Origin of the sequence: Methylobacterium sp. Leaf113 (assembly GCF_001423325.1) — a bacterium.
Classification (GTDB): Bacteria; Pseudomonadota; Alphaproteobacteria; order Rhizobiales; family Beijerinckiaceae; genus Methylobacterium.
Map to the genome: position 1 here is coordinate 55,761 of NZ_LMNJ01000012.1, position 110,691 is coordinate 166,451.

Annotated in this window: 110 protein-coding genes, 2 tRNA genes and 1 pseudogene (2 of these 113 running past the window's edge); 58 read left to right on the forward strand and 55 right to left on the reverse strand. The window is 69.2% G+C overall.

The annotated features are described in order from the left end of the window. The 4 genes from mch to ASF60_RS09455 all read right to left on the reverse strand — a co-directional run. Positions 1-732: the 5' portion of a methenyltetrahydromethanopterin cyclohydrolase gene (mch, locus tag ASF60_RS09440; RefSeq protein WP_056183744.1), read on the reverse strand. Its footprint begins 255 nt before the window's first position; the window shows 732 of its 987 coding nt (coding positions 1-732); the start codon lies at positions 730-732; its stop codon lies beyond the left edge, outside the window. Then, positions 729-1,679, reverse strand: coding sequence for an ATP-grasp domain-containing protein (locus ASF60_RS09445; protein ID WP_338011503.1), 951 nt, complete (start codon positions 1,677-1,679; stop codon positions 729-731). Before ASF60_RS09445 ends, mch begins: the two co-directional genes overlap by 4 nt. A 212-nt stretch (positions 1,680-1,891) precedes the next feature. Continuing rightward, the gene (locus tag ASF60_RS09450; protein WP_056183746.1) at positions 1,892-2,785 is read right to left on the reverse strand and encodes an NAD(P)-dependent methylenetetrahydromethanopterin dehydrogenase; all 894 of its coding nucleotides are present in this window, start codon (positions 2,783-2,785) and stop codon (positions 1,892-1,894) included. A gap of 110 nt (positions 2,786-2,895) precedes the next feature. Beyond that, complete coding sequence (locus tag ASF60_RS09455) at positions 2,896-3,864, reverse strand: beta-ribofuranosylaminobenzene 5'-phosphate synthase family protein (protein ID WP_156633998.1); 969 nt, start codon at positions 3,862-3,864, stop codon at positions 2,896-2,898. 405 nt (positions 3,865-4,269) lie between these two features. Here ASF60_RS09455 and ASF60_RS09460 point away from each other — a divergent pair, with 405 nt between their 5' ends. The 16 genes from ASF60_RS09460 to folK all read left to right on the forward strand — a co-directional run bounded on the left by ASF60_RS09460 (position 4,270) and on the right by folK (position 18,600). Then, positions 4,270-5,349, forward strand: a complete 1,080-nt coding sequence (locus tag ASF60_RS09460; protein WP_056183750.1) for a hypothetical protein — start codon at positions 4,270-4,272, stop codon at positions 5,347-5,349. Then, on the forward strand, positions 5,343-6,986 hold the full coding sequence (locus tag ASF60_RS09465) for a formylmethanofuran dehydrogenase subunit A (RefSeq protein ID WP_056183751.1): 1,644 nt from the start codon (positions 5,343-5,345) through the stop codon (positions 6,984-6,986). Before ASF60_RS09460 ends, ASF60_RS09465 begins: the two co-directional genes overlap by 7 nt. A 49-nt stretch (positions 6,987-7,035) precedes the next feature. After that, a complete protein-coding gene (fhcD, locus tag ASF60_RS09470; RefSeq protein WP_056183753.1) occupies positions 7,036-7,992 on the forward strand; it encodes a formylmethanofuran--tetrahydromethanopterin N-formyltransferase in 957 nt (318 codons plus the stop codon). Further along, positions 7,989-8,783, forward strand: coding sequence for a formylmethanofuran dehydrogenase subunit C (locus tag ASF60_RS09475; protein ID WP_056183755.1), 795 nt, complete (start codon positions 7,989-7,991; stop codon positions 8,781-8,783). Before fhcD ends, ASF60_RS09475 begins: the two co-directional genes overlap by 4 nt. A gap of 205 nt (positions 8,784-8,988) precedes the next feature. Continuing rightward, positions 8,989-9,195, forward strand: coding sequence for a hypothetical protein (locus ASF60_RS09480; RefSeq protein WP_056183757.1), 207 nt, complete (start codon positions 8,989-8,991; stop codon positions 9,193-9,195). Positions 9,196-9,463: 268 nt separating this feature from the next. Beyond that, complete coding sequence (locus ASF60_RS09485; protein WP_056183759.1) at positions 9,464-11,101, forward strand: sensor histidine kinase; 1,638 nt, start codon at positions 9,464-9,466, stop codon at positions 11,099-11,101. Beyond that, complete coding sequence (locus ASF60_RS09490; RefSeq protein WP_056183761.1) at positions 11,098-11,802, forward strand: response regulator transcription factor; 705 nt, start codon at positions 11,098-11,100, stop codon at positions 11,800-11,802. Before ASF60_RS09485 ends, ASF60_RS09490 begins: the two co-directional genes overlap by 4 nt. A 217-nt stretch (positions 11,803-12,019) precedes the next feature. Beyond that, positions 12,020-12,109: a pyrroloquinoline quinone precursor peptide PqqA gene (gene pqqA / locus ASF60_RS09495; RefSeq protein ID WP_055889187.1), complete on the forward strand. Its 90-nt coding sequence runs from the start codon at positions 12,020-12,022 to the stop codon at positions 12,107-12,109. A 58-nt stretch (positions 12,110-12,167) separates the two neighbouring features. Then, positions 12,168-13,070 (forward strand): pyrroloquinoline quinone biosynthesis protein PqqB, encoded by a 903-nt coding sequence (gene pqqB, locus ASF60_RS09500; RefSeq protein WP_056183763.1) that lies wholly within the window; start codon positions 12,168-12,170, stop codon positions 13,068-13,070. Between the two features lie 142 nt (positions 13,071-13,212). Further along, positions 13,213-14,295 carry a pyrroloquinoline-quinone synthase PqqC gene (gene pqqC / locus ASF60_RS09505; protein WP_056183765.1) on the forward strand — a complete coding sequence of 361 codons (1,083 nt, stop codon included), beginning with the start codon at positions 13,213-13,215 and terminating at the stop codon, positions 14,293-14,295. Further along, a complete protein-coding gene (gene pqqE / locus ASF60_RS09510) occupies positions 14,292-15,449 on the forward strand; it encodes a pyrroloquinoline quinone biosynthesis protein PqqE (RefSeq protein ID WP_056183766.1) in 1,158 nt (385 codons plus the stop codon). The genes pqqC and pqqE overlap by 4 nt, the downstream gene beginning before the upstream one ends. Further along, the gene (locus ASF60_RS09515; RefSeq protein WP_056183769.1) at positions 15,446-16,171 is read left to right on the forward strand and encodes a hypothetical protein; all 726 of its coding nucleotides are present in this window, start codon (positions 15,446-15,448) and stop codon (positions 16,169-16,171) included. Before pqqE ends, ASF60_RS09515 begins: the two co-directional genes overlap by 4 nt. Beyond that, positions 16,152-16,532: a hypothetical protein gene (locus tag ASF60_RS09520; protein ID WP_056183771.1), complete on the forward strand. Its 381-nt coding sequence runs from the start codon at positions 16,152-16,154 to the stop codon at positions 16,530-16,532. Before ASF60_RS09515 ends, ASF60_RS09520 begins: the two co-directional genes overlap by 20 nt. Before the next feature lie 432 nt (positions 16,533-16,964). Next, positions 16,965-17,738: a dihydropteroate synthase gene (folP, locus tag ASF60_RS09525; protein ID WP_156634000.1), complete on the forward strand. Its 774-nt coding sequence runs from the start codon at positions 16,965-16,967 to the stop codon at positions 17,736-17,738. Continuing rightward, positions 17,735-18,109 carry a dihydroneopterin aldolase gene (folB, locus tag ASF60_RS09530; RefSeq protein WP_056183776.1) on the forward strand — a complete coding sequence of 125 codons (375 nt, stop codon included), beginning with the start codon at positions 17,735-17,737 and terminating at the stop codon, positions 18,107-18,109. The genes folP and folB overlap by 4 nt, the downstream gene beginning before the upstream one ends. Next, positions 18,106-18,600 carry a 2-amino-4-hydroxy-6-hydroxymethyldihydropteridine diphosphokinase gene (gene folK, locus ASF60_RS09535; RefSeq protein WP_056183778.1) on the forward strand — a complete coding sequence of 165 codons (495 nt, stop codon included), beginning with the start codon at positions 18,106-18,108 and terminating at the stop codon, positions 18,598-18,600. Before folB ends, folK begins: the two co-directional genes overlap by 4 nt. Before the next feature lie 89 nt (positions 18,601-18,689). Here folK and xoxJ read toward each other — a convergent pair whose 3' ends face one another. The 6 genes from xoxJ to ASF60_RS09565 all read right to left on the reverse strand — a co-directional run bounded on the left by xoxJ (position 18,690) and on the right by ASF60_RS09565 (position 25,297). Beyond that, positions 18,690-19,544, reverse strand: coding sequence for a rare earth element methanol dehydrogenase accessory protein XoxJ (gene xoxJ, locus ASF60_RS09540; protein ID WP_056183780.1), 855 nt, complete (start codon positions 19,542-19,544; stop codon positions 18,690-18,692). Then, entirely contained in the window at positions 19,544-20,149 is a 606-nt protein-coding gene (locus ASF60_RS09545; RefSeq protein ID WP_082503815.1) for a c-type cytochrome, methanol metabolism-related, read from the reverse strand. Before ASF60_RS09545 ends, xoxJ begins: the two co-directional genes overlap by 1 nt. Before the next feature lie 135 nt (positions 20,150-20,284). Then, the gene (xoxF1, locus tag ASF60_RS09550) at positions 20,285-22,087 is read right to left on the reverse strand and encodes a lanthanide-dependent methanol dehydrogenase XoxF1 (protein ID WP_056183782.1); all 1,803 of its coding nucleotides are present in this window, start codon (positions 22,085-22,087) and stop codon (positions 20,285-20,287) included. A 673-nt stretch (positions 22,088-22,760) separates the two neighbouring features. Continuing rightward, positions 22,761-23,531, reverse strand: a complete 771-nt coding sequence (locus ASF60_RS09555) for an ABC transporter ATP-binding protein (RefSeq protein ID WP_056183784.1) — start codon at positions 23,529-23,531, stop codon at positions 22,761-22,763. Then, positions 23,512-24,249 carry an ABC transporter permease gene (locus ASF60_RS09560; RefSeq protein WP_056183787.1) on the reverse strand — a complete coding sequence of 246 codons (738 nt, stop codon included), beginning with the start codon at positions 24,247-24,249 and terminating at the stop codon, positions 23,512-23,514. The genes ASF60_RS09555 and ASF60_RS09560 overlap by 20 nt, the downstream gene beginning before the upstream one ends. Before the next feature lie 55 nt (positions 24,250-24,304). Then, a complete protein-coding gene (locus tag ASF60_RS09565; protein ID WP_056183788.1) occupies positions 24,305-25,297 on the reverse strand; it encodes an ABC transporter substrate-binding protein in 993 nt (330 codons plus the stop codon). A gap of 250 nt (positions 25,298-25,547) precedes the next feature. On the opposite strand from ASF60_RS09565, the gene ASF60_RS09570 reads away from it, so the two are divergent. Then, positions 25,548-25,925 carry a 4a-hydroxytetrahydrobiopterin dehydratase gene (locus ASF60_RS09570; protein WP_056183790.1) on the forward strand — a complete coding sequence of 126 codons (378 nt, stop codon included), beginning with the start codon at positions 25,548-25,550 and terminating at the stop codon, positions 25,923-25,925. Between the two features lie 21 nt (positions 25,926-25,946). Here ASF60_RS09570 and ASF60_RS09575 read toward each other — a convergent pair whose 3' ends face one another. The 3 genes from ASF60_RS09575 to ASF60_RS09585 all read right to left on the reverse strand — a co-directional run bounded on the left by ASF60_RS09575 (position 25,947) and on the right by ASF60_RS09585 (position 27,735). Beyond that, entirely contained in the window at positions 25,947-26,168 is a 222-nt protein-coding gene (locus tag ASF60_RS09575; RefSeq protein ID WP_056183792.1) for a hypothetical protein, read from the reverse strand. Between the two features lie 66 nt (positions 26,169-26,234). Next, positions 26,235-27,080, reverse strand: coding sequence for a metallophosphoesterase (locus tag ASF60_RS09580; RefSeq protein ID WP_056183795.1), 846 nt, complete (start codon positions 27,078-27,080; stop codon positions 26,235-26,237). A 16-nt stretch (positions 27,081-27,096) separates the two neighbouring features. Then, entirely contained in the window at positions 27,097-27,735 is a 639-nt protein-coding gene (locus ASF60_RS09585) for a cation transporter (protein ID WP_056183797.1), read from the reverse strand. A 288-nt stretch (positions 27,736-28,023) separates the two neighbouring features. Between ASF60_RS09585 and croR the strand changes: the two genes are divergently transcribed. From croR to ASF60_RS09630, 9 genes are all read left to right on the forward strand, one after another. After that, the gene (gene croR, locus ASF60_RS09590; protein ID WP_056183799.1) at positions 28,024-28,503 is read left to right on the forward strand and encodes a 3-hydroxybutyryl-CoA dehydratase; all 480 of its coding nucleotides are present in this window, start codon (positions 28,024-28,026) and stop codon (positions 28,501-28,503) included. Between the two features lie 76 nt (positions 28,504-28,579). Beyond that, on the forward strand, positions 28,580-29,320 hold the full coding sequence (locus ASF60_RS09595; RefSeq protein ID WP_056184309.1) for a TrmH family RNA methyltransferase: 741 nt from the start codon (positions 28,580-28,582) through the stop codon (positions 29,318-29,320). A gap of 216 nt (positions 29,321-29,536) precedes the next feature. Continuing rightward, positions 29,537-31,117 carry a phytoene desaturase family protein gene (crtI, locus tag ASF60_RS09600; RefSeq protein WP_056183801.1) on the forward strand — a complete coding sequence of 527 codons (1,581 nt, stop codon included), beginning with the start codon at positions 29,537-29,539 and terminating at the stop codon, positions 31,115-31,117. Then, complete coding sequence (locus ASF60_RS25140) at positions 31,114-31,557, forward strand: DUF2141 domain-containing protein (RefSeq protein WP_056183804.1); 444 nt, start codon at positions 31,114-31,116, stop codon at positions 31,555-31,557. The genes crtI and ASF60_RS25140 overlap by 4 nt, the downstream gene beginning before the upstream one ends. Positions 31,558-31,564: 7 nt before the next feature. Then, complete coding sequence (locus ASF60_RS09610) at positions 31,565-32,551, forward strand: ABC transporter ATP-binding protein (protein WP_056183807.1); 987 nt, start codon at positions 31,565-31,567, stop codon at positions 32,549-32,551. Continuing rightward, positions 32,548-33,756, forward strand: a complete 1,209-nt coding sequence (locus ASF60_RS09615) for an ABC transporter permease (protein ID WP_056183809.1) — start codon at positions 32,548-32,550, stop codon at positions 33,754-33,756. The genes ASF60_RS09610 and ASF60_RS09615 overlap by 4 nt, the downstream gene beginning before the upstream one ends. Positions 33,757-33,879: 123 nt before the next feature. Further along, positions 33,880-35,421: a phytoene desaturase family protein gene (locus ASF60_RS09620; protein WP_056183811.1), complete on the forward strand. Its 1,542-nt coding sequence runs from the start codon at positions 33,880-33,882 to the stop codon at positions 35,419-35,421. Positions 35,422-35,479: 58 nt separating this feature from the next. Then, the gene (locus ASF60_RS09625; RefSeq protein WP_056183813.1) at positions 35,480-36,250 is read left to right on the forward strand and encodes a lysophospholipid acyltransferase family protein; all 771 of its coding nucleotides are present in this window, start codon (positions 35,480-35,482) and stop codon (positions 36,248-36,250) included. Next, the gene (locus tag ASF60_RS09630; RefSeq protein ID WP_056183815.1) at positions 36,250-37,380 is read left to right on the forward strand and encodes a glycosyltransferase; all 1,131 of its coding nucleotides are present in this window, start codon (positions 36,250-36,252) and stop codon (positions 37,378-37,380) included. Before ASF60_RS09625 ends, ASF60_RS09630 begins: the two co-directional genes overlap by 1 nt. Here ASF60_RS09630 and cutA read toward each other — a convergent pair. Further along, the gene (cutA, locus tag ASF60_RS09635; protein ID WP_056183817.1) at positions 37,359-37,703 is read right to left on the reverse strand and encodes a divalent-cation tolerance protein CutA; all 345 of its coding nucleotides are present in this window, start codon (positions 37,701-37,703) and stop codon (positions 37,359-37,361) included. The two genes, ASF60_RS09630 and cutA, sit on opposite strands and share 22 nt — an antisense overlap. A 159-nt stretch (positions 37,704-37,862) precedes the next feature. On the opposite strand from cutA, the gene ASF60_RS09640 reads away from it, so the two are divergent. After that, complete coding sequence (locus ASF60_RS09640) at positions 37,863-38,633, forward strand: NAD kinase (RefSeq protein WP_056183818.1); 771 nt, start codon at positions 37,863-37,865, stop codon at positions 38,631-38,633. 51 nt (positions 38,634-38,684) lie between these two features. On the opposite strand, the gene ASF60_RS09645 is transcribed toward ASF60_RS09640, so the two are convergent. From ASF60_RS09645 to ASF60_RS09655, 3 genes are all read right to left on the reverse strand, one after another. After that, complete coding sequence (locus ASF60_RS09645) at positions 38,685-40,232, reverse strand: DUF2336 domain-containing protein (protein WP_056183821.1); 1,548 nt, start codon at positions 40,230-40,232, stop codon at positions 38,685-38,687. Then, entirely contained in the window at positions 40,229-41,359 is a 1,131-nt protein-coding gene (locus tag ASF60_RS09650) for a lytic transglycosylase (protein WP_056183823.1), read from the reverse strand. The genes ASF60_RS09645 and ASF60_RS09650 overlap by 4 nt, the downstream gene beginning before the upstream one ends. 201 nt (positions 41,360-41,560) lie before the next feature. Further along, positions 41,561-41,959, reverse strand: coding sequence for a rhodanese-like domain-containing protein (locus ASF60_RS09655; RefSeq protein WP_056183825.1), 399 nt, complete (start codon positions 41,957-41,959; stop codon positions 41,561-41,563). 66 nt (positions 41,960-42,025) lie between these two features. Between ASF60_RS09655 and ftrA the strand changes: the two are divergent. Next, positions 42,026-43,043 (forward strand): annotated as a pseudogene (ftrA, locus tag ASF60_RS09660) (transcriptional regulator FtrA). A gap of 80 nt (positions 43,044-43,123) precedes the next feature. Here the strand turns inward: ftrA and ASF60_RS09665 are convergent. The 4 genes from ASF60_RS09665 to ASF60_RS09680 form a co-directional block, all read right to left on the reverse strand. After that, positions 43,124-43,198, reverse strand: a tRNA-Gly gene (locus ASF60_RS09665). Between the two features lie 110 nt (positions 43,199-43,308). Continuing rightward, positions 43,309-43,383: transfer RNA gene (locus ASF60_RS09670), tRNA-Gly, on the reverse strand. 124 nt (positions 43,384-43,507) lie between these two features. Further along, positions 43,508-43,984 carry an NUDIX domain-containing protein gene (locus tag ASF60_RS09675; protein WP_056183827.1) on the reverse strand — a complete coding sequence of 159 codons (477 nt, stop codon included), beginning with the start codon at positions 43,982-43,984 and terminating at the stop codon, positions 43,508-43,510. A 5-nt stretch (positions 43,985-43,989) separates the two neighbouring features. Beyond that, positions 43,990-44,688 (reverse strand): fumarylacetoacetate hydrolase family protein, encoded by a 699-nt coding sequence (locus ASF60_RS09680; RefSeq protein ID WP_056183829.1) that lies wholly within the window; start codon positions 44,686-44,688, stop codon positions 43,990-43,992. A 158-nt stretch (positions 44,689-44,846) separates the two neighbouring features. Here ASF60_RS09680 and ASF60_RS09685 point away from each other — a divergent pair, with 158 nt between their 5' ends. From ASF60_RS09685 to ASF60_RS09695, 3 genes are all read left to right on the forward strand, one after another. Further along, positions 44,847-46,280, forward strand: a complete 1,434-nt coding sequence (locus ASF60_RS09685; RefSeq protein ID WP_244478382.1) for an FAD-binding oxidoreductase — start codon at positions 44,847-44,849, stop codon at positions 46,278-46,280. A gap of 322 nt (positions 46,281-46,602) precedes the next feature. Next, positions 46,603-46,896, forward strand: a complete 294-nt coding sequence (locus tag ASF60_RS09690) for a DUF2218 domain-containing protein (protein ID WP_056183833.1) — start codon at positions 46,603-46,605, stop codon at positions 46,894-46,896. A gap of 94 nt (positions 46,897-46,990) precedes the next feature. After that, positions 46,991-48,271: an aminopeptidase gene (locus ASF60_RS09695; RefSeq protein WP_056183835.1), complete on the forward strand. Its 1,281-nt coding sequence runs from the start codon at positions 46,991-46,993 to the stop codon at positions 48,269-48,271. 156 nt (positions 48,272-48,427) lie between these two features. On the opposite strand, the gene ASF60_RS09700 is transcribed toward ASF60_RS09695, so the two are convergent. From ASF60_RS09700 to ASF60_RS09740, 9 genes are all read right to left on the reverse strand, one after another. Continuing rightward, entirely contained in the window at positions 48,428-49,198 is a 771-nt protein-coding gene (locus tag ASF60_RS09700; RefSeq protein ID WP_082507840.1) for a DUF1223 domain-containing protein, read from the reverse strand. A 4-nt stretch (positions 49,199-49,202) separates the two neighbouring features. Further along, positions 49,203-50,255: a lipid A biosynthesis lauroyl acyltransferase gene (locus ASF60_RS09705; protein WP_082507841.1), complete on the reverse strand. Its 1,053-nt coding sequence runs from the start codon at positions 50,253-50,255 to the stop codon at positions 49,203-49,205. Positions 50,256-50,347: 92 nt separating this feature from the next. After that, positions 50,348-51,370 (reverse strand): zinc-binding dehydrogenase, encoded by a 1,023-nt coding sequence (locus ASF60_RS09710; RefSeq protein WP_056183838.1) that lies wholly within the window; start codon positions 51,368-51,370, stop codon positions 50,348-50,350. Positions 51,371-51,591: 221 nt separating this feature from the next. Then, positions 51,592-51,885, reverse strand: coding sequence for an SH3 domain-containing protein (locus ASF60_RS09715; RefSeq protein ID WP_056183840.1), 294 nt, complete (start codon positions 51,883-51,885; stop codon positions 51,592-51,594). Positions 51,886-51,899: 14 nt separating this feature from the next. After that, positions 51,900-52,676 carry an SDR family NAD(P)-dependent oxidoreductase gene (locus ASF60_RS09720; RefSeq protein WP_056183842.1) on the reverse strand — a complete coding sequence of 259 codons (777 nt, stop codon included), beginning with the start codon at positions 52,674-52,676 and terminating at the stop codon, positions 51,900-51,902. Then, complete coding sequence (locus ASF60_RS09725) at positions 52,673-53,971, reverse strand: beta-ketoacyl-ACP synthase (protein WP_056183844.1); 1,299 nt, start codon at positions 53,969-53,971, stop codon at positions 52,673-52,675. The genes ASF60_RS09720 and ASF60_RS09725 overlap by 4 nt, the downstream gene beginning before the upstream one ends. Positions 53,972-54,040: 69 nt before the next feature. Then, complete coding sequence (locus ASF60_RS09730; protein WP_056183846.1) at positions 54,041-55,180, reverse strand: beta-ketoacyl-ACP synthase; 1,140 nt, start codon at positions 55,178-55,180, stop codon at positions 54,041-54,043. Positions 55,181-55,190: 10 nt separating this feature from the next. Continuing rightward, a complete protein-coding gene (locus ASF60_RS09735; RefSeq protein ID WP_056184313.1) occupies positions 55,191-55,661 on the reverse strand; it encodes a 3-hydroxyacyl-ACP dehydratase FabZ family protein in 471 nt (156 codons plus the stop codon). A 77-nt stretch (positions 55,662-55,738) separates the two neighbouring features. Next, the gene (locus tag ASF60_RS09740) at positions 55,739-56,041 is read right to left on the reverse strand and encodes an acyl carrier protein (protein WP_055949487.1); all 303 of its coding nucleotides are present in this window, start codon (positions 56,039-56,041) and stop codon (positions 55,739-55,741) included. A 308-nt stretch (positions 56,042-56,349) separates the two neighbouring features. On the opposite strand from ASF60_RS09740, the gene ASF60_RS09745 reads away from it, so the two are divergent. Beyond that, entirely contained in the window at positions 56,350-57,513 is a 1,164-nt protein-coding gene (locus ASF60_RS09745; protein ID WP_082507842.1) for an AI-2E family transporter, read from the forward strand. Positions 57,514-57,531: 18 nt separating this feature from the next. Here ASF60_RS09745 and ASF60_RS09750 read toward each other — a convergent pair whose 3' ends face one another. Together ASF60_RS09750 and ndk are read right to left on the reverse strand one after the other, a co-directional pair. After that, the gene (locus ASF60_RS09750; RefSeq protein ID WP_056183847.1) at positions 57,532-57,909 is read right to left on the reverse strand and encodes a hypothetical protein; all 378 of its coding nucleotides are present in this window, start codon (positions 57,907-57,909) and stop codon (positions 57,532-57,534) included. Positions 57,910-58,098: 189 nt separating this feature from the next. After that, positions 58,099-58,521: a nucleoside-diphosphate kinase gene (gene ndk / locus ASF60_RS09755; RefSeq protein ID WP_056183849.1), complete on the reverse strand. Its 423-nt coding sequence runs from the start codon at positions 58,519-58,521 to the stop codon at positions 58,099-58,101. Positions 58,522-58,763: 242 nt separating this feature from the next. On the opposite strand from ndk, the gene ASF60_RS09760 reads away from it, so the two are divergent. Next, complete coding sequence (locus ASF60_RS09760; protein ID WP_056183851.1) at positions 58,764-59,306, forward strand: DUF2147 domain-containing protein; 543 nt, start codon at positions 58,764-58,766, stop codon at positions 59,304-59,306. A gap of 24 nt (positions 59,307-59,330) precedes the next feature. Here ASF60_RS09760 and ASF60_RS09765 read toward each other — a convergent pair whose 3' ends face one another. Then, positions 59,331-59,966 (reverse strand): glutathione S-transferase N-terminal domain-containing protein, encoded by a 636-nt coding sequence (locus ASF60_RS09765; RefSeq protein ID WP_056183854.1) that lies wholly within the window; start codon positions 59,964-59,966, stop codon positions 59,331-59,333. 230 nt (positions 59,967-60,196) lie between these two features. Between ASF60_RS09765 and ASF60_RS09770 the strand changes: the two genes are divergently transcribed. The 5 genes from ASF60_RS09770 (at position 60,197) to ASF60_RS09790 (ending at position 64,297) form a co-directional block, all read left to right on the forward strand. Continuing rightward, on the forward strand, positions 60,197-60,484 hold the full coding sequence (locus tag ASF60_RS09770) for a hypothetical protein (RefSeq protein ID WP_156633970.1): 288 nt from the start codon (positions 60,197-60,199) through the stop codon (positions 60,482-60,484). A gap of 117 nt (positions 60,485-60,601) precedes the next feature. After that, positions 60,602-61,078: a DUF4345 domain-containing protein gene (locus ASF60_RS09775; RefSeq protein WP_056183857.1), complete on the forward strand. Its 477-nt coding sequence runs from the start codon at positions 60,602-60,604 to the stop codon at positions 61,076-61,078. After that, on the forward strand, positions 61,075-63,090 hold the full coding sequence (locus tag ASF60_RS09780) for an FUSC family protein (RefSeq protein WP_056183860.1): 2,016 nt from the start codon (positions 61,075-61,077) through the stop codon (positions 63,088-63,090). Before ASF60_RS09775 ends, ASF60_RS09780 begins: the two co-directional genes overlap by 4 nt. Next, a complete protein-coding gene (locus ASF60_RS09785) occupies positions 63,090-63,284 on the forward strand; it encodes a DUF1656 domain-containing protein (protein WP_056183862.1) in 195 nt (64 codons plus the stop codon). Before ASF60_RS09780 ends, ASF60_RS09785 begins: the two co-directional genes overlap by 1 nt. A gap of 2 nt (positions 63,285-63,286) precedes the next feature. Continuing rightward, on the forward strand, positions 63,287-64,297 hold the full coding sequence (locus ASF60_RS09790) for an efflux RND transporter periplasmic adaptor subunit (protein WP_056183865.1): 1,011 nt from the start codon (positions 63,287-63,289) through the stop codon (positions 64,295-64,297). Between the two features lie 384 nt (positions 64,298-64,681). Here ASF60_RS09790 and ASF60_RS09795 read toward each other — a convergent pair whose 3' ends face one another. The 6 genes from ASF60_RS09795 to ASF60_RS25145 all read right to left on the reverse strand — a co-directional run bounded on the left by ASF60_RS09795 (position 64,682) and on the right by ASF60_RS25145 (position 69,226). Continuing rightward, a complete protein-coding gene (locus tag ASF60_RS09795; RefSeq protein WP_162241302.1) occupies positions 64,682-65,182 on the reverse strand; it encodes a GNAT family N-acetyltransferase in 501 nt (166 codons plus the stop codon). Between the two features lie 33 nt (positions 65,183-65,215). After that, positions 65,216-66,688 carry an Asp-tRNA(Asn)/Glu-tRNA(Gln) amidotransferase subunit GatB gene (gene gatB, locus ASF60_RS09800; RefSeq protein WP_056183868.1) on the reverse strand — a complete coding sequence of 491 codons (1,473 nt, stop codon included), beginning with the start codon at positions 66,686-66,688 and terminating at the stop codon, positions 65,216-65,218. Positions 66,689-66,756: 68 nt separating this feature from the next. Further along, complete coding sequence (locus ASF60_RS09805; RefSeq protein ID WP_056183870.1) at positions 66,757-67,056, reverse strand: hypothetical protein; 300 nt, start codon at positions 67,054-67,056, stop codon at positions 66,757-66,759. A gap of 10 nt (positions 67,057-67,066) precedes the next feature. After that, a complete protein-coding gene (gatA, locus tag ASF60_RS09810; protein WP_056183871.1) occupies positions 67,067-68,563 on the reverse strand; it encodes an Asp-tRNA(Asn)/Glu-tRNA(Gln) amidotransferase subunit GatA in 1,497 nt (498 codons plus the stop codon). A 106-nt stretch (positions 68,564-68,669) separates the two neighbouring features. Then, a complete protein-coding gene (gene gatC, locus ASF60_RS09815) occupies positions 68,670-68,957 on the reverse strand; it encodes an Asp-tRNA(Asn)/Glu-tRNA(Gln) amidotransferase subunit GatC (protein ID WP_056183873.1) in 288 nt (95 codons plus the stop codon). Positions 68,958-69,088: 131 nt separating this feature from the next. Beyond that, positions 69,089-69,226 (reverse strand): hypothetical protein, encoded by a 138-nt coding sequence (locus ASF60_RS25145; RefSeq protein WP_200935842.1) that lies wholly within the window; start codon positions 69,224-69,226, stop codon positions 69,089-69,091. A 228-nt stretch (positions 69,227-69,454) separates the two neighbouring features. Here ASF60_RS25145 and ASF60_RS09820 point away from each other — a divergent pair, with 228 nt between their 5' ends. Next, positions 69,455-70,000 carry an SMI1/KNR4 family protein gene (locus ASF60_RS09820; protein ID WP_056183875.1) on the forward strand — a complete coding sequence of 182 codons (546 nt, stop codon included), beginning with the start codon at positions 69,455-69,457 and terminating at the stop codon, positions 69,998-70,000. 92 nt (positions 70,001-70,092) lie between these two features. Continuing rightward, positions 70,093-70,608: a Holliday junction resolvase RuvX gene (ruvX, locus tag ASF60_RS09825; RefSeq protein ID WP_056183877.1), complete on the forward strand. Its 516-nt coding sequence runs from the start codon at positions 70,093-70,095 to the stop codon at positions 70,606-70,608. Between the two features lie 6 nt (positions 70,609-70,614). On the opposite strand, the gene dprA is transcribed toward ruvX, so the two are convergent. The 5 genes from dprA to acnA form a co-directional block, all read right to left on the reverse strand. After that, entirely contained in the window at positions 70,615-71,787 is a 1,173-nt protein-coding gene (dprA, locus tag ASF60_RS09830) for a DNA-processing protein DprA (RefSeq protein WP_056183879.1), read from the reverse strand. Positions 71,788-71,818: 31 nt separating this feature from the next. After that, complete coding sequence (gene plsY / locus ASF60_RS09835; protein WP_443136752.1) at positions 71,819-72,430, reverse strand: glycerol-3-phosphate 1-O-acyltransferase PlsY; 612 nt, start codon at positions 72,428-72,430, stop codon at positions 71,819-71,821. A gap of 5 nt (positions 72,431-72,435) precedes the next feature. Then, positions 72,436-73,743, reverse strand: a complete 1,308-nt coding sequence (locus ASF60_RS09840) for a dihydroorotase (protein ID WP_056184319.1) — start codon at positions 73,741-73,743, stop codon at positions 72,436-72,438. A gap of 110 nt (positions 73,744-73,853) precedes the next feature. Further along, complete coding sequence (locus ASF60_RS09845) at positions 73,854-74,042, reverse strand: YegP family protein (RefSeq protein ID WP_056183882.1); 189 nt, start codon at positions 74,040-74,042, stop codon at positions 73,854-73,856. A gap of 168 nt (positions 74,043-74,210) precedes the next feature. Beyond that, on the reverse strand, positions 74,211-76,910 hold the full coding sequence (gene acnA / locus ASF60_RS09850) for an aconitate hydratase AcnA (RefSeq protein ID WP_056183884.1): 2,700 nt from the start codon (positions 76,908-76,910) through the stop codon (positions 74,211-74,213). A 301-nt stretch (positions 76,911-77,211) separates the two neighbouring features. Between acnA and relB the strand changes: the two genes are divergently transcribed. The 3 genes from relB (at position 77,212) to ccmB (ending at position 79,048) form a co-directional block, all read left to right on the forward strand. Further along, on the forward strand, positions 77,212-77,472 hold the full coding sequence (relB, locus tag ASF60_RS09855) for a type II toxin-antitoxin system RelB family antitoxin (RefSeq protein WP_056183886.1): 261 nt from the start codon (positions 77,212-77,214) through the stop codon (positions 77,470-77,472). A 254-nt stretch (positions 77,473-77,726) separates the two neighbouring features. Then, on the forward strand, positions 77,727-78,383 hold the full coding sequence (ccmA, locus tag ASF60_RS09860) for a heme ABC exporter ATP-binding protein CcmA (RefSeq protein ID WP_056183888.1): 657 nt from the start codon (positions 77,727-77,729) through the stop codon (positions 78,381-78,383). Then, positions 78,383-79,048, forward strand: a complete 666-nt coding sequence (ccmB, locus tag ASF60_RS09865; protein WP_200935841.1) for a heme exporter protein CcmB — start codon at positions 78,383-78,385, stop codon at positions 79,046-79,048. Before ccmA ends, ccmB begins: the two co-directional genes overlap by 1 nt. 10 nt (positions 79,049-79,058) lie before the next feature. On the opposite strand, the gene opgC is transcribed toward ccmB, so the two are convergent. From opgC to ASF60_RS09885, 4 genes are all read right to left on the reverse strand, one after another. Beyond that, positions 79,059-80,273, reverse strand: coding sequence for an OpgC domain-containing protein (gene opgC / locus ASF60_RS09870; protein ID WP_082507843.1), 1,215 nt, complete (start codon positions 80,271-80,273; stop codon positions 79,059-79,061). Positions 80,274-80,408: 135 nt separating this feature from the next. Next, positions 80,409-81,581 (reverse strand): SMP-30/gluconolactonase/LRE family protein, encoded by a 1,173-nt coding sequence (locus ASF60_RS09875; protein ID WP_056183890.1) that lies wholly within the window; start codon positions 81,579-81,581, stop codon positions 80,409-80,411. Positions 81,582-81,616: 35 nt separating this feature from the next. Beyond that, entirely contained in the window at positions 81,617-82,603 is a 987-nt protein-coding gene (locus ASF60_RS09880; protein ID WP_156633972.1) for an SMP-30/gluconolactonase/LRE family protein, read from the reverse strand. A gap of 110 nt (positions 82,604-82,713) precedes the next feature. Next, positions 82,714-83,976: an L-dopachrome tautomerase-related protein gene (locus ASF60_RS09885; RefSeq protein WP_443136748.1), complete on the reverse strand. Its 1,263-nt coding sequence runs from the start codon at positions 83,974-83,976 to the stop codon at positions 82,714-82,716. Positions 83,977-84,406: 430 nt separating this feature from the next. Between ASF60_RS09885 and ASF60_RS09890 the strand changes: the two genes are divergently transcribed. Further along, complete coding sequence (locus ASF60_RS09890; RefSeq protein ID WP_056183893.1) at positions 84,407-85,876, forward strand: methyl-accepting chemotaxis protein; 1,470 nt, start codon at positions 84,407-84,409, stop codon at positions 85,874-85,876. 299 nt (positions 85,877-86,175) lie between these two features. Here ASF60_RS09890 and ASF60_RS09900 read toward each other — a convergent pair whose 3' ends face one another. Beyond that, positions 86,176-87,084, reverse strand: coding sequence for a response regulator transcription factor (locus tag ASF60_RS09900; RefSeq protein WP_056183896.1), 909 nt, complete (start codon positions 87,082-87,084; stop codon positions 86,176-86,178). Further along, positions 87,077-90,472: an ATP-binding protein gene (locus ASF60_RS09905; RefSeq protein WP_056183898.1), complete on the reverse strand. Its 3,396-nt coding sequence runs from the start codon at positions 90,470-90,472 to the stop codon at positions 87,077-87,079. Before ASF60_RS09905 ends, ASF60_RS09900 begins: the two co-directional genes overlap by 8 nt. A 313-nt stretch (positions 90,473-90,785) precedes the next feature. On the opposite strand from ASF60_RS09905, the gene urtA reads away from it, so the two are divergent. From urtA to ASF60_RS09970, 13 genes are all read left to right on the forward strand, one after another. After that, a complete protein-coding gene (urtA, locus tag ASF60_RS09910) occupies positions 90,786-92,045 on the forward strand; it encodes an urea ABC transporter substrate-binding protein (RefSeq protein WP_056184327.1) in 1,260 nt (419 codons plus the stop codon). A 205-nt stretch (positions 92,046-92,250) separates the two neighbouring features. Next, a complete protein-coding gene (gene urtB, locus ASF60_RS09915) occupies positions 92,251-93,177 on the forward strand; it encodes an urea ABC transporter permease subunit UrtB (protein WP_056183900.1) in 927 nt (308 codons plus the stop codon). A gap of 14 nt (positions 93,178-93,191) precedes the next feature. Beyond that, a complete protein-coding gene (urtC, locus tag ASF60_RS09920) occupies positions 93,192-94,343 on the forward strand; it encodes an urea ABC transporter permease subunit UrtC (protein ID WP_056183902.1) in 1,152 nt (383 codons plus the stop codon). An 8-nt stretch (positions 94,344-94,351) separates the two neighbouring features. After that, positions 94,352-95,137 (forward strand): urea ABC transporter ATP-binding protein UrtD, encoded by a 786-nt coding sequence (gene urtD / locus ASF60_RS09925; protein ID WP_056183903.1) that lies wholly within the window; start codon positions 94,352-94,354, stop codon positions 95,135-95,137. 73 nt (positions 95,138-95,210) lie between these two features. Beyond that, positions 95,211-95,900, forward strand: a complete 690-nt coding sequence (urtE, locus tag ASF60_RS09930) for an urea ABC transporter ATP-binding subunit UrtE (protein WP_056184329.1) — start codon at positions 95,211-95,213, stop codon at positions 95,898-95,900. Between the two features lie 11 nt (positions 95,901-95,911). Beyond that, a complete protein-coding gene (locus tag ASF60_RS09935; protein WP_056183905.1) occupies positions 95,912-96,928 on the forward strand; it encodes an alpha/beta fold hydrolase in 1,017 nt (338 codons plus the stop codon). Between the two features lie 114 nt (positions 96,929-97,042). Next, complete coding sequence (fmdA, locus tag ASF60_RS09940; RefSeq protein WP_056183907.1) at positions 97,043-98,272, forward strand: formamidase; 1,230 nt, start codon at positions 97,043-97,045, stop codon at positions 98,270-98,272. A 226-nt stretch (positions 98,273-98,498) separates the two neighbouring features. Then, a complete protein-coding gene (locus ASF60_RS09945) occupies positions 98,499-98,822 on the forward strand; it encodes an FmdB family zinc ribbon protein (RefSeq protein ID WP_056183909.1) in 324 nt (107 codons plus the stop codon). Positions 98,823-99,074: 252 nt separating this feature from the next. Next, on the forward strand, positions 99,075-100,451 hold the full coding sequence (locus ASF60_RS09950) for a carbohydrate porin (RefSeq protein ID WP_156634002.1): 1,377 nt from the start codon (positions 99,075-99,077) through the stop codon (positions 100,449-100,451). A gap of 160 nt (positions 100,452-100,611) precedes the next feature. Continuing rightward, a complete protein-coding gene (locus ASF60_RS09955; RefSeq protein ID WP_056183914.1) occupies positions 100,612-101,664 on the forward strand; it encodes an aliphatic amidase in 1,053 nt (350 codons plus the stop codon). Positions 101,665-101,830: 166 nt separating this feature from the next. Further along, on the forward strand, positions 101,831-102,277 hold the full coding sequence (locus ASF60_RS09960; protein ID WP_056184331.1) for an Rrf2 family transcriptional regulator: 447 nt from the start codon (positions 101,831-101,833) through the stop codon (positions 102,275-102,277). 180 nt (positions 102,278-102,457) lie between these two features. Continuing rightward, entirely contained in the window at positions 102,458-103,102 is a 645-nt protein-coding gene (locus ASF60_RS09965) for an NADPH-dependent F420 reductase (RefSeq protein ID WP_056183917.1), read from the forward strand. Between the two features lie 347 nt (positions 103,103-103,449). Beyond that, entirely contained in the window at positions 103,450-104,580 is a 1,131-nt protein-coding gene (locus ASF60_RS09970; RefSeq protein WP_056183918.1) for an acyltransferase family protein, read from the forward strand. A 21-nt stretch (positions 104,581-104,601) separates the two neighbouring features. Here ASF60_RS09970 and ASF60_RS09975 read toward each other — a convergent pair whose 3' ends face one another. From ASF60_RS09975 to ASF60_RS09995, 5 genes are all read right to left on the reverse strand, one after another. After that, positions 104,602-105,405: an inositol monophosphatase family protein gene (locus tag ASF60_RS09975; protein WP_056183921.1), complete on the reverse strand. Its 804-nt coding sequence runs from the start codon at positions 105,403-105,405 to the stop codon at positions 104,602-104,604. A 112-nt stretch (positions 105,406-105,517) separates the two neighbouring features. Further along, positions 105,518-106,474, reverse strand: a complete 957-nt coding sequence (locus ASF60_RS09980) for a phosphotransferase (RefSeq protein WP_056183923.1) — start codon at positions 106,472-106,474, stop codon at positions 105,518-105,520. A gap of 46 nt (positions 106,475-106,520) precedes the next feature. After that, positions 106,521-107,486, reverse strand: a complete 966-nt coding sequence (locus tag ASF60_RS09985) for a phosphotransferase family protein (protein ID WP_056183925.1) — start codon at positions 107,484-107,486, stop codon at positions 106,521-106,523. Continuing rightward, complete coding sequence (locus tag ASF60_RS09990) at positions 107,483-108,781, reverse strand: Zn-dependent hydrolase (protein ID WP_056183927.1); 1,299 nt, start codon at positions 108,779-108,781, stop codon at positions 107,483-107,485. Before ASF60_RS09990 ends, ASF60_RS09985 begins: the two co-directional genes overlap by 4 nt. Next, positions 108,756-109,508, reverse strand: coding sequence for a DeoR/GlpR family DNA-binding transcription regulator (locus ASF60_RS09995; protein WP_056183929.1), 753 nt, complete (start codon positions 109,506-109,508; stop codon positions 108,756-108,758). The genes ASF60_RS09990 and ASF60_RS09995 overlap by 26 nt, the downstream gene beginning before the upstream one ends. A gap of 467 nt (positions 109,509-109,975) precedes the next feature. Between ASF60_RS09995 and ASF60_RS10000 the strand changes: the two genes are divergently transcribed. After that, on the forward strand, positions 109,976-110,691 hold the 5' portion of the coding sequence (locus ASF60_RS10000) for an MOSC domain-containing protein (protein WP_056183931.1). 55 nt of this gene lie beyond the right edge of the window; 716 of the gene's 771 nt are visible here — the first part of the coding sequence; the start codon lies at positions 109,976-109,978; the stop codon falls past the right edge of the window.

The window sequence follows — 110,691 nt, forward strand, 5'->3', positions numbered from 1 at the left end:
GTAGATGATGGCGTCGTTGGTGCGGCCCATGGCCTGGATGAAATCCGGGTGCGGCGGCGAGAGCGGGGCGGTGCCGATGCCGTCCACGATCTTGTGCAGATCGAAGCCGACCGTGTGGGCCTTGTGCAGGGCGACTTCGAGCACCCGGGCGACGACCTGGGTCGAGCCGGCCAGGCTCTGGGTCGGGGCGTAGATGAAGGTGAGCTGCTCAGGCGCCAGGCCGGTGGCCTCGGCCACCTTGGCGATGACGGAGGCCGGCGGGCCGCCGGCGGCTTCCAGCACCAGAGCGGTCTGCTGCGCGGAATCCTTGTAGCCGAGCTCGCCGTAGAGGTCCTCCACCACTGCGACGGCGCGGCCGGGGCCGGAGCCGAGGGCGAAGAAGCCCGAATCCCCGGTCTCGTCGGCCAGCGACCAGCCGGCATACTGGCTGCCGAGGCAGGCGATGACTGGATCGGCGGCGTGCACGATGACCGAATAGGGCCAGGACGCGATCGGGCCGGACGGCGCGATCGAGACAGTACCGAGGCCGCCGAGGCAGATCTCGGCGATGCGGCGGCCGGCCTCGATGGAGCCGCGCACGGTGGCGCCGGCATCGACCATGCGGGCGCCGTTCTCGGTGGTCACGGACAGGCGCAGGGCCTCGGCATCGGCGACCAGCCGCTCCACCAGGGGAGCGGTCAGAGCGTTGACGCTCGGAAACGGGAATTTCGCGCCGCTCGGGCTCGTGGTCATGGGTGTCCCTCCGTCAGGGCGAGCTGGGTCCGCAATTCGGCGGCCCGGCCTCGCAACATCGCTCTCGTGGCGGCCGAGTCCGGCCCTGTGGCGAACAGGGTGCACAGGGGCGCGTGGCGCGCCACCGTGGTGCCGGGTCTTGGGCGGTCGCGCACGAAATCCGGCCAGGTGATCGGCGGTATCGGCGCGTAGCCGCTGGCCGCGTAGCAGATTTCGGACGCCGCCGCATCCACCGGTGCGGGTTCGGGATCGCCGAGGTGGCCGAGGCTCGCGGCGATATGCAGGCCGAGCAGGGGTGTCGCGCGCCGGTCGAGCACGTCGAGGGTCGCCCCCGGGCGCGGATTGATCTCGGTCAGCCACCAGGCCTCGCCGTCGACGAGGCAGTCGGCGCTGGCGAGGCCCGTGAGGCCGGTCGCCGCCGCGAGGCGGGTCACGCCCGCGACGATGTCCGCCTGCAGACGGGGCTCGAGGATCGGCGCCTCGTGGCGGCCGCGCTCCAGGGCGCCGGCATAGCGGAAGGGATGCAGGGGAGACGGGGCGCACCATTGCTCGGTGACGCCCACCACCCGGACGGCGCCGCCGGCCGCCAGGACCGAGATTGCGATGGCGCGGCCCGGCACCCGGGCCTGAAAATAGGCACCGGGCGGCGCTGCACCGGCGGTCGCCCGGCGGATATGGGTGCCGCCCGAGCCCCCGGCCCGCTTGAGGAGCCAGGCGGACCGGTCCGGCACGGGGTCGCGGGTGACGGCCGGGTGCGGCACGCCGTGCGCCCGGCACAGGGCCGCGAAGGCGAGCGGGTCCTTCAGCGCACCGACGCAATCCGGGCCGGCGCCGAGGAGAAGGTAGCGACCCGCGATGGCCCGCATCAGCGCGGGCGCCGCCTCGAAGCCGCTGCCCAGCACGATGCCGAGGGGCTTGTCCGATCCGAGGGACGCGAGTTCGTCCAAGCGGGCGACGAGGGCATCACCCGCGAGCCCGGCCCCGAAGCGGCCCTCGGCCTGGCGGTAGCCCTCGGCGAGCGCCTGCGTGTCGGCATCGCCGAACAGGTCGAGGACGAGGGGCCGCAGACCCGCCCGCCGGGCCGCCTGGGCCAGGGCCCGGCCGGACTGGGCCGCGATGAGGAGGGTCCGTCCGGCACCCGGCTCCGATTGGCCCGCTCTCAGCCCGCCACCTCGACGGCCAGCGTGTAGGCATCGCGAAAATCGAGGCAGAGGGGCTCGTCGGCGTCGAGCATGCGGCGGAACAGGCGGGATTCGGTCTGGTACTTGACGTTGCCGACCGCCAGCGCGCCGATGCCGACACCGCGGCCCGTGGGCAGCGGCACGTCGACGGCGTTGACGTCGATGCCGGCGATGCCCGCCGGCGGCACGGCGTTGACGTCCGAGGCCACGAGCAGGTTCGGGGCGGATTTGAGATCCTCCGCCGTCAGGATCGGGATGCCGGCCGGGCCGGCCGACAGGATGACGTCGGCCTTGCCGATCGCGGCGCGTCGGGCGGCGACGGTGGAGCCGTCCACGGCCTCGACCTCGACGCCGAAGCGCCACCGCATGGTGTTGGCGATCTTGCTGACACGCTCCTCGCCGTCATGGCCGACGATCACCGCGTTGGCGCCGTGGAGGGCGCCGATCACGGCGGCGACATAGGCGACGACGCCGGCACCGCCGAAGATCACGATGCGCTTGCCCTCGAGGCCGGTGTCGAACTTCGATTTCAGGGCGCGGGTCACCTCGGCCACCATCGCGGCACCGGTGGTGAAGGAGCCGGCGGGGTCGGCGAAGATGTGGTTGGCGAAGGGCGGCACCAGGGCTTTCTTGGCCCGGTCGACCATGTCGAGGGCGTCCTCGGCGTTCTTGCCACCGATGAAGATGCCGGTGCGGACGCCGTCCTGCGGGCTGCGCGAGAAGATCGAGTCCTGAACCAGGGTCGTCACGTCCGCGAGCGTGGCGTTGGTGTAGGTCGCGATCGTCTCGAAGCCTGCATCCGCCGCCATGTTCACGTCGAACGGGCTCATATGCTTCAGGGGCGTGATCATGTGCAGGATCGAGCGGGCCATCGTCGGACTCCCTTCATGCTGTGACGCGGCCCGATCGTGCGCCGAGGCGTCGAATTGTCAAAGGCGACCCGGTCCGGGTGCCCCGAAGCTTCGGTTTAGCGGGCTTCGTCTTAAAGCGTCGTCACCGACGCGCCGGTGTTGCGCCCGCGGGCGATCAGGAATTTCAAGGCACCGGGCCGCTCGAGCCGGGCCACGAGGGCGCGCGCCTCCGCCTCCGAGGGCATCAGGGCGAAGCCGGTCGGCCCCCATGAGCTCTGGCCGTAGCCGGCCACGCCCTCCGCCGCGATCGCCGCGAGGGCTTCGGCCACGGCGGGGCTGGCGAAGCGTCCCCCCTGGTGCGGGGCGAAATGGTCGCCGATCAGCTGCTGGATCCGGGTGATGCCGGACCCGAACCCGAGCGGTTCGGCGGTGACGGCCGCCGGCAGCACCTGCATCAGCACGATGCGGCAGATCTCGGCGGCTTGGGCCTCCGGAAAGCGCGGCAGATCGCGGAACGCCGCGACCTCGCGGCTGCCGTGGACGCCGGTCATGCCGGTGTCGAGGATCAGCACGACGCGCCAGGCCTCCGGGTAGGCCAGCCGGGCGATTACCGGGGGCGGGTTGCCCTCGGGGTCGCGCCCGCCGTCGACGATGAGGCCGCCCTGGGTGAAGGCCGCAAGGCCGACGCCCGACCGGTTGCCCCGGTCGAGGGCGTCGGCGAAATCCTCCGGCGCGAAGGGGCGCCCGGCGAGGCCGGCGAGCGCCGCCGCGACGCTGAGCGCGAGCTGCGTGCCCGAGCCGAAGCCCGCATGGGCGGGAATGGCGGAGTCGATGGTGAGCGCGGCGTGACCGGGGATGCCGAGATGGGTCGCCGCCGCCAGGGCGTAGGCCGCCGCACGGCGCGATTCCGGCCCGGTGACGTCGAGGCGGTCGCTCGGCCGCGCCGTGAGGTCCACGGCGGGGGCGTCGAGGGCGAGGCCGATGCTGCCGAAGCGCCGGCCGAGGCCGCCATGCAGGTCGAGAAATCCGAAATGCAGACGGGCCGGGGCATGGACGCGCAGGCCGGCAGCGGCTGCGCCCGGTCCGCTCGTCGGCCGCATCACGTCGAGTCCCTCCATCGTGACACGTCCCTGTCCCACGCGGTCCTGTCCCATCCGACCTCGTGCCTCGGATCACTCGGCGAGCCATGACGCTTCCGCCAAGACTCCTCCGCCACGACTCTTCCGCCACGACTCCTCGGTCACGACCCCTCGGTGATGACCCCGGGCCGCGACCCTTGCGCCCGGCGGCTTCTCCCACGGAGCGGCGACCCGTCGCAAGCGCATCGGTCAAATCTTCCGGCGCGGCGCCGGGACCCTGATTCGCCCGAAGGGGTCCGGGGGGGTTGCCTGGAAAGCGGCCGCGATGCAAACGTGCCGCCCCAACGACATGGACTGGCTCAGTCCCGCCGTGCGCGACGCCGAACACGGCGCGCGCCGGGCCCTCGATTTTCCAAGGTGCAACGCATGGCGGCCTGGGTGAAGGGTGGTGCGACGGACGCGGACGCGGCGGTGGAGGCCGCCGCCACGCTCCTCGCTTCAGCGCAGAATGCTGTCCTGGCGGGGCTCTGCGCCGAGTTGAGCGCGGTGCGCGCCGCGTACCACCTCGCCGACGCCCTCGGCGCCTCCGTCGATCCCGTGGCCGGCCCGAGCCTCTATGCCGAACTCGGAGCCCTCAGCCACACCGGGGCCATGACGACGACGCCGGCCGAGACGGTCGGCCGGGCCGATGCGGTCCTCATCGTGGGCAACGCCCCCTGGGACCGTCCCATCGTGCAGGACATCGCCGGCACGCAGGCGACGCGGGGCCGCGCCGCCGGCGCCGAACGGGTGATCCTGTCCCTGGGTGGTCCGCGCAACGGCGCCACCCGGCACGTGGCCTACCCGGCGGAGGCCGGCGGCCTCGCCGTCTCGGTGGCGCACCTGCGCGCCTTCCTCAAGGGCAACCTCGCCGGCGAGGCGGCCTATGCCGATCTGGCCCGGCGCCTCGCCGCCGCTCAGTACGGCGTCGTCCTGTACGACCCGGCCGAGATCGGCGAACTCGGCGTCGAGATGCTCCAGGGCATGATCAAGGATCTCAACGAGGTCACGCGTTTCTTCGGCCTGCCCCTGGCTGATCCGTTCCAGGGTCGCGCCCTGCTGCAGCTTGCCGCCTGGACCACCGGCCAGGCCCCCCGCGTCGGGTTCGGCCGTCATGTGCCCGAGCACGATCCCTGGCGCTTCGACAGCGCCCGCCAGATCGCCGCCGGCGAGGCCGATGCGGCCCTGTGGCTCGCCTCCCTGCCCGCCCCGCGCCCCGACTGGCTCGGCACCCTGCCCAGCGTCGCCATCGTGGGCGTCGGCAGCCCGGAGGCCGGCGGCGACGTCGCCGACGTGGTCTTCGCCGTGGGCGTCCCCGGTGAGAGCGCCGGCGGAACCCTGTGGGACGAGCGCCGGGCGGCGATCACCTATGCGCCGGCTCCTGGCCCGACGGCCGAACTGAGCGCGGCCGGCATCCTCACCGCCATTCACGAACGCCTCATGCAGAAGAAGGCCGCCGCATGCTGATCCGGATTCACGGAGGCCGGGTCGTCGACCCGACGGCCGGCCGCGACGCGGTCGGCGAGGTCTGGATAGAGAACGGGCGCGTGGTGCCCGCCTCGGACCGTGCGCCCGACCGCACCATCGACGCCACCGGCTGTGTGGTGATGGCCGGCGGCGTCGAGGTTCATTCGCACATCGCCGGCGGCAACGTGGTGATGAGCCGCCTGCTGCTGCCCGAGCTCTACGCCAGCGAGGCCGCGCCCGAGGGTCATCCGTTCGCGCATGCGGGCGGCTCGGCCGCCTGGATCGGCGCGAACTACGCCCGGATGGGCTACACCCTCGCGGTCGAGCCGGCGATGCCGCCCGCCAACGCCCTGGCGACCCAGCTCGAACTCGCCGACATCCCGCTCCTCGATCGCGGCGCCCTGACGGTGATGGGCAACGACGACCACCTGCTCCAGCTCCTGCGGGAGCGTGAGGGCAAGGCTGCGGTGCGCGATCTCGTCGCCCTCTCGGTGGCGACTTCGCGCGGCCTCGGCGTGAAGTGCATCAACGCGGGTGGCGCCTCGGCCTTCAAGGACGGGATGCTGAAGCTCAGCCTCGACGACGAGATCCCTGTCTACGGTCTGTCGACGCGCAAGATCATGGGCGCCCTCCTCGACGCGGTCGAGGAGATCGGCGTGCCGCACCCGCTGCACGTCCACTGTAACAATCTCGGCATCCCGGGCGCGGACGAGTCGTTCGTCGCGACCCTGGAGGCGGCGGAAGGGCGGCGCATCCACTTCGCCCACGCCCAGTTCTACGGCTACGGCGTCGCCGACCCCGAGAATCCGCTGACCGGCGGCTTCCGCTCGGCGGCCGAGCGCATCACCGAGGCGATGGAGGCGCACCCCAACGCGACCTACGACGTCGGCCAGGTCGCTTTTGGCCAGACCGTGACGATCTCGCTGGACATCCTGCGCCAGTTCGCCGGCCGCAAGGGCGCCAACCCGAAGAAGTGGATCGTCAACGCGGGGGATGCGGAGGGCGGTGGCGTGGTGCCGTTCCTATATAAGCCGCGCGGCCCCGTGAGCTCCCTGCAATGGGCGATCGGCCTCGAGCTGATGCTGCTGTCCAAGGAGCCGGAGCGCACCATCCTGACCACCGACCACCCCAACGGTGGCCCGTTCACCGATTACCCGCGCATCATCCACTTCCTGATGGACAAGGAGGAGCGCGACCGCGAGATCGCCGGCCTGCACAAGGTCATTGCCGAGCGCTCCGGCCTCTGTGCCATCGAGCGCGAGTACAGCTTCTCCGAGATCGCCCAGCTGACGCGCTCGGGGCCGGCCAAGCTGCTCGGGCTCGCCGATCGCGGCCACCTGCGCGAGGGCGCCCGGGCCGACGTCGCGATCTACCGCGACGACCCGAACCGCACCGCCATGTTCGCCCGCGCCAAGCTGGTGCTCAAGGACGGCGAGACCATCGTGGAGGACGGCGAGGTGGTGGCCTGGCGCTCCGGCCGCACCCTCGAACTCGCCGTCGAGTCCGACAAGGCGATGGTGGCCCGCTCCGAAACCTATCTGCAGGACCGTTTCGGCACGGGCCTGAAGAGCTTCGCGGTGCCGGACGAGGCCTTCCCGAAACCGGACGTGTTCGCGGAGGTCGCATGTCGGTCATGAACGAAATCGGATGTGCGCTCCGCGCAACGCGTGAGGACCGGTGACTGAGATGACGGACCTCACCCTCAACGGCATTCCGGTGATCGACACCTTCGCGGAGGCGTTCGACGTCGCCGGAACGGCGATCATCATCACCAACGACACGGCCAAGTGGGCGATGATCGCCGCCACCGTGATGACGGGCTTTGCCACCTCGGTGATCGGCTGCGGCGCCGAGGCCGGAATCGACTGCGAGCTGTCTCCGGAGGAAACCCCGGACGGGCGCCCCGGCGTGCGCGTGCTGCTGTTCGGCTTCGAGCCGAACGGCCTCAAGGACCAGCTCCTCAAACGCGTCGGCCAGTGCATCCTCACCTGCCCGGGCACCGCCTGCTACGCCGGCGTGGAAGGCCCCACGAAGATCAAGCTCGGGGGCGCGATCCGCTATTTCGGCGACGGCTTCGCGGTGGCCAAGCGCCTGACCGACCCGGTCACCGGCAAGGCCCGCCGCTACTGGCGCATCCCCGTCATGGACGGCGAGTTCCTGTGCGAGGACTTCGTCCGCGCGGTGGACGGCGCGGTCGGCGGCGGCAACCTGCTGTTCCTCGGGCGCAAGCACCCCGACACCCTGAAGGTCGCCGAGATCGCGGTCGAGGCCGCCCGTTCGGTTTCGGGCGCGATCCTGCCTTTCCCGGGCGGCATCGTCCGCTCCGGCTCGAAGGTGGGCGCCCGCACCAAGGGCATGATGGCCTCGACCAACGATGCCTACTGCCCGACCCTCAAGGGCCGGGCCGGCACCGAACTCTCGGCCGAGGTCGGCGTCGTCCTGGAGATCGTCATCGACGCGCTGACCTCCGATGCGGTGGCGGAATCGATGCGCGCGGCCCTGCATGCGGCCACTGAAGTCGGTGCGGCGCACGGGCTGGTGGCCGTCACGGCCGGTAATTACGGCGGCAATCTCGGCCGCCACCATTATCACCTAAAGAACCTGCTCTCGAAGGAGCCGGGCAGCGAGGCTGGAGCGGCATGAGCACCCTCACCCTGCGCCAGGAGCCGCCGGAGCGGCTCGACTTCCTGCACGTCAATCCGCTGGCGCTCAGCGGCCTGACCGAGGCCGAGGCGACCAGGCTCCCCGTCGGCACCGGCCGGCGCGGCCTGACCCTGGGCGACTGCTTCACGCTCGCCCTCGACGGCTCGGACGAACTCGTCATCGAGGGGGGCTCGTCGCGCCTCGACCGGGTCGGCGCGTCGCTGAGCGGCGGTTCCATCCGCGTCACCGGCGATGTCGGACAGCGCCTCGGCGAAGGCATGAGCAGCGGCTCGGTGACGGTGACCGGTTCGGCCGGCCCCTTCGCGGGTTCGGGCGCCACCGGTGGTACGATCACCATCGAGGGCGATGCCGGCGACCATGCCGGCGGTGCGGTCTACGCCGCCAAGGCCGGTCTCGACGGTGCCACCCTGGTGATCCGCGGCAGCGCCGGCGACTATCTCGGCGACCGCATGCGGCGCGGCCTCATCCTGGTCGGCCGGGCGGGTGCCCATGCGGGCGCGCGGATGATCGCCGGCACCATCGCGGCGACGAGTCTCGGCGATCATCCGGGCTTCGGCATGCGCCGGGGCACCATCCTGACCGGCGCGGTCGGGGCGCTCAGCCCCAGCTTCGTCGAGACCGGCTCGCACGATCTCGTGTTCCTGCGCCTCCTCGCCCGCGCCCTGCGGCCCCTCAGCCCCGCCCATGCGGATCTCGCCGCCGGAGCCCTGACGCGCTACTCGGGGGATCTCGCGACCCTCGGCAAGGGCGAGCTCTGGGTGACGGCCTGAGGCCGTCGCCGGCCGTCCGGGCTCGCCTGCCGGGGCGGCCCGGCGGAATGCGCCGATCCCCTCGCCCTCGGTCGAGCCGGGGGCGATCTGGGGGCGATCGCCATCCGGACTTGCACAATCCTCCCGATCGGACGATTTTCTGCCACCGCGGGCGGCAGCATAGTGCCGGCGTTCCGCGTTTCCGCAGCGCGAACCCGGCCTCCCGATGCTCATTCTGCTCTCGATCTGCCTCCTGTCGCAGCCCTCGCAGTGCCGCGAGGACAAGATCGACCTGTCGTTCGAAGCGCGCAGCCCGAACATCTGCCTGCGCAACTCCCAGAGCGCCATCGCCAAGTGGCAGGCGGACCATCCCGAATGGCAGGTGACCAAGTGGCGCTGTGCCGTCCGGGGCAGCCAGCCGCGCGATCTCTGACCGGGACGCCCGCGCTTCCCGCATCTCCTGTCCGCGCCGGGACGCTTTCACTGGATGACGCTCCCACACGGTAGCGCTTGCAACGGAGCCGACCCTGAGCCTACAGAGCCTGCATCCGCGATGTTGTTCGCAAGATCGCCGGAGCAGACGGGATGATCAGGCACGCACGGATGGCAGTGCAGTCCTGGTGAGGCCCTGGGAAACATCTCGGGACGATTTGGCAAAGCGGTTCGGTAAGACGATCGGGTAGGACGATGTCGGCACCACCATGCGCTCGCTGAAGGTCCGGTTCGCCATGCTGCTCGGGGGCACCGCGCTCCTCGTCGTCCTGGCGGCCATCGGCGTCCTCGCCTCGATCAGCGCCGCCGAGCGCACCATCGACCGGACGCTGGCGGCGCAGGGGCGCCTGGAACTCCTGGTCGAACTCTCCGGCCGCATGACCCAGTACGGGCTCGCCGCCCTGGAGGCGGTGAGCAACCCGGACGCGCAGCCGGAGGGACTCGCGGTGGCGCGCGCCAATGTGGACCGCGCCCTGGTGGCGGTCGACGAAGCCCTGGGGCGCAGCATCGCGGCGAGCGACGATCCCCTCGACCGGACCCAGTATGCCGCCCGCACCCGGCCCCTGGCCCAGCTGCGCGCGGCGCGCGCCGTGCTCGACCGGCAGGTGACGCAGGTGCTGCGCCAGTCCGAGGATGAATCCCGCCGGGCGGCGATCCGGGGTGCCCTCAACGGCTTCGGGGCCATGACGGGCCAGCCCCTCTCTTTCCTGATCGAGGTCGAGCGCCGCTCGATGATCGCCGGCTCCGACGCGGCGCGCGCCCTGTCCGGTACCCTGCGGATCGCCTCCCTCGCCGCCGTGGCGGGGGCCCTCGCCCTCGTGCTGCTGCTCTACCGGGCGGTGACCCGGCCGGTGCTGGCCCGGATCGAGGCGGTGCGCCGCGCCGCCAGCGCGGTCGGGCGCGGCGAACTCGACACCCGCCTGTCGGTGGCGACCCGGGACGAGCTCGGCCTGCTGGTGGCGAACTTCAACCGCATGGCCGCCCGTCTGGCCCGGCGCGAGGGCCGGCTCGCGGCGGACCGGGCCTCGCTCGAGGACACCGTTGCGGCCCGTACGCTCGACCTGCGCGCGGCCAATGCCCGCCTGGAGGCGGTGGACCGTTCGCGCCGGCGCTTCTTCGCCGATGTCAGCCATGAGCTGCGCACGCCCCTCACGGTGATCCTGGGCGAGTGCGACATCGCCGCCCGCTCGGCCGGGCGTCAGGTCGATTTCGGTCCGGTCTTCGCCACCATCCGCAAGCGGGCCCTGCGTCTGCAGCGCCGCGTCGAGGATCTGCTGCGGGTCGCCCGCTCGGAATCCGGCCAGATCGAACTGGACCGGCGCCCGGTCGCCGTCGCGGCGATCCTGTCCGACGCCGTCGACGGCATGGCGTCGGAGGCCGCGCGCCGGCGCGTGGCGCTGAGCCTGGCCCCCTCCGGCCACGACCCCAGGCTGCTCGCCGACCGGGAGTGGCTGCGCCAGGTGATCGAGAGCCTGATCGACAACGCCCTGCGCCACGCCACCGGGCTCACCCGGGTGACCGTGGCGTTGGCGGCGGTGGAGGGATTGCGCGGCGTGGTGACGATCACGGATGACGGGCCGGGCTTCCCCGATCTCGGCGATGGGCTGTTCGAGCGCTTCCGCCGCGAGAGCCCGTCGGGCGAAACGGGGTTCGGCATCGGTCTGGCCCTGGCGCGCTGGGTGGTGGAGCGCCATGATGGGTCGATCCACCTGCGCAGCGGACCCGACGGCCGGGGCGCCCAGGTCGCCCTCGAATTGCCGGTCGTGGACTCCGCCGTGACCGAATCCGATCCCGGGACGCAGCATCAGGACGGCCCGGATCGGGTCGGAAAGGAGACCGCGGCATGACGCGCGTATTGATCGTGGAGGATGACAGCGACATCCGCGCCATGCTGGCCCGGGGACTCGAGGCCGAGGGCTTCTCGGTCGGCGTCGCCGGCTGCGTCGACGACGCCCTGGCGGCGGCTCGGGCCGATTCACCCGAAGCCGTGGTGCTCGACATCACCTTGCCGGACGGGTCGGGCCACGATGTCTGCCGCTCGCTGCGCGAAGGCGGCTATCCGGGACCGATTCTCTTCCTCTCGGCGCGCGACGAGGTCCGCGACCGGGCCGAGGGGCTGGCGCTCGGCGCCGACGACTACATCGTGAAGCCCTTCGTCTTCGACGAATTGCTGGCCCGGCTCCAGACCCATCTCCTGCGCCGCAAGGCGTCGGAGGAGCCGCGCACCATCGTGACGGCCGGGAAGCTCGTCCTCGATCTCAACATCCGGCAGGTCGGATTCCTGGATGCGACGGCGCGCCTCACCCCCCGCGAGGCGGAACTGCTCGCCCTGCTCATGGACAACGCCAACCATCCGGTGACGCGGGGCGACATCTTCGACAAGCTCTGGGCCGGCCAGGGCGGCCTGTCGCTGAATGTCGTCGATGTCTACGTGGGTTACCTGCGCACGAAGCTCTCCGACTTCGTCCGCCTCGGCGGTCCGGTCATCGTCACCGTCCGGGGACGGGGCTTCATGCTGGACCTGAAAGGTCAGGATTTCCGGCACTGAGCCCGGATTTCCGGCACCGAGGCGGCACCCCGCGTTAACGCCGGCCGCGGATTCGCAGGGGTCGATGGGAGAAACCGGCAATTTAGCGCTTGAACTGCCGAGCCAAATTGTCGATATCACTCCGGCGACAGAAACCACTGCGCCGTCAGTGTCTTACGATCTTCTTATGGGATCGGGATGCTGCTGACGTTCAGAAGAAACCTTCAGGAGAAACACCATGACCTGGGCTGCCCCCATCGTTTCCGAGATCTGCGTCGGCATGGAAGTCACCAGCTACGAGTCCGCCGAGATCGACACCTTCAACTGATCTCTCGCAACTGAGATTCGTTGAACCCGAGGGTTCTTGAGGCAGCGTCGGTTTCCCCATGCATGTCCTGATCCTCGGTTCGGCCGCGGGCGGCGGCCTTCCCCAGTGGAATTGCCGCTGCCCGATCTGCGCCCTCGCCCGTGAGGACGCCACCCGCGTCAGGCCGCGGACCCAGTCGAGCATCGCCGTCTCCCCCGATGGGGAACGCTGGCTCCTGGTGAACGCCTCCCCGGATATCCGCCAGCAATTGTTCGACAATCCCGCGATGCATCCGCGCGAAGGCCTGCGCCATTCGCCGATCCACGCGGTTCTGCTGACCAACGGCGACGTCGACCACGTCGCCGGGCTGCTGACGCTGCGCGAGGGGCAGCCCTTCACGCTCTACGGCACCGCCGGCATCCTCGACTCGGTCAAGGCCAACCGGGTCTTCGACGTGATGGCCTCGGGCGTGGTCGCACGCGAACCGATCGCCCTCGACCGCAGTTTCGAGCCGGTGCCCGGCCTGACGGTGACGCTGTTCGCCGTGCCCGGCAAGGTGCCGCTCTGGCTCGAGGACGAAACCCTGGAACTCGGCGCCGAGACCGAGACCACCGTGGGGGCGATGATCGAATCGAACGGGCGCCGTCTCGCCTACATCCCCGGCTGTGCCCGCGTCACCGAGGGGCTGAAGGCCCGGATCGGCGGTGTCGAGGCCCTGCTGTTCGATGGAACCGTCCTCCTCGACGACGACATGATCCGGGCCGGTGTCGGCACCAAGACCGGGTGGCGCATGGGGCACGTGCCCATGACCGGCGAGGGCGGTTCCATCGCGGCGCTCGCTGACGTGGCCATCGGGCACCGGGTCTTCGTTCACATCAACAACACCAACCCGGTGCTGGTGGAAGGCTCGGACGAGCGCCGCCGGGTCGAGTCCGAGGGCTGGACCGTGGCCCATGACGGTTTGACGCTCGACCTTTCGTGACGCGTCCGGCTGGCAATTTAGTGCCGGCACCATACATTGTGTCCGATTGAATTGCGTGATCTGAGCCGATCCCTTCACGGCTTGGTCCGCAAAGGATAAGAAAAGTTCCTAAAACCGACCCCGCAGATCCGCGAGCCACGCCATGACCGCGCCCTTTCCGACCCCGAAGACCGACGAGGCGCAGCGCCTGCTCTCGCCTGAGGAATTGGAGGCGGCGCTTCGCGACATCGGCGCGCGCCGCTACCATAACCTGCACCCGTTTCATCGCCTGCTGCACGACGGCAAGCTGAACAAGGATCAGGTCCGGGCCTGGGCGCTCAACCGCTACTATTACCAGGCGATGATCCCGGTGAAGGACGCCGCCGTGCTGGCTCGCATGACCGACGCGTCCCTGCGCCGGGTCTGGCGCCAGCGCATCGTCGATCATGACGGCGATGCGCCCGGCGATGGCGGCATCGAACGTTGGCTGAAGCTCGCCGAGGGCGTCGGCTTCGCACGCGACTACGTGGAATCCACGCAAGGGATCCTGTCGGCGACCCGCTTCTCGGTCGACGCCTACGTGCATTTCGTGAAGGAGCGTTCGCTGCTGGAGGCCATCGCCTCGTCGCTAACCGAGATGTTCTCGCCGACCATCATCTCCGAGCGCGTCGCCGGGATGCTGAAGAACTACGATTTCATCACCAAGGACACGCTGGCTTATTTCGACAAGCGTCTGACCCAGGCGCCGCGGGATGCCGACTTTGCCATCGCGTATGTCAAGGAGCACGCCACCACGCCGGCGTTGCAGCGTCAGGCGATGGACGCCCTGACCTTCAAGTGCAACGTGCTGTGGACTCAGCTCGACGCCCTGTACTTCGCCTACGTCGCCCCCGGCATGATTCCGCCGGATGCCTGGACGCCGGGCGCCGGCCTGGTGCCGGAGCAGGCGATCTCTCAGGCGGCCGGCACCGGCACGATCACGGCCCACGACGTGCCGCGCCTGCCGCGCGGCGTGCGCCTGCGCCATGACGCCGTGCGCGATCAGTACGTCCTGCTGGCGCCCGAGCGAACCTTCGACCTCGACGCCAACGCGGTGGCGGTTCTCGAACTGGTCGACGGCCAGCGCAGCGTGCGCGACATCGCCACCCTGCTCGGCGAGAAGTTCACGGCGGACCCCGCCGTGATCGAGGCCGACATCCTCGTGATGCTGAACGATCTGGCCACGAAACGGGTTCTGGAGCGATGAACGCGATCACGCCGAACGTCCCCACTCTGCCCGCACCGGTCGGGCTCCTGGCGGAGCTCACCCATCGCTGCCCCCTGCGCTGTCCCTATTGCTCGAATCCGCTCGAACTCGATCGGCGCTCGGGCGAACTCGACACCGCCACGTGGCAGCGGGTGCTGACGGAAGCGGCGGCCCTCGGCGTGCTCCATGTCCATCTCTCCGGCGGCGAGCCGACGGCCCGCAACGACATCGTCGAGATCACCCAGACCTGCGCCAAGCTCGGGCTCTACTCCAACCTCATCACCTCCGGCGTCGGCGGCGCGCTCGCCAAGCTCGACGCCTTGTATGACGTAGGTCTGGACCACGTGCAGCTTTCGGTTCAGGGCGTCGATGCCGCCAACGCCGAGAAGATCGGCGGCCTCAAGAATGCCCAGCCGCAGAAATTCGCCTTCGCCGAGCGGGTGACTCACCTCGGCCTGCCGCTGACGCTGAATTCGGTGATCCACCGGGGCAACATTCATGAGGTCGAGGGCTTCATCGACCTCGCGGTCAAGCTCGGGGCCAAGCGCCTGGAGGTCGCCCACACCCAGTATTACGGCTGGGCCTACGTGAACCGCGCCGCCCTGATGCCGAACAAGGCCGAGGTCGATCGCTCGATCCGGATCGTCGAGGCCGCTCGCGAGCGCCTCAAGGGGCAGCTCGTCATCGATCTGGTGGTGCCGGACTACTACGCGAAATACCCCAAGGCCTGCGCCGGCGGCTGGGGCCGCAAGCTCATGAACGTGACGCCGCAGGGTAAGGTGCTGCCGTGCCACGCGGCCGAGACGATCCCGAACCTCGAATTCTGGTACGTGTCCGATCATTCGCTCGGGGATATCTGGGCGCATTCGCCGGCTTTCACGGCCTATCGGGGTACGGACTGGATGCAGGAGCCCTGCCGCTCCTGCGACCGGCGGGAGAAGGATTGGGGCGGCTGCCGCTGCCAGGCCCTGGCACTCGCCGGGGATGCGGCGGCGACCGACCCGGCCTGCTCGCTCTCGCCTCTCCACGCCAAGGTGCGGGACCTCGCCGTCGAAGAGGCGGCCGAGACCCCGCCCGATTACATCTACCGGACCATCGGCAGTAACGTGCAGCCCAATGTGCGTACGCCGCTGAATGAGGAAGCGCCGCTTTGAAGCCCGTCACACTTGCCGCGTTGCTGATGCTCGCAGGCGCACCCGCCCTCGCCCAGACCGCGCCGGCCACGCCCGCGGCTCCCGAGGTGCCTGCCGTCACCAAGACCAACACCACGACGGCGCCCAATGCCTCGGACCTGCTCTTCGAGCAGCCGCAGATGAAGAATGTCCCGCCCGGAACGAGCCTGACCTACACCTACCTGCGCCGCAGCGGCATTTCGAAGGGGCCGTTCGGACCGCCCCTCGACGATACCATCAAGCTCGGCATCGAGCCGGGCAACGCCGCCGAGAACCGCAACATCCGGGTGCAGATGTTCTCCGGGGCCAACCGTTTCCCGGCCGGTCCGTTCGAGGACATGCCGGGCAACCCGGTGATGACGCTCTTCCTCGAGCATCACCTGATGGATCTCGCCCGCGTGCTGATGGCCAACCCGCGCTACATCAAGAACGCGATCCGCAAGGGCCTGCGCGACAACGCCACCGTGACGCCGACGCAGGTCGACTATAAAGGCCGGAAGGTGGACGCTTGGCGCATCACGACCCAGCCCTTCGTCGGCGACAAGATGAAGGAGCGTATGCGTGGCTTCGAGAACCTGACCTATACCTTCGTCACGTCCGACGCGGTCCCGGGCGAGTTGGTCTCGATCGAAGCCTCGTCCAAGAACGCCGAAGGCGGCGAACTCCTGCAAGAGAACCTGACCTATGATCAGAACGCTGGTTAAGCTCTCCCGCGGCGTGGCCGCCGGGGCCTGCGCCGTCGCGTTCCTGGCCGGACCTTTGGCCGCCGCCGAGCTCGAGAACGACTATCCCACCGAGGCGCGCGCCGATTACATCTTCGGTTGCATGGCCGCCAACGGGCAGTCCCGCGAATCCCTGTCGCGCTGCTCCTGCTCCCTCGATGCCCTCGCGTCGCTGCTGTCCTACGACAAGTACGTCCAGGCCAGCACGGTGCTGTCGCTGCGCCAGGGCATCGGCCAGCGCACCACCCAGTTCAAATCGACGAAGGTGTTCGACGACCAGGTCGCCGACCTGCGCCGTGCCCAGGCCGAGGCCGAGATCCGCTGTTATCGCGGCGGGACCTGACGGGCGCACGGTGCCGCCCGCACGGGCTGGAATTTCGGCCCATGCGGGTCGGCGCGTCGAGAGAAACCGGGATGGTGCCCCAGCGTCTCGGGGTGCCGCCCGTGGTTGCCGACAATGAAGGATCGTCCCGAGAGGCGTATGCTCCAGTAACGGTCGGCGTAACCCGATGTTGGCCCCACGTATGCGCCGCAACGCCCTCAGACGTCCGGGGTCGCGGCAAGAGCCGAAGACCGGAGTGACGGAGCGCCGTGGTCCGCGATCGACTGCCTCCGGCGTTGCTCCGGCCTCGCATTGCGTTCAAAGACAGCGGCATCCCGGTCGATCGTGCGGCGTGCCCGCCCCGGCCGCTCCGACCGTGAGAGTCCCGTGCCCCCAGATCTGCCGGCTTCGCTGACGACGCTCCTGCCCGATCTCGGGCGGCGGGTGCTCGTGATGGGCATCCTCAACGTCACACCCGATTCGTTTTCCGATGGCGGTCGGTTCGCGGACCTCGATCCCGCGCGCGCTCAAGCCGAGGCACTTGTGGCGGAGGGAGCGGCCCTGGTCGATATCGGCGGAGAATCCACCCGCCCCGGCCACGTGCCGGTCTCGGCCGAGGAGGAGCAGGCCCGCATCCTCCCGGTGATCCGCGATCTCGCCCCGCGCCTGCCGGTGCCGATTTCCGTCGATACCTACAAGGCCTCGACGGCGCGCGTGGCGCTGGAGGCCGGCGCCCGCATCGTCAACGACGTCTGGGGCCTGCAACGGGAGCCCGACATCGCCCGAGTCGCGGCCGATCACGGCGCGCCCGTGATGGTGATGCACAACCGCGAGAGCATCGACGCGTCGATCGACATCGTGGCCGACATGCTGCGGTTTTTCGAACGCTCGCTGACGATCGCCCGGGCGGCCGGCATTCCGGACCGCGACATCGTGCTCGATCCCGGCATCGGATTCGGCAAGAGCTGGGAGCAGCATCTCGAAGCCCTTCGGCGCCTGCCCGAGATCGTTGCCCTGGGCTACCCGGTCCTCGTCGGGGTCTCGCGCAAGTCGCTGCTCGGGCGCCTGCACGATGCCGAGACCCGCCCGGTGGACCGGCTGTTCGGCTCCATCGGCAGCCACGTCCTGGCGGCGACGCTCGGGGCACAGATCGTGCGCGTCCACGATGTGCGACCCCATGTCGATGCCCTTCGGGTGGTCGATGCCGTGCTTCGGAGGCCCGCATGAGCGACCGCATCCTCGTCACCCGCATCGCGGTCTTCGCCTATCATGGTCTCCTGGCCGAGGAGGCACGCCTTGGTCAGCGCTTCTACATCTCCCTTGATTGCCGGCTCGATCTCTCTCCCGCCGGCCGGTCCGACGACGTCGCCCGGACCGTGAGCTATGCCGATCTCACCGAGATCGTCACCCGCATCGCCACCGAGCGGCGCTTCGCCCTGATCGAGGCGCTGGCCGAGGCGATTGCCGAAGACATCCTGGGCCAGCACCCGGCCATCACCGAAGTTCGGGTGCGGGTGGACAAGCCGAGCGCTCCCGTGCCGGCGGTGATCGAGGGTGTCGCCATCGAGATCGTCCGAACGCGGGCGGGCGGCCGATGACGGCCGCGGACACGTTGGCGCACGCGGCTTATCTCGGCCTCGGCAGCAATCTTGGCGACAAGGCCGCGACCCTGGCCGACGCGGTGGCGCGACTCGCCGCGACGCCGGGTATCCGCGTGGTCGCGCGCTCCTCGAATTACCGCACGCCGCCCTGGGGCGACACCGATCAGGACTGGTTCCTGAACGCGGCCATCGGCGTCGTGACCACCCTGACGCCCCATGCGCTGCTGGAGGCGGGCTTGGCCATCGAGACGGCCATGGGGCGGGTCCGCGAGCGCCGCTGGGGGCCACGGGTGATCGATATCGACGTCCTGTCCTATGCGGGGGCCGCGATCTCCGACGAGCGCCTGGTGCTGCCGCACCGCTTCGTGCGCGAGCGCGCCTTCGTGCTGGTGCCGCTCGCCGAGATCGCACCCGACCTGCGCATCGGCCCCGAGACCGTGACGGAGGCCCTGGCGAAGCTCGACCCCACCGGAATCGAACGCGTCTAACCTGCGAGACGCCGGGACAGTCCGGAAACCACACGGGCGGCGGATTCTCTCCGCCGCCCGTGTGGTTCGTCAGGTCCGAGGGAGCCGCTTCAGGGCGCCGGGTTCTCGAGGAGCTTGTTGCCCTCTTCCTCCAGCAGCGGCACGTCGTAATCCCGCAGGACCCGCTCGATATCGGTCCGACGCTTGCGCAGGATGGTGTTCAGTGTCCGCTTCCAGTCGTTCTCCTCCAGCCGCACGCCGAGTGCGATGCGGAAGGTGAGCGGCGGGCGGTCGGGTTCCTGCAACAGGGGCACGACGCTCATCGGCACGCCGCTCTGCTTGGCGAGCCAGCCGGCGGCGGGTCCCCACAGGATCGCGGCGTCGATGCGCTTCTCGGCGAGATCGGCGATGACCTCGGCCGAGACCGTCTGGTGCTTGCGCGACGGGTCGAGCTGGTAAGGTGCGTAGGCCTTCATCGCAGTGATCAGGCCGACTTCGCCCATCCGGTTGACCGGCGGCGTACCGCCGATGACGCCGATCGATTTGCCCTTGAGCTTTGGATCGTCGAGACGCGTCACGTCGTCGAACTCACCCTTGCGGGTGACCAGGGTGTAGGCGGAGCGATAATAGGGATTGGAGTGCTGGACGAGTTCACCGCCGGCGGCCGAGCCGATGATGAGGTCGCACAGGCCGGTGCCGAGGGTGTTGCGGACGAAGCCCGGTCCCTGCGTCAGCCAATAGTAGCGGATCTTGACCTTGAGTTCGTCGGCGATGATCGCCGCGATCTTGTTCTCGAAGCCGTCTTCCTTACGCTGCGAAAACGGCATGTTGCCTGGATCGCCACAGACCCGCAGCGTATCCGTCGTCACCAGATCCGGCAGCGATTGCGCCAAGGCGGGTCGCGCTCCTGCCGAGAGCAGCAGGAGCGCGAGCGCGACATGTGTTCGGGTGCGTGAGCGGGTCATTAGCCGCCCAGGCACTCCTTCTCGGCCGCCTTGGCGGCATCGGGCTTGTCTTCCTTGTCGGTCGGGCGCACGCGCGGCATGGCGCCGGAGGCACGGGCCTTGAGGTAGACGTAGAGATCGTCGGCGTAGCACATGACGTTCTTGTTATCGCCGAAGGCCGGCATCACGCGCTCCTGGCCAGCCTGCGAGTCACGCTTGCCACCCGCGAGGATGCCGATGAACTCCTCGTAGTTGATCGTCTTCAGCGAGTCCTTCAGGGCCGGCGCATAGGTCGAACCCATGGCGTCGGGGCCGTGGCAGACGTGGCACTCGGCATGATAGCGGCGGTAGCCCGAGTAGGCGTACCAGTCGAACTTCTTGCCGTCATTGGTGATGTGATAGGTCGGGTGACCCTCGGCGTCCTGATACTTTCCGTCCTCGACCTTCACGGCCGCGAACTTGTCGATCAGCTTCGAGTCCTTCTCGGACGCGTTGGGATCGAGCTGATTGGCGAGGGCCGGATCAGCCTTCTTCGCATCCTGGGCCTGCACGGCGAGCGTCGAGACCGACGCAAGGGCAATCGCTGCCGCGAGAGGACGGATGACGGCTTTGCTAATGGTGTACAACGACGTTTCTCCCAGGAACACCACGTCGGCTCACGAGCCGCGTGTTTCGCGTGTTGTTCTTCCAATTCTAATCATAAAGGTGCCGGCGCGGAAACCCGCGCCGGCACCCTTTGATCTACCGCTACGTGCGACCGATTAGTTCGGCAGCGAGAAGACGGTCAGCTGACCACCGAGGTTGGTGTAGTTCGAGAGGGCAGCGTAGCCACCCACCGCGCCGAGACCGGCGTTCGGGTCGGTCAGGCCGGCCGCGAGGCCGATGCCAGCCCAGCCACCGACACCCGACAGGATGCCGACGAACTGCTTGCCCTTGTGCTGGTAGGTCATCACGTTGCCGATGATGCCCGACGGGGTCTTGAACTTGTACAGTTCCTTACCGGTCTTGGAGTCGACAGCCTTCAGGTAGCCCTCGAGGGTACCGTAGAACACCACGTCACCGGCGGTGGCGAGAGCGCCCGACCACACCGAGAACTGCTCCTGGTTCGACCACTTGATCTTACCAGCGACGCCGTCCCAGGCGATGAAGTTACCCATGCCGCCGTGGCTGTTGGGAGCCGGGTACATGGCCAGCGTCGCGCCGACATAGGGCTGACCCGGGGTGTAGCTCACCCGGAACGGCTCGTAGTCCATGCAGACGTGGTTGGTGGGCACGTAGAACAGGTTGGTCTTGGGCGAGAACGCAGCAGGCTGCTGGTCCTTGGTCCCGAGAGCCGCGGGGCAGATACCCTTGGAGTTGGTATCTTCGCCGTTCTGCTCGGTGGAGTACTTGGCCTGGACGAGCGGACGACCGTAGGTCTTCGAGCCCTTGTCCATGTCGACCTTGGAGGCCCAGTTCACCACCGGATCGAACTTCTCGGCGACCAGGAGCTCGCCGGTGGCGCGATCGAGGGTGTAGCCGAAGCCGTTACGATCGAAGTGCGTCAGGAGCGGGCGCTCCTTGCCGTCAACCTTCTGATCCGTGAGGATCATCTCGTTGATGCCGTCATAGTCCCACTCGTCGTGCGGGGTCATCTGGTAGACCCACTTGGCGGCGCCCGTGTCGGGGTTACGCGCCCAGATGGTCATGGACCACTTGTTGTCGCCCGGACGCTGCTTGGGGTTCCAGGTCGAGGGGTTGCCCGAACCGTAGTACATCAGGTCGAGCTTGGGATCGTAGGAGAACCAGCCCCAGGTGCAACCGCCGCCGGTCTTCCACTGATCGCCTTCCCAGGTCTTCAGCGAGGAATCCTTGCCGACCGGCTTGCCGAGCGACGTGGTCTTCTCGGGGTCCATGATCATGTCGGCATCGGGGCCCTGGGAGTGGCCGCGCCACACCTTCTTGCCCGTCTTGGAATCGTAGGCCGTGACGTGGCAGTTCACGCCGAACTCGCCGCCGGAGATGCCGACGATGATCTTGTCCTTCACCGGGAGAACGGTGGCGGTGTTGGTCTCACCCTTCTTGGGGTCGCCGTTGACGACGGACCAGTTCACCTTGCCGGACTTGGCGTCGAGCGAGACGACGGTGGTGTCGGCCTGGTGCAGAATGATGGCGCCATCGGCATAGGCGAGGCCACGGTTGACCGTGTCACAGCACATCACCGGGATCACCGACGGGTCCTGCTTCGGCTCGTACTTCCAGACGATCACGCCGTCCTTGTCGAGGTCGAGAGCGTAGACGATGTTCGGGAAGGGGGTGTGAACGTACATCATGTTGCCGACGACGAGCGGGGAGCCCTCGTGGCCGCGCAGCACGCCGGTGGAGAAGGTCCAGGCGACCTGGAGCTGCTTCACGTTGCTGGCGTTGATCTGGTCGAGCTTCGAATAGCGCGTGTTGGCGTAATCGACGGTCTGAAGGACCTGCTCGGCCGGGTTGGCCGTGCGCTTCAGGACGTCTTCGTTGGCGAACGCCGTGGTCGAAGCGACCATGCCGGCGCCGAGTGCGAGAAGATGTACCGCTCTCATGGATTCCTCCGACAGATCTTACAGCTGCGATCCTACGGAAAATCCGCATGATCACGCTGTGATCTGACTGTTTGCGACAGGGATAGGTTCGCTCCGGTAGCGGACGCCAAGTCCTTCGCTTCCCATCCTTGAGAGGATGGTTGCAAGAACCTTACGGTCAGGGGCCGCTATCCCTTTGCGGCGCCCCTCGAAACCGAAGCTTGAATGAACTCTAAGAAAAATTCCGCCGGCGTCAACTCGCTTGCGCGCCCTCTACCTGCGACGCGCACAAGTCCTCGTGAATGATTCCAAGGGAACGACATGGCACAGACCGCGCAACATCATATGGTGCAGTGCAATACAAGCTGGCGCTAAGACAAAGAGTTTTTATCACCTTCCGACATTCTTCATGCGAGGGGTGCATGGGGCTGTCGCGAAAGCTTCTCTGGCATGCTTCCGGCACGCTGACCTTGGCGACGGTACGGTGGCATACCAAGCGTCTGCCAAGATCGGCGAGAGAAGTAGAACAATAATTCAGAAGGCGTGGCCGGTGCGCCGGCCATCCGAGGAACTGAGCCGTTGCCGAATCTGCCCGAGTCGAGAGGTTTCGATGCGCGGTCTCGCCGCATCCGGTCGAGGAGTTCCGCCGGAGGCTTCGCGTCACGGGCGGGCCTTCGTGGGTCCGCCCTGAGAATCAGCCGGCGATGACGGTGGGGAATCGCTTCGCGAGATCCGTTCGGCGGGCCTCGATCCAAGACCGCTCGCGGCTGCCCCGGGCGGTTTCGAGGGGGATGCTGCCCAGCAGCGTCGCGGGCCGGCCGGACACCAGCAGCAGCCGGTCGGCGATCTCGATAGCCTCCGCGACGTTGTGGGTGACCATCAGGACGCCCATCCGCGTGCGATCGACGGCCTCCACCACGAGGGCGCGCAGCGCCGCCGCGGACGTATCGTCGAGGGAGACGAAGGGTTCGTCCAGGATTAGGATGCCGGGCTTCTGCGCCAGCGCCCGCGCCAGAGAGACCCGCCGCGCCATTCCGAGCGACAACGCACCGGGATAGCGACTCCGCCACGGCGTAAGCCCGAGTGAGGCGAACAGCGCGTCGAGATCCTGCCGGCGCGCGGCGCGCGGCAGGGCGAGGCGGACATTCTGTTCCACCGTGCGCCAGGGCAGCAGGCGCGGCTCCTGGAACGCCATGGCGATGCCGGCCTCGTCCGGGTGCGGCGTGACGCTGCCCTCGTAATTGGGGTCGAGGCCGAGGAGGATGCGCAGGGTCGTGGTCTTTCCGGCGCCCGACGGGCCGATCAGGCAGGTGATCTGGCCGGCGGCGACGGAGAAAGCGAGATCGCGCACCGCCTCCACCGGTTCCGGACCGCCGGCACCGTAGACCTTGCGGGCGATGACGACGCGCAGAGCCGCATCGCCGCGATCAGCCGAACCGCTCCCCTCAGCGCCAGCGTCGGACATAGGCTTCCAGTCGCTGCAGGATGAGGATGTCGATGGCGATCATCACGCTCATGAAGACGAGGCTGTAGCCGAGGATGGCCGCCACGTTCAGGCTCTGGACGAAGTAGTAGTTGATCGCGAAGCCGACCCCGTTCGGGCGCCCCAGAAGTTCGATCACCAGCACGATCTTCCAGGCGAGGGACAGGCCGGAGCGCGCCGCCGCCACCACGAAGGGCTGGAGCTGCGGCACCAGCACGTGGGCGATCCAGGTCCGCCGGTCGAAGCGGTAGGTCCGGGCCATCTCCTCCAATTGCGGATCGAGGCCGCGGGCGCCCTCGCGCAGGATCACGGCGACGTTCGGCAGCTTGTTGAGCACCACCGCGACGATCGCGGCCGCCTCGTTGAGGCCGACCCAGATGTAGGCCAGCACCGTGATCACCAGGGCCGGTGTGTTCAGGAGGATGAGAAGCGGCGTGTCGAGGACGAGGTTGAGGCGGCGGGAGCGGCCGAGCGCGATGCCCAGCAGCACGCCCAGCGTCATCGCCAGGAAGAAGGAGATGCCCACCCGCGAGAGGGTGATGCCGACATTCCACCAGAGGTCGCCGCGCGCCGATTCCCGCGCGATGAAGTCCAGGATCGCGAGGGGGGGCGGCAGCAGCCGCGAGCCGGCAGCGGAGGCCGCGACCTGCCACCCGGCAAGGAGGATCAGCACGGAAACGAGGCGGGTGGCAAAGCCCATGGGTCAGGGCGTCATGGCGTCATGGCCTCGGAGGGCGCGCGCCGCGCCCAGCGCCTCAGCCATTCCCGCCGCCATCGAAATAGAGGCCCGGCGGAAGGGTCGCGCCCGGCCCGACCAGGCGTTCGCCGCCCAGGCGCGCCATCACGCCGAACAGCTTCTCGCCGTCAGACCGCTCGGTCGCCAGCGGCCGGCGCGGGATGCCGGCGAGGAAGTCGCGCTTCAGGGCCTGGAAGGTGGCCTCGTCGTCCGCCGCCATCAGGGGGCGCACCACGTCCCATGCCTTCGGATCGTTGGCGAGCGCCTCCTTGGCGGCCTTGGAGGCACGGGCGAAGCCCTCGACGGTTTCCGACTTCTCCTTCACAGTCTCGCCGTCGAGGAGGTAGCCGATCAGCGCCATCGAGCCGGTGGCGCCAAAGGCCCGCATGATGTCGTCCGAGCCGATCAGGCGGCGGAAGCCCTTGGGCTCGAGGCGGGCGCAGTAGGTCCAGTACAGCAGCCCGGCATCGAGCTCGCCCTGCTCGAGCTTCAGCGCCAGCAGCGGCGGAGCGCCGAAGGCGAGATCGGCCTGGGTCTCAAGGTCGATCCCGGCGGTGTCCCGGACCTGCGCCTTCAGCAGCAGCCAGTTCTTGTCGAGGGGGCCGCCGGCGACTCCGAGGCGCTTGCCCTTGAGGTCGGCGAGCGTCCGGATCGGGCTGTCGCCCGGAACCATCAGGGAGCCCTCGGTGGTCGAGTAGGGAAAGAAGCGGATCGACCGGCCTTCGTTGCCGAGGCGCGCCGCCCAGAGCAGGTCGCCCACGATGGTGTCGACCTGACCGCCCAGGAAAGCGATCCGCGCGGCGTCGTTGCCGGCGAGCTTGACCACGTCGAGGGTGAAGCCATTGGCGCTGTCGAGACCGCGGGCCTTGATCACCGCGGCTTCCCAGGACACCGTCCCGAACGGCAGGCTCCCGACCCGGAACGTCGACGCGGCTGCGCGGGCCGGCCTGGCGAGGCCGAAAGGCAGGGGCCAGAGAGCCGCCGTCGCGAGCAGTGCGCGCCGTGACAGCATGGGGGACTCTCCCTGAATTCTCGGTCGAACGTCCGGTCTGTCCCGAGAGGGCCGGCGCTGGTTGGCGCTCTTCATAGGAGTTCGGGTGGAGAGCGTCCACTGGCCGATCGGGCGGGTGCCGGAGGCCGATGGTCGCCCCCGGGGGCTTTCGGTCGACGCCTCGGACCGAATTCAGTGGGTCCGGACCACCTTGCATGCTTCAGGAGCGCGGCGCAGGCTGCCCCGAAATCTTGCTGGGAGGAACGGAATCATGGCCGGAACACGGGACGACGTCATCGACGACGCAACGATCACGGCGCGGCTCGCCAAGGAATTGCCGGCCTGGCGCCTCGAGGAGGGCTGGATCAAGCGGACCTACAAGACCGCGGGCTGGAAGAGCACGCTGATGGTGATCAACACGGTGGGGCACCTCGCCGAGGCCGCCTGGCATCACCCGGACATCACCGCCTCCTATGCGTGGGTCGAGGTGCGGCTGACCAACCACGCCGCCAAGGGCGTCACCGAGAAGGATTTCGCCCTCGCAGCCAAGATCGAGGAGGTCGTGGGGTGGCAGCCCGGAACCGAGGGCGGAGCCCTGGAGGGCACCCCGACCGACCCGCGCTTCGCCTACATCAAGCACGACCGGTAGCCGGACCGCGCAGCGGGCGGTTCAGTCCGCCTGCTTCACCCGGCGGCATTCGGTCTTGAGGTAGCTGGTCTTGCCCACCTCGTCCCGCAGGTCGGTGCGGGCGATGATCTCCTGCCAGCCGTTGGTGCAGCCGAGCTCGTTGGAGACGCGGACCTTGCGGACTTCGCTCGCCCGGTCGTCGGTGCAGCCCTCGATCGGGATGCCATTGGCGCAGACGAGGACCACGGCGATGAAGGCGTTCATGGGGGGCTTTCCTGAGGGGGCTCCGACACGGCTCGGATACGGTACGCCCGTGCCAGGCCTCGGGTCTCACCCGATCGTGAGAATGTGATCGGCCGAGAAATCCCGGCCTTCGACCGGGTTGGCGACCCAACGGGTGCGGCCGACCCACAGGTCGTGCCCGGCATGGAAATGCCCCGAGACCCATAGGTCGGGCCGCGCGGCTTCGGGGAGGTCTTCCAGCACGGTGGTGGCGTAGAAGGCCGGAACCCACCACGGGACGCCGGGCACGTGGCGGAACGCATCCGCTGCCCGCGGACTCGCCGGATGGTGCGTGATGCAGACCGTCGGGCCGTCATGGGGCTGCGACAGGGCGGCGATCAGCAGGGCGCGCTCCTCCGCATGGGCCGCCATCGCGTCGGCCGGCGACCAGACCGAGCCGTCGCCGTTGCGGATCGAACCCCGGAACTCGCGTGAGCCGGTCACCGGGTCGGTCATGCGCGCGGCTGCGAACGCGACCGGGTCCGGGGGATGGTCCGGCACCGTCTCGTCGAGCCAGCGACCGGCCAGCGACCAGTCGCTCCACAGGGTGGTTCCGACGAAGCGGACGCCGTCGAGGAGGATGGACGAAGCCCGCTGGAGCAGGTGGATCGCCGCGCCCGCCCGGTTCAGCCGCGCCACCTCGGCCTCCAGGGCCTTGAGGAGGTCCGGCGCGGTGCGCCCGTCCCCGGTCGGCGCATAATGCTCGTGGTTGCCCGGGACCAGGACGATCGGACGGCCCTGCGCCAGGGCCAGCAGCGCCGCGAGCCCCGATTCGGGCCGTCCCTCGTGCAGGTCGCCGGGGCAGACCAGGACGTCGAAGGGCGCACCCGGGCGCGGGATGACCTCGAGGCGACGGCGTTCCAGGTGCAGGTCGGAGATCGGGAACAGGCGCATGACGGCGCGGAACCTCTCAGGGAAGCGATGAACCGGATTCGGTTTCGGGCGCGGGCTCGGACACAGCCTTGGCCGCCCGCCATTCCGCCCGCGCCGCCTTCAGGATGTCGCTGGCCGAATCGGCATTGAGGATGGCGATGCCGGCAGCCGCGATCAGGTCCGGCCAGGCTGACAGGGTCAGGGCGGTGGCGAGACCGGCGGCGATGATGGCGAGGTTGGCGAAGGCGTCGTTGCGGGCCGAGAGGTAGGCCGCCCGGGTCAGGCTGCCGCCGCCCGAGCGGTGGCGGCTCAGCATCATCGCGCAGGTGAGGTTCACCGCCAGCGCGCCGAGGCCGGTGAGCGTGAGCGGCACCGGGGCGGGTGGCGCCATCGTGGCGAACTTCGCCCAGGCCGCATAGGCCGTGGCAAGCGCGGGCAGCAGCAGGATGCCGGCCAGCACCGCCCCGAGGCGGGCCCGGTTGCGCACGCTCCAGCCGATCCCGGCGAAGATCAGAAGGTTGATTGCCGCATCCTCCAGGAAGTCGAGGCTGTCGGCGATCAGCGCCAGCGAACCGATCGCCAGCGCGACGCTGATCTCGACGGCGAAATACCCGAGATTCAATCCCGCCACGCGGGCGACGACCGGGCGCAGGGTGGCGGAGGGGGTGGCGGGCACGGAACGCTGCTCGACTGGAGGTGGCGGAGGGGTGATCGCGCGGGCGCAAGGCTCGCGGTTGGTCGGGACCTCCGCCCGGTGACGCCCTCCTTGACGCGAGAGGCGTCCCCCTGTCGAGACCTCGTGCGAAGCGTTGCTTGTCGACCCTCGGCTTTTCGCGAGGCTGATACTGGATTTGGCCCGCCGCCTGTGCGAGGCGAAAAGCCAAGCCGTCCGACAGCGACGCTGCAAGACACTCACGCCGCACGCGATCGTCGTGCCACCAATCGCGATCAGGGAAAAACGCCGATGATGCCCGAACTGCGCGTCCTGTACTTCGAGGACCTCGAACTCGGTTTGTCCGAGACGCTGAACAAGGTCATCGCCTCCTCCGACGTGGTGGGTTTCGCCGAGATCACCGGCGACCGCAACCCGATCCACCTCTCCGAACACTTCGCGGCCCGCACGCCCTTCGGCACCCGCATCGCCCACGGCCTCTACACCGCAGGCCTGATCTCGGCGGTGCTCGGCACCCGCCTGCCGGGCCCCGGCGCCATCTACATCAGCCAGACCCTGAACTTTCGGGCACCGGTTCGCATCGGCGATACGGTCCAGGTCACCGTCGAGGTGGCCGAACTGGTGCCGGAGCGCCGCCGGGCGCGCCTGAAATGCACCTGCTCGGTGGCCGGCGAGGTCGTCCTCGACGGCGAGGCCCTGGTGAAGGTGCCGACCAAGGCCGAGGCCGATCCGCTCGCGGTGCGCATGGGCGGACGTCCGGCGGGCGCCTGACACCCCCTTGAGCGCCGCCCCCAAGCCGGTCGCCATCGACGATCCCGCCGATCCGCGCCTCGCGCCCTATACGGCGATGCGCGAGCGCGACCTCGTCGGGCGCGCCGGCCGCTTCATCGTCGAGGGCGAGGTGACCCTGCGGGTCATGCTCTCGGGGCGGGCGCGCTTCGGGCTCGAATCGGTCCTGCTCGCGCCGGAGCGGCTCGACGGCCTCGAAGAAGTCCTGCGTCGCCTGCCCGAGGGGGTGCCGCTCTACACGGCGACGAAGCCGGTGATGAGCGCGATCACCGGCTTTCCCATCCATCGGGGCGTGCTCGCGGTCGGCCTGCGCGGACCCGAGGTCGAGCCGGATTTGCCGCCCGCGCCCGCATCCGTCCTGGTGATCGGCCTCGTCGGCCTGACCAACCACGACAATGTCGGCGGCCTGTTGCGCAACGCGGCCGCCTTCGGCGCCGACGCGGTCCTGCTCGACGCGGCCACCTGCGATCCGCTCTACCGCAAGGCGATCCGCGTCTCGGCCGGCGCAGCCCTGACGGTGCCGTTCCGCCGCCTGGACGATGCCGACGCGCTCCTGGCCTACGCGGATCGTCACGGGCTGACCCCGCTCGCCCTCAGCCCGGGCGGTGGCGAAATCCTGTCCGGTCTGGCCCGCCCGGACCGCACCCTGCTGATCCTCGGCACCGAGGGGCCAGGTCTTCCGCCGGCTCTGATGGCGCGCCTGCGCACCGTGCGCATCCCCATGGCGGCCGATTTCGACTCGCTCAACGTCGCCACGGCTGGCGCCATCGCGCTCCACCACCTGACAACCTCGCGCTGAGCGCCGAACGAATACGGCGCCGACACCACGATGACGCGCGATCAGGATGACGCGGGACCACGATTACGCGCGACCAAGATTACGCGCGACATTGCGCCCCCATTGCCGCACGCGCTGCTACGGTCAAGATTACGCGCACGGCTTTCGAGCCCTGGACGGACCATCGTTCCGCGCCACATGGCAGGGGTGAGGGCGCAGACGAAGGAGTAGGTAGCGTTGTTGCAGTCACGGGATGGCTTGCGGACCTTGTCCGGACGCCGCGTCATCATCGTCGGCGCCGGTCCCGGCGGCCTCGCCACCGCCCTCCTCCTGGCCCGAGCGGGCGTTCACGTCACGCTGCTGGAGAAGGATCCGGCGGTGGGCGGCCGCACCAAGACCATCGAGGCTCCGGGCGGCTTCCGCTTCGATATCGGGCCGACCTTCTTCCTCTATCCCCAGATTCTCGCCGACATCTTCGAGACCTGCGGCGAGCGCCTCGAGGACCACGTCAAGCTCGAGCGGCTCGATCCGCAATACCATCTCGTGTTCGAGGCCGGCGGCGAGATCCGCGCCACCAACGACATGGACCGGCTCGAGGCCGAGGTGGCGCGCATCGCGCCGGACGACGCCAAGAACGTGCGCAAGTTCTTCGCCGACAACCGGGTCAAGCTGAAGTTCTTCAAGCCGGTGCTGGAGCAGGCCTTCCACACCCTGCGGGCCATGGCGTCCCCGGCGATGATCGCCGCCCTGCCCCATCTCCATCCGGGCCGCAGCGTCGACAAGGACCTGCAACGCTACTTCAAGGACCCGCGCGTCCGCCTCGCCTTCGCGTTCCAGACCAAATACCTCGGCATGTCGCCGTTCCGGTGCCCGAGCCTGTTCACCATCCTGTCATTCCTCGAATACGAGCATGGGGTCTACCATCCGGTCGGCGGCTGCGGCGCGGTCTCCGAGGCCATGGCGGGGCTCGCCCGGCGCATGGGCGTCGATATCCGGCTCGGGGCCGGCGTCGATCGGGTGCTGTTCGAAGGCAAGCGCGCCAGCGGGGTCGTCTGCAACGGCGAGACGATCCATGCCGACGCGGTGGTCATCAACGGCGACTTCGCCAAGGTCATCCAGGATCTGGTGCCGCAGGAGCATCGTCCGCGCTGGCGCGATGCCAAGATCGCCAAGGCGCGCCTCTCCTGCTCGACCTTCATGCTGTATCTCGGCCTCGACGGGCCGATGCCGGAGGCGCTCGGCCATCACACCATCCTGCTGTCGGAGGATTACGCCCGCAACATCCGGGAGATCACCGACGGCATCCTGCCGATGCAGCCCTCCCTCTACGTGCAGCATGCGGGCTTCACCGACGGCGGCATGGCGCCTCCCGGTCAGACCAGCCTCTACGTTCTGGTTCCGGTTCCGAACCTCAAGGCGGGCATCGACTGGCGCGGGCTGCGGGAGACCTATCGCCAACTCGTCCTCGACCGCCTGAAACTGCTCGGGCTCGGCGATATCGAATCACGCATCCGCTACGAGCGCATCGTCGATCCGACCGAGTGGCGCGACGACTTCTTCGTGCACGAGGGCGCCACCTTCAATCTCGCGCACGACCTGATGCAGATGCTTTACTTCCGGCCGCACAATCGCTTCGGGCCGGGGCTCTATCTCGTCGGCGGCGGCACCCATCCGGGCTCCGGCCTGCCGGTGATCTACGAGGGCGCGCGCATCACCGCCCGCCTCCTCATCGAGGAACTCTCCGCGGGGCGCGTCGGCGCGACGAGCGCGGGCATCCCCACCACCGCCCCGCTCGCCGCCTCGGGCGACGCCTCTTGAGGCGCTCGGCCCGGCTCCTGTCGCAGGCCTTGGCGGGCGTCTGCGCTCTTTGTCTCGGTGCGGGTGCAGCGCCGGCCGCCACCGTGGCGGTGGAGGTCGAAGGCCTAGAACCCGCCGGCCTGCTCTCGGTCGCCCTGTGCCAGGACGGCCTGACCGAGGCCGATTGCCAGACGGGACAGCAGGCCCCACCCCAGGCCGCGGCGCAGCGCTTCGTGTTCGCGAATGTGGCGCCCGGGGTCTACGCGGCTGTCGCCTATCAGGACAGCAACGGCAACGGCCGCCTCGATCGCACCGGCCTCGGCCTGCCGCTCGAGCCCTACGGGTTCTCCGGCGAGACCGCCCGCTCCGCACGCCCGGACTTCGCGCGCGCGCGCTTCTCCGTGCGCGAGCCCGGCGCGACCGTCCGGGTCCGCCTGTCGCGCGCCCTGCCCCGCCGCTGAGAACCGCGTGAGCGCCCGTTCCGAGCCGCTCCTGCGGGTGGCCGGCGCCGCCCTCGCCTATCGGGGCACCCCGGTGCTGGAGGGCGTCGATCTGACCCTCGGCGCCGGCGAGACCCTCGCCCTGCTCGGACCCAACGGCGCCGGCAAGACCTCGCTGATGCGCCTCATCGCCGGTCGTCTGGCCCCGCAGGTCGGCACCGTCCGCTTCGCCGGCGACGATCCGCATCGCAGTCCGGCCGCCCGGCGGGCCATCGGTTGGGTGCCGCAGGAGATCGCGCTGTATCCCCGCCTGTCGGTGGCCGAAAACCTGTCGGTGTTCGCCCAACTCGCGGGGGTCGCGCGGCGCGAGCGGGCGGAGGCGGTGGCCCGCGGGCTTTCGCTCTGCGCGCTTGCCGAGGTCGCCAAGCGCCCGGTCGGCCTGCTCTCCGGCGGTTACCAGCGTCGGGTCAACATCGCCGCCAGCCTGATGGCGCGGCCCCGCCTCGTCCTCCTCGACGAGCCGACGCAGGGGGTCGACCTTCATGCACGGGCGGCGATCCACGCCGTGCTCGGGCGCCTGCGTGAAGCGGGCACAGCCCTCATGGTGGCCACCCACGACTTCGCCGAGGCCGAGCGCCTGGCCGACCGGGTCGTCATCCTGGCCCGGGGCCGGATCGTCACCGACGGACGCCTGGCCGAACTCCTGGCGCGCCTCCGCGCCGATGCGCCCGAGCACGAGGCGGCCCTGGTCGCCCCCGCCGACGCGGCAGCGGAGGCGGTGCTGCGCCGGACCGGTTTCCTGCCCGTGGATACCGGCTCGACTTGGCGGGCACGCCGGCTTTCCGACACGCCGCGCGATGGCGCCGACCTGCTCGCCGCCCTACGGGATGCCGGGGTGCCGATCGCCGAGATCCGCATCCGCGCGCCCGGCCTGGAGGCAGTTTATCGCGATGCGTTGGCGCAGTCCTCGGCGCAGGCCGGCGACGGGTCCGTCGCGCGGGAGCGCATCGCATGATCTCGGCCGCCTTCCGCGTGATGCTGCTCGGGCTGGTGCGCGACCGCGCCGCCCTGGTGATGGCCTTCGTGCTGCCCACCGTGATCTTCGTGATCTTCGCCGCGATCTTCTCCGGCGCTTTGGGCGACCGCATCCGCATCCATCTCGGCCTGCTCGACCTTGCGCGGACGCCGACGACGCAGCGCCTGATGCAGGCCCTGGAGGCGGATCCGTCCTTGCGGGTCGGGCGCCTCTCCGCCACCGATCTCGACGGCGCGCTCGCGGCGGTGCGGCGCGGCGAGGTCGATGTCGCCCTGGTGCTGCGCGGCGACCTCGATGCCGGCTCGCCGGGAGGTGCTTCGACGCGCGCCGACCAGCCCGTGGTGCTGATCGAGAACCCCGCCAAGGCGCTGGCGACCCCGATCGCCCTCGGCCAACTCCAGCGCGTCCTCAACGAGGCCCTGCCGGACGTGGTCCTGGCCCGGATCGTCGCCGACGTGGAGCGTTCGGGCAAGATCGGTCCGGACGAGCGCGCGTTCCTCAACCAGGCCTTCGCGGAGCAGCGCGCCCGCAAGGAGCCGTTCTCCTTCGCCACCCTGGTCGAGCGGCGCAGCACCGCCTCCGGCGGCACCAACGACCGCGTCAGCTACTACGCGGGCGCGATCACCGCCGTCTTCCTGCTCTTCGCCGCCATGCAGGGCGCCCTCTCCCTCGTCGACGAGCGCCAGTCGGGCCTCGCCGACCGTCTGATGGCGGGGCCCGGCGGCCTCGCCGTGGTGGTGCTGGGCAAGTTCCTGTTCCTGGTCGGCCAGGGCCTGGTCCAGGCCGGCCTGATCTTCAGCGCCGCCGCCCTGCTGCACGGAGTCGACATCCTGCCCCACCTGGGTGCCTGGCTGGTGACCTCGCTGCTGGTCTCCGCCATGGCCGCCGGCCTCGCGCTGGCCGCCTGCGCGGCCTCGGCCACACGCCAGCAGGCGCATCTGGCCGCCACCTTCGGCGTGCTGCTGCTGTCGGCAGTGGGCGGCAGCATGGTGCCCCGCTTCCTGATGCCGCCCTGGCTGCAGCAAGCCGGCTGGCTGACCCCCAACGCCTGGGCGATCGAGGGCTACCAGAACGCCCTGAGCGAGGGCTGGACCGCTGCCCTGCCCGCCTGGGGCGTGATGGGGATCGTGGCGGCGGTGGGATTGGGTCTCGCGCTGAGGCTGGTGTCGCGGCGGGCGGGGTAGATTGCGGAGCCAAAGCCGGTGAAAGTCCGCGCCGCGACCGGTTAGCGCGTTGACCGCGCGCCCATCCGGTCTAGCTTCATGACGGATAAGGGCTTTCGAACCGGCCCGGGGAGTGACACGAACATGCGGGCTGGGTCTTCGGTCGCCGTCGTCGGCGCAGGGTTGGGCGGCTTGGCGGCGGCCTGTGTGAGCGCCGCGCGGGGCCATACCGTCACGCTCTACGACAAGAACGACTGGCTCGGCGGCAAAGCCGCGGTCCTGCACGAGGGCGGGTTCCGCTTCGACATGGGGCCGACCATCCTGACCGTACCGAAGGTGCTGGAGCGGATCTTCCAGGAGGCCGGACGCAACATCCACGACTACCTGGACCTGCGCCGCCTCGATCCGCAATGGCGCTGTTTCTTCGACGACAACACCCATCTCGACCTCATGGCCGACGTCCCCACCATGGCGGCCGACATGGAGCGTTTCGCGCCCAACACCGGCGCCGGCGAGGGCTACAAGAAGTTCCTCGAGATCTCCGAGCACCTGCATGACGTCTCGAACAAGTTCTTCTTCTGGAAGCCGGTCGAGGACCTGTTCGACACCATCAACATCCGCGCCAACATGAACCCCGGCACCCTGCGCGACGTGCTCTCCCTGCGCATGGGCTCGTCGGTGGCGGGCACCATCCGGTCGAAGGTGAAGGACGCGCGCCTCGCACAGATGCTCGATCACTTCGTGCAATATGTCGGCTCCTCGCCCTACGGCGCACCGGCCGTGCTCTGCGCCATCGCCCATATGCAGACGGCGGAGGGGGTCTGGTACCCGATGGGCGGCACCCGCGCGGTGGCCGAGGCCCTGACGAAGCTCGCGGGTGAACTCGGCGCGACCCTGCGTCCTGGCGACGAGGTCACCGGCCTCGCCATCGAGAAGGGCGCGGTGAAGGGCGTGAAGACCGCCGCCGGCATCACTCCGTTCGACGCCGTGATCTCCAACATGGATTCGGTGCGGACCTATCGCGAACTCGTCGGCGGCGACGTCGGCAAGACCTACGAGAAGAAGAGCTTCGAGCCGGCCTGTTCCGGCGTGGTGCTCTATCTCGGGCTGAACAAGCGCTACGAGCACTTGAACCACCACGACTTCGTCTTCTCCCGCGATCCGGAGGAGGAGTTCGACTACATCTATCACAAGGGCGAGCCGGCCCCGGACCCGACCGCCTACCTCGCGGCCCCCTCCTCCACCGATCCCTCAGTGGCGCCCGAGGGCGGCGAGGCGCTCTACGTCCTGGTCCATACGCCGTACCTGCGCCCGCACCACGACTGGTCGAAGATGTTCCCGGCCTACCGCCAGGTCATCCTCGACAAGCTCAAGCGCACCGGCAACATGCCCGACCTCGAGGAGCGCATCGTGGTCGAGCGGCACCTGACACCGCAGGATATCCACGAGCGCTACAAGGTGCTGAACGGCGCGATCTACGGCCTCGCCTCGCACGGCAAGTTCATGGGCGCCTTCAAGCCCGGCAACCGCTCGCGGCAGGTGCGCGGCCTCTACCTCGCCGGCGGCGCCGCCCATCCGGGGCCGGGCATGCCCATGGTGATGATGTCGGGCTGGATCGCGGCCGACGCCCTCGACACCGATGCGCGAGGCAGCGACGCGAGCAGCGAGGTGCGCGCCAGCGCCTGAGGCCCGACGCGTGTCCCGCGAGGACGTTCCGGCCCGATCACCCGCCCTGTGGCGGTTCATGGTCGGGTATTTCGACCGCTACCTGCGGCGCCACCTCAACGCCCTACGGCTCGCCCGCTGGGGCGTGCCGGCTTGCGCGGATCATCCCGGTCCGGTGGTGGTGTATTGCAACCATCCGGCCTGGTGGGATGCCGCCGTGGTCATCCTCCTGGCCGGGCGGCTGTTTCCGAGCCGCGACAGCTACGCGCCCTTCGATGCGCGCATGCTGGAGAAATACGCGGTGTTCGCCCGGATGGGGGCCTTCGCGGTGGATCTCGAATCGGCGCGCGGCGGCGCCCAGTTCCTGAAGGCGAGCCGGCGCATCCTGGGGGTGCCGAACCGGATGATCTGGATCACCGCGCAGGGACGGTTTCAGGATGTCCGCGCGCGTCCGCTGGCCCTGCGCGGCGGCGTCGGACGCCTGCCCGAGATCGCGCCCGAAGCCCTGTTCGTGCCCCTCGCCCTCGAATACGCCTTCTGGGAGGAGCGCGGCGGGGAGGCCTTCGCGGCCTTCGGCAAGCCGGTGTCCGGTGCCGAACTGCTCGCCCTCCCCCGGCCGGAGCGGCTCGCCCGGATGGAGGCCGACCTGACCGCCACCCTCGATCGCCTCAGCGCCGACGTCGTGTCCCGCGACGCCGCGCGCTTCACGGCCGTCGCCTCCGGTGCCAAGGGGATCGGCGGGGTCTACGATCTCTGGCGGCGCCTGCGTGCCGTCCTCGGCGGCCGGCGCTTCGAGCCGGCCCATCAGGCGGGGGATGCACCCAGCCGCAAGGGAGATCTGGTCCCGTGATGTTAGGCCTCGCGATCCTGGCGCTCGTCTGCGCCCTGCTGCCGGGCCTGATCGCCTGGATCAACCTGTCCATCCTGCGAACCCCCGAACCGGATCTCGACGTCCGGGCCAAGGTCTCGGTGCTGATCCCGGCTCGCAACGAGGCGGAGGTCATCGCCGCGACGGTGCGGGCCGCCCTGGCCAGCGCGGGAGTCGCCCTGGAGGTGCTCGTCGGCGACGACCAGTCCACCGACGACACCGCCGCGATCGTCTTCGCCATTGCCGCCACCGACCCGCGCCTGCGCCTTGTCCAGATCCCGCCCTTGCCGGACGGTTGGACGGGCAAGAACCACGCCTGCGCCCGCCTCGCCGAGGCGGCACAGGGCACCCATCTCCTGTTCGTCGATGCGGATGTGACCCTGGCCCCCGCCGCCGCCGCCGCGCTGGCCGCTCATGCCCGTCGGACCGATGCGGCCCTGGTCAGCGGGGTTCCGCGCCAGCATATGGGCTCCCTCGGCGAGCGCCTGACGGTGCCCATGATCAATTTTCTGCTCGTCGGCTACCTGCCGATGGCGATGATGCGAGCCTCCCTGCGCCCCAGCCTGGGGGCCGCCTGCGGCCAGCTCGTACTGGTCGCGCGCAGCGCCTACCGGGACATCGGTGGCCACGGCGCCCTGCGCATGAGTCTCCACGACGGTGTCGTGCTTCCGCGCCGCTTCCGCTCGGCCGGCTACCGGACCGATCTCGTGGCCGCGCACGCCCTCGCCACCTGCCGGATGTATCGCGGGTTCGGCCAGAGCTGGGCCGGCTTCTCGAAGAACGCACGCGAGGGCATGGCGACGCCCGGAGCCCTGCCGGTCTGGACCCTGCTGCTGGCGGGCGGACACGTCCTGCCCTGGCTTCTCCTGATCCTCGCCCTGTGCGGCATCGGTTCGGGGACCGCCGCCTTCCTGGCTTTCGCCGCTGCCCTGCTCTCGCTGGCCACCCGGGCCGCGATTACCCTGGTGACCCGCGAGCCGGCGGGCACCATCTTGCTTCATCCCCTGACCGTGCTGGTGGCACTGGCGATCCAGTGGACCGCTCTGCTGCGGCGCAAGGGGGCCGGAACCCCGATGTGGAAGGGCCGCAGCTATCCGGTCGGTGATTCCTGAATATGGGCGTCCGTCTCGGCGAGGATCCAGGCCGCGGTGTCGGGGTCGGCCCCCGTCACCGGGAGATGCAGGATGATCGGCGTCTCGTAGGGGTGACGCGCCTTCAAGGATGCGCCAAGGGCTTCGGCCAGGCTCTCCCGGCTCTTCAGGATGACCGCCACCTCCTCGCCCCGCTCCACCACACCCTTCCAGGCATAGACCGACAGCATGCCGGGCAGGACGTTGACGCAGGCGGCCAGCTTGAGGCGCACCAGTTCCTCGCCGATCGCCAGGGCGGTGCCGGCATCCGGGAAGGTGGTGTAGACGAGAAGCGGTCGCTCCATGCTATGGGTCTCCGACCAAGGTTCTGCCGCTCCCCAGGCGGGAGCGTATCGGCGGAATGCCGATGGGATTTTAACGCGAACGCCGAAGCGGACGCTCCGCCTCGGAGGGGTGTCCGGCAAGGTGACCGGTCGGTTGTTCGGCAAGGCGGATGTAGGCCCATGGCGCGGCGGTTCGAACGGCTTGCCTTCGTCGCGAGTCCCACGGAGGACGCCCGGCAGGCTGCCGCCATCCTGATGCGCCGCTACGACCACGTGCCCCCCGACGAGGCCGACGTGGTGGTGGCGCTCGGCGGTGACGGCCTGATGCTCCAGACCCTGCACCGCTTCATGCATGCCGGCACGCCGATCTACGGCATGAATCGCGGCACGGTCGGCTTCCTCATGAACGAGTTTCGCGAGGACGGCCTGATCGAGCGCCTGGAGAACACCAAGCGCAGCATCATCCACCCGCTGATGATGGAGGCGGTGGACACCGAGGGGCGCCGGCACGAAGCGCGCGCCCTCAACGAAGTCTACATGCTGCGCCAGACCCATCAGACCGCCAAGCTGCGGATCTCGGTCGATGGACATGTGCGCCTGCCCGAACTGATCGCCGACGGTGTGCTGGCGGCGACTCCGGCCGGCTCGACGGCCTACAACCTTTCGGTCGGCGGCCCGATCCTGCCCCTCAACGCCCGGCTCCTGGCCCTGACGCCGATCTCGGCCTTCCGGCCGCGGCGCTGGCACGGGGCGCTGCTGCCCGATTACGCGCGCATCCACATCGAGGTGCTGGATCCCGCGCATCGCCCGGTGGCGGCGGTGGCCGACCATACGGAATTCCGCCGGGTCTGCACGGTCGAGACCTGGCTCGACCACGCCACCAACCTGACCCTGCTGCACGATCCCGGCCACAGCCTCGACGAGCGCATCCTGCGCGAGCAGTTCGGCTGAGGCTCGGCCGAGCATCCCCCGGCCGGCTCGGCGGCCAGGGCTGCCAATGCCTCAGGCGGCGATCCGCGCCCGGTCGTCGCGATAGCTCGCGATCAGGGCGTCGGGGATTGCGTCCAGCACGACTTCGACGGTTACCGCGTGGACCCGTGCGCGGCTACCCTGGAACTCGGCCATGATCGAGTCGGACAGGCCATCGAGGATGAGGCCGACCGGATCGGTGCGGGCCGAATCGGATTCGGGCAAGGGAGAAGCGGGCAAGGGAGAAGCGGGCAAGGGAGAAGCGGGCGAGGCGAATTCCACGTCGCGTGCTTGGACTAAGGGCGCTTCGACCGGTGCCGGGGCGGCCACCGCAACGGCCGGACGCTCCGGCTCGTCCCAGCGGGCGATGACCTGGCGCTGCGCCTCGCGCCATTCGGCATCGAGGATCTCGCGCTCGATCCGCAGGATTTCGGTCTGCTCCGCTTCCGCCGCGAGTTCGCGCGCGAGCACCCGCGCCTCGTCGCGGGCCGCTTCGGCTTCGAAGCGGGACAGCAAGGCCATGACGCTCTGCGCCTCTGCGAAGGGCATCGTCTCGCAGGCGGTCAGCGCCCGCTCGATCATCAGGCGCGACAGGCCGGCGCCCGCCCTAGTGGTGGTGCCCTGGCCGGCCTCGCGCCAGGCCGAGAGGGCGGCGCTGAAGGCCGGCAGAAGCACGGCGGGCAGGCCAGCCTTGCGGTGGAGGGCGGCGAAGGCGGCGCTCGAGGCCTCCTGCATCAGGCCCGCCACCCGCCGGGCCGGAAGGCCGGCAAGATCGGCCAGAGCCATCTCGGCGAAGGCCATGTGGCCGGACAGGATCGCTCGCAGCAGCAGGCCGGCATTGAGCTGGCCGCAGGCCTTGAGGTGGGCCACGAGGCGGGCGAGATCGACCGGATGGGCCTCGGCGCAGAAGGCCAGGGTGGTGCGCTCCTGGGCCTCGCGGCTGGCGCGCGCGCTACGGGCCGGCGTGAGCCAGCCGGAGGACACCGCGAAGGCGGAGAGCGATTCGGCGAGACGCATCGTCACGCACTGGCGTACCTCGAGGGGCAGGTACGGACGGGCCAGGACTGCCTCGCGCAGGGCGGCCACGTCGCCGTGGCGCTCGACCATCCGCATCAGGCTGCCGGTGGTGATGTGGGCGCTGCGGTTGCGAACCAGCACGACCAGTGCCTCGGGCTCGGCGATTTCGGCGAGCGCCCCGGCGACGGCAGGCGACAGGTCCACCCGGCTCGCGATGGCGCGGCGGGTGGCGGGGCAGCCGATGGCGACGCCGTCGACGAGGTCGGCGTCGCTCAGCACCGGCGAGCGGGCCAGCACCAGGGTGGCGATCTCGGCCTGGTCGCTCGCCAGGGCCACGATCAGGGTACGGGGGGCGTTCGCGCACGCGGCGCAGGCCTCGGCCAGGACGCGTCGAACCAGGCTCGAGGGATCGTCGAGGAGAGCGAGGAGCGCGGCTTCCGCCTCCCAGGCGACGTCCTCGCCGAGGCCGCCATACAGGTAGGCACGGGCCAGGGCACCGGCCGCCTCCGCCCGTCGCGCGGCGGAGGTGTGCTGCGTCCAGGTGAGGAACTGGCGGATGATCATGAGCCGCTCCGAATGGTGAAGAGGGACAAATCGAGGGGTGCGCCGGCCCGCGCCGATGGTCCGGACCCGCCGAACTCCGCCGGCCGGCGCGGCGGCTGCGGCGAGCCGACGAGGGCCGCCGAGGGGACCGGGAGAGCGGGCGTCGATACCGCCGGGGCGACGGCGGCGCTCCCGGTCTCGGTGCCGTCCGAGCGGGGGAAGTAGGTCGGTGCGGCTCGCGTCGGCTCCGCCCGAACCGCATCCTGGCCGGCGTTTCGCCCCTGCCAGAGGCGGGCGACGCCGGCCGAGACGCCGCCCTGCTGGCGCGGATCGGTCTGGAACATCGAGCGCAGGCCACCCTCGTTGAGGGAGGCGTAGGCGGTGGTACCCTCGGGCAGCGCCAGGGTTCCGGAGACTGCCAAGGTGCCGGAGACTGCCTGGGTGCCGGACACCGCCTGCGGCACTGCGGGGCGTACCGCGGCCAGATGGGCGTAGAGTTCGGCCGCTCCGCGCGGACGCCCGGCCTTGTCGTAAAATAGGCTGCGGTTCGCTGCGGCCGCCTCCGGCATGTCGAGGGCGGCGACTCGGGCGGGGCTCGCCTGCGCGGTGTTGATCAGAGCGGCGGCCCCGCGCGCGCCGAGGACGTGGGCGGCGTAGAGGTCGCCCCCCGTGGGCTCGCGCCCGAGGGCGGCCGTCAGCGTCTCGCGGTTCCGCTCGGTCAGCGCGCCCGCCATGGTGGCGGCGATCCGGGGATCGCGACGCAGGTCCAGGATGGTCTGCTTGGCGGCCGGATCGCTCACGCTGTAGGTGCCGTCGGTCCCCTTGGTGATCGCATCGGCGTAGGTGGTGAAGCCGAGGCGTGGCCCGGCATTCTTCATGGTGCCGAGCCAGGTCTGCTCGATGAACTGGAACAGGCCGGTGGCCGAGGAGGTGCCGGCCTTGGCCGAGGGGTCGAGCGAGGATTCCCGCTGCGCTGTGGCGAGGAGATAGTCGAAGCCGGTCCCGGAGGTCTGCGCCCCGTCCCGGATCGCCTCGATCACGCCGCCTGGTGCGGTCGCGCGCCCGGCGGGGGGCGTGTCGCGCAATCCCGCATCCCGGCTTGCGCCGGAATCGCGGGAACTGGCGGGGGGCGTGGTGAACAGGAACATGGACGTCCGGCTGGAGGCGGACCCTGGCGACGCCCCGAGGGCAACTTTGTTCGCTCTATGGTAAAGGAAGATTGAAGAGTGCGGTCCTGATCTTGCCCGATTTCAGGATTGCGTCCGAATTCCGGGTTCCTTCTGCTGCGCAGACGCATCTCCCGCGCGGGTCAGGCCTCGCCCGCGCAGGTCAAAGCTCGCCTGCGCAGGTCAAATCTCGCCCGCGAAGGCCAGGCCCTCGTCGGCCCAGCCCGTCAGGCCCCCGAGCATCACCTTCACCGGGCGGCCGAGTTCGGCCAGCCGCAGGGCGGCCCGGTCGGCGCCGTTGCAATGGGGCCCGGCGCAATAGACCACGAAGAGCGTGTCCGCGGGCCAGGCGCCCAGGCGCTCCGCCGTGATCCCGCGAGCCGGCAGATGCAGCGCCCCGGGGATATGGCGCTTGCGGAATGCGGCCTCCGAGCCGACCGCGTGCAGCAGCACGAAGTCGGGCGCACCCGCCCGAAGGGCCGCAGCCACGTCGGCACAATCGGTCTCCAAAGCCAGACGGCGTCGGAAATGCGCGCGTGCGATGGCGGGCGAACAGGTGGGAATGGCGCTGACGAGGCTCATCGGTGATCTTCCTCCAACGTGGACGACCAACCTACCAACGCCCGGGCGGCTTGGCGGTGGGCCGGATTGCCAGTTAGCGTTGCGATCATGCCAAAGCCGCAGGTGCGCCTTCCCCCAGCCGACCGTCTCGTGGTGGTGCTGGCCTATGACGGGCTCTGCACCTTCGAATTCGGTTGTCGCCGTTGAGATCTTCGGATTACCGCGTCCGGAAATGGGAGCGGACTGGTACCGATTCGCGGTGGCGGCCCTCGATCCCGGCCCGATGCGGGCCGAGGGCGGAGTCCGTTTCCTCGTCGACGGCGGGCTCGACCTCCTGGATCAGGCCGGCACCATCGTGGTGCCGGGCTGGCGGGGTGCGGAGATACCGGTGCCGGAGGCCCTCGTGTCGGCCCTCCGGGCGGCCGCCGCGCGGGGCGCGCGCATCCTGTCGATCTGTTCGGGCGTCTTCGTCCTCGCGGCGGCCGGGCTGCTGGACGGCCGACGCGCCACCACGCACTGGCGCCACGCTGAGGCCCTCGCCATCCGCCATCCGGGCATCCGCTTCACTCCGGACGTGCTCTACGTGGACGAGGGCGCGATCCTGACCTCGGCCGGCAGTGCCGCCGGGATCGACCTCTGCCTGCACCTGGTGCGGCGCGATTTCGGCCCGGTCGCCGCCAATCGCGTCGCCCGACGCCTCGTGGTCCCACCCCACCGGGACGGCGGACAGGCCCAGATCGTCATGGGCGCGGTGCCGTCGCTGCACGAGGCCGCCCGGATCGGCCCCCTCCTCGACGCGATGCGGGCGAACCCGGCCGGCGCCTGGCCGGTCGCCCATCTCGCCGCCCGCGCCGGCATGAGTTCCCGGACCCTGTTGCGGCGCTTCTCCGCAGCGACAGGTACGACGCCCGCCCGCTGGCTTCTCGACCTACGCCTCGCCCGTGCCCGCGACCTGCTGGAGCAGGCGGATCACCCCCTCCAGGCCGTCGCCGAAGCGGCCGGCTTCACCACGGCCGCAGCCCTTCGCCAGCAGTTCCGCCGCCGCTTCGCGGTGACGCCGTCTGCTTATCGGGAAAGCTGTCTCGGACGATCCCGCGGTCCTTGAGCCGGCGCTGGCAACGCACGGCCCTCAAACGCAAAAACGCCCCGAGGGGCGTCAAGTCGATCAGACTTCGGCTGGAAAACTGGAGCGGGCGAAGGGATTCGAACCCTCGACCCCAACCTTGGCAAGGTTGTGCTCTACCCCTGAGCTACACCCGCTCACACCCGTCGTGGCCCAGGCGTTGTTCCCGGCCGGACGGTTCTTCGTCTCAACGAAGCAAAAAGCCGCCTTGCAGCGGCTGTCGCTCCGGTCGTCTCGGTCTGTCAATTGGAGCGGGCGAAGGGATTCGAACCCTCGACCCCAACCTTGGCAAGGTTGTGCTCTACCCCTGAGCTACACCCGCTCACAACCGCACCGCTGGTGGGAAAGACCCGCCGGCGGCCCCGGACGGCGTCTCTAAACACCATTCCGCCGGGCGTTGCAAGCGCTGAATCGCCGGGGCGGTTTGCCGGCATCGCGTCCGGCCCTCAGGCCTGCCAGTGGGCCGATGACGGCACACCCTCGCGGATCTCGCGCAGGCGCGCGCGGGTCGCGGCGGTGGTCTCCGGGGGCAGCGCGTCGAGGGCGAAGAACCCGCAGGCCGCGATCTCGCGGTCCGGCGCCTTCGGAACCCGAACCGAGAAGGCGTGCACCACATAGAGAGCGACGTGGTCGCGCCCCGCCGCCGTTCGGTTGTGATAGAACCCATGCAGCCGCATCGGTCGGTCGGGATCGACCACGATTTCGGCCTCCTCGCGGAACTCGCGGATCATCGCCGCCGCCGCGCTCTCGCCGGCCTCGACGCCGCCGCCCGGCAGGTGCCAGCCCGCCACGTAGGTGTGGCGCACGAGGCAAACCCGGCCCTCCGCGTCGAGGGCGGCGCCCCGGACGCCGAGCGTCATGCCGCGCGTCGCCAGGGCGCCATACTGGATCAGGCGCCGCATCCAGGATCGGTCGAGGAGCATCCGCCTCAGACGACCCGCAGGCGGATGACGCCCAGGCCGTCGATGGCGGCCGTCATCGTCTCGCCGCGCGACACCGCGCCGACGCCGGACGGCGTGCCGGTGAAGATGAGGTCGCCCGGGTGCAGTTCGAAATAGGTCGAGAGCAGCGCGATCTGCTCCTGGGTCGACCAGATCATCTCGGAGAGGTCGCCGCGCTGGCGCTCCCGCGCGTCCACCGCCAGCGTGATGGCGCCCCGCGTGGGGTGACCGATGGCCGAGGCCGGGTGCAAGGGTCCGATCGGTGCCGAGGCGTCGGCGGATTTGGCGAGGTCCCAGGGCCGTGCCAGGCGCTTGGCCTCGTCCTGGACGTCGCGCCGGGTCATGTCGAGGCCGACCGCATAGCCGTAGACATGGCCAAGGGCGGATGCCTCCGCGATGTCGCGACCGCCGAGGCCGAGGGCCGCCACCATCTCCACCTCGAAATGGTAGTTCTCGGTGCGCGGCGGATACGGATGGTCGACCGGATCGTCGCCCGTGACGATCTGCAGAGCGTCGGCGGGCTTCATGAAGAAGAACGGCGGTTCCCGGTCGGGGTCCTTGCCCATCTCGCGGGCATGGGCGGCGTAGTTGCGACCGACGCAGTAGACCCGCCGCACGGGGAAGAGGTCGTCGCTGCCGACGATCGGCAGGGCGATGCGGGGTGGGTTTGGAATCACGGACAACATGGGAAGCCAACCTCATTTCCGGGACGATGCGGCGCTGCGCCCGGTCGCCCGCCCTGCACAGGACGTCCCGCCATCCCTATCATAGGCTGCAGGCTCGGCCGCGCCATCCCGTCGCGGGACGGCTCTGGGCCGGTGAGATCCAACGTGCGAGACCTGTGGTGACCGATCCTTCCCGCCTGCTGGCATACCTCACCACGTGCCTCGGCCCCGCCCATGTCCTGACCGACGCGACCGACCTCGCGCCCCACCTCGCCGAGACCCGTGGCTTGCAGCGTGGGCACGCCCTGGCGCTGGTGCGGCCTGCCGACACCGCCGAGGTCGCCGGCGTGGTCCGGGCCTGCGCCGAGGCCGGCGTGCCGGTGGTGGCCCAGGGCGGCAACACCGGTCATGTCGGAGGCGGCTTGCCGCAGGGCGGCATCGTGCTGTCGATGGCACGCCTGACGCGCCTGCGGGCGATCGACCCCGTCAATGCCAGCATCACCGTGGAGGCCGGCATGGTGCTGGCCGACGTTCAGGCGGCGGCCCAGGCCGCCGGCCTGCTGTTTCCGCTCTCACTGGCCTCCGAGGGCTCCTGCCGCATCGGCGGCAATCTCTCCACCAATGCGGGTGGGACCGCCGTGCTGGCCTACGGCAACGCCCGCGACCTCGTCCTTGGGCTCGAGGTCGTGCTGGCCGATGGCCGGATCTGGAACGGGCTCAAGGGCCTGCGCAAGGACAATGCGGGCTACGATCTCAAGCATCTGTTCCTCGGCTCGGAAGGAACGCTCGGGCTGATTACCGCCGCGGTGCTGAAACTCTTTCCCCGGCCGACCTCCCGCGCCGTGGCCTTCGTCGGCCTCGCCTCGGCCGAGGCCGCCCTGGACCTGTTCCGGCGCCTGCGGGCGGAGGCCGGGGCCGGCCTCACCGCCTTCGAGTACATCGCGCCCTTCGGGTTGGAGATCGTCCTGCGCCACCGGGCCGGCGCGCGCGCGCCCCTGGCCGGGCGCCACGGGGCCTACGCGCTGGTGGAGGTTTCGACCACGCGCCCGGGCGACGAGGCCGCGACCCTGATGGAGACGCTGCTTGCCCGGGCTCAGGACGAAGGCCGCCTCGACGATGCCGCACTGGCGGCCAGCGAGGCGCAGGCGAACGCCTTCTGGGACCTGCGCGAGAGCCTGTCCGAGGTCCAGAAAGCCGAGGGCGGCTCGATCAAGCACGACGTCTCGGTGCCGCTCTCCCGCTTGCCCGAGTTTCTCGCGCGCGCGACGCAGGCCTGCGAGGCGGAGATGCCGGGCCTGCGCGTCTGCGCCTTCGGGCATTTCGGCGACGGCAACATCCACTTCAACCTGAGTCAGCCCGTTGGCATGGACCGCGCCGCCTTCCTGGCGGATTGGGGGCGGTTCAACCGGATCGTCCACGACATCGTCGACGCCCTCGGCGGATCGATCGCGGCCGAGCATGGAGTCGGCCTGCTCAAGCGAGACGAACTGGCGCGCTACGCCGACCCGGTCGCCCTCGACCTCATGCGCCGCCTCAAGGCCGCCCTCGATCCGGGCGATCTGTTGAACCCGGGTAAAATCCTCGACCCGAGCAAGATTCTGAACCCCGGCTGATCTCGAATGCTCGATCGTGAGTACCCGCAGCGCCTCCCCGCTTCGCGGCGTCATACGTCTGATCGGAGGCCTCAACAAAAATTTAGCCGGAACCCTGTCGCATCCCGTCGGATTACTATTGTGCGCCGCACAAAGGATTGTCAGATTGTCGACGGCGGCGCGCCATAAATCGGCTGTTCTGTGGGCTGAGGAGGCTGAACCGCAACGACGGCCGATTGGGTGCAGTGCGGCGAGTTAGGCTGGTCTTAACCGCTTTGTCCTCTCCTGCGGAGAGGCAGCACCACGCGGTTCGCAACCGAAGACCGAGCAGGAGACACGTTCGATGCCGACTTCCCAGGCGAGAGTTCCGACCGCCGAGGCGAGCCGCTATCTCAAGCAGCTCTGCCGTCACTGGAGCCACAAGTTCCCGGTGGAAGCCACCGAGGATGCCGGTCGCGTGCCGTTCGGCGAGGACCGGGTCTGTACCTTCGAGGCCGGTCCCGACGCGCTCCTGATGCGGGTGGCCACGCCCGATCCGGCTGCCCTGACCCGCCTGGAGAACGTGGTCTCCGACCACCTCCTGCGCTTTGCCTTCCGGGAGAACCTCGGCCAGATCACCTGGTCGCGCGCGGCCTGACCTTGCGCGGGGGCGGCGCGTGCAGCGCTTGACCTAGCCTCCCGAGACCTGATCTTGAGCGCGAGACGCTTCAGGCAGGACCGGGAGACACGGGATGGACGGGATCGCGCAGACGACGCACGGAGCGGCACCTTCGGGAGCGGCCCCGCATGCGGAGCGGCTCCAGCGCCTCGCGGAAGTCGCCGTGAAGGTCGGCCTCGGTCTGCGGCCGGGACAGGAACTGGTGATCACGGCGCCGCTCGAAACGGTGCCGCTGGCTCGCGCCATCACCGAGGAGGCCTACAAGGCCGGAGCCTCGCTCGTCACCACCTTCTACGCGGACGATGCCGCCACCCTGGCGCGGTTCGCCCACGCGCCGGACGACGCCTTCGACACGGCCGCCGGCTGGCTCTACAGCGGCATGGCCGAGGCCTACCGCAACGGCGCGGCCCGCCTCGCCATCGCGGGGGACGACCCGTCCCTGCTGGCGGGCCAGGATGCCGGCAAGGTCGCGCGCGCCAATCGCGCCCGATCGAAGGCCTATGTGCCGGCTCTCGAACTCATCGCCAACTTTTCCACCAACTGGACCATCGTCTCGGCTGCGACCACGCCGTGGGCCAGGACGGTGTTCCCCGACCTGCCCGAGGCCGAGGCGGTCGCCCGCTTGTGGGATGCGATCTTCGCGGCCTCGCGCGTGGACGGTCCCGACCCGGTCGCGGCCTGGGAGGCGCACAATGCCGCTCTCCACACGCGCATGAACGCCCTCAACGCGCACCGCTTCGCGGCTCTGCGCTTCTTCGGTCCCGGCACCGATCTTACGGTCGGCCTTGCCGATGATCACGAATGGTGCGGCGGCGCCTCGGCCTCGCGCAGCGGCATCGTCTGCAACGCCAACATCCCCACCGAGGAGGTGTTCACCACCCCGCACAAGGACCGGGTCGACGGGACGGTCACCAGCACCAAGCCCCTGTCCTACCAGGGCACGCTGATCGACGGCATCCGCGTGCGCTTCGAGGACGGCCGCATCGTCGAGGCCACCGCCCGCACTGGCGGCGACGTCCTGGCCAAGGTCCTGGAGACCGACGAGGGCGCGCGCCGCCTCGGCGAAGTCGCGCTGGTGCCGGCTTCCTCGGCGATCTCGGCCTCAGGGCTGCTGTTCTACAACACCCTCTACGACGAGAACGCCGCCAGCCACATCGCCCTCGGCCAAGCCTACAGCAAGTGTTTTCGCAATGGCGGCGCGGATTTCAGCGAGGACGACCTCGCGGCGCGCGGGGCCAATCGCAGCCTCATCCACATCGACTGGATGATCGGTTCGGAGGAGATCGACGTCGACGGTCTTTCCGCCGAGGGCCGCGCGATTCCGGTGATGCGGGCCGGCGAATGGGTGGCGTGAGCCCGGATCGGAACCGTGGCCTGATCCAACCTCAACCCGCGTGAGGTCAGCGTCGAACCACGGGCCGCTCGGGCGGCGACGACCCGGGAAGCCGTGCCCGGGCGGCGCCCGCATCGCGTCCTGAGGACAGGGGGCGTTCCCGGAAGCCGGGGGCCTTCAGAATCCTGGCGCTTTGGCGGCACCAAGAATGCGGGTCGGGCGACCCTCGTTGCCGCCCTGGAGCACCACGACGTAGGTGTCGGCCTCGGTCACTTCGGCCATCCGGTGCGGGATCTCGAAATGCGCCGCCTGTCCGGTCCAGGCGCCGATCCGGTGCATCCCCCGCACCACGTTGATGTAGTCGAAGACCTGCCCCTTGTTCTCGCCGCCGCCGATGGCGAGGCGGCGCCGGCGCATGACCGGCAGGAGCCACAGGTCGGCTTTGGCCTCCGGCCCAGTGCTCGCGCCGACGTCGATGCAGATCCGGTCGCCCTCCTCCCAGCTCTTCACCGAGACCGACGGCACGCTGCTCGCCCGGGCGCGCCGCAGGGCGCGCTCCAGGGAGTTCCGGTCGGAGCGGATCATCGACGGCTCGCCGTTGACGATGGCCTGGGGCGTGAAGATCTGCCGTTCGCCGCGCAGGGACGCATAGGCCCGCTGCCGCGCCGTGAAGGCCGGCTGGCCATAGGCATCCTTCCAGCCGAGATAGTCCCAATAGGTGATCGGGAAGGTCAGGGCGATGACGCCGGGCTCCCGGGCGAAGTCTCCGAGCACCCGCGAGGCCGGCTGGCACGCGGCGCAGCCCTGGCTCGTGTAGAGCTCGATCACCACCGGCGAGCGCTCGCCCGCACGGGCCGTCGTCGCGACGGCCGTCAGGGCGCCGGCCAGGACCAGTGCCAGGGGCAGGCTGCCGGTACGGCGCAGCAGGAACATCGCGGCGAGCCTCATGCCGTCATGATACCGACGGTTGGCCGTTCTCCGGCATCACGGTCGCTCGATCCGCGGCCGGGCTCGTCGGCGCCGGGTCCCCGGCCGAGCCATGCACCGGATCGTGCGAGGGCTTCAACTTCGGCTTCGGCAGCATCGCGGGGCGCCAGCGCCGATGCATCCAGAGCCACTGGCCGGGATTCTCGAGGATCCACCCCTCGATCTCCCGCGTCATCGCCTGCATCGCACCCTGGACGTCGATGGCGCCGGAGGCATCGCGCGGCAGGTCGAGGGGAGGCGTCAGTTCGAGGTGGAACCGAGTTCCCCCGCGGCGGACGACGCGCGCGCCGTGCACCGGACACTCGTAATGGCGGGCGAGCTTGCCGAGCAGCGGGTTGACCAGCACGGGCTTGCCGAAGAACTCCACCACCACGCCCCGGGTGAAGTGCTGGTCGATGAGCTGGCCGAGATGGCCGCCGCGCTCGACCACGCCCTGCATGGCGAAAACCGCGCCCTGCCCGGCCGCCGCGAGGCCCCCCATGGTCTGGCGCCGGACCTCCTGCACGAGGCGGGCGGAAGCCGCATCGTTGGGGGGACGGAAGATCGCCGTCGCGTCGAGGCCGAACTGCGCCGCGCAGATCGCGGGCAATTCCCAGTTCGCCAGGTGGGCGGAGAAGATCAGGCCCGGTTTGCCGTCGTCGCGCAGGTCGGCGAAGTGTGTCTCGCCCGCGACCGTGATGCGCCCGGGGGCCGTGAGGTCCGCCGGATCGAGATCGAACAGGGTGTGAAGATGGGCGTATTCCGCGCCGGTGCGGCCGAGATTGTTCCAGGCCTCCAAGGCGAGCGCGCGGATCGCCGCCGCATCGCGTTCAGGGAAGGCGGCGCGCAAGTTGGCGACCGCGGTGCGGTGGGCCGGCAGGAACGGCCCGACCGTCCGGGCGACCCATCCGCCGACCCGGCTCGCCCGCTCCGCCCCGAGCAGGCGCGCCAGCCAGAACAGACCCCGGATCAGGGGGATCATCGCGAGCCCGGCGAGCCGCGGCAGGTGACGCTTCAGAACGAGGGCAAGGCGGAGCAAAACGAATCCCGTGACGCGGGGCGTTCCGTCGACGACCCTGATCCCTGGCATAATTCATTTTAGCCTTTGACGGCACCCATGTGCGCTGCAACTCAGAGCGTCACCAGGATTTTGCCGAAGACCTTGCGGGATTCCAGGCGTTCCAGGCCCTGCGCGAAATCGGCCAGCGGCAGGACCGTGTCCACGACCGGGGTGATGCCTTGCGCCATCTTGGCCATGGCGTCGCGGATATTGGCCATGGAGCAGCCGAACGAGCCGGTGATGCGGTATTGCTGCTGGAACAGCTGCATCAGGTTCATGGTGGTCGAGACGCCCGAGGTCGAGCCGCAGGTGACGAGGCGGCCGCCGCGCTTGAGGCACAGGAGCGAGCCGTTCCAGGTGTCCGGTCCGACATGCTCGAACACCACGTCGACGCCCTTGCGCTTGGTCAGGCGACGCACCTCGCCCTCGAAGCGCTCGTCGCGATAGTTGATGACGTGGTCGGCCCCGAGCGCCCTGGCCTTCTCGCCCTTGGCGGCGTCGCCCACGGTGGTGAACACCGTGCAGCCGATGGCCTTGGCCATCTTGATCGCCGCCGTACCGATACCGGAGCCGCCGGCATGGACGAGGATGCTCTCGCCGGGCTCCAGGCGGGCATTGTCGAACAGCATGTGCTGCACGGTTCCGAAGGCCACGGGGGCACAGGCCGCGTCGGTGAAGCTGACGCCGTCCGGGATCTTGACCACGAGGCGGGCCTGCATGGTGACGCGCTCGCGGGCGAAGCCGTCGATGTGGAAGCCCATGACGCCGGAGACGTCCTCGCACAGGTTGTCACGCCCCTCCCGACAGGCCCTGCACCGCCCGCAGGTTTGGGCGCCGTACATCGCCACCCGGTCGCCCTCGGCCAGATCCGCGACGCCCTCGCCGACGCAGACGATCTCGCCCGAGGCTTCGGCCCCCACGGTGAGGGGAAGCTTGCGCTTGGCGAAGGCCATGCCGCGAAAGCCCCAGACGTCGATGAAGTTGAGGCCCACGGCGCGCACGCGGATCTGGACCTCGCCGGGGCCGGGGGCGGCGGGCTCCGCGACGTCTTCGAGGCGCAGGTCGCGGTCGCCGTGGAGCTGAAGGGCTTGCATGGGGCTCTTTTCTCTTCGCGGGCGCATCCGAATACCCTCCCCCTCTGCGGAGGAGGGTGCCCGTGGAGCAGGCGGGCGAGGGGCGCCCTGTCCGGAGATGGCGCTCCCCTCACCCGACCCGCTGGTGCGGGCCCCCCTCTCCCGCCGAGTGGAGAGGGGAATGCGGTGATGCCGCTCTGGCTAACCTTCGTGGCACGGGGCATCAACCCGTCGGCCCGCATTCACTCCGGCGACAGATAGCGCCGCCGGGCCCAGCCGAGGATCGGGCCGGCTTTGACCCGGCACCAGGTCAGCCCGCTCGGGGTGTCGGCGGTGCAGCCGAAGCCGCGCAGGCGGGCGCCCACCGGCGCCTGCCCGAGGGCGGGGGCAGCCGCGTCCGGCGTCTCGCGGATGCTGAGGGTCTCGCCGCGTGGAAGGCCGTCGACCCGGTACGCCTCGGCGGCCGAGGCCGGGACAGCGGCAAGCAGGGCCAGGACCAGCGCGGCTGAGATGGCGGACGAGAGGCGCGAGAACATGGGACGGCTTGGTCTCAGGTGCGGTGGACGCCCATCATGGCGGTGAGGCCGCCATCGACCGGCAGAACCGTCCCGGTGATGTAGGCCGCGCCCTCGCCCATCAGGAAAGCCGCGAGGGCCGCCACGTCCTCGGGCCTCGCAAAGCGGCCGGCGGGAATCTGGCGCTCCATGGTGGCGCGATAGGCGGCATAAGGCGCCATCATCTCGGTGTCGATGAAGCCCGGCGCGATCACGTTGACGGTGACACCGCGCTTGGCCGATTCGATCGCGAGCGTCCGGCAATAGGCGATCAGGGCGCCCTTGGTGGCCGCATAGGCCGCGTTGCCCGGACTGGCCTGCAGGGCCGCCACCGAGCCGATGGCGACGATGCGCCCGGAACGCCCCCGGATCATGCCCCGCACGAGGGATTTCGCCAGGCGGGTGAGCGACCAGAAATTCACCTGCATGGCCGCCTCGGCCCGGTCCTGGTCCAGCATCGCCGCGAGTGCATCGGAGGATTGGCCGGCATTGTGGACATAGCCGTAGAAGCGCTCGTCCTCGATCCGGTCGCAGAAGGCGTCGAGCGCGGGCCGGTCCGCGAGGTCCAGGGCTTCGGCGGTGATCGCGCGGCCGGGATACGTCGCGACGAGATCCGCCACGAGGGCCTCGGCCGCAGCGCCGGAGGAGCGATACGTGAAGGTGACATCGTGTCCGGCGGCGGCGAGCGCCCGCACGATGGCGGCTCCGAGGCCCGAGGCGCCGCCGGTGACGAGGACGCGCGTATGGGATTCGGGGCGCAGGTCCGTCTTCATGCCGGCTCGTCCGCCAGCACGAGACAGGTGTTCTGGCCACCGAAGCCGAACGAGTTCGAGAGAACCCGGCGCACCGGAACGTCGCGGGCTTGCGCTACGATGTCGAGGGGGATGGCCGGGTCGGGCATCGCGTAATTGATGGTCGGCGGAATGCGGCCATGCGTGATGGTGAGGAGCGAGATCACCGCCTCCACCGCTCCGGCGGCCGTGAGGGTGTGCCCGATCATCGACTTGTTGGAGGACACCGGCAGGGTGCGGATGCGGTCGCCGAAGACGGCGGCGCAGCTCATCGCTTCCATCTTGTCGTTCTCGGGCGTCGAGGTGCCGTGGGCGTTCACGGTGTCGATGGCGTCGGGTTCCGTACCGGCATCGTCCAGGGCCGCGCGGATCGCCGCGATGCCGGGGGCGCCGTCGGGGCTCGACCGAGTGCGGTGGAAGCCGTCGCCCTTCTCGCCGCAGCCGAGCACGTAGCCAAGGATCTTCGCGCCCCGGGCGCGTGCGGCCTCCGCGTCCTCCAACACCAGGGCGCCGGCGCCCTCGCCCATCACGAAGCCGTCACGATTCTTCGAGAACGGCTTCGAGGCCGCCTCCGGCGGGTCGTTCTGGGTGGAGAGGGCGGAGAGCAGCGAGAAGCGAATCAGCGATTCCGGGTTCACCGAGCCGTCGGTGCCGATGCAGAGGGCGGCCTTCACCTCGCCGCGCCGGATCGCCTCGACCCCGAGCTGGATCGCGGTGGCGCCCGACGAGCATGCGGTGGAGAGCGAGATCGGCGAGCCCTTGGTGCCGAAGCGGTCGGCGATGTGGTCGGCCACCGTGCCGAAGATGAAGAGGTCGTGCCAGGCGTCGAAGCGCCGGCTCGCAGCGGCGCGCTGCAGGTCGGTATAGGTGATCGGGCCGTTCTGGCCGGAGGCCTCGGCCAGGGCTTGGCGCTGCGGCCATTCGATCTCCACCGGGGGCACGGCGATGAACAGGGCGCCGGGAAAGTCGCCGGGGCGGCCGAGGCCCGATTGCGCTATAGCCTCGTCGGCGGCTTCCTCCGCGAAGCGCTGCGACAGGGCGGGGGCGACCAGCGGATCGGTGTCGAGGAAGTCGACGGTGCCGGCGATGCGGGTGCGCAGGCCCTCTGTGGGAAAGCGCCGAATGGCGTGGATCCCTGAGCGGCCGGCCGTGAGGGCGGCCCAGTTGTCGGCCTGCCCCTGGCCGAGGGAGGTGACGATGCCGAGACCTGTCACCGCCACCAGCGGCCGGCCCTTCGTGTCCCGATTCGTCGCGTGCCGGGGAGATGGGTTCGTCATCGCGCCGTTCTACACCGTTCTTTGCAAGGGCCCTTCGCCCATTGTGGCCGCTCCGATCGAATCGGCATCTCAGGGCGCCGTGACTCGGATCACGCCCTCGCCGCGGCAATGGCCCACCACCGTCACGGCGACTTCGCGCAGACCTGTCTCCGAGACCAGGGCCGCCGCCAGCGCCGCCCCGAAGGGCGCCGTGGTCTCGAGGCTGTGGCCCGTTACGTCGCCCAGCGCTGTCACGGGAATTCCCGGGGCGAGGCGCGCCAGGGCCGCGCCCTCCTCCGCGGTGATCGGGGCGACTCCGGTGGCCCCGGAGATCACGGCGTCCGGGGCGTCGAGGCCGGTGCTGGCCCAGAGCGCGGCGAGGCTGGCTTCGGTGCTGCCGGGCTGCCGCCGGGTTCGGTCACTCGCCACGATGTCGAGGCGTGCCAGCGCCTTTGCCCCGCGCGCTGCCGCATGCTCGGCCGTCTCCAGCACCAGGAAGGCCGCGGCGCTTCCGAGGATGAAGCCGGCCTCGCTGTCCGGTGTCCGGTCGAAGACCGGGCGGAAATCGTGGGCGCGCAGGTAGCCGCCCATCTCGTGAATGACCATCACGTCGGGACGTTCGGCGCTGTAGGAGCCGCCCACCAGCATGCACTCGACCTGCCCCGAGGCGATCCGCGCCTGGGCGATGCGCAGCGCGTCGGTGCCGCAGGCCTCCTCGCCCATGAAGGTGCGCGAGGCCCCCGTGACCCCGTGGACGATGCCGATATTGCCGGCGAGCAGGTTCGAGAGCTGGGCCAGGAAGAGGGTCGGGCGCAGGTCGTTCTGGAGATGCTCGTTGAGGTAGGCGCCCGGATCGGCCGCTTCGCGCAGGCCGGTGAGGATGGCGCCATCGACCGCGGTGTCGCGCTCGCCACCGCCCGCCGAGACCACGAGGTGCATGCGGCTCTTCAGGTCGGCATCGCCCTTCACCCCGGCGGATTCGAGGGCGAGGCCGGCGGCGTAGACGCCGAGGCGCTGCCAGGGCTCCATCTGGCGCTGATCCGATTTCTTCGGGATCTGTCCGTCGAGGGCGATCGGCGCGACCGGATGCACGGTGTAGGGCGCGAACGTCTCGGTGTCCGTCCGCGCGGGGGCACCCGCTGCCAAGACCGCCAGATGGATCGCAACGCCCTCGCCCGCGCAGGAGACGAGACCGATGCCGGTAACGACGACGTCGTGCGCAATACTCATGTCAGGACGCTCATGCAGGCTCCCCCGCGAGATCGAACAGGCCGATCCTGCGGGCCCGCTCGCGCATCGGCCCGTCGAGCCCGGCCGGGAACGGCATGGTGCGGAAGCGCAGTTCGGCATTGGCCAGCGGCTTGCCGTCGTGGCGGATCGCTGCCTTGGTCACCGCGTAGCCCGAACCGTCATGCTCCAGGCTGGCCTCGATCTGGAGTTCGGCGCCGGGGCCGACGAAGGCACGGAAACGCGCCTTGTCGACGCCCATCAGGAACGGCATCTGCCGGAAGCCCAGATGCGCGAGGACGAGGTAGCCCGAGGCTTGCGCCATGGTCTCGGTGAGCAGCACGCCGGGCACCAGCGGATGGTCGGGAAAATGCCCCTCGAAGACCGGGCTCTCCATCGGCACGCGGGCCAGGGCCTCGATCCGGCCGGCCTCGCGGTCGAACCGGGTCACGGCGTCGATCATCTCGAAGTATTCGAGGCGCATGGCGTCCAGATCCCGTGCGGGCGGGTTTTCGAAGAGGCCGCGCCGGATGGTCAGGACGGCCGAGATCACGCCTGCGGTCAGGCTTTGGCGGCCTTCTCGGCCACCAGGGCGTCGATGCGGGCGCACAGGTTCTTGAGGACGAAGTACTCCTCGGCCGGCACCTTGCCCTCGTTGACCTCCTGGGTCCAACGCTCGAGCGGGAGCTTGATGCCGAAGGCCTTGTCCACCGCGAAGGCGATATCGAGGAAGGCGAGCGAATCGATCCCGAGATCGTCGATGGCGTGGCTCTCGGGCGTGATCGTGTCGCGCGGGATGTCGGCGGTGTCGGCGATGATGTCCGCGACGCGGTCGAAAGTGGCGGTATGGGTCTGGTCGGACATGCGTTCTCGCCGTGTGACTGGGTATCCCGCCGGAATCGGCCCATGCCGATCGGGGGCCGGAGTGATCCGGCGCATGATGCCCGGTGCCCCCGGTCGCGCAGCATGCCCCGTGAGCCGGCGTCTCCGCCGACCCTGGACAGGGAAGGCGGTCCCTTACACGAGGGGGGTAGGACGGGCAACCTTGGCCATCACGGCGTCGCGATCCGGCCCTCGTCTCCATTCCGATCCTGCGCGAATGGCCTAGATGCACGCCGAGGAACGCCAGGATGCCGCGCGGGCGGCCGTTCCGCATAAGGTCGAGCAGGACGATGGCACACCCTCCCTCCCTTACGTCCCCAGTGACGCATCCCGACGGCGCCCTTGACCCACGCGTCGCACCCGACCTTCCGCCGAGTGCGGGGGCACACCCCCTGTCCGGGGCAGCACAGGGCGTCGCTCGACTCGCCCTCGTCGTCGTTCTCGCGGGGCTCGGCCTCTGGGTCCTGCACCACTTCATCCCGGCCCTGGTCTGGGCGGTGATCCTGGCGATCGCGCTGGGTCCCCTCTACGCCCGTGCCGAACGACGGTGGCCGCCGGGCGGTCACAACATCGCCCTGCCGGCTCTGTTCACGGCGGGCGTGGCGCTGGTCTTCCTGATCCCTCTCGTCGTGCTGGGGGTGCAGGCGGCCCGCGAGGCTCACGACGTGGCCGGTTGGGTCCGCTCCTTCGAGGAGACCGGCATTCCCGTGCCGGATTTGCTGGGTCATCTGCCCTTCGGGGCGGCGCAGGCGCAGGCCTGGTGGGCGGAGACCCTGAGCCACCCGGCGGCGGGCTCGGAGTTGCTGCAGCATTTCGACAAGTCCGCAGTGCTCGGCGCGACGCGCAGCCTCGGGGCCGAGATCGTCCGCCGCACCGTGCTGTTCGGCTTCAGCCTGGTGGCCCTGTTCTTCCTGTTCCGGGACCGGCGCACGGTCGTGGCTCAGGTTCTCACGGCCAGCGCCAAGCTGTTCGGCCCGCGCGGCGAGCGGGTGGCACGCCAGATGGTCGCCTCGGTTCACGGCACCGTGAACGGACTGGTCCTGGTCGGACTCGGCGAGGGCGTGCTGCTCGGAATCGTCTATTTCTTTGCCGGTGTACCGCATCCGGTACTGCTCGGGGCGCTGACGGCGGTCGCCGCCATGATCCCGTTCGGCGCACCCTTGGTCTTCGGCCTTGCGGCGGCGTTCCTGCTCGCCAACGGTGCGGTGGTACCGGCGGCGGTCGTGGTGGCAGCGGGCCTCGTCGTCACCTTCGTGGCGGACCACTTCGTGCGCCCGGCGCTGATCGGCGGCACCACCCGCCTGCCCTTCCTCTGGGTGCTGCTCGGCATCCTGGGCGGGGTCGAGACGTTCGGGCTGCTCGGCCTGTTCCTCGGCCCGGCCGTGATGGCGGCGCTGATCCTGCTGTGGCGGGATTTCACCTACGGCGCAGAGATCGAGGAGCCCCGGGCCTGAGCCCGGGGGCGCGGCGGTTCAGGCCGGGCGCGGCAGCTTGCAGCTGTCGAGGGCGTTCAGGGCTTTGGCCCGGGCGGAGTCGTTAAAGTAGCCGGTGCTGCGGTAGGCATCCAGCTCAGACTTGTCGAGGGTGGCGAGGGTCTGGTTCGCGTAGCAGCCGCAGGGGCGGGCCAGCGAGACCTCGGACACATTCTGCAGGCGGGCCTGGGTGACGGTGCAGGCGTGACGCACGCGGCCGGTCAGGTTGCTCGCCGATGCGGTCTTCAGCGCCGGATCGGGGGTGTAGCCTTCCAGCGACGCGGTCGGGCCGGGCTTGTTGGCATTGCAGGCGGCAACGAGCGAGAGCAGGCCAGCGGCGAGGAGGAGCCGGCCGGTGCGCGGGGCGATGAGGCGCATGGGATCGATGGGTCCGTGAAAGCGATTCGGGAACGAACCGGTTTCCCGTGAGGGTCCCGCCCGCGCAAGGGCGCCGGGGCCACAGTGGAGACGCAAATGCCGCCGCCCCGAAGGGGCTGCGGCGCGCGTATCCAGACTGTCCGACGCTGTCGGAATCTTCGATCAACCGATGCGATCGGGCTTTCGGCATCAGCCGACGATGTCGGAATCCTGGAAGAACTGGGCGATCTCGGCCTTGGCGTTCTCGAGGCTGTCCGAACCGTGGACGGTGTTCTCGCCGACCGACTCGGAGAAGGTCTTGCGGATGGTACCCTCATCGGCATTTGCCGGGTTGGTGGCGCCCATCACTTCGCGGTACTTCGCGACGGCGTTGTCGCCCTCGAGCACCTGCACGACGACCGGACCCGAGGTCATGAACTCGACCAGCTCGCCGAAGAACGGGCGCTCCTTATGGATTTCGTAGAACTTCTCGGCCTGGGCGCGGCTCATCTGGATGCGGCGCTGGCCGACGATGCGTAGGCCCGCCTTCTCGATCACGGCATTGACCGCGCCGGTCAGGTTCCGCTTCGTCGCGTCGGGCTTGAGAATGGAGAAGGTGCGCTCGGTGGCCATGGTCCGTCCGGGTGTGATCGCTCAGCCGAAAATGGCTTCGGCGCCGGGCTTATAGCGGGCAGGCTCCCTCCCCTCAACCCGAGGCGGGATTACTGGGGATAACCGGTCCGACGGAGCGCGATTCTCGGCGAACATGGCTTTGGCGCAACAATGCCGGAAAAACGCCCGATTGCGGAGGCCTCCTGTGGCCAGACGATCACGGCCCCCTCTTCCGCAATAAAACGCCATACGGAGACCAGGACATGCGCGTCGCCCTCACCGCCGCCTTCATCCTCGCCGGCCTCGCTCCCGCCGCCGCGGCACCGACCCAGGACCCGACGGGCACCTGGCTCACCGGCGACGGCCGCGCCAAGGTGCGCATCGACCGATGCGGGCCGGGTGCCGCCAACATCTGCGGCAAGGTGGTCTGGGCCAAGACCGCCACCAACGAGGATGGCAGCCCGCGCACGGACTTCAAGAATCCCGATCCGAAGAAGCGCAGCCGGCCGGTGGTCGGCCTGACGCTCCTCGATAACCTGAAGCCCGAGGAAACCAAGTTCTCCGGCGAGATCTACAACGCCGACGAGGGCAAGATGTACCAGGTCAGCCTGGAGCGCGAGAGCAGCTCCGAGCTGTCGGTCTCGGGGTGCCTGCTCAAGGTGCTGTGCGGCTCGCAGACCTGGACCCGGGTGCCGGACGTGAACCAGCAGGCTTCCGCCCAGCCGGAGCCGGTCCCCGCCGTGAAGGCCGCGCCTAAGGCCACCAAGGCGGCCCCGGCCAAGCCGGCGGTCGTGCCCGCCGAGTAGTCCGGCCGGCGCGGAGCGGCGGTCTCAGACCGCCGCGAACCCGCGCTGCACCGCCGGCCGTGCCATCACGCGGTCGAGCCAGGCTCGCACATGGGGCACGCTGGCCAGTTCGATGCTCTGCTTCTCGTGGTACTTGGCCCAGGGCAGGATCGCGATGTCGGCGATCGAGTAATCGCCCGCCACGTAGTCCCGCTCCGCGAGGTGCCGGTCGAGCACGCCGTAGAGGCGTTGGGCCTCCGTCGTGAAGCGCTCGATGGCATAGGGGATCTTCTCCTGTGCGTAGATGCGGAAATGGTGGACCTGGCCAAGCATCGGCCCGAAGCCCGCCACCTGCCAGAACAGCCACTCGTCCACCGCCACCCGTGCCCGCTCGTCGGCCGGATACAGGCATCCGGTCTTGCGCCCGAGATATTGCAGGATGGCGCCCGATTCGAACACCGTGATGGGCTCGCCCCCCGGCCCGTCGGGATCGACGATGGCCGGGATCTTGTTGTTCGGCGAGATCTTCAGGAAGTCCGGGGCCATCTGATCCCCGCGCCCGATATTCACCGGCACCACCCGGTAGGGCAGCCCGCACTCCTCCAGCATGATCGGGATCTTCCAGCCGTTCGGCGTGCTCCAGGTGTGCACGTCGATGGGTTTTCCCGGCGCGTGTGCCATGCGGTTCTTATCCAGCCCAGTTCAGGCCCGCTCGATTCGCCGAAACAATCCGGGATGCGGGCGGAAGGTTGCAGACTCCGTGCCATGGACACGGGGCCGTGGCACAGGCGACGACACGAGCAGTGGATCGCCCGGGAAGCCGCGAGAATGGTGCTTGCCACCGCTCAGGGTTGTGGCTGTGATGCGGCCGGCCCGCTGCACGGCGGCGCCCAAGCGTCCCGGGGGTCGTCATGCTGTCATTCCGTTCGCGTCGCACCGCTGCTTTGTTCGCGGCCTTCGGGCTTCTGGCAAGTCCCCTCATCCTGACGAGTCCCGTCATCACCGGCGGTGCGCTGGCGCAGGCCGCGCCGAAGCCCGCGAAGGAACTCAGCGTCGGCCAGAGTGCCGCGCGCGAGCGCCAGAAGAAATGTGGCGCCGAGTGGCGCGCCCTCTCGGTCGCCGACAAGGCCACCCAGGGACCGAAATGGCCGCAATATTATAGCAAGTGCGTGAAGCGCCTGAAGCAGGTGAAGGCCTGAGGGGTTCGACGCCCGTTTCCCTTCGCCGACCTGATGCTTTCCTGAGCGTGTAAGGAACGCAAGCCTGACCGCACCGGTTTCCGAAGCGGTCGGGTGATGCGGTGGCGGGATGGAACGATGCGGGAGCGGCGGGCGCTGCAGCGTGCGGTGGCATTGGTGGCCCTGGTTCCGGTGGCCTCCGGCCTCTACGGCGTGCTGTTCGGCCTGAACGGCCTCGGCCGTACCGGGCTCGTCGACGTGTCCGCCGACAGCCACTTCCGTTACCTGTCCGGCCTGCACATGGGCATCGGCATCCTGTTCTGGACCTGTGTGCCCGGCATCGCGGCGAAGACGACGCTGTTTCGGTTTCTCACGCTGGTGGTGGCCCTCGGCGGGCTCGCCCGCCTGCTCGGATGGGCGCTGACCGGGCTGCCGTCGGTCCTGATGCTGGCCGCCCTCGCGGTCGAGCTGGTTGTCACCCCCCTGCTCTGCCTGTGGCAGGCCCGGGTCGCGGCGCGGTATGGGGCCGACCCGTCCAGTCCGGACTTCACTCATCGAGACCTCTCTCATGAGGGGCTGGCCCGTCAGGCCGCATCGCGCAGGGCCGCCGGGTGAGCGACCTCGCCGAGGCACGCCCCCACCCGGTGGATCGGGGCCTCGCCCTGTTGGAGCGCTTCGTCCCGAAGCCCAGCGCCTGGGCCTTCGCCGTGCGGATCTGGCTCGCCATGATCCTGGCGCTGTACGCGGCTTTCTGGCTGCAGCTCTCCAGCGCATCCTCGGCCGCCGTCTGCGTGGCCATCCTGGCGCAGCCGACCCGCGGCCAGGCGCTCTCGAAGGCGGTTTACCGCTTCCTCGGCACCCTCGTGGGCGCGGTCGTGGCAATCGTCCTGATGGCGCTGTTCGCGCAGGACCGTGTCGTGCTCCTCGTGGCCTTCGCGACCTGGCTCGGCCTCTGCGTCTTCACCGCCCACTTCCTCCAGGACACCCGCGCTTACGGCGCCATGCTGTCCGGCTACACCGTGGCGATCATCGCCATTGCGCATATCGACAGTCCGCAGAACACCCTCGATGCCGCCGTCGACCGCGTCGCGGCGATCACCCTCGGCATCGTGGCGATCACCTTCATCAACGATGCCCTCGGATCTCCGAGCATCTGGCGCTCGGTGCGCGATGCGCTTGCGGGCGCCATCGGGGAAACCCGGACCTTCGCCCGTGAGACCCTGATGCGGGGCGATCCCGGCTCCGAGCGCGCGGCGGCGCTGATCCGCAGGATCGCCGCCATGCGGGGCGATGCCAGCGCCATCGCGGGCGAACTCGATGACGGCCCGGATCGAGCCGCCGGCGCCCGCAGCGCCATCGCGGGCCTCTACGTGATGGCCGCCGCCGCCCGCCATCTCCGGGCCGCCCTGGCGCGCCTGGACGAAACGTCGCCCGCCTTGGAGGAGGCGCGCCGCCTCTGCCTCGAACTCACCGAGCCGGAGGGCGATCCGGACCGGGCGGTGGACCGGCTTTCCGTCCTCGTCGAGTCTGCGATGCGCGACGGCGCAGTGCCGCTCGATGCGATCCTGGCCCTGCAGCGCGCCCTCGATTTCGCCCGTGCGTCCGGTTTCGCGCAGGACGGTTACCGATCCCTGGCCGAGGGCGGACGGCCACGTCGAGACGTTCCCCTCCCGACGCACCGCGACGTGCCGGAAGCCCTTCGGGGGGCGATGCGGGTGGCGATCGCCTTCGGCCTCAGCGCTCTCCTCCTCATCCATGCCGGCTGGCCTGCGACCTCTTTCGCCCTGGTGCAGGTCGCCTCCACCTGTGCCCTGTCGTCGATCACGCCGGACCCGCGAGCCTTCGCCAAGGGCGTGCTCATCGGCATGCCGCTGGCGGCCCTCTGCGCCGGCCTCGTGCTGTACGGCGCCCTGGCGGGGGTGCAGGGCTTCCCCCTGCTGGCCATCGCCATGGCGCCAGTGGTGTTCACGGCCTGCTTCCTCAGCCTCAATCCGCCGACCTTCGGCATCGGTTTCATCCTGCTGGTGTTCTTCCCCGTGCTGCTCTCCCCCTCGAACCCGCAGACCTACGATCCGCAGGGTTTCCTCACCAACGCCTTCCTGGTCATCGTCGCGGCGCTGATCCTGTTCTTCACCGTTCGGATCATCCTGCCCATCTCCGCCGGTCGCCACCGGATCTTTGCCCTCGATTCGGCCCGGCGCGCCCTGGTGGATGCGCTCGCCGGCCGCGGCGGCGACGCCACGACGCGGACCAGCCTCAACAGTGACCGCCTGCTGCAATTCGCTCGCTGGAGTTCGGGCAGCAGCGCCGTGCGCGCCTCCAGCCTCGACCGGGCCTTCGACCTGGCGCGGATGGAATCCGCCGCCGCCCGCGCCCACGCGCAATTGCGCGGTCTGGCGCAGGACCCGTCGCTCGCCGCCCTTGCCGTGCTGGCGGCCGCCGCCATCACGGCCGCGGATGCCGCCGGCATGCGGGCCTCCGCCCGGGCGCTGCTGGCGGCGGGACGCGATGCCGTGCCGGCGACGCGGATGCATCTGGCCCGCGCGGTGAGCGACCTGACCACCGCCGCGCACGTGATCGAGAGCCAGGGACGGTTCCTTCGCCGCCTCGGCATCGGGGCCGCCTGATGCGCAGCGACCTGAATGTCGGAGGCATCCTGATCTCGCCCTTCGTGGCCTATGCCGCCGGGGCCCTGGCCATCCTCGTGCTCCTGCGCCTCCTGTTCGCGCGCTTCCGCGTCAGCCGGTACGTTGCCAATCCACCGCTTGCGGAGGCCGGCCTCTACGTCTGCATCCTCGCCCTCCTGATCGTGTTCCTGTGACGATGGCCGACCAAAAACCCGACGATACGCCCCAGCAGGCCCCGCAGGTACGCGGACCGGACACCAGCCCGCGCCGGTCCGGCCGTGGCCGCCGCCTCCTGCGCCTCGTCGTGACGGGAATCATCCTGGCCTGCGCGGTGGTGGCGGCCGCCCTCGTCTGGCAGTTCTACGTCACCGCCCCGTGGACCCGGGACGGGCGGGTGCGGGTCCAGGTCGCCGCCGTCGCCCCCCAGGTCTCCGGACAGATCACGGAGTTGCGCGTCGCCGACAACCAGCAGGTGAAGAAGGGCGACATCCTCTACGTCATTGACCCCTTCGATTTCGAGGTCTCGGTGGCGTCGGCCCAGGCCGAACTCGAGAACCGCGAGGCCGACCTTCAGGTCAAGCGCACCCAGGCCGCACGCCGCGAGGCCCTCACCACCCTCTCCACCTCGGTGGAGGAGAAGCAGCAATATGCCGGCACCGCCAAGATCGCGGAGGCAGCCCTCGCCTCGGCCAAGGCACAGCTCTCCCAGGCCAAGATCAACCTAGAGCGCACCCAGGTGCGCGCGCCGGTGAACGGGCGGGTAACCAACCTGCTCCTGCGGCCGGGCGACTACGCCACCACCGGCACCGTCAACATCGCCGTCATCGACACCGACTCGTTCTGGATCGACGGCTACTTCGAGGAGACCAAGATGGCCCACATCCATGTCGGCGATCCGGTCTCGGCCGAACTCCTCGGTTACGACCCGCTGATCCACGGCATCGTGGAGAGCATCACGCTGGGCATCAGCACCGCCAATGCCACCGCGAGCACCCAGGGACTGCCCAACGTCGACCCGGTCTACACCTGGGTGCGGCTGGCCCAGCGCGTGCCGGTGCGGATCCGCATCGCGCGCGTACCCGAGGGCGTCACCCTGGTCGCCGGCATGACCGCCACCGTCTCGGTGGGGGAGCCCGGCCGGCATCGCGACGACTGGCTTGCCCGCCTGCGCGGCCGCTTCAGCGGCGCGGCTGCGCCGACCCCCTGAGCGATAGGCGCCCCGGCAGGGATTCTTCAGGCTGTGGCGATGGGAAGGAGGACTGTCGCGAAATCGCGAAAATAGGGTCTTGACGCATCTTCGATTGGGTCGCACCTTGTTGTGGTGCTTCGACGGCAAAGCACAGCTCAAGCAACGAGGAGGCTTGATCGTCCGACGATCATGACCAACGAGAAGCAGGAGATATGGGAATGACGCCACCCCAGCAGGTAGCTGCGGCGATCATCCGGGGTTGATTCGACCCGGACGTTGAGCAGCGCACACGCGAATATCGGGACGGAAGCGGTCTCAGGAGCGCAGAAGCGGCCGGAACGGCACGACTTCAGACATGCACCAGGCTCCATCTCGGCCGCTTCCGCCGCCGATCACGCGAACTCAACCGCTTTGGTTGAGATTCAAGATCATCAAGACTTCCGCATAGTATTGCTCACCGACCTTCAAGGCGCGTGTCTCCAGGCCGTATGGCTTGAAACCGGCTGCTTCGTAACGCCGGATCGCACGCGTGTTGGTTGCCCCAACCGACAGGTTGAGATCCTCAACGCGGCTCGTCGCGTGGTCGATCACGGCGGAGATAAGCGCCGTTCCGATTTCCTTGCCGCGCGCGTCTGGCCTGACATAGGCGCCCCAGAGCGTCCCCTTGTTCCGAAGCTTCGGTGAGTCCGGCATGAAGAGCCCGGCTGCACCGACGAGCCCGTCTCCATCCGGGGCGCCGAATAGGGCGTGGGTCTTCAGCGTGGCGCCGAACCACTCGAGCGGCTGTTCGGCCTCTGATTCCCAGGAGGCGCCGAAGGCCTCCGGGTGTCGGGCGAGGCCGTCGAGGCGAAGGGCTCGGAACGCAGCCGCATCCCGGGTTTCAAGCCTGCGGATGGAGCCCATGAACCGCATCCCCTTCGTCCGTCCGGCAGGAGGCTACTCGATGCCGAGCTTCGCCTTGAGCAGGGCGTTCACGGCCGCCGGGTTCGCCTTGCCGCCGGTGGCCTTCATGGTCTGGCCGACGAACCAGCCGAGCAGGGTGGGCTTCTCGCGCGCTTGGCTGACCTTGTCCGGGTTCTTGGCGATGATCGCGTCCACCGCAGCCTCGATGGCGCCGGTGTCGGTCACCTGTTTCATGCCGCGTGACTCGACGACCTCGCGCGGGTCGCCGCCTTCGGACCACACGATCTCGAACAGGTCCTTGGCGATCTTACCCGAGATCACGCCCTCGCCGATCAGGTCGACGATGGCGCCGAGCTGGGTCGCCGAGACCGGGCTGGTCTCGATGCTGTGGCCCTCCTTGTTAAGGCGCCCGAACAGCTCGTTGATGACCCAGTTCGCCGCGGCCTTGCCGTCGCGGCCCTTGGCCACCGCCTCGAAGTAATCGGCCGAGGCGCGCTCGGCGATGAGCACGCCCGCATCGTAGGAGCTGAGGCCGTAGGTCTCGATGAAGCGCGCCTTCTTGGCGTCGGGCAGCTCCGGCAGGCCGGCCGCCAGGGCGTCGACATAGGCCTGGTCGAATTCCAGCGGCAGCAGATCCGGGTCGGGGAAGTAGCGGTAATCGTGCGCCTCTTCCTTCGAGCGCATGGACCGGGTCTCGCCCTTGCCGGGATCGAACAGGCGGGTCTCCTGGCTGATGGTGCCGCCATCCTCGATGATGGCGATCTGGCGCCGCGCCTCGGTCTCGATGGCCTGACCGATGAAGCGGATCGAGTTGACGTTCTTGATCTCGCAGCGGGTGCCGAGCGGGGCGCCGGGTTTCCGCACCGAGACGTTGACGTCGGCGCGGAGCGAGCCCTTCTCCATGTCGCCGTCGCAGGTGCCGAGATAGCGCAGGATGGTGCGCAGCTTGGTCACGTAGGCCCGCGCCTCCTCCGACGAGCGGAGGTCGGGTCGGGACACGATTTCCATCAGGGCGACGCCCGAGCGGTTGAGGTCGACGAAGCTCTGGGTCGGATTCTGGTCGTGCAGGGACTTGCCGGCATCCTGCTCCAGGTGCAGGCGCTCGATCCCGACGGTGATGGTCTCGCCCTCGGCTAAGTCGACCAACACTTCGCCCTCGCCGACGATCGGATCCTTGAACTGGCTGATCTGGTAGCCCTGCGGCAGGTCCGGATAGAAGTAGTTCTTCCGGTCGAACACCGAGCGGTGATTGATCTGCGCCTTCAGCCCGAGACCGGTGCGCACGGCCTGGGCCACGCACTCCTCGTTGATTACGGGCAGCATGCCGGGCATGGCTGCATCGACCAGGGAGACGTGGTCGTTCGGTTCGCCGCCGAACTCGGTCGAGGCGCCGGAGAACAGCTTGGATCGGCTGGTGACCTGGGCGTGGATCTCCATGCCGATCACGACCTCCCAGTCGTGCAGGCCGCCCTTGATGAGCTTCTTGGGGTTCACGGCAGCGGTCATGATGGCCCGGATTCAGCGTTGCGGGGCGCGAATGCGCGCCTGAAGGGTGGAAGTGCCGGCCGGCGCGGTCAAGCGCGCAGGCGGTAGAGCTGGTGCGCCAGGAAACCAAGAGCGCCCCACAGAAAGGCGGCGATCCAGCGCACGGGGAAGAAGGTCGGGCCGTCGTGGCTCACCGGCGCCGGCCACGGGATGCCGATCGCGGTGACGCCCCACGACACCAGCACCGAGACCGCGAACGCAATCAGCGAAACGAGGATGATCTTCACGAACTGATCCGACTTCCAGCCCATGACCAGCGCGATGGCGATCAGGACGGGATCGAAGGCGGCCCAGATCCAGACGTCGAAGGGATAGACCGGGACGGTCATCGGCCGCGCCTCATGCCCACCACGCGGGCGGCAGCCTGGTCCGCCCGGCCGCGTCCTCGATCACCTGGGCGGCGGCGAACAGCGTCTCCTCGTCGAAGGGTCGGCCGATGAGCTGGAGCCCGAGGGGCAGCCCCTGCGCGTCGAGGCCGGCCGGCACCGAGATACCGGGCAGGCCCGCCATGTTCACCGTGATGGTGAACACGTCCTGCAGGTACATCTCGACCGGGTCGCCGGAGCCCTTCTCGCCGACGCCGAAGGCCGCCGATGGGGTGGCGGGCGTCAGGATCGCGTCGATGCCGGCGGCATAGGCCTCTTCGAAGTCGCGCTTGATCAGGGTGCGGATCTTCTGCGCCCGCACGTAATAGGCGTCGTAGTAGCCGGCCGAGAGCACGTAGGTGCCGATCATGATTCGGCGCTTGACCTCGCGGCCGAAGCCGGCGGCGCGGGTGTTCTCGTACATTCCGGCGATGTCCTTGCCGGGCACCCGCAGGCCGTAGCGCACGCCGTCGTAGCGGGCGAGGTTCGAGGAGGCCTCGGCCGGGGCGACGATGTAATAGGCCGGCAGAGCGTAGGATGTATGCGGCAGCGAGATCTCGCGGATCGTGGCGCCGGCATCCTTCAGCATCGCGGCGCCCTGGTCCCACAGCGCCTGGATCTCGGCCGACATGCCCTCGACCCGGTACTCCTTCGGGATGCCGATGGTCAGGCCCTTCACGCCGCGGGCCACCGCCGCCTCGAAGTCGGGCACGGGCAGGTCGGCGCAGGTGGTGTCGCGCGCGTCCGCACCCGCCATCGAGCCGAGCAGGATGGCGCAGTCGCGCACCGTGCGGGCGATCGGCCCGGCCTGGTCGAGGGAGGAGGCGTAGGCCACCGTGCCCCAGCGCGAAACCCGGCCGTAGGTCGGCTTGATGCCGACGGTGCCGGTGAAGGCGGCGGGCTGGCGGATCGAGCCGCCGGTATCCGTCGCCGTGGCGCCGAGGCAGAGATGCGCCGCCACCGCCGCCGCCGAGCCGCCGGACGAGCCGCCCGGTACCAGCCGGGTGTCCGATCCGGCCCTGCGCCAGGGCGAGACCACGTCGCCGTAGGCGGAGGTCTCGTTGGACGAGCCCATGGCGAATTCGTCGAGGTTGAGCTTGCCGAGCAGGACCGCGCCATCGCGCCACAGGTTGGCGGTCACGGCCGATTCGTAGGCGGGCGTGAAGCCCTCGAGGATCTTCGAGCCGGCGGTGGTCGCCACGCCCTCGGTGCAGAACAGGTCCTTGATCCCGAGGGGAATGCCCTCGAGCGGGCGGGCCTCGCCGGCGGCGATCTTCGCATCCGCGGCCTGCGCCATCGTCAGGGCCTGATCCGGCGTCTCGACCAGATAGGCGTTAAGGCCGCGCGCCTTCTCCATGGCGGCGAGATGCGCCCGGGTCAGGTCGGCAGCGGAGAAGGCCTTGGCCTTCAGCCCGTCGCGGGCTTCCGCCAGGGTGAGTTCATTCAGAATCGTCGTACCGGAGGCAGTCATGGGCGCTCGTCCTGTTGAGCCCCGATGCTCCGCCGTCGCCATCCCGTGGGCGCCGGGCGGACCGTCGCTCGGGGCGGCCTCGTTCGCTAGGGGGCGGGTTGCGCGCCTATTCGACGACCTTCGGGACCAGGAAGTAATGGTCCTCGGTCTCGGGCGCGTTGGCCACGATGGCGTCGGCCTTGGCCCCGTCGGTGACGGCATCCCGGCGCTTCTTCATCGCCATCGGGGTCACCGAGGTCATCGGCTCCACGCCCGTCACGTCGACGGCGCCGAGTTGCTCGACGAAGGCCAGGATCGCGTTGAGTTCACCCTGCAGGGGAGCGACCTCGTCCTCGCTCACCGCGATGCGCGCCAGGTGCGCGATGCGCCTCACCGTCGTTGCGTCGACCGACATGCTGTCTTCAGATCCTCAGGCACCCCTGCGCCGGCCCGCGAGGCTCGCGGGCGATGGGGCCTCGGGCGGGCTATAGCACCCGCCTTCCCGCGCTCGCAACGCCGGGTCGCTCCGCCCGAGCCCCGCACCCGTCAGGTGATGATGTGGTGGGGCAGCAGCGGGGATTCGATGAGGATGCCGGACCGGGCTGCGTTCGGCTCCGCCTGCCGGAATCCGAGCACCAGGATTTCGAGGGCGAGGGCCAGCATCAGCTTGTGCCGCAGGGGCATCGCACGCCGCGCAGGGCTTGTCGCGGAGGCAGGGCTTGCCGCGGAGGCAGGACGCGGGTGAGGGGCAAGAAGCGGGTGAGGAGCAGGAGGCGCATCGGGAAAGGTCGGAGTCATTCGGGCCGCATCCAGGATCTTAACGATGCGTTAACGATGCTCTGGCTCACGGGGTCCACGCAAGGCTATGACAACGCTTCCTTAAGGTTAATACGGACCAGGAGGGTCATTCACATGTGGGAAGCGGTCTTCTCGCCCTGTGCGCCGGGGCCGGTGGCGACGGAGGCGGCCCTCGACCGGGCCGAGGCCGAGCTCGGATACGGCCTGCCGGAGAGCTATCGCGCCTTCTGCCGGACCCTCGGGGCAGGGCTCGCCAACGGCTATTTCCGCGTCGCCGTCCCGAGCGACGATCCGGAGACCGATCTCCTCGCCCAGTCCGAACTGATCGCGCACAGCATCGCCTCCGTCATCGGCGAGCGACCGGACCACCGCTTCGAGGTCGAGGGCGACGATCCTGCCGTCGTCGAGCGGGCCGGCTTCTTCGGGCGCTCGGAGGCCGGCGAGTTCCTGTTCTGGGACGTGGTGCCGGGCCGCGACGAGTACGAGATCTGGGTGCTGGGCGCCGACCTCGAATCGGTTCGATTCGGGGGCGCCGATCTCGTCGACCTGATGCGCCGGAGCCAGGGACCGGCGGTGCGTGGCATCCTCGGCATGGGGGCCGCCCCCCTCCCCGCCAGCTTCGTCGGCGACGGCACTGCGGGCGCGGCCGGCCTGCACTAAGCCGGCATGGCCACCGGCGCCCCGCATCGGGATTCCTTGCCGTTCCGCGCCGGATCGATCAGGAGGAGCGGGCGCACAGGAGAGGATGGCACATGGACGTGGCCGAGATGCGGGCCTTCGCGGAGGCCTCGCAGGGCGGGCCCCGCCTGATCGGGATCGATCTCGGCACCAAGACGATCGGCCTCGCCCTGTCGGATGTCGGGCGCCAGATCGCCTCGCCGCTCGAGACCATCCGCCGGGTCAAGTTCACCCCGGACGTGAAGCACCTCGCGGCCCTGTGCGAACGGCACGGCGTCGGCGGCCTCGTGATCGGGTTGCCCCTCAACATGGATGGCAGCGAGGGCGTGCGGGTGCAGTCGACCCGGTCCTTCGTGCGCAACATGAAGCCGCTGCTGCCCCTGCCCGTCCTCTATTGCGACGAGCGCCTGTCCACCGCCGCCGTCACCCGCGCGCTGATCGCCGCGGATGCCTCGCGGGCCAAGCGCGGCGAGGTCGTCGACATGCTGGCCGCCGCCTACATCCTGCAGGGCTGCCTCGACCAGATGCGTGGCGCCCTCGGCGACGACGCCGACGACGCCGACGACGCGGAGTCCGGCGACGAACCCTGAGCCGCCCTATCCCACCAGCGACACCGCCCCGCTGCCGTGGCGCTCGATGCGCCCGTCGAGCTCGAGTTCGAGCAGGGTCGTCTGGACGACGCGGACGCTGAGGCCGGCGGTGCGCGCCAGTTCATCGGTCCCGATCGGCGTCGGGCTCAGGAACCCGATGAGCCGGGTGCGATCATCGCGGGCGTCGGGCGCCTCGATCTCCTCGGCGGGCATCGGCAGGACGATTCCGTCGACATCGAGCTCGTCCCAGAAGATCGGGGCGTCGGCGAGGTCCGGGTGGTCGACCGCCAGGGCGTCCCGTCCGCCCGCGCCGCCGTCCTCCAGCAGCGGTGCGATCGCCTCCGTGACGTGCGCGACCTCGGAGACCAGGGTGGCGCCCTGGCGGATCAGGTCGTTGGTGCCCTCCGCCCGCGGGTCGAGGGGCGAGCCCGGCACGGCGAAGACCTCACGGCCCTGTTCGAGGGCGAAGCGGGCGGTGATCAGCGAGCCCGAGCGGCGGGCGGCCTCCATCACGATGGTGCCGTAGGCGAGGCCCGAGATGATGCGGTTGCGCCGTGGGAAGTCACGTCCGCGCGGCACCCAGCCCATCGGCATCTCGGCCAGGATGGCGCCCCCCGCCTCCAGGATCGCATCCACCAGGGCGGCGTGGTTGGTCGGGTAGATCCGGTCCTGCCCTCCGGCCAGCACCGCGACGGTGCCCGGTACCAGCGCGGCCTTGTGGGCCCGCGCGTCGATGCCGCGCGCCAGCCCCGAGACCACGACCAGCCCGGCCTCGCCGAGCCCGCGCGCGAGGCGCTCGGTGAAGGCGAGCCCCGCGGCGGAGGCGTTGCGCGATCCCACAATGGCGATTGCGGGGCGGTGAAGGATCGCGGCCGGCCCCCGGATCGCGATCAGGGGGGGAGCCGAATCGGCCGCCTGCAGCAGCTTCGGGTAATCGGCTTCCCCCAGGGCAACGAGGCGTGCACCGAGGCGGCCGGCGGCGGCAATCTCGGCCTCGGCTTCCGCACGGCCCGGAGGCACGATGCGCTGGCCGCCGCGGCCGGTCAGGCCCGGAAGGGCTTCGAGGGCCGCACCGGCCCCGCCGAAGCGATTGATCAGGGTGCGGAAGCTGCGCGGGCCGATGCCCTCGGTGCGGATCAGGCGCAGCCAGTCGAGACGCTGGGCATCGGTGAGCTGCATTGCCCTCCCCCTCCGGAGCGGGCAGCCGGCCTCAGCCCTTCTGCCCGATGCGCCCCTCGGTTCCGTCGATCAGCCGGCGAATGTTGGGCGCATGCTTCCACCATAGCAGGGCTGCGAGCACGAGAAACAAAAATGCAACCGAAGGCTGTCCGAGTGTCCATAGCACCAGAGGCGTCAGGGCCGATGCGGCCAGAGCCGCGAGGGACGAGTATTTCAGCGTGAAGGCGAGGCCGAGCCAGATTGCCGCGAAGGCCAGGAGGCCGAGCGGGCTCAGGGCCAGAAGGACGCCCAGGAAGGTCGCGACACCCTTGCCGCCCTTGAACCCGAGCCAGATCGGGAACAGGTGCCCGAGGAAGGCGCCGAAACCTGCCACGAGACCTGCCATGAGACCCGCCTCCATTCCGAATCGCCCGGCGAGGAGGACCGCGACGGTACCCTTCAGCGCATCCCCCAGCAGGGTGGCGGCCGCTAGCCCCTTTCGCCCGGTGCGCAGCACGTTGGTGGCGCCGATATTGCCCGAACCGATCGCCCGTACGTCGCCGAGCCCGGCAAATCGGGTGAAGATCAGCCCGAACGGGATCGACCCGAGGAGGTAGCCCCCCGCGAGCGCCGCCAGCAGGACAGGCCAGAGTTGCGAATCGATCGGGCTCACGCGGTGGCCTCGGTCTCGGCGGGGGCGCGGAAGACGATCCGTCCCTCGACCATCGTCAGGATGGCGGCTCCCTGCAGGCGGGCCTCGTCGAAGGGCGAGTTCTTCGAGCGCGACTTCAGCTGGCGCTTGTCGAGCACGTAGGGCAGGTCGGGGTCGATCAGCACAAGGTCGGCGGGGGCGCCCGCCGCGAGCCGTCCGGCCTGGCGTCCGAGCAGGCGGGCGGGGTTCGCCGTCAGGGCCGCGAGCAGGCGCGGCAGGCCGACATCGCCGGTATGGACCAGCCGCAGGGCCGCGCCCAGCAGGGTCTCGATGCCGAGGGCGCCGTCGGCGGCCTCCGCGAAGGGCAGGCGCTTGGTCTCCACATCCTGCGGGTTGTGGTCGGAGACGATGACGTCGATCACCCCGTCGTTCAGGGCCGCCACCAGGGCGAGCCGGTCGGTCTCGTGGCGCAGGGGCGGCGAGAGCCGGCAGAAGGTGCGGTAATGGCCGATGTCGCCCTCGTTGAGGACGAGGTTGTTCACCGAGGCGCCGCAGGTGACGGGCAGCCCGTCCGCCTTGGCCCGGCGCACGATCTCGACCGAATCGGCGCAGGAGATCATCGCCGCGTGGTAGCGGGCTTGCGTGAGGCGCACGAGGCGGATGTCACGCTCCAGCATCACCGTCTCGGCCTCGCGCGGGATGCCGAGCAGTCCGAGCCGCGAGGCCATCTCGCCTTCGTTCATCACGCCGTCGCCGACGAGGTCCGGCTCCTCCACGTGCTGCATCAGCAGGGCGCCGAAATCGCGGGCGTAGGTGAGCGCGCGGCGCATGACCTGGGCGTTCGCCACCGCCTTGAGACCGTCGGTGAAGGCCACGGCGCCGGCCTCCTGCAGCAGGCCGAACTCGGTCATCTCCTGGCCGGCAAGGCCCTTGGTGATGGCGGCGGCCGGCAGGACGTGGACGCTGGCGGTGTCGCGCGCCCGGCGCAGGACGAAGTCGACGATGGCCGGCCCGTCGATGATGGGATTGGTGTCCGGCATGCAGACCAGCGTGGTGACGCCTCCGGCCGCGGCCGCCGCGCTGGCGCTCGCCAGGGTCTCGCGATGCTCGGCGCCGGGCTCGCCCACGAAGGCGCGCAGATCGATCAGGCCCGGGCTGAGAACGTGGCCGCCGCAATTGATCGTCTCGGCCTCGTCCGGCACTCCGGCCAGCGGCCCCCAGCCGACATCGTGGATCAGGCCGTCGCGGACGAGGACGTGGCCGGGGGCCTGCCGGCCCGTGGCCGGGTCGCACAAGGTGGCGTTGGTCAGGAGGATGGGGCGCATCGTCATGCGTCGCGGTTTCGACCGGGCGCGCCGTGGCGTCAAGCGGGATGCGGAGGGCACGCCGCCTCGCGGCGCGGCGGCGTGCCCCGGCAGGGCGCCGGCCCGTCGTCTCAGACTTCGTAGATCGGATCGTTGGCCGAAGCCTTGTTGAGCTTGATGCCGTTCAGGCAATCCGCCTTCGCCACATAGCTTTCACTGCTCTTCGAGATCTCTTCACCGTTCTTGGCATAGTAGACCCAGTACCACTGACCGCGGACGTCCTTCTTGAGCTTATAGCAGGGGTAGGAAATCGCCGACATCGTCTCGCTCCTCGGTTCACCGATGCCACCAGCAGCACCGGCCAGAATTCAAACTCTAGGTTTGATATCTGGCGATTTATTAACCTGAGAGAAATCTTTCAAGATGTCTGATAACGAAAAAGGCCTCGCCCGAAGGGGCGAGGCCTCGTCATCGCGATCTGGGGAGTTTTACGCTGCGAGCGAGCGCAGCACGTAAGGGAGGATACCGCCGTTGCGGAAGTATTCGAGCTCGTCGAGGGTATCGATGCGGCAGGTCAACGGCACCTCCCGCTTCGTGCCGTCGGCGGAGGTGATCTCGGCGATCATGGTCTGGCGCGGCTTCAATTCGCCCGACAGGCCCCGGATCGAGACCGTTTCGTCGCCCTTCAGGCCCAGCGAGGCCCAGGAGGTCTCGCCCTGGAAGACCAGGGGCACGATGCCCATGCCGACGAGATTCGAGCGGTGGATGCGCTCGAAGCTCTCGGCCACCACGGCGCGGATGCCGAGCAGCTTGGTGCCCTTCGCCGCCCAGTCGCGCGATGAACCGGTGCCGTATTCCTTGCCGGCGAAAACCACCAGCGGCGTGCCCTCGGCCTGGTACTTCTGCGCGGCGTCGTAGATGAACATCCGCTCGCCGGTGGGCTGGAACAGGGTCCAGCCGCCCTCGACCACGTTGCCGGACGCGTCGCGCACCATCTGATTCTTGATGCGGATGTTGGCGAAGGTGCCCCGCATCATGACTTCGTGGTTGCCGCGGCGGGTGCCGTACTGGTTGAAGTCCTGCACCCGGACCTGGTGTTCCTGCAGGTAGGCGCCGGCCGGAGAATTCGCCCGGATGTTACCCGCCGGCGAGATGTGGTCGGTGGTGATCGAGTCCTGGAACAGGCCGAGGATGCGGGCGTCGATGACGTCCTCCACCGGGGCCGGCGTCTTCTGCATGCCGACGAAGTAGGGCGGGTTCTGCACGTAGGTGGAGGTCGAATCCCACTTGAAGGTCTCGGCCTCGGTGACCTCGACGGCCTTCCAGTAATCGTCGCCGCCGAACACGTCGGCATAGCGCGACTTGAACAGGGTCGAGGTGATGTTGGCCTCGATGAATTCCTGCACCTCGGCGGTCGAGGGCCAGATGTCCTTCAGGTAGACGGGCTGTCCGTCCGAGCCCGTGCCCAGCGGCTCGGTGGTGATGTCGATCTGCATCGAGCCGGCGAGCGCGTAGGCGACCACCAGGGGGGGCGAGGCGAGGTAGTTCGCCCGCACATCGGGATTCACCCGGCCCTCGAAATTGCGGTTGCCCGACAGCACGGCAGCGGCGACGACGTCGTTGTCGTTGATCGCCTTCGAGATCGGGGCCGGCAGGGGGCCGCTGTTGCCGATGCAGGTGGTGCAGCCGAAGCCGACGAGGTTGAAGCCCAGGGCGTCGAGGGGTGTCTGCAGGCCGGCGCTCTCCAGGTACTCGGCCACCACCTGGGAGCCGGGTGCCAGCGAGGTCTTCACCCAGGGCTTCGAGCGCAGGCCCTTGGCCACCGCGTTGCGGGCGAGCAGGCCGGCGCCGATCATCACGCTGGGGTTCGAGGTGTTGGTGCAGCTCGTGATGGCGGCGATCACCACGTCACCGTGGCCGATGTCGAAATTGGCGCCCTCCACCGGGTAGCGCCGGGCGATGTCCGCCGCCTTCTTGAACTCGGTCTCCATGGAGGCGGCGAAGCCGGGCTTGGCGCCGTCGAGAAGCACCCGGTCCTGCGGGCGCTTGGGGCCGGCGAGCGATGGGCGCACGTCCCCCATGTCGAGCTCCAGGGTGTCGGTGAAGACCGGATCGGGGGTCTGTGCGTCGCGCCACATGCCCTGCGCCTTGGCGTAGGCCTCGACCAGGGCGATCCGGTCGTCGGCGCGGCCGGTGACGGTGAGGAAATCGATGGTCTTCTGGTCGATCGGGAAGAAGCCGCAAGTGGCACCGTATTCCGGGGCCATGTTGGAGATCGTGGCACGGTCGGCCACCGCCATGTCGTCGAGACCGGGGCCGTAGAATTCGACGAACTTGCCCACGACTCCCTTCTTGCGCAGCATCTGCGTGACCGTCAGCACCAGGTCGGTGGCGGTGGTGCCCTCGGGCAGCTTGCCCGACAGCTTGAAGCCGACGACTTCCGGGATCAGCATGGAGAGCGGCTGGCCGAGCATCGCGGCCTCGGCCTCGATACCGCCGACGCCCCAGCCCAGCACGGCGAGGCCATTGACCATGGTGGTGTGCGAATCGGTGCCGACGAGGCTGTCCGGATAAGCCAGCTCGGTCCCGTCTTCCGATTTCGTCCACACGGTCTGCGACAGGTATTCCAGGTTGACCTGATGGCAGATGCCGGTGCCGGGCGGGACAACCGAGAAATTGTCGAAGGCCGACTGGCCCCACTTGAGGAAGGTGTAGCGCTCACCGTTGCGCGAGTATTCGAGCGCGACGTTGTCGGCCAGCGCCTTCGGGGTGCCGAACTCGTCGACGATGACCGAGTGGTCGATCACGAGATCGACCGGCACCAGCGGGTTGATCTTCTGGGGGTCGCCGCCGAGCGCGACCATGGCGTCACGCATGGCGGCGAGGTCGACCACGGCCGGCACACCCGTGAAGTCCTGCATCAGGACGCGGGAGGGGCGGAAGGCGATCTCGGTCTCGGTCTTGCCCTTGTTGCCGAGCCAGGCGACGGTGGCCGAGATGTCGTCCTTCTTGACCGAGCGGTCGTCCTCGAAGCGCAGCAGGTTCTCGAGCAGCACCTTCATGGAGAAGGGCAGCGCGGTGGCGTCGGCGAGGCCGGCCTTCTCGGCATGCGGAATCGAATAGTAGGTATAGGCCTTGTCGCCGACCGTCAGGGTCTGGCGGGACTGGAAGCTGTCGAGCGATGCCACGGCGTTATATTTCCTCGCGAGCGGTTGGTCGAACACGCGCAGGCATAACCTGCGCCACGAAAACACGTGTTCGGCTGGGAGCGCTGTGAAGCGCGCGCCGCCCCGGGGGTGCCCGAGTGAGGATGATGCGCGAAGGGCGATTTGGACGCCCTGAAACTCGCGCGGCGCAGCCTGCGCGCGTTATAGAACACTTCGAAACTGGCCGCTACCGGGGGGCTGACAGTGCTACGGTTCTGTTCGGTCGTACCTTCGCCAGCGGAGGGCGCCCACGCTGGACTCTGATCCCGCGAAGGAGCCTCCGATGCTCGCCCTGCGCCGGCCGCTCGAGATCGAAGACCGCCTGAAGGCCCTGGCGCGGCGTACCGGCCGGAGCAAGGACGACCAAGCGCGCGATGCCATCCTCGAGCACCTGGAAAACCTCAAGGCCGCCGAGCAGCACCCCGCGGCTGTCCGAAGCGGCGAAAGCGACACCGTTCCTCTCGAAGACCTGCTGGCGCGCTATGGCGTGGCGGATTGCGTTCGCGCGTTCCGTGGAACGCGAACTCGCCAGGCTCGACCGTGAGGCGGCCAAGCGCATCCTGGGCTTTCTGCGCCACCGGGTCTCGCCACTGGACGATTCGCGTGCCATTGGCGAAGCCCTGAAGGGCTCTCGGTTGGGCAAAATCTGGAATACCGATCGGTGACTTTCGCGGAATTGCCACGATCGAGGACGACGCCTTGCGCATCCTCGTGATCAAGATCGGCCATCGGCGCGACGTCGACCGGTAGCCGGTTCGACGAGGCTCAAAATCCCGGGCTCATGATGCAGGACCCCCCGTGCGGCTGACCGCCCAAGATCTCGCCGTCCGCCGCTCTGGCCGCCGCATCTTCTCGGACCTGTCCTTCGAACTCGGCCCCGGCGCGGCCCTGATGGTCACGGGCCGCAACGGCGCCGGCAAGTCGACGCTGCTGGCGGTGCTGGCCGGCCGGCTCAAGCCCGAGTCCGGAACGGTCACGGTGCGGGAGGTCGGCGAGGCGACCCTGTCGGAATGCCTGCACGTGGTCGGCCATCGCGACGGCCTGAAGGGTCCGCTCACGGCCGAGGAGAACCTTGCCTTCGCCCGCGACCTCCTCGGGGCGCCGACCGCGAGCCCCCGCGCCGCGCTGGAGGAACTCGGCCTCGGCCACGCCCTGCGGCTGCCGGTCGGCTATCTCTCCGCCGGCCAGCGCCGGCGCGTGGCCCTGGCCCGCCTCCTCGTCTGCCGGCGCCCGCTCTGGCTCCTCGACGAGCCGACGGCGGCCCTTGACACGGCCTCTCAGGCGGTCCTCGCCGGCATGATGGCACGCCACCGGGCCGAGGGCGGCCTTGTCATCGCGGCGACTCATCAGCCTCTCGGCCTGGAGGACGCGCAGGAATTGCGGATCGAGGCGCCCCGGACCACCGCACCGGGCGCGGCCCGGTCCACGGTCGCAGCCGACGAGGTGTGGTGGTGATGCGCGCGCTGAAGGCCCTCGTCGCCCGCGACCTTGCGCTGGCCGCCCGGGTCGGTGGGTCGGGGGCGCTTTCCCTCGTGTTCTTCCTGATGATCGTCGCTCTGGTGCCGTTCGCCCTCGGCCCGGATCTCAACCTGCTGTCCCGGATCGGCCCCGCGATCCTGTGGCTCGCCGCCGTGCTCTCGACCCTGATCGGCCTCGACCGGCTATTCCAGGCCGACGAGGAGGACGGTTCCCTCGACCTGATGACCGGCTCGCCGGCCCCCCTGGAGGGCATCGTGCTCGCCAAGGTGCTGGCCCATTGGCTGACCACCGGCCTGCCGCTCGCCCTCGCCTCGCCCCTGTTCGGCCTCCTCGTCGCCCTCGACGGCCGGGCGATGGCGGCGACCGCCCTGACCCTCCTCGTGGGAACCCCGGCGCTGACTTTCGTGGGCGCGGTCGGCGCGGCGCTCACCGCCTCGATCCGTCGCGGCGGGCTGATCCTGGCGGTGGTGGTGCTACCGCTGATGATCCCAACGCTGATCTTCGGCGTCTCGGCGAGCGAAGCAGCCCTCGGTGGTACCGTACCCTTCACAACGCCGCTCGCCATTCTGTGCGCCCTCAGCCTGATCGCGGGCGTGATCGGGACCCTGGCCGCCGCCGCGGCCCTGCGCTGGTCGGAATAGGCGTCTGCGTTCAGCCAAGGACGAACTGCGGTCGAATCGGTGCGGACGGCTCTTCCCTGCAAGCTGATTCGGTACGGCATCGATCGCGACGCGGGCGTAGGATGGCGAACCACTGTAAGATCCTGCCCCGGTGACCATCGCGCTGCAGCGCGAGGGCGACGAACAGGGCGATCGCTGAGGCCTCAAGGAGGAGCATTGGAAGCCATGCACCACTGAGTGGGATCGCCGCGAGATCAAGCCCCTCACTGGCGATGACGCTCCCGAGAGCGCCACCGGTGAAGACAGGCAGAGATCGACAGCCGAGACGGGCGAGAAGGTGGTTGCGCGGCATCTGATGCAGCAGGCGAATCAGCGGCGCGTTCGGCAATGCCATCACCAGGTAGGCGAGCGCCAGAACGTGCAGGACCCGGAGAGGGGATTGATAGGTCTTGCTCGCGCCGAGCCAGAAGTGGTCGTTGCGCGTCGTGACCCATTGGTGAACGGCAGGCCAGATGTTGCCCAGCACAACGACGATAATCAGGTAGGTCGCCAGAAAGGCGAAGGCGACGCAGGTGATGAGCCGGCTGTGTGGCAGGACGATGCCGCGGATCATACCCTGACCGACCACGATCCCGATCGCGAACAGCAGGGTCCAGGGCAAGATTGTCAGGGCGAAAGGCGCACCCGTCAGGCTGTTCGGGATGACCCATGCGAAGTGACCGGCCGGAATCCAGATCAGGAGCCCCAGGGGCAGCGGTGCCCAGAAACGCCAGGCGGCCAGACGGAGCAGGAAAGGCGCCAGCAGCATCAGGGCGACGTAGAGGCGCAGGACGGACGAGTATCCGACCGTCTGCCTCATCGTCAGCGCGTGCCAGAGGAGGTCGCGAAGGCCGTAATCCCGAAGCAGACGCGTCTCCGGGGCATGAATCCCTTCCACGCCGCGGAGGGCAAAGATCGCCGAGAGGAGACCCAGGGTTGCCAGAACGAGAAGGACCTCAAACCCATAGATGTAGGCTGCGCGCCGCCAGAGGTGTACGACGATCTCCCCAAAGCAGCGTGCTTCGGTCTGCCGGGCTGCCAACGCAACAGAAATCCCGCTGAGCAGCACGAAGATGTCTGCGCTGTCGGAGAATCCGAGCCCCGAAGGTGACAGGTTGGTAAGATAGCCGTTCTCGATGTGATTGACGAAGATGTTGACGAGGCAGATCCCCCGGACTGCGTCGATCGTCGTGCTTCGCTGCTGCATCTCCCGACCCTGCCGCCTGTGTCACGAGTCCGTGATAAGGGATGAGTCTTAAGGGTGTGTTGCAACCCATGAGTGCATTGCGCCCGACTGGTTTTACTCGCCGGCTTCGCCATCCCGAGGGACTGCCTTGGGCGGTCAGGCCGGGTCGGCGTCGATGCGCATCCGCAGGATGGCGTAGGGCGGTTTCTGGAGATCCTGGCCGCCGTTGTATTCCGGGCGCCGATTCACCTGGGCGGACGAGATGTGGAGCCAGCGATCGGGCGTGATCCAGAACGTATCGGCCCAGATCAGGCGCGGGTCCGAGGCGATGAGGGTGACGGTGCCGTCGGGATCGCGGCGGCCGACCGCGTTGAACTCCTGCATGGCGAGGTAGACCCGGTCCTTCGAATCGGTGGTGAGACCACCGGTCATGCCCTTCTCGCCAAGGTCCTCGACCCCGGCCGCCACCCCGGCATCGCTGGTCTCGGGATTGAGGAGCGCGGCGGTCTCTACTGCGTAGAGTCGGCGTCCGATCAGGGGCGCGTAGTAAAGGCGACGACCGTTCGGGCTGAGGGCGATGCCATTGGCGCCGCCCTGGACCGGGCGCGGCGGCCCGTCCTCCTTCCGCTGCACCACGGCGCGATCCTCGACGATCTTGAGGAGTCCCTTCTGCGACCTGGTGCTGGCGTGGCCCGCGAGGCGTCGCACCACCCGGCCCGTCGCGAGGTCGACCGCCAGGATGGCGCCCTCCCCGTCCTGGCCCTGATCGGTGATGTAGGCCCGGGCGTACCCGTCGCGAATGTCCACCCGCAGGTCGTTGAGCGAGGAGGTCGGGGTGATACCCGCGTCCAGCGGCACCACCCGACGAATACGGTTGTCCGAGAGGGTGATCTGCACGAGCTTCGCGCCGCCCTTCACCGGCGGGCCGGAGCCGTCCGGCAGGCCGGCATCGAGGCACCACAGGGTATCGTCGCGGTCGAAGACGCCGTTGGGCACGTGGAACAGGCGCGCCTGCGGCTGATCCGGGTCGGGCTGGTTGGTGGCGAGGTCCGGATAGGGCCGGACCTCGCCGTCCGGCAGCACTTCGCCCAGCGTGTAGGGCACCGTCGCGTTGAAGCGCGGCATCATCACGAAGCGCCGGCCCTGCGCCGAGATGGCGAGGCCCGTGGGGGTCGAGGGCGCATCCGCCGTGAAGGCGAGTTCAAGGCCGCCGATGGCGCGTTCCGTGGTGACCGGCGCCTCCGCCGCCGCCCGCGCTTCGGATCCGAGAGAGAGAGCCGCCGCGCCGGTGAGGCCGGCGGCAAGGAGATCACGGCGAGCGAGCGTCATGGCGGGGTTCCGGTTCGGACGGGAGGTGAGACGGGTCAGCCCCGGGCGGGGCCGCGGACCGCGAGGTCGATGGCGTGGACGATCGGGCCGGCGCCGATGAACAGGCGGTTGCCGTCCGGTCCCCCGAAGGCGACGTTGGCGGCATCGGTGGCGGTGGCGATGCGGCCCAGCCTGGTCCCGTCGGAATCGAACACCCGCACGCCGTCGAAGCAGGCCGCGTAGAGCCGGCCCCCGGCATCGACCGCGAGCCCGTCCGGAACGCCGGCCTCCACGGTGGCGAACACCCGGGGGTTGCCGAGCCGGCGCCCCCGCTCGACGGGGAAAGTCAGGATCGTCCGGGCGCCCTCGGGGTTCTTCAGGGCCGCGCTGGTGTCGCTGACATAGAGGCGTGTGCCATCCGGGCTGAACACGATCCCGTTGGGCTGCCCCACCGCGTCGGTCATCGCCGCGACCCGCCCGGAGCCGGGATCGATCCGATAGACCCGCCGGGCTGCCTGGGCGGGTGCTGCCATCAGGCCCTCGTCCGGCATGGTGATGCCGAAGACCGGATCGGTGAACCAGATCGCGCCGTCCGGCGCCAGGGCGGCATCGTTGGGGGAATTGAGCGGCCGCCCTTCATAGGTCTCCGCCAGCACCGTGAGGCGCCCATCCGGCTCGCGCCGCACCACGCGCCGGCCCCGGTGCTCGCAGGTGACGAGACGGCCCTCGCCGTCGAGGGTATTGCCGTTGGCGTTGTTCGACGGATCGCGGAAGACCTGCGTTGCGCCATCGTCGCCGATGCGCAGCATCCGGTTGGCCCGAACGTCGCTGACGATCAGGCCGCCGAATGCCGGCGCGTAGCACAGGCCCTCGCACCAGCGCCCGGCCGCGTAGAGCGTGCGCAGGGGCGTGTCAGGCGCGACCACCGCAGAAAAGCGCGGGTCGTCGCTGCGCAGGATCGGCGCAGCCGCGGCGCGGGTGGCCGACAGGCCAACCGCCGCCAGAGCGGTGCCGAGGAACGTGCGTCGTCGAATCGTCGGCATCCGGTTCCGGAACGGTTGGAAGGGCAAGGGGACGCGCTGGCTGGGGCCGGCCGATGCGTTGGGCCTCGGCGTGCGCCACGCCTGGGGGGAAAAGCCTCGGGTGATGGGCCTCAGCGCTGGGCGGGGGTCGCGGGAGCGCCGGTCGCGCCGGTCGCCTCCACAGTCTTGGGTTTGAAGCTCCACAACTCGGTCGGCAGGGCTGCCGGCGCGTCCGGCTTGTAGAAGGCCGAGTCCTGGATGTGCGACGTCGTGACGTAGAGCGTGCCGTCCGGTCCTTCCGCGAAGGTGTCGGGCCAGCGCAGGCGCTTGTCCTGTACGACGGTGCTCAGGCTGTTGCCTTTGCCCGACAGGTCGCGGACCTTGATCGAATCATCCTGCGGCGACGTCACGTACATCCGGCCGTCGGTGCGGGCGATGATCAGCCCGTCCGCCGGGCCGTTCTCGCCCACGGTCTCGATCCGGCCGGCCACGTTCTTGTCCGCGAGGGCCGCCGGCATCAGCGCCGTGGTGATGCTGCCGGCGAGCGTCTCGGTTGGCAGGCTGTAGAGCGTCTTGCCCTTGATCGCCTGCCAGTAGAGCGTCTTGCCGTCGGGGGAGAGAGCGATGCCATCGGCCGCGAACTCGACGCCGCGCCCGTCCGGGCGGCGCAGGGGTTTGCCGTCATAGGTCACGGTGACGCTCGGGTCGGGCTGCGTCGTGGGATCGCCGTCGAGCACCCGATGCGCGCGGCCGCTGTCGAGGTCGACCACCACCAGGGCACCCCGGGCGCCGGAATCGGTGAGGTAGGCGGTCTTGCCGTCGGGGGAGAAGCGCACGTCGTTAAGGTAGGAGCCCTGGGGCGCCACGCTGTCGTCGAACGCGATGGTGCGCGCGGGCTGGTTGGTCTTCAGGTCGATCTCGACCAGCTTGGGACCGCCGGGTACCAGGGCCGCCATGGCGGGGGCGGCCGGATCGAGCACCCAGAGATTGCCGTTGGGACCGGCGACCACGCTTTGGACGCAGACCCAATGGTCCTTGGCTGTGACCTCGTCCTTCTTGGCGTTGCGCCAGGAATTCCAGGCCGCGTCCGGGAACGGCACCAGCTTGCCATCCTTGAGTTCGGCCACCGATACCTCGGTGTCCTCGGTCCATCGCGGAAAGTTGACGAAGATGCGTCCGTCCTTCGAGACGGTGACGCCGGTCACCTGATGCTCGAAGCTCGCCACCTTGGTGAGGGTCGCGGCAGGCGGGGTTGTGGCAGTCGGAGCGGGTGCAACCGGCGCGGTCTGCGCCCGACTTGGCGATGCCAGCAGCGGGCTCGCCAGGGCGACGGCGCAGAGCGCGGTGCGCAGGACTTCGCCTTTCCGCCGGGCGTCTGCGGATCTGATCGTCACGGAAACGGACGTGCGGCGGGGCATCGATCGACTCTTCATGCGGCTCGAATCGGAATGGGTCATCGACGGCCTAACGCACGAGGGGGCGGCCAAGGTTCATCCCGGCAAGGTTCATTCCGAAACGCAGCGGTTGCGGGCCGGGCCGGATGTCACGACCCCGGACGCGGGCCAGCCTTGGCACGGGAACCGGCAAGCCCCGCGCCGAGAAGAGCCCCCCACTACGAGCCCCGCACCTGCACGCGACCGCATCGTCGGCGGATCGCGCCTGACAATGTCGAATTTCAGCACACGACAGATTATGCGCCGCGTGCAGTGGAATGATTATTGTTATTAATCCGAATTTTACAATTATAATTCTTTTATGGCAGGGCGCACCAGGGATGGAATTGGTGGCGCATTTCGCTTCGCCGACCGAGTAAGAGAAGGCCACATGCTGGGATCAAGTCTTCGCGCCACCTTGGCCGCACTCGATCGATCGCAGGGTCGGATCGAGTTCGATATGGATGGGACGGTTCGCGATGCGAACAAGATCTTCCTCGACCTGGTCGGATACACGCTGGACGAGGTCCGTGGCCAGAACCACAGCCTGTTCGTCGCGCCCGAGGAGCGAGAGACCGTCGCCTATCGCCAGTTCTGGGACAGCCTGCGCCGGGGTGAGTTCCAGAGCCGGGAGTTTCGCCGGATCGCGAAGGACGGGCGCAGCCGGTGGATACAGGCCTCGTACAACCCGATCCTCAACCGGCACGGCAAGCCCGTGAAGGTGGTCAAGTTCGCGACCGACATCACCGAGCAGACCCGGCGCAACGCGGCCTACGAGGGCCAGATCGCGGCGATCAACCGCTCGCAGGCGGTGATCCACTTCACGCCCGACGGCCTCGTCACCGATGCCAACCCGAACTTCCTCGCCGCGCTCGGCTATACCCTGGACGAGATCAAGGGTCGGCACCACAGCCAGTTCATGGCGCCCGAGGACCGGGACACGCCGGCCTATGCGGCCTTCTGGAAGGCGCTCGCCAGCGGCGAGTACCAGGCCGGCGAGTTTCGCCGCATGGCCAAGGGCGGACGCGAGGTCTGGATCTACGGGGCCTACAATCCGGTCCTCGGCCCGGACGGTAAGCCCGTGGCGGTGGTCAAGTTCGCCAACAACGTGACCCATCAGGTCGCCGATCGCCTCCGCCGCCTCGAGGGCCAGCGCGCCATCGACCGGGACCTCGGCGGCATCACCGACTCCATCGCCGAGGTCAGCCGCCAGGCGAGCACCACCGCCGAGGCCGCGGCCCTGACCTCGGGCAACGTGCAGGCCGTGGCGGCCGGTGCCGAGGAATTTTCGGCCTCGATCGAGGAATTGAATCGCCACGCCGTCGAGGCGAAGGCCGCTTCCGACGAGGCCGTGATCCGTGCGGAAGAGGCCGGCGGGATCGTCGCGGGCCTGACCTCGGCCGCAACCAAGATCGGCGAAGTGGTTTCGGTGATCCGCTCGATCGCCGACCAGACCAACCTGCTTGCGCTCAACGCCACCATCGAGGCCGCCCGCGCCGGCGAGGCCGGCCGGGGCTTCGCGGTGGTCGCTAGCGAGGTGAAGGCCCTGGCCAACCAGTCGTCGCGGGCAACGGAGGAGATCGGGACCCAGATCGCGGCGGTTCAGACCTCCACCAGCCAGGCGGTGAACGCCATTGAGGCCATCGCCCGCACCATCGCGCATCTCAGCGAGATTTCACTCAGCGTCTCGTCGGCGGTCACCGAACAGGCGGCGGTCACGCGCGACATGTCGGTGAACATGCAGACCGCCGCTCAGAGCGTCGAGCAGGTCCGACAGAGCATGGACGGCATCGCCCAGGCCGCCCACGATGTCGACGGCTCCGTGCGCAAGGCAGGCGCCGCCGCCCGGGCGCTCGCCTGAGCGGACGCGCCGCCCGTCAATCCGGCCGGGCTCCGATCCCCGGCTGGATCACCGTCGGTTCCGAGGCCGAACCCCGGACCCGGCCCCGCAGGCTCTGGGTCCCACCCGTTCGGCCCGGCTCACGCCGGTCGAGACCCGGGACGACGCGCTCCGTGAGATCCACGCAACGGCCGACCAACCACGTCATCCAGTTCATTGCGAAGCTCCCAGCTGTCTCTCATGGGATAGATCGGGTGCCGCCGCGCCAAAGCGAGGGCCGACCGCACAAATATCCGGCCCACGGCCCGACCGGGAGACCCTCAATCGAGATCCTGCAGGTGGCGTGCGGCGATGACTGACGCAGCCGTGCGATTCTCGACTCCGAGCTTCTCGTAGATGCCCTCGAGGTGCTTGGTCACCGTGCGGGGGCTCAAGCCCAGGATCTCGCCGATGTCGCGGCTGGATTTGCCCCGCGAGAGCCAGAGCAGCACCTCCGCCTCGCGCCCGGTGACGCGCAGGCGCAGGCGCAGGCGCTCCAGGCCGGCCTGGGTGCCGTCCCGGGCCAGCCGCAGCAGGATCTCGTCGCCGGTGCCGCCGATGAAGCTCAAGGTGTAGGCGGTGCCTGCCCGGTCCACGAGGCTCAGAGGGGCGGTGGACGCGCCCCCCAGGCAGGCCTTTAGCCAGGCCCCGCCCTGTGGCGGCAGGCCCAGGGGCGCGCCGGGCTCGGTGACCCCGCCGAGCAGGCGCGCGGCCTGGGGCGTGCACCACCGGACCGCGCCGTCGCGGTCCACTGCGAACAGGGTGCGGCCGGTGGTGTCGAGGGCCGCCCGCGCGCTCTGGGCCGCACGGGCGCCGGCGAGATGGACCCGGATGCGGGCCAGGATCTCGTCGGGGGCGATCGGCTTCGTCACGTAGTCGACGCCGCCGGCCTCCAGGCCCTTCACGATGTGCTCGGTCTCCGACAGGCCGGTCATGAAGATCACCGGCACGTGGGCGAGATGGCCCTTCGCCTTGAGGCGACGGCAGGTCTCGAACCCGTCCATGCCGGGCATCATCGCGTCGAGCAGGATGACGTCGGGGGTGATCTCGTCGACCAGCGCCAGGGCGAGGTCGCCCGCCACCGCCACCAGGACGGTGGCGCCCGAGCGCTCGATCGCCTCGGTGAGGAAGCTCAGGGTTTCGGGGGAATCGTCCACCACGAGGACGATGTCGCGCTGGGCTTCAGACATCCGACACGCCTTCCGCCACGTCCTGCGGAGGGCTCAGGGCTTCCAGCACGGTGCGGGCCCGGCGCAGGTCGAAGGCGGCGGCGAGGCCCCGCATCTGCGCGATGAAGGCCATCGGGGCGTCCGCCTCGGCCTCCATCTCGGCCAGCTTGGCTTCGATCCCGCGCACGTGGCCGATCCGCACGAGGCGCAGGAGATCGGCCACCTGCCCGGGCCGCGGGGCCGGGGACGCCTCCGGCGTCGGTGCGGCGGCGTCGATCCCGGGAGGCTCCTGCGCGGTCCAGGCGAGGCCGAGCAGGCCGGTGACGCATTCAAGGAAGTCGCGCAGGTCGAAGGGTTTGGCGATGATCGCGTCGTGGGGCGCGTCGTCACCCCGCACGGGGCTGATCTCGTGGACGTTGGCCGACATCATGGCGATGCGGGCGGTGTGGCCGGCCTCCCGCAGCGCTTTGGCCAGCACCCAGCCGCTCATGCCCGGCATGGCGATGTCGAGGAGGAACAGGTCCGGCGGCCGGGTCTCCGCCAGGGCGAGGCAGGCCGGGCCGTCGCCGGCCTCCCACACCACCAGGCCGAGGGGTTCGAGGATGTCGCGCATCAGCCCGCGATGGGCCGCATCGTCGTCGGCCACCAGGATGGTGCGCCGGGCGCCCGCATAGGCCCGCACCGGCGCGCTCGCGGGTGCGGCCAGAACGGGCTTCGGCCGGGCCACCGAGGCCAGCATCAGGCGCACGCGAAAGCGGGTGCCGCGCCCGACCTCGCTCTCGACAGTGATCTCGCCGCCCATCACCTGGGCCAGCAGGTGCGCGATGGTCAGCCCCAGGCCGGTGCCGGGCGTCGAGCGCGCGGCCGCCAGCGAGCCGCGCTCGAACGGCTCGAAGATGCGCTCCAGATCGTCCCGGCGGATGCCGAGGCCGGTGTCGCTGATCGTGAACACCGCGATCTGATTGCGGTAGGTCAGATCCAGGGTGACCGTGCCGGCGGGGGTGAACTTGATCGCGTTCGACAGGAGGTTGAGCAGGATCTGGCGCAGACGCTTCTCATCGGTGGCGACCACCGCCGGCAGGGCCTCGGGTCGGGTGAAGCGGAAATCGAGGGCAGCGCCCTGCGCCTGGAGCCGGATCATGTCGACGATCTGGTCGAGGAAGTCGGCGAGACGTACCTCGTTGCGGTGGATCTGGAGGCGACCCGCCTCCATCCGGGAAATATCGAGGAGGCCGTCGATCAGGCCCGACAGGTGCTGGGCCGAGCGCCGGATGACCCGGATGCCGTTCTGGCGCGGGGCCGGGATGCTGGGGTCGCCCTCCAGCAGCTGCGCGTAGCCCAGCACCGCGTTCAGGGGCGTGCGCAACTCGTGGCTGATGCCGACCACGTAGCGGCTTTTCGCGAGATTGGCGGCCTCCGCCGTCTCCTTGGCCTGCTGCAGCTTGGCATCGGTGATCTTATGGGCCTCGATCTCGGCCTGGTAGAGCCCGGTCTGGCGCGCAGTCTCCTCGAGGGCGACCCGCCGGCTCTCCTGCGCCAGAACGAACAGCCAGGCGACGATGCCCAGGATCACGATGAGGATCAGGAACACGCTGGTCAGCGCCGCGCCGAGCACCGCGCGGTGCTCGGGGTGCTCGGCGCTGGCCCCCGCATGCACGATACCGAGGATCAGCGCGATCGCCGCCACCAGCGTCAGCATCAGCGCGAGGTAACGCCCCAGGGGCGCGCCGATCCAGGCGGCGGTGCGGGCCGGGGCGACGCGTGCGAGCACCGCCTGGGCCTGGGCCTCCAGGCGCCCGTGCGGCTTGCAGAGATCGCCGCAGCGGGCGTCGAGCGAGCAGCACAGGGAGCAGATCGGAGCCGCGTAGGCGGGGCACTGGGCCATGTCCTCCGGCTCGAACGGGTGCTCGCAGACGCGGCAGGTGATCTCGGAGGCACCGTGCCAGTCGGTTCGCGGAGTTCGGGCGAGATAGTAGCGCCCGCCGGTGGCGAGCGCGATCGCGGGCGCCCCCGCGACGGCGACGGTCAGCGCCAGCAGCGGCGCGAACGGCACGGCCATCGCCCCGATCCAGCCCGCATGGGCCACGAACCCCGTGAGGATCGCCAGCGCCATGGCGCCGGTGCCGACGGGATTGATGGCGTAGAGATGGGCGCGCTTGAACTCGATGCCGGGCGGGGACAGGCCGAACGGCTTGTTGATGGCGAGGTCCGCCGCGAGCGCGCCGACCCAGGCCGACACGACCACGGCGTAGAGCGAGAGCGTGCTGGCGATGGTCTTGTCGATGCCGAGCTCCATCAGCAGGAGCGCGATGGCGACGTTGAACACCAGCCAGACGACCCGGCCCGGGTGGCTATGCGTCAGGCGCGAGAAGAAGTTCGACCAGGCGATGGAGCCCGCATAGGCGTTGGTGACGTTGATCTTGAGCTGCGACACCACCACGAACAGCGTCATCAGCGCCACGGCGCCGGCCCCGGGGGAGACCACGTAGCCGAAGGCCACCGCGTACATCCGCGTCGGCTCGGCGGCATGCTCGGCGGGCACCCCGTGCGCGAGGGCGAGCACGGCGAGGAACGAGCCGAGCAGGATCTTGAGCATCCCGGGCAGGATCCAGCCGCCGCCGGCGCCCAGCACCGCCGCCCACCAGCGGGCCGAACGGCCGGGTTCGCGCTCCGGCACGAAGCGCAGGAAGTCGACCTGCTCGCCGACCTGGGCCAGCAGCGCCAGCAGGATGCCCGAGGCGAGGCCGAAGCGGGGCCAATCGAAGCCGCCGAGGCCGTCGCTGCCCGGATGGTCGAGCCAAGTCGCCACCGGCGCGTCCCCGGCGAAGGCGATGCAGGCGAGCGGCACGAGGTTGAGCACGATCCAGACCGGCTGCGTCCAGAGCTGGAAGCGACTGATCATCGCGATGCCGTAGATCACCAGCGGGATCACCGCGAGGGCGCTGACGAGGTAGCCGAGGCTCGGCGGCAGCCCGAAGCACAGCTCCAGCGCCAGAGCCATGATGGCGGCCTCAATGGCGAAGAACAGGAAGGTGAAGCTCGCGTAGATCAGCGAGGTCACCGTCGAGCCGATATAGCCGAAGCCGGCGCCCCGGGTGAGGAGGTCGATGTCGACGCCGTAGCGGGCGGCGTAGAGGCTGATCGGCGTCGCGGTGGCGAAGATGATCGCGCTCACCAGCAGGAGTGCTGCCAGGGTGTTGGTGAACCCGACACTCAGCACCAGGGTGCCGCCGATCGCCTCCAGGGCCAGGAACGAGAGGGAGCCGAGCGCCGTCTGGGCGACCCGGAAGCCCGACCACCGCCGCGCCTTCTTGGCGGTGAAGCGGAGCGCATAATCCTCCAGCGTCTCGTCGGCGACGAGGCGATTGTAGTCGCGCCGGATCGGCAGGATACGCTGGTGCTCGGTCATCGTCTTCGGGGTGGACGGTATCATGCGGCACGGGGGATGGCGCGGCATCCCGGCCCGTCCGTGACGATGGCGGTCCGTCGTCCCCAGCCTAGCAAGGACCGTGCCCCGAAGCCGGGCGCGACCTGGCGCTTCGGATGGCGCGGTCCGGGCCACGGACTCGCGCGAGCAAGTTCACCAGCATGGGCCTGTGCGCCGGGCTCCGACATACGCAATACAGCGTATAGGCCGCACTGCACCCTGCAGCCTAGCCTCCGCTCCGTCGATCCGCGGCCGTCCCGAGCGCCGCGCGACGACCGACAGGGGTTTGGGCACGATGGCAGAGGACAAGGGCAAGGGCCTGCAATCGGCGCTGCGGCGCAGGCTTCTGATGGGGCTCGCCGGCGCTCCGGCGATCGCCCTGATGCCGCGCATGAGCTTCGCGGCGGGACCGGCGACGTCGGCGGTGAACACCACCGGCCTCGCCGTGACCGACACCGAGGTGACGGTCGGCATCCTGCACTCGGCCACCGGCACCATGGCGATCTCCGAGACCGGCTCCATTCAGGCCGAAAAGCTCGCGATCTCGCAGATCAACGAGGCGGGCGGCGTGCTCGGCCGCAAGATCAAGATCATCCAGGAGGACGGCGCCTCCGATTGGCCGACCTTCGCCGAGAAGGCGAAGAAGCTCCTGGTCAACGACCATTGCGCCGCCGTGATGGGCTGCTGGACCTCGGCCTCGCGCAAGGCCGCGCTGCCGGTGTTCGAGCAGTATAACGGCCTCTTGTACTACCCGACCTTCTACGAGGGCCTGGAGCAGTCCAAGAACGTCTTCTACACCGGCCAGGAAGCCACGCAGCAGATCCTCGCCGGCCTCAACTGGGTCCACAAGGAGAAGGGCGGCGATTCGTTCTTCTTCATCGGGTCGGACTACATCTGGCCGCGCACCTCGAACAAGATCGCCCGAAAGCACGTCGAGAACGTGCTCAAGGGCAAGGTCGTCGGTGAGGAGTACTTCCCTCTCGGCCACACCCAGTTCAATTCGGTGATCAACAAGATCAAGCTCACCAAGCCGAAGGTGATCTTCGCCGACGTGGTCGGCGGCTCGAACGTGGCGTTCTACAAGCAGCTCAAGGCCGCCGGCATCGACCTGTCGAAGCAGATCCTCCTGACGATCTCGGTGACGGAAGACGAGATCGACGGCATCGGCGGCGACAACATCGCCGGCGCCTATTCCTGCATGAAGTACTTCCAGTCGATCGAGAACGAGAACAACAAGGCCTTCGTCGCCGCCTTCAAGAAGATGTGGGGCGAGAAGACCGTCATCGGCGACGTCACCCAGGCCGCCTATCTCGGGCCCCACCTGTGGAAGATGGCCTGCGAGAAGGCCGGCTCGTTCGATGTCGACAAGGTCGTCGCCGCCTCGCCGGGGCTCGAATACAAGGACGCGCCGGAAGGCTACGTCCGGGTCGATCCGAACCACCACCTCTGGTCGAAGACCCGCGTCGGCAAGGCCCTGCCGGATGGCCAGTTCGAGATCGTCTACACCAGCCCCGAACTGATCAAGCCCGACCCGTTCCCCAAGGGCTACCAGTAGGGCTCCAACGTGCCCTCCTCCCCCTTGTGGGGAGGAGTTGGCGGTGGGGGTGGTTGGGTGACCCTCGACCGGCGGAGGCTGGCGGCGCCACCCCCACCCCTACGCCTCCACGAGGGGGAGGGAGCGCGTCTCATGAGAGGGCGCGTCTGTCCGCGACGGCCTGATGCTTGCACGACACGCGCGGCATCCTTCGGAGAACGGACCCATGTTCGGTGACTACTCGCTCGGTGATCTCGGCGCGATCTTCGCGATGCAGGGCTTTGCCGGACTGATCCTGTTTTCGGTCTACGTGCTGATGGCGCTCGGGCTGGCGATCATCTTCGGCCAGATGGGGGTGATCAACATGGCGCACGGGGAGTTCATGATCCTCGGCGCCTACATGACCTATCTCTGCTCGGGCTTCTTCCAGACCCAACTGCCGGCCCTGTTCCCGGCTTACTTCTTCATCGCGATGGCGCTCGCCTTCCTGGCCTCGGGGGCGCTCGGGATGCTGGTGGAATGGGCCCTGATCCGCCACCTTTACAAGCGCCCGCTCGATACGCTGCTGGCCACCTGGGGCCTGTCGCTGATCCTGCAGCAGGCCTACCGCTCGATCTTTGGTGCCCGTGAGGTCGGCGTCGAGCTGCCGTCCTGGCTGATCGGCTCGGTGCAGGTCACCGACACCATCGAGATCCCGATCAACGGCATGTTCGTCATGGCCATCACGACGCTGATCACCGTCGGCGTCGCCCTCCTGATGTACCGCTCGCGCTTCGGCGCCCAGGTTCGCGCCGTGGTGCAGAACCGCGCCATGGCGGGCGCCGTCGGCATCGACACCGAACGGGTCGACCGCCTCACCTTCGGCCTCGGCTGCGGCATCGCGGGCATCGCCGGTTCGGCCTTCACCATGGTGGGCTCGACCGGGCCGACCTCCGGCCAGCTCTACATCGTCGACACCTTCCTGATCGTGGTGTTCGGCGGCGCCGCCTCGCTGCTCGGCACCATCGCGTCCGCCTTCTCGATCTCGCAGACGCAATCGACCCTCGAATTCTTCCTCTCGGGTTCCACCGCGAAGGTGCTCACGCTGTTGGCGGTGGTCGGCATCCTGATGCTGCGGCCCCAGGGCCTCTTCACCCTCAAGGTCCGGCGCTGAGGAGCCTGAACGTCATGACCCGCTCCACACCCAAGACGATCGTCAACGACAACCCGTTCATGAAGCCGATGGAATGGGTGAGCCTGGCGCTCCTCGTCGGCGTCATCTTCATCCTGCTGCCGATGCTGCTCGACGCCTTCCGGCTCAACCTCGTCGGCAAGTACCTGACCTATTCGTTCGTGGCCCTCGGCCTGGTCATCTGCTGGGGCTTCGGCGGCATCCTCTCGCTCGGCCAGGGCGTGTTCTTCGGCCTCGGCGGCTACCTGATGGCCATGTACCTGAAGCTCGAAGCGTCCAGCGTCGAGAATACCAAGATCCAGTCGACCCCGGGCATTCCCGACTTCATGGACTGGAACCAGATCACCGAACTGCCGTGGTTCTGGAAGCCCTTCACCAGCCTGCCCTTCACGCTGATCGCGGTGCTGGTGGTGCCGGCCTTCTTTGCCTTCGTCATCGGCACGGCGATGTTCCGCCGCCGCGTCGGCGGCACCTACTTCGCCATCATCACCCAGGCCATCGCCGCCATCCTGACGATCCTGATCGTCGGCCAGCAGGGCTACACCGGCGGCATCAACGGCATCACCGATCTGCGCACCCTGCACGGCTGGGACATCCGCACCGACAGCGCCCACAACATCCTCTACTTCGTCAACGCCGGCCTGCTCGTCGCCTGCATCCTGTTCGCGCAGGCCGTGAAGAAGTCGAAGCTCGGGCGCATCCTGCTCGCCATGCGCGACAAGGAGGACCGGGTCCGGTTCTCGGGCTACCAGGTGGCGAGCTTCAAGACCTTCGCGTTCTGCCTCGCGGCTGTGTTCGCCGCCATCGGGGGCGCGATGTTCACCCTCCAGGTCGGGTTCATGTCGCCCTCCTTCGTCGGCATCGTGCCGTCGATCGAGATGGTGATCTACGCCGCCGTCGGCGGGCGCCTGTCCCTGTTCGGCGCGGTCTGGGGCACGCTCCTGGTCAACTGGGCCAAGACCACCTTCTCGGAGAGCTTCCCGGAACTCTGGCTGTTCGGCCTCGGCGGCCTGTTCATCCTCGTGGTGCTGGCCTTCCCCAACGGTCTGGCGGGCATCTACCGCACCTATGTCGAGCCCCGCCTGACCCGGCGCGTGAAGGCTCTCGAGCCCGCGCCCGCCGTCGCCCTGTCCCACGCGGCCGAGTAGGATCTCCGATGAACGCAGCCATCCTGCCCTCGCACCTCATCGGCGCCGATCCGGCCGAGAAGGACTTCCTGCTGGCGGTGGAATCCCTCACCGTCTCGTTCGACGGCTTCAAGGCGGTCAACGACGTCTCGTTCTACGTCGATCCCAACGAGATCCGGGTCATCATCGGCCCCAACGGCGCCGGCAAGACCACGGTGCTCGACCTCATCTGCGGCCGCACCAAGGCCAGCTCCGGCTCGATCAAGTACAAGGGCCAGGAACTGACCAAGCTGTCCGAGAGCGCCATCGTGCTGGCCGGCGTCGGCCGCAAGTTCCAGACGCCGTCGATCTACGACGACCTCACCGTGTTCGAGAACCTGGAGATCTCCTATCCGCGCGGCCGCTCGGTGTTCGGGGCGCTGACCTTCAAGCGCGACGCCCAGGTCCGCGACCGCATTGAGGAGGTCGCCAGCATGATCTTCCTCAAGGATCAGCTCCTGGAGCGGGCCGAGTTCCTCAGCCACGGCCAGAAGCAGTGGCTCGAGATCGGCATGCTGCTGATCCAGGACCCGGAATTGCTGATGCTCGACGAGCCGGTGGCCGGCATGAGCGTCGGGGAGCGCATCAAGACCGCCGAACTCCTCAACGAGATCATCAAGGGCCGCTCGGTCCTGGTGATCGAGCACGACATGAAGTTCGTCGAGGACATCGCCCACCGGGTCACCGTGCTGCACCAGGGCAAGGTCCTGTCGGAAGGGTCGATGGAGCGGGTCAAGAACGACCCCAAGGTCATCGAAGTCTATCTCGGCCATTGAGGGAAACAGGCTCATGCTCCAGACCGCGCCTGCCTCCTCCCCCGCGCCTCATCGTCAGGGCGGCGTCCAGCCGATGCTGGCGGTCAGCGACCTGCATTCGGCCTATGGCCAGAGCGAGGTTCTGCACGGCCTCGACATCGCGGTGGCGCCCGGCGAGATCGTCGCCGTGATGGGCCGCAACGGCATGGGCAAGACCACGCTGATGAAGACCCTGATGGGGATCGTGCCGGTGAAATCCGGCTCGATCCGGGTCGACGGTGCGGATGTCGGCGCCCTGAAGAGCCACCAGCGCGTGGCACGCGGTCTCGCCTACGTGCCGCAGGGCCGCATGATCTTCTCGGCCATGACCGTGCAGGAGAACATCGAGACGGGGCTCACCGTCACCCACGAGCGCCGGGTGCCGCAGGATCTCTACACCATGTTCCCGGTGCTGCTGGAGATGAAGGGCCGGCGCGGCGGCAATCTCTCGGGCGGCCAGCAGCAGCAGCTCGCCATCGCCCGCGCGCTGGCGAGCCGGCCCAAGGTTCTCCTCCTCGACGAGCCGACCGAGGGCATCCAGCCCTCGATCATCCGCGAGATGGGCCGCACCCTCAAGAAGATCCGAGACGATCGAGGCCTCTCCATCGTGGTCTCCGAGCAGGTGCTGAGCTTCGCCCTCGACGTCGCCGACCGGGTTCTGGTCATCGAGAACGGCGTGATCGTGCACGAGTCCCTGCGCGCCGACATCGACGAGGCCCAGGTCGCGCGCTTCCTCTCGGTCTGACGGAGGTCGGAATGGTCGATTACGAGATCTTCGAGCTCGGTGACTTCGTCCTCCAGTGCGGCAAGACGCTGCGCGATGCCCGGCTCGCCTACAAGACCTTCGGCACCCTCAATGCCGCCAAGGACAACGCCATCGTCTACCCGACCTGGTATTCCGGCCAGCACACCGAGAACGAATGGCTGATCGGTCCCGGCAAGGCCCTCGACCCGGACAGGTACTTCATCATCATCCCGAACATGTTCGGCAACGGGCTGTCGTCCTCGCCGAGCAATACGCCGGCGCCCTGGAACGGGCCAAGATTCCCCAACGTCACGGCCTACGACAACGTCACGGCCCAGCACCGCCTCGTCACCGAGAATTTCGGCATCGAAACGCTGGTGCTGGTGACCGGCTGGTCGATGGGCGCCCTGCAGACCTACCATTGGGGCGCCCTCTACCCCGACATGGTGCCCCGCATCCTGCCGTTTCAGGGTTCGGCCAAGTGCTCCCGGCACAACTTCGTCTTCCTCGAAGGCGCCAAGGCCGCGCTCCAGGCCGACGCCGCCTATGCGGAGGGCTGGTACACAAGCCCGCCTAACCGGGGCCTGCGCGCCTTCGGCCGGGTCTATGCCGGCTGGGGCCTGTCGCAGACGTTCTACCGGATCGAGGCCGACAAGACGCATATGGGCTACGCCTCGCTCGAGGATTTTCTGGTCGGGTTCTGGGAAGGTCTGTTCTACACCCGGGACGCCAACGACCTGCTGGCGATGCTGTGGACCTGGCAGAACGGCGACATCAGCGCCAACGACCGCTTCAACGGCGATCTCAAGGCCGCCCTCGGGGCCATCCGCGCCAGGGCGATCCTGATGCCGGCCTCAACCGACCTGTACTTTCCCCCCGAGGACAACGCCATCGAGGCGGCGGCCATGCCGAACGCGGAGCTGCGCGTCATCGAGACCTGGTGGGGCCACTTCGCCGGCGGGCCGGGCACCAGCCCCGACGACATCGCCACACTCGATGCGGCCCTCAAGGAGCTGCTCGCACGCTGACGGAGACCGGGGCCGGACCGGCCCAACGATCACCGCCACATCGCACGCCGGAGGATCGGACCGCCGGCGCGAACGGGGACGCATGTCCTCACCCAGGGAAGGGAGCACGTGACGATGGCAGAGACCCTGATCAAGGTCGATCTGACCCAATCGGCCTACGACAACGACATGGTGCACAATCGCTGGCACCCCGACATCCCCATGGTGGCGATGGTGAAGCCCGGCGACGACTTCATCGTCGAGACCTATGACTGGACCGGCGGGTTCATCAAGAACAACGATTCGGCCGATGACGTGCGCGACATCGACCTGTCGATCGTGCACTTCCTGTCCGGCCCGATCGGCGTCGAGGGCGCCGAGCCGGGCGACCTCCTGGTGGTCGACCTCCTCGACATCGGCGCCAAGCCCGAGAGCCAGTGGGGCTTCAACGGCTTCTTCTCCAAGAAGAACGGCGGCGGCTTCCTCGACGAACACTTCCCCCAGGCCCAGAAATCGATCTGGGATTTCGAGGGCATGTTCACCAAGTCGCGCCACATCCCCGGCGTGCGCTTCCCCGGCCTGATCCATCCGGGGCTGATCGGCTGCCTGCCCGATCCCAAGATGCTGGGGACCTGGAACACCCGCGAGAAGGCCCTGTTCGACACCGACCCCAACCGGGTGCCGGCTCTGGCCACCCTCCCCTTCGCGCCCACCGCCCATATGGGTCGACTCAAGGGCGAGGGCCGTGACAAGGCGGCCGCCGAGGGCGCCCGCACGGTGCCGGGCCGCGAGCATGGCGGCAATTGCGACATCAAGGATCTGTCGCGCGGCTCGAAGATCTACTTCCCCGTCTACGTGCCGGGGGCCGGCCTCTCCATGGGCGACCTGCATTTCAGCCAGGGCGACGGCGAGATCACCTTCTGCGGCGCAATCGAGATGGCGGGCTGGGTCCACCTCAAGGTCAGCCTGATCAAGGACGGCATGTCGAAGTACGGGATCAAGAACCCGATCTTCAAGCCGTCGCCGATCACACCGAAGTTCGACGACCACCTGATCTTCGAGGGGGTCTCCGTCGACGAGTACGGCAAGCAGCATTACCTCGACGTGACGGTGGCCTATCGCCAGGCCTGCCTCAACGCCATCGAGTACCTGAAGAAGTTCGGCTACTCGGGCGCCCAGGCCTACTCGATCCTCGGCACCGCGCCGGTGCAGGGCCACATCTCGGGCGTCGTCGACATCCCGAACGCCTGCGCCACCCTGTGGATTCCGACCAAGATCTTCGACTTCGACATCAATCCGGGTGCGGACGGTCCGACGAAGTTCCTCGACGGCTCGATCCAGATGCCGCTCTCGCCCGATCTTTGAGGGCCGGGTCGCGCCCGAATCGGCGCGAAGCCCCCTTCCCCTTGTGGGGAGGGAGCAGGAGTTGGGGGTAATGGGGCGATCCTCAGGATGCGGAGGCTGGCGGACCTGCCCCACCTCCCACTCCTCTCCACCAGTTCGACGGATCTCGGGCAGGCCCGGGATCCGCTGGGGAGGAGGGCCGTGCCGCCCTACCCTCTCATCACGCAGAAATCACGGAGAGGCCCCGATGCCCGTCTACGATTACGCCTGCGACGCCTGCGGCCCGTTCACGGTGCTGCGCCCGATGGCCGAGTTCCGCGACCCCCACGACTGCCCGGATTGCGGATCGTCCTGTGGCCGCGCCTTCCTCACAGCGCCGAACCTCGCTTCCATGGATGCCGGATTGCGCAAGGCGCACGCCACCAACGAGCGCAGCCGCCACGCCCCGCGCAAGGTCTCGGGTCACGGTGCCGGATGCGGATGCTGCAGCGGATCGGCGAAGACCAAATCGCAAGCAAGTCCGGCCGTGAAAAGCTTTCCTTCCGCGCGTCCCTGGATGATCAGTCATTGATTTCAGCACTGGCATCCTAATTGCAAAGTATTTCTTGGCGGGTGATCTGCCTATTGTCTGGGCCTAACGAGATATAATTCCACAGGAAAAGTGGATGGGGCGGGCTCAGGCAGGATCAATGCTAGGATGCGGGGGTGCATGATGAGACCGACAAGCACGATCAGGCCGGTGCCGGGCCACCGGAGACCCGCCCTTCGGGGCATCGCCGCTTCGCCAGCTCTTCGGGGCCTCGCCGCTTCGGCGGCGTTCCTGATGGCCGCCGCCTCGGCCGAGGCGCAGACGGCCTCTCCGGTGGGCCAGCTCAACGACCAGACGCAGCCGCGCACCGATCCGGCCGTCGCCGCCAAGCCGGCGGACCCGGTCCGCGTCGGACCGCTGGCCCTCTGGGCCACCGAGATGGCGGCCCGCGGCATCACCTTCGACGTCAACATCTACGATTTCTACCAGGCCAACCCGACCATGGGCCTAAGGCCCGGCGAGCAGTCGAATTCGGCCTATTTCGTGCTGTCGATGACGGCCGACATGCAGAGGATCGCCGGCATCTCGGGCGGGACGATCAACTTCACCCAGACCTTCTTCGGCCTGGTGCGCAACCTGAACATGGCCGCCGACATCGGCGACACCACGGTCGGGTACCAGCCGCCCTACAACCCCAATTTCGCTCGACTGTCGCTGTTCACCTACCAGCAGAAGCTGCTCGACGACCGCCTCGTGGTCGAGGTCGGCCGCACCCATCCGGACCGATACTACGGCCTGCCGCCGTGCAACTCGATCAATTCCTGCTTCCAGGACATGTTCTACTTCAACGCCGGCTTCACCTCGCCGCTCTACGGCGTCTGGGGCGCCAACGTGGCCTACAAGCTCTCGCCGACCACCTACATCCAGGCGGGCGCCTTCAGCGTGAACCCCAACACCAACGGGCTGTCGGGCTACGACTTCGGCTACGAGCGCCTCGCCGGCGCGGTGGTGATGACCGAGATCGGCCGCAAGACCGATTTCACGCAGGAGGCCTATCCGGGCCGCGTCTCCCTGACCGGCTTCTACAACACCGCCGACCACGAGGATAACTTCAAGACGGCGCTCGGGCGCTCCAAGGGGCTGTTCCCCGGCGATCCGGTCCTGCAGAAATCCGGCACCTCGGGCGTGGTGCTGACCGCCTCGCAGACGGTGTGGCGTGCCGATGGCGGGCGCGAAGCCGACAACCCGCACCCGGCCTCGGTCTCGGTCTATACCGGCACCGGCTACGCCTTCGATCCCACCATCCCGATCCGGTTCAACTCCTTCGCCGGCATCCTGCTGCAATCGCCCGACCAGTCCCGGCCCAACGACACCTACGGGCTGAAGGCGAACTGGCAGCGGATCAACGCCAACTACGCCGACTTCCTGGCGGACGCGAACTTTATCTCGGGCGGTTCGGGCGCACCGTTCTCGCGCGACAAGTTCATCTTCGAGGCCAACGCCCACATCGACATCGGCGCCGGCGTGATTCTCGAGCCCGTGGTCCAGTACGTCGTCAATCCGAACTCGTTCTTCAATCCCTATACCGCCCGGCGCCCGAAGGACGGCGTCTACGGCGGCTTCACCCTCGTGGTTCCCCTCGGAACCCTCCTGGGTCTCGCGCCGGGCTGACGCCCGGGTGGGCTGACGCCCGGGCGGGCTGAGGCCCGGACAGGCTGAGGCCCGGACAGGCTTGGCCCGGACAGGCTTGGCCGGAGGGACCACGTCCCCCCGCGCGTGCCGCCCAACACGGCGGCACGCGCCCCATCTCAAGAAACCGGAGGATCGCGCCATGATGCACGGAGACATCTCGTCCAGCGCCGACAGCGTCGGCGTCGCCGTCGTGAACTACAAGATGCCCCGTCTGCACACGCGGGACGAGGTTCTGGCGAACGCCGCCAAGATCGGCGACATGGTCGTGGGCATGAAGTCCGGCCTGCCCGGCATGGACCTGGTGATCTTCCCCGAATACTCGACCCACGGGATCATGTACGACGCGGCCGAGATGTACGAGACCGCCACCTCGATCCCGGGGCCGGAGACCGACATCTTCGCCGCCGCCTGCCGCAAGGCGAAGGTCTGGGGCGTGTTCTCGCTCACCGGCGAGCGGCACGAGGAGCACCCGAAGAAGGCGCCCTACAACACCCTGATCCTGATGAACGACCAGGGCGAGATCGTGCAGAAGTACCGCAAGATCATGCCCTGGACTCCGATCGAGGGCTGGTATCCGGGCGACCGGACCTACGTCTCCGACGGCCCCAAGGGCCTGAAGATCAGCCTCATCATCTGCGACGACGGCAATTACCCGGAGATCTGGCGCGACTGCGCCATGCGGGGCGCCGAACTCATCATCCGCTGCCAGGGCTACATGTATCCGGCCAAGGAGCAGCAGGTCCTGATGTCGAAGGCGATGGCGTTCGCCAACAACACCTACGTGGCGGTGGCCAACGCCGCCGGGTTCGACGGCGTCTACAGCTATTTCGGCCACTCGGCGATCATCGGCTTCGACGGGCGGACGCTGGGCGAGTGCGGCGAGGAGGAGATGGGCATCCAGTACGCGGCCCTGTCGAAGTTCCTGATCCGCGATGCCCGCGCCCACGGGCAATCCGAGAACCACCTCTTCAAGCTGCTCCACCGTGGCTACACCGGCATGATCGCCTCGAAGGAGAACCGGCACGGCCTGTCGGAATGCCCCTACGACTTCTACCGCCGCTGGATCGAGGACCCCGACGGCACCCGCGACGCCGTGCGGGCCATCACCCGCCCGAGCGTCGGCACCGAGGAATGTCCGATCGAGGGCATCCCCTTCGTCGGCAAGGGCGAGGGTCCGCCCGATCCGGCCTGATCCGGCGCAAGCGCCCGCGTGATACCCGCAAGGGGGCCGGCTCCGCTTCGCGCGGAGCCGGCCTTTTTGCTGTGTGCCTCGACAGTGAAGGCATGAAAGCGCGCACAACCCCGTTGACACACGGAAAATATGTCGTAGTGTCGTCAACACACAAGCGGAATTGGACATGCCTACCACCACCCGATTCGCCGTCGCCGTCCATATCCTCGCCGCCCTGGCGGTGAGCGGCGGCAAGCCGCTCCGGTCCGAGGATCTCGCCTATTCCGTCAACACGGGCGCGGTGGTGATCCGGGGACTCCTGTCCCGTCTCGGAGAGGCGGGGCTGACCCGTTCGCAGATGGGGGCGGGCGGTGGAGCGCTGCTGGCCAGACCGGCCGAACGCATCCGTCTCCTCGACGTCTATGAGGCGGTGGAGGATACGGCGCTGTTCACCCTGCATCGAACGCCGCCCTGCGAGACCTGCGCGGTCGGTGGGCAGATTCAGGCCGCCTTGAGCCCGATCCTCGGGCGGGCTCGAGAGGCCCTGGAGGCGGAGTTGGCAAAGGTCACCGTCGCAGACGTCGCCGCCGAGGTGGCGCGACTCGGCAAGTTCACGATCCCCCTCACCTGGTAACCCTTCTTCGCCCTAAAGTGTAATCGCGTCGTCGACATAGTAACAGTCGAGATGGATGCGGTCGGCACCGAATGCGAACCGTTCACCGCGGGGGCGCGGACGGCTCGAAGACGCAAGCCCCCGGAATCAGGCTCCGGGCATCAAGCCCCGGCATCAACCTTTCACAACAGGAGTGACACCATGAGCATCGGCATTCTCGGTTCCGGCGGCCTCGGCTCCAACCTCGCGCGGGCCCTGGCCCGCAACGGCATCGCCGCCACCGTGGCGAACAGCCGGGGTCCGGCCTCGCTGGCGGACCTCGTCGCGGAACTCGGCCCCTGCATCAAGGCGGGCACCGTCGCCGAGGCGGCCAGCGCCGACATCGTCTTCGTCGCCGTGCGCTGGACCGACACCGAGGCCGTGCTGAGCCGCCTACCGGCCTGGAACAACCGCATCGTGGTCGACGGCACCAATCCGGTCGAGTTCCTCGACCCCAATTCGCCCGACGCCAACGATCCGGCCAACCCGCTGGCGGCCTACGGCATCAAGGCGGTCGATCTCGGCGGCCGCGCGTCGAGCAGCCTGATCCGCGCCCTCGTCCCCGGGGCGCGCGTGGTCAAGGCCTTCAACCACCTCGACGTCAACGCCCTGCCCCAGCCCCAACTCTCCGGCGGGCAGCGGGTGCTGTTCTATTCCGGCGACGACGCGGCCGCGAAGGCCGAGATCCGCGCGCTGATCGAGGCCATGCAGTTCTTCCCCGTCGATCTCGGCGCCCTCGACACCGGCGGCCCGCTGGCGGAACTGCCTTTCGGCCCCCTGGCGGCCATCAACTTCGTCAAAGTGTGAAGGCCACCGTCCCCTCGGGGATCGCCTGTCGGCCGCCGCCCTTCGGGGCGACGGCGTCGCCGGGGCGCGACCCACACGCCGTCCTCCGGCCCGTCCTCCACGTGATCCGGCTTCGCCAAGACACCGGCCTTGCGGCGACACCGGCCTCGCGAAAATGCCGGCCTCGCGAAAATGCCGGCCTCGCGGAGGCGTCGGGTCGGGCGCGGGTCGTCCTGTGGGCGTGCCGGGGATCGGTGCGGGCGTCGACCGGGATCGTCCGTCCGGTGTCGTGCCTGGATCGGCCGGGCACCAAGCCTTAACGCGGTCCCGCCTAAGGTTCGGTCTGGACCGCGAGACCCGATGCAGCGATGCCGTCACAGCAGGAGATCCGAGCTCTGACCGGGATTCGGGGCGCGGCCGCCATCCTGGTGGTCGTGTATCATTACCTGGCCCTGGGGGCGGGATCGGGCCTCGGCGGAGCCTTCATCAAGCACGGATACCTCGCCGTCGACCTGTTCTTCGTGCTCAGCGGTTTCGTGATGGCCCTGAGCCACGGCCGGGACTTTCCATCGGGATACGCGCTCGCGCCGTTCCGCCGCTTTCTGACGAAGCGCTTCGCCCGCATCTATCCGCTCTACATCGTCACCAGCTTCGCCTGCCTGGCGCTCTGGCTCGTCGATGGCTCCGTGCACGACCGGATCCCGGCGCCGTCCCTGTTGACGATCGTGTCGAATGTCGTGCTGGTCCAGTCCTGGGCCATCGGCGCGAGTCTCAACGGGCCGGGCTGGTCGATCAGCACCGAGTTCTTCGCCTACCTGATGTTTCCCGCCCTGGCCTTCGGCCTGCTGCACGGCCCCCGGCGCGCGATCCCGCCCTTCCTGGCGCTGGCGGCCGCCCTGCTGTGGATCCTCGGCCGGCTGCCGAATCAGGCCGTCCACCAGGATTTCCGCTTCGGCCCGCTGGATCTGTATATCGGCGAGACCGCCTATCCCCTGCTGCGCTGCCTGGTCGGTTTCAGCCTCGGGCTCGTCGCCTGGCGGCTGACGAGCCTCCCGGTGTGCCGGCGCGTCATGGCGTGGCGGGGCACCGGCGACACCCTGGTGCTGTGCGTGCTGCTGCTGATGGCGGTTCCGAGCAGCGACCTGATCCTGATCCTGCTGTTCCCGGCCCTGATCATGGCGTTGGCGACGGGGACGAGCCTGTCCGCCCACATCCTGGCGCTGGCGCCGATCCACCGGCTCGGGGTTCTATCCTACTCAATCTACCTGGTGCATTTCCCGATCCTCACCCACCTGGAGCCCCGGCTCGCGGCGCTGTTCGAGGGCGCGCAGGTGGCGCATCCGCACCTGATGTCGGCCGCGATCCTGATCCCCGTGACCGTGCTCCTGTCGCTGGCCACCTTTCGGTTCGTGGAGAAGCCCGGTCGCCGTCTGTTCCGCGCGGCGCCGGCCGATGGCCCGGACGCGGCGCCGGTGGTGGTCTCCGGCGCGCGGCCTTAGGGCTCTAGCCGCCCGGCGGGGTCAGGCGAAGCCCGCGAGGTGGCGCAGGGCCGCCGCATGCAACTCCCCATTGGCCGCGGCGACCACGCGGCCATCGAAATCCGGGGTGAGCGGACGCCCGGCCCAATCGGTCATCACGCCGCCGGCGCCCTCCACCACGGGGGCGAGCGCCATCACGTCGTAGACCTTCAGGCCGGCTTCCACCACGAGGTCGCAATGGCCGGAGGCGAGAAGCCCGTAGGCGTAGCAGTCGCCGCCGAAGCGTCGCATCCCCACGGCGGCGCTCAAGGATGCGAAGGCGTCCGCATCGGTGCCCTGGAACAGGTCCGGCGAGGTGGCGAACAAGCGAGCCTCCCGCAGCGACCGCCGGCTGGTGCGGATCGGCTTGCCGCCGAACCAGGCGCCCGTGCCGTTGCCGTGCCAGCGCTCGGCCAGCGCCGGCATGTCGATCAGACCCAGGAGCGGCCGCCCGTCCCGCACCAGGGCGATCAGGGTGCCGAACAGCGGCATCCCGGTGATGAAGCTCTGGGTTCCGTCGATCGGATCGACCACCCAGGTCAGGTCGCGCGAGAAGTCGCCGCCCTCCTCCTCGCCCAGGATGCCGTGATCCGGATAGGCCAGCCGGATCTCGGCGCGCAGGCGGGCCTCGATGCCCCGATCCGCCTCGGTGACCGGGCTGGTGTCGGCCTTGGTCGAGACCGCGAGCGGCGTGCGGAAATGCCGGCGCGCCAGGGGCCGCACGGTGTTGGCGAGGTGATGAGCGAAGGCCATCAACCCGTCGGCGCTGGCGTCGAAGGTCACCGGCGCGGTGGAGGTCGGAATCATGGCGGGGGCCTTGCTGGAAGGGGGCCTTGCTGGAAGGGGGAATTGCGGGAAAGGGGGAATTGCGGGAAAGGGGGCATCCGGAACCGGACGGAGGCGCCCTGGGCGGAGCCGCTCACAGCAGCCTCAGCCAGCGCGGCCAGTCGGGATGGTGGAACAGGGTCCGGGCCCGCGACAGCTTCCAGGTCCCGTACTTGTAATAGTCGAAGTCGAGGGTCGAGACGCTGTCCTGGATCATCGCCCAGGTCGCCCATTTGAGATCGCCGAGCGCCTTCAACACCTGGGTGCGGGCGGCGACCCCGACATCCCAACGGCCCCAATAGGCCTCGATCATCTCGCGCTCGACATCGGCCGGGAAGGCCATCTCGTCGAACCACAGGGCAAGCTCGTAGGCGCGCTCGTTGTTGGAGGCGTATTCGAAGTCCACCAAGCGGACCTGATCCGCGGCGTCGAGCATGAAGTTGCCGGCGAGCGTGTCGTTCATGCAGGGCACGAGGTCGAGGCCGGAGGCGAGGAGCGCGGCCTTGGCCTCGCCGTAGCGGCGCATCAGGAAGGCCGTATCCTGGGGCACCCGGCCGCCGACCGTATCCACCTGGCGGACATGCTCCTCGATCATGTCGAAGATCGTCTTGGTCAGGGTCAGGGCCGGAGAATCGTTAAAGGCACGCAGCGCCCGCACCGCGTTGTGACGCACGCCGGGGCGCAGGAAATCGAGGTTCGAGGAGGCGCGGAAGCTTTCCAGGAAGGCGAAGATCTCGACGCCGTCCTCGGGCAGGTAGTCGAGCACCGCCACGCCGAAGCCGCAGGCTTCCGCCCGCCGGCTCGCCTCGTGAGCGGCGGCCCGGGTGATGAACATCTCTGTCCCGCGCCCCGGCACCTTGAGGAAGACGTCCGCACCCGCCTCGTCTCCCGCTCCGCTCCCCGCTTGGACACGCCAGTTGGTGTTGCTGATGCCGCCGGAGACCGGCCGGTAGCGCAGGGGCGCGTCCGCCCAGCCGGGAATTCGGGCGAGGATCGCCTCCAGAGCCTGCTCGGGCGGACTCGCGCCCTCGCCCCTGCGTGTCCAGCTCATCGCCCCCTCCTCACGCCGGGCTCCGGCCCGTCACCCGCCCGATCCGTCACAGCCGGCGCAGCCAGAGTTCGAAATCGCGCGCCGCCATGGTGGTGCGCGCGTGCAGCAGGCGCCACTGGCCGTACTTGAAGAATTCGATGCCGGGCCGGCGCGACGTGATCGCCCGGGTGATGCCCCACAGGCCCCACATCAGGTCGTCGACCGCACCGTAGAGGCGGCAGCGGTGAAACAACGCCTCGGTGCAGCGGCCGGCATAGATCTCGATCGCCTGCCGGCGCTCGGCCTCGAACACGTAGGCTTCGTTGAGCAGCGATCCGATCTCGAACCAGGGATCGTAATCGCCGGCGAGGTCGAAATCGACCAGGCGGACGCCGTCCGGCGCCAGGCCGCCCCCGGGCCGGTGAAGCAGCATGAGATTCGAGGCCGTGCCGTCGTTGCGGCAGAACGCCCGGTCGAAGCCGGCCGCGCGGATCGCCGCCCGGATCAGGTCGGCGCTCGCCAGCAGGCCGTCGAGATCGTCCGGCAGCGGCGCGGCGCAGGCCCTGGCCTCCGCCGCCAGGGCTGCGATCCGGTCGAACGGGCAGAAGGCCTGGCCGAGGGGCTCGGCCCCGTGCAGCCGGCGCAGGGCGCCGAGCACCTGCGCCATGGTATCCCCGTCCTGCAGATCGCCGACCCGGGCGTACGCCCAGGGCTCGGGCAGGTCGGCGAGGATGATCGTCCCCTCGGCCTGCGCCAGCACCGCCGGCCCGAGCCCGAGGGCGCCGGCCTTCCGGGTCGCCTCGGGCATGGCCGGTAGCACGTCGGTGGCCATGTCGGCGTGGCGCACCTTCAGGAAGACCGGTCCGGTTCCCTCCAGCCACACCCGCGCACAGTCCGAGGCGACCGCCCGGTGGGTCGGGGAGGCGAGAGGGGGGGCCGCACAGGCGATGCGGGTCGTCCTGGCCTGCCAGTCCGGCATCCGCCCCAGGGCTGCCGCGATCCGATCTTCGAAAGCCGGTTCGGGAGACGTCATCCTGCATGCTCCGGTCGGGCGGCCCGGACGGGATCGCCACCGCTTCGGCACAGGCGGTCGGCCGCCTCCCGCATCAGCGCCAGGCCGGCGGCGAGATCCGCCGGGTCGGTGGCCTCGGCCTCGTTGTGGGCGATGCCGCCGATGCTCGGGACGAAGACCAGCCCGGTCGGGCAGATCCCGAGGAAGCTCAGGGCATCGTGCCCCGCTACGGTGTCCATCCGCAGGGCCCCGAGCCCCCGGGCTTCGGCGCAGACCGCGACCAGGTCGCAGACCGCCTCCGGCATGGCCCGGATCGGACGCTCGTTCCGGGCGAGGATCGTCAGGCCGGTTCCGGCCCGCGCCGCCGCGGCGTCGAGGAGCCGGTCGGCCCTCCGCCCGGCCTCGGCCAGGACCGTGTCGTCGGCGGATCGCAACTCGACCGAGAGTTCGACGCGTGCCGGCACCACGTTGGCCGAATTGGGTGTGACCGCGACGCGACCCACCGCCGTATACAGCAGCCCCGGCCACGCATCGGCCAGCGCCCGGATCTCCGCGATGGCATAGGCGGCGGCGAGCAGCGCATCGCGCCGAACCTCCATCCGGCCCGGACCGGTATGGGCCTGGACCCCGAGGAACGCGGCCTCGATCTTGGTCGCTCCCCAGTTCCGGGTGACGATGCCGATGGTCCGTCCCGTCTCCTCGAGGACGGTCCCCTGCTCCACATGCACCTCGAGGTAGCAGGCCGGACGCGGAGGGGGCGCATCGCCGCCGCGATAGCCGATCGCATCCAACGCCTCGCTCAAGGTGGTGCCGGATTCGTCCCGGCAGGACAAAGCCTCGGCGACGGCGTGCCGCCCGAGATAGGTGCCGCTGCCGAGGAGGCTCGGCCGGAAGCGCGCGCCCTCCTCGTTGGTCCAGTTCACGACGCAGAAATCGGCGGTGAAGCGCCGGCCCGCGCGCCGCGCCCGCATCAGCCCCGCACCGACGCACAGGGCGGCGGCGACGCCGTAGGTGCCGTCCAGGCGGCCGGCGAGGCTCTGACTGTCGAGGTGGGAGCCCATCAAGACCAGCGGCGCATCCGCCTGATCCGCCAGCGAGAACAGTCCGAACTGGTTGCCCACCGCATCGACGCGCAGGTTGCCGCCGGCGGCGCGAACCTCGTCTCCGAAGATGTCGCGTGCCGCACCGTCCTCGGGGCTGGCGCAGAGCCGGGTCACCCCACCGCCGGGCGTGGCGCCGCAGGCCGAGAACCGGGCGAGCAGCTCTTCGAGACGTTGCGGCCCGTCGACCTCAGGTGTGAAGGACCTCAATGTCATGCCGGGCGAACGCATCCTGGAATGCCTCCGGCGGCGGCTTGTCCGTGACGACGCTCAGCGTCTCGCGCAGCCCGAAGGTGCAGAGATTGGCCTGGCGCCCGAACTTGCGCGAATCGGCGAGCAGGACGGCGCGGCGCGATTGGGCCCTTAGGGTACGCCGCAGGACTGACTCGTGCTCCTCGTAATCCATCCAGCCGTGATCGAGGTCGCAGGCGGCGATCCCCATGAAGGCGATGTCGAAGAAGTAGCGTTGGGCGTAGGCCACCGTCTCGTAGCCCACCAGCGCGTTGTCGTTGCTCCGCAGGGTACCGGGCGTCAGGTTGACCCGCGCCGGGCCTCCGCCGAGATGCAGTGCGACATCGACGGAGTTGGTGGTCACCGTCAGATTGCGCCCCGTCAGCCGGCGCGCCAGCGCCAGCGTGGTGGTGCCGGTATCGATGAAGATCGACATACCGTCGAGCACCAGGGCCTCGGCCACCACGGCTACGCGTCCCTTCTCGCGGGTGTTGAGCTTGCCGCGCTCCTGCAGCGGGCGTTCCTGGTCCAGCCGGGGCGGAACGGCCCCCCCGTGGATGCGCCGGAGCAGGCCACGCTCCTCCAGCATCTTCAGGTCGCGCCGGATGGTCTCCTCCGAGACCTTCAGGAACAGGGCCACATCCGCGACACCGACCCGGCCCATCCCATGGACGCGGGACAGGATTTCCTGGTGGCGATGATCCGTCAGCATGCTCGATGGCCGTCCTACCGTCGTCCCGATGATAGCGGTGATCCATGCCTGCGGTCGCGCGGGAATGTAGGGGCGGGACGCGGTATCCCGTGCTCGTTTGCGTTGTAGTGCAACCGAGCGGCCCGGAAACGCTCGGGCCAGCCTTCCGCATAGGTGTGCCGGATCGGTCAGAACCCACACCCACCGGGTATCTCCCTGGAGCCCAGCGGTCCGGTCGGACGATCGAGGATCGCGCAGAAATCATGGGACTATCTACGCCGGTCCTGATCGACAGCGTCAATCTGGATTTTTTGGTTTTTGTGGGATTTGTGGTTTAGGTGCTTAAAATCGCGGCGCTCTGCTCGCGATCTAGGCAGGCCTGCCCACGGGATATTCCAGGTCTCTGCGCCTACGCAGAAACGCGTATGGCCTTGCCGGCCCCGGCCCCGCACGAACGTGCGATTCCACTTTAACGCCGGCGAGGATGCATGGCTGCGATCACCGATCTCTATCGCTACCCCGTCAAGGGCCTCTCGCCCGAACCCCTCACGGCAATGTCCTTGAGCGCCGCGCACGGTCTGCCGTTCGACCGCGTCTATGCCTTGGCGCTGGGCACGACGGCGTTCGATCCGGAGCGGCCGGAACCCCTCGACAAGGGGGCTTTCCTGATGCTGCGCAACAACGAGGCACTGGCGGCCCTGCGGACGCGCGTCGATCCCGAAACGCATCGCCTGACGATTGAGCGCGCAGCGCATCCGTCTTTCAGCGCAGACCTGTCCACGCCGGAGGGCCGCGTGGACACGGAGGCCTATTTCGCGGCGTATCTCGGGGCGGCAACCAAGGGGCCTCCGCGCGTGGTACGAGCGGATGGCCACAAGTTCACCGATGCGAGCGTGCTGTCGCCGGTGATGATGCGCGCCGTCTCGGTGATCAACCTCGCTTCGGTCCGAGTCCTGGAGGCTGCAACCGGCCGGACCCTGGACCCGCTGCGTTTTCGCGGCAACATCCACCTCGAAGGCTTGGAGCCCTGGGTTGAGCTGAACTGGGTCGACCGCCCGGTGCGGATCGGGGGCGTCCGCTTCCGCGGGCTCGCGCGCACACCCCGCTGCGCGGCCGTCAACGTGAATCCGGTCACCGCCGAGCGCGACGCCAACCTGCCGCGGGCGATCCGCCAGCATTTCGGGCATGTCGACCTCGGCGTATA

Excerpts from the sequence above, each read along its gene's own strand:
- ASF60_RS09450 (WP_056183746.1), bottom strand. The coding sequence starts at position 2,785 with ATGGCCCGCTCGATCCTGCACATGATCACGCCCCTGAAGCATATGAGC.
- ASF60_RS09455 (WP_156633998.1), bottom strand. The coding sequence starts at position 3,864 with ATGCGGCCGACGAGCGGACCGGGCGCAGCCGCTGCCGGCCTGCGCGTC.
- ASF60_RS09460 (WP_056183750.1), top strand. The coding sequence starts at position 4,270 with ATGGCGGCCTGGGTGAAGGGTGGTGCGACGGACGCGGACGCGGCGGTG.
- ASF60_RS09465 (WP_056183751.1), top strand. The coding sequence starts at position 5,343 with ATGCTGATCCGGATTCACGGAGGCCGGGTCGTCGACCCGACGGCCGGC.
- fhcD (WP_056183753.1), top strand. The coding sequence starts at position 7,036 with ATGACGGACCTCACCCTCAACGGCATTCCGGTGATCGACACCTTCGCG.
- ASF60_RS09475 (WP_056183755.1), top strand. The coding sequence starts at position 7,989 with ATGAGCACCCTCACCCTGCGCCAGGAGCCGCCGGAGCGGCTCGACTTC.
- ASF60_RS09480 (WP_056183757.1), top strand. The coding sequence starts at position 8,989 with ATGCTCATTCTGCTCTCGATCTGCCTCCTGTCGCAGCCCTCGCAGTGC.
- ASF60_RS09485 (WP_056183759.1), top strand. The coding sequence starts at position 9,464 with ATGCGCTCGCTGAAGGTCCGGTTCGCCATGCTGCTCGGGGGCACCGCG.
- ASF60_RS09490 (WP_056183761.1), top strand. The coding sequence starts at position 11,098 with ATGACGCGCGTATTGATCGTGGAGGATGACAGCGACATCCGCGCCATG.
- pqqA (WP_055889187.1), top strand. The coding sequence starts at position 12,020 with ATGACCTGGGCTGCCCCCATCGTTTCCGAGATCTGCGTCGGCATGGAA.
- pqqB (WP_056183763.1), top strand. The coding sequence starts at position 12,168 with ATGCATGTCCTGATCCTCGGTTCGGCCGCGGGCGGCGGCCTTCCCCAG.
- pqqC (WP_056183765.1), top strand. The coding sequence starts at position 13,213 with ATGACCGCGCCCTTTCCGACCCCGAAGACCGACGAGGCGCAGCGCCTG.
- pqqE (WP_056183766.1), top strand. The coding sequence starts at position 14,292 with ATGAACGCGATCACGCCGAACGTCCCCACTCTGCCCGCACCGGTCGGG.
- ASF60_RS09520 (WP_056183771.1), top strand. The coding sequence starts at position 16,152 with ATGATCAGAACGCTGGTTAAGCTCTCCCGCGGCGTGGCCGCCGGGGCC.
- folP (WP_156634000.1), top strand. The coding sequence starts at position 16,965 with ATGGGCATCCTCAACGTCACACCCGATTCGTTTTCCGATGGCGGTCGG.
- folB (WP_056183776.1), top strand. The coding sequence starts at position 17,735 with ATGAGCGACCGCATCCTCGTCACCCGCATCGCGGTCTTCGCCTATCAT.
- folK (WP_056183778.1), top strand. The coding sequence starts at position 18,106 with ATGACGGCCGCGGACACGTTGGCGCACGCGGCTTATCTCGGCCTCGGC.
- xoxJ (WP_056183780.1), bottom strand. The coding sequence starts at position 19,544 with ATGACCCGCTCACGCACCCGAACACATGTCGCGCTCGCGCTCCTGCTG.
- xoxF1 (WP_056183782.1), bottom strand. The coding sequence starts at position 22,087 with ATGAGAGCGGTACATCTTCTCGCACTCGGCGCCGGCATGGTCGCTTCG.
- ASF60_RS09555 (WP_056183784.1), bottom strand. The coding sequence starts at position 23,531 with ATGTCCGACGCTGGCGCTGAGGGGAGCGGTTCGGCTGATCGCGGCGAT.
- ASF60_RS09560 (WP_056183787.1), bottom strand. The coding sequence starts at position 24,249 with ATGGGCTTTGCCACCCGCCTCGTTTCCGTGCTGATCCTCCTTGCCGGG.
- ASF60_RS09565 (WP_056183788.1), bottom strand. The coding sequence starts at position 25,297 with ATGCTGTCACGGCGCGCACTGCTCGCGACGGCGGCTCTCTGGCCCCTG.
- ASF60_RS09570 (WP_056183790.1), top strand. The coding sequence starts at position 25,548 with ATGGCCGGAACACGGGACGACGTCATCGACGACGCAACGATCACGGCG.
- ASF60_RS09575 (WP_056183792.1), bottom strand. The coding sequence starts at position 26,168 with ATGAACGCCTTCATCGCCGTGGTCCTCGTCTGCGCCAATGGCATCCCG.
- ASF60_RS09580 (WP_056183795.1), bottom strand. The coding sequence starts at position 27,080 with ATGCGCCTGTTCCCGATCTCCGACCTGCACCTGGAACGCCGTCGCCTC.
- croR (WP_056183799.1), top strand. The coding sequence starts at position 28,024 with ATGATGCCCGAACTGCGCGTCCTGTACTTCGAGGACCTCGAACTCGGT.
- ASF60_RS09595 (WP_056184309.1), top strand. The coding sequence starts at position 28,580 with ATGCGCGAGCGCGACCTCGTCGGGCGCGCCGGCCGCTTCATCGTCGAG.
- ASF60_RS09615 (WP_056183809.1), top strand. The coding sequence starts at position 32,548 with ATGATCTCGGCCGCCTTCCGCGTGATGCTGCTCGGGCTGGTGCGCGAC.
- ASF60_RS09620 (WP_056183811.1), top strand. The coding sequence starts at position 33,880 with ATGCGGGCTGGGTCTTCGGTCGCCGTCGTCGGCGCAGGGTTGGGCGGC.
- ASF60_RS09625 (WP_056183813.1), top strand. The coding sequence starts at position 35,480 with ATGGTCGGGTATTTCGACCGCTACCTGCGGCGCCACCTCAACGCCCTA.
- ASF60_RS09630 (WP_056183815.1), top strand. The coding sequence starts at position 36,250 with ATGTTAGGCCTCGCGATCCTGGCGCTCGTCTGCGCCCTGCTGCCGGGC.
- cutA (WP_056183817.1), bottom strand. The coding sequence starts at position 37,703 with ATGGAGCGACCGCTTCTCGTCTACACCACCTTCCCGGATGCCGGCACC.
- ASF60_RS09640 (WP_056183818.1), top strand. The coding sequence starts at position 37,863 with ATGGCGCGGCGGTTCGAACGGCTTGCCTTCGTCGCGAGTCCCACGGAG.
- ASF60_RS09645 (WP_056183821.1), bottom strand. The coding sequence starts at position 40,232 with ATGATCATCCGCCAGTTCCTCACCTGGACGCAGCACACCTCCGCCGCG.
- ASF60_RS09650 (WP_056183823.1), bottom strand. The coding sequence starts at position 41,359 with ATGTTCCTGTTCACCACGCCCCCCGCCAGTTCCCGCGATTCCGGCGCA.
- ASF60_RS09655 (WP_056183825.1), bottom strand. The coding sequence starts at position 41,959 with ATGAGCCTCGTCAGCGCCATTCCCACCTGTTCGCCCGCCATCGCACGC.
- ASF60_RS09675 (WP_056183827.1), bottom strand. The coding sequence starts at position 43,984 with ATGCTCCTCGACCGATCCTGGATGCGGCGCCTGATCCAGTATGGCGCC.
- ASF60_RS09680 (WP_056183829.1), bottom strand. The coding sequence starts at position 44,688 with ATGTTGTCCGTGATTCCAAACCCACCCCGCATCGCCCTGCCGATCGTC.
- ASF60_RS09690 (WP_056183833.1), top strand. The coding sequence starts at position 46,603 with ATGCCGACTTCCCAGGCGAGAGTTCCGACCGCCGAGGCGAGCCGCTAT.
- ASF60_RS09695 (WP_056183835.1), top strand. The coding sequence starts at position 46,991 with ATGGACGGGATCGCGCAGACGACGCACGGAGCGGCACCTTCGGGAGCG.
- ASF60_RS09700 (WP_082507840.1), bottom strand. The coding sequence starts at position 49,198 with ATGAGGCTCGCCGCGATGTTCCTGCTGCGCCGTACCGGCAGCCTGCCC.
- ASF60_RS09710 (WP_056183838.1), bottom strand. The coding sequence starts at position 51,370 with ATGCAAGCCCTTCAGCTCCACGGCGACCGCGACCTGCGCCTCGAAGAC.
- ASF60_RS09715 (WP_056183840.1), bottom strand. The coding sequence starts at position 51,885 with ATGTTCTCGCGCCTCTCGTCCGCCATCTCAGCCGCGCTGGTCCTGGCC.
- ASF60_RS09720 (WP_056183842.1), bottom strand. The coding sequence starts at position 52,676 with ATGAAGACGGACCTGCGCCCCGAATCCCATACGCGCGTCCTCGTCACC.
- ASF60_RS09725 (WP_056183844.1), bottom strand. The coding sequence starts at position 53,971 with ATGACGAACCCATCTCCCCGGCACGCGACGAATCGGGACACGAAGGGC.
- ASF60_RS09730 (WP_056183846.1), bottom strand. The coding sequence starts at position 55,180 with ATGAGTATTGCGCACGACGTCGTCGTTACCGGCATCGGTCTCGTCTCC.
- ASF60_RS09735 (WP_056184313.1), bottom strand. The coding sequence starts at position 55,661 with ATGCGCCTCGAATACTTCGAGATGATCGACGCCGTGACCCGGTTCGAC.
- ASF60_RS09740 (WP_055949487.1), bottom strand. The coding sequence starts at position 56,041 with ATGTCCGACCAGACCCATACCGCCACTTTCGACCGCGTCGCGGACATC.
- ASF60_RS09745 (WP_082507842.1), top strand. The coding sequence starts at position 56,350 with ATGGCACACCCTCCCTCCCTTACGTCCCCAGTGACGCATCCCGACGGC.
- ASF60_RS09750 (WP_056183847.1), bottom strand. The coding sequence starts at position 57,909 with ATGCGCCTCATCGCCCCGCGCACCGGCCGGCTCCTCCTCGCCGCTGGC.
- ndk (WP_056183849.1), bottom strand. The coding sequence starts at position 58,521 with ATGGCCACCGAGCGCACCTTCTCCATTCTCAAGCCCGACGCGACGAAG.
- ASF60_RS09760 (WP_056183851.1), top strand. The coding sequence starts at position 58,764 with ATGCGCGTCGCCCTCACCGCCGCCTTCATCCTCGCCGGCCTCGCTCCC.
- ASF60_RS09765 (WP_056183854.1), bottom strand. The coding sequence starts at position 59,966 with ATGGCACACGCGCCGGGAAAACCCATCGACGTGCACACCTGGAGCACG.
- ASF60_RS09770 (WP_156633970.1), top strand. The coding sequence starts at position 60,197 with ATGCTGTCATTCCGTTCGCGTCGCACCGCTGCTTTGTTCGCGGCCTTC.
- ASF60_RS09775 (WP_056183857.1), top strand. The coding sequence starts at position 60,602 with ATGCGGGAGCGGCGGGCGCTGCAGCGTGCGGTGGCATTGGTGGCCCTG.
- ASF60_RS09785 (WP_056183862.1), top strand. The coding sequence starts at position 63,090 with ATGCGCAGCGACCTGAATGTCGGAGGCATCCTGATCTCGCCCTTCGTG.
- ASF60_RS09790 (WP_056183865.1), top strand. The coding sequence starts at position 63,287 with ATGGCCGACCAAAAACCCGACGATACGCCCCAGCAGGCCCCGCAGGTA.
- ASF60_RS09795 (WP_162241302.1), bottom strand. The coding sequence starts at position 65,182 with ATGGGCTCCATCCGCAGGCTTGAAACCCGGGATGCGGCTGCGTTCCGA.
- gatB (WP_056183868.1), bottom strand. The coding sequence starts at position 66,688 with ATGACCGCTGCCGTGAACCCCAAGAAGCTCATCAAGGGCGGCCTGCAC.
- ASF60_RS09805 (WP_056183870.1), bottom strand. The coding sequence starts at position 67,056 with ATGACCGTCCCGGTCTATCCCTTCGACGTCTGGATCTGGGCCGCCTTC.
- gatA (WP_056183871.1), bottom strand. The coding sequence starts at position 68,563 with ATGACTGCCTCCGGTACGACGATTCTGAATGAACTCACCCTGGCGGAA.
- gatC (WP_056183873.1), bottom strand. The coding sequence starts at position 68,957 with ATGTCGGTCGACGCAACGACGGTGAGGCGCATCGCGCACCTGGCGCGC.
- ASF60_RS25145 (WP_200935842.1), bottom strand. The coding sequence starts at position 69,226 with ATGCCCCTGCGGCACAAGCTGATGCTGGCCCTCGCCCTCGAAATCCTG.
- ASF60_RS09820 (WP_056183875.1), top strand. The coding sequence starts at position 69,455 with ATGTGGGAAGCGGTCTTCTCGCCCTGTGCGCCGGGGCCGGTGGCGACG.
- ruvX (WP_056183877.1), top strand. The coding sequence starts at position 70,093 with ATGGACGTGGCCGAGATGCGGGCCTTCGCGGAGGCCTCGCAGGGCGGG.
- dprA (WP_056183879.1), bottom strand. The coding sequence starts at position 71,787 with ATGCAGCTCACCGATGCCCAGCGTCTCGACTGGCTGCGCCTGATCCGC.
- ASF60_RS09840 (WP_056184319.1), bottom strand. The coding sequence starts at position 73,743 with ATGCGCCCCATCCTCCTGACCAACGCCACCTTGTGCGACCCGGCCACG.
- ASF60_RS09845 (WP_056183882.1), bottom strand. The coding sequence starts at position 74,042 with ATGTCGGCGATTTCCTACCCCTGCTATAAGCTCAAGAAGGACGTCCGC.
- relB (WP_056183886.1), top strand. The coding sequence starts at position 77,212 with ATGCTCGCCCTGCGCCGGCCGCTCGAGATCGAAGACCGCCTGAAGGCC.
- ccmB (WP_200935841.1), top strand. The coding sequence starts at position 78,383 with ATGCGCGCGCTGAAGGCCCTCGTCGCCCGCGACCTTGCGCTGGCCGCC.
- opgC (WP_082507843.1), bottom strand. The coding sequence starts at position 80,273 with ATGCAGCAGCGAAGCACGACGATCGACGCAGTCCGGGGGATCTGCCTC.
- ASF60_RS09875 (WP_056183890.1), bottom strand. The coding sequence starts at position 81,581 with ATGACGCTCGCTCGCCGTGATCTCCTTGCCGCCGGCCTCACCGGCGCG.
- ASF60_RS09880 (WP_156633972.1), bottom strand. The coding sequence starts at position 82,603 with ATGCCGACGATTCGACGACGCACGTTCCTCGGCACCGCTCTGGCGGCG.
- ASF60_RS09890 (WP_056183893.1), top strand. The coding sequence starts at position 84,407 with ATGCTGGGATCAAGTCTTCGCGCCACCTTGGCCGCACTCGATCGATCG.
- ASF60_RS09900 (WP_056183896.1), bottom strand. The coding sequence starts at position 87,084 with ATGTCTGAAGCCCAGCGCGACATCGTCCTCGTGGTGGACGATTCCCCC.
- ASF60_RS09905 (WP_056183898.1), bottom strand. The coding sequence starts at position 90,472 with ATGACCGAGCACCAGCGTATCCTGCCGATCCGGCGCGACTACAATCGC.
- urtA (WP_056184327.1), top strand. The coding sequence starts at position 90,786 with ATGGCAGAGGACAAGGGCAAGGGCCTGCAATCGGCGCTGCGGCGCAGG.
- urtB (WP_056183900.1), top strand. The coding sequence starts at position 92,251 with ATGTTCGGTGACTACTCGCTCGGTGATCTCGGCGCGATCTTCGCGATG.
- urtC (WP_056183902.1), top strand. The coding sequence starts at position 93,192 with ATGACCCGCTCCACACCCAAGACGATCGTCAACGACAACCCGTTCATG.
- urtD (WP_056183903.1), top strand. The coding sequence starts at position 94,352 with ATGAACGCAGCCATCCTGCCCTCGCACCTCATCGGCGCCGATCCGGCC.
- urtE (WP_056184329.1), top strand. The coding sequence starts at position 95,211 with ATGCTGGCGGTCAGCGACCTGCATTCGGCCTATGGCCAGAGCGAGGTT.
- ASF60_RS09935 (WP_056183905.1), top strand. The coding sequence starts at position 95,912 with ATGGTCGATTACGAGATCTTCGAGCTCGGTGACTTCGTCCTCCAGTGC.
- fmdA (WP_056183907.1), top strand. The coding sequence starts at position 97,043 with ATGGCAGAGACCCTGATCAAGGTCGATCTGACCCAATCGGCCTACGAC.
- ASF60_RS09945 (WP_056183909.1), top strand. The coding sequence starts at position 98,499 with ATGCCCGTCTACGATTACGCCTGCGACGCCTGCGGCCCGTTCACGGTG.
- ASF60_RS09950 (WP_156634002.1), top strand. The coding sequence starts at position 99,075 with ATGGCCGCCGCCTCGGCCGAGGCGCAGACGGCCTCTCCGGTGGGCCAG.
- ASF60_RS09955 (WP_056183914.1), top strand. The coding sequence starts at position 100,612 with ATGATGCACGGAGACATCTCGTCCAGCGCCGACAGCGTCGGCGTCGCC.
- ASF60_RS09960 (WP_056184331.1), top strand. The coding sequence starts at position 101,831 with ATGCCTACCACCACCCGATTCGCCGTCGCCGTCCATATCCTCGCCGCC.
- ASF60_RS09965 (WP_056183917.1), top strand. The coding sequence starts at position 102,458 with ATGAGCATCGGCATTCTCGGTTCCGGCGGCCTCGGCTCCAACCTCGCG.
- ASF60_RS09970 (WP_056183918.1), top strand. The coding sequence starts at position 103,450 with ATGCCGTCACAGCAGGAGATCCGAGCTCTGACCGGGATTCGGGGCGCG.
- ASF60_RS09975 (WP_056183921.1), bottom strand. The coding sequence starts at position 105,405 with ATGATTCCGACCTCCACCGCGCCGGTGACCTTCGACGCCAGCGCCGAC.
- ASF60_RS09980 (WP_056183923.1), bottom strand. The coding sequence starts at position 106,474 with ATGAGCTGGACACGCAGGGGCGAGGGCGCGAGTCCGCCCGAGCAGGCT.
- ASF60_RS09985 (WP_056183925.1), bottom strand. The coding sequence starts at position 107,486 with ATGACGTCTCCCGAACCGGCTTTCGAAGATCGGATCGCGGCAGCCCTG.
- ASF60_RS09990 (WP_056183927.1), bottom strand. The coding sequence starts at position 108,781 with ATGACATTGAGGTCCTTCACACCTGAGGTCGACGGGCCGCAACGTCTC.
- ASF60_RS09995 (WP_056183929.1), bottom strand. The coding sequence starts at position 109,508 with ATGCTGACGGATCATCGCCACCAGGAAATCCTGTCCCGCGTCCATGGG.